Here is a 115,343-nt window from a genome sequence, read left to right as displayed (position 1 = left end):
GGGCGGCGAGCGCCCATCGTCCCGGAGGGCGCGCACCGAGGGGCAGGGCGGACCAGCCCGCCGCTGCCGTCCGGGCGGCGTGGGGCGCGTGTTCCGGGGCCGCGATCACGGCGCAACCGTGAGACTGGCGCCGTTCCGGGCCACGACCCGCCCGGCGGTGACGACAAGCGCGCGCGGCGCATGGCTCACCACCGCATCGGCGAGGCTCTCGCCCTCCGCCAGCACCACATCTCCCCGCCCGCCGGGGACGAGCGCGTGATCCGCCCGGTCCATCGCCCGGGCGCCCCCGGTGGTGCAGACGTCGAGCGCCATGGCAACCTCATCGTCGCGGCGCAGGTTGTTCCTCATCCCGAGCAGCATCGCGCGTTCGAGCATGTCGCCGTTGCCATAGGGCCCCCAGGTGTCGCGGAACCCGTCCACGCCCGCGCCGAACCGCACGCCCGCCGCATGAAGCCGCTTCAGCGCGGGCACCTCGCGCGAGGGCGGTGCGGTGGTCAGGATCGGCACGTCCAGTTCGGCGCATTGGTCGATCAGCGCCTGGCTGGCGTTCCAGTCCGGCATGCCGAGACAGAAGGCGTGGCTGACGGCGACCTTGCCCCGCATGTCATGCGCCCGGATCCGCTCGAAGATCAGGTCCATGGAAAAGGCGCCCATCTCTCCGCCTTCGTGCAGGTGGATGTCGATGCCCTTGCCGTGTTTCTCGGCGATGGCGAAGATCGCATCCAGATGACCCTTCGGATCCCTGTCCATGCCGCAGGGGTCGAGCCCGCCGACCAGATCGGCGCCCGCCGACATCGCGGCGTCGACCAGCTCCACCGTGCCGGGCCGGCGCAGCAGGCCCGACTGCGGGAAGGCCACGATCTCGATCTCCACCTGCCCGGCGAGCGCGTGGCGCGTCTCCACCACGCCCTCCAGCGCGGCGAGGCCCTGATCGGTGTCGATATCGACATGGGTCCGCACCAGCGTCGTGCCGTAGCCCAGACATTGCAGCACGTGACGCATGGACTGGACATGCGGATCCAGCCCCAGTTCCCGCTTCACCCGGCGTTCGTTGTCGATCTTGTCGATGAGCCGGGGGCCGACCTCGTTGACATACCACGGATAGCCGATGAGGCCCTTGTCCACATGGGTGTGCGTATCGACAAGGCCGGGAATGGCGATGCGACCGCCGGCCTGTTCCTCGGCCACGCCCTCCGCCTGAAGGTCGGGGCCGATGGCGGCGATGCGGCCATCGCGGATCAGGATGTCGGCCGGCGCGGCCCCCATGGGGCGCGCGTTACGGATGAGGAGAGAGGTCATGTCAGTCACCGCAGTTTCGGGTTGAGAGCATCGCGCAGCCAGTCGCCCAGAACATTGATGGAGACGACGAGCAGGCACAGTTGCAGGGCCGGGAAGAGCACGATCCACCACAGGCCGGAGAAGAGATACTGGTTGCCGATGCGGATCAGCGTGCCGAGCGAGGGCTGCTCCGGCGGCATGCCGACGCCGAGGAAGGACAGCGTCGCCTCGATCAGGATGCCGAGGCCGAAGTTCAGCGTGGCGGCGACCAGAAGCGGTGTCGTGGTATTGGGCAGGATGTGGCGCAGCAGGATGCGGCGCGGCGGCACGCGGATCAGCCGCGCGGCCTGCACATATTCCTTGCCGCGCTCCACCATGGTCTGGGCGCGCACCGTGCGGGCATATTGCACCCAGGCGGAAAGGGAGATGGCGAGCACGATGACCCCGGAGGCGCCGGCTTCCCGCCAGCCGGGCGGCAGCATCTGGCGCGCGACGGCGGAGACGAGGATGGCGATCAGCATCGTGGGCATGGAGAGAAGCACATCCCCCACCCGCATCAGCACCGTATCCGCCCATTTGCCGTAATACCCCGCGATCAGCCCGAGCGTTGCCCCGACCGCCAGCGAAACGGCGACGGAGGCCGCGCCGATCACGATGGAGGCTCGGGAGCCGTAGAGGATGGCAGAGAGCATGTCCCGCCCCTGAAGGTCGGTGCCGAGGATATAGGGCCACTGGCCGCCCTCCTGCCAGATCGGCGGCAGTTCCGCGTTCCACAGCTCCAGCGCGGCAAGATCATAAGGGTTCTGGGGCGTGATCCACGGCGCGAGAAAGGCCGCCGCGATGAGCAGGAGGAGCAGCGCTGCCGCGATCACCGCGGAAGGGTGATGCCAGAAGCTCCACCACAGGTCGCTGTCGCGGAACTTCTGCAACCGGCTGCGGCGCAGTGGCGGGAGGGGGGTGTCCGTCATGGGCAGGCTCCGGGGGGTGCTGGCGGGACAGGGCGCGGGCAAGGGGATTAGGCAGCCCGCAGGCGCGGGTCGATCAGTGCATAGGCGATGTCCACCACCGTGTTCAGCGCGACGAAGATGAAGGAGACGATGCACAGATACGCCGCCATCACCGGAATATCGACGAAGGTCACCGCCTGCATGAACAGCATCCCCATGCCGGGCCACTGGAACACCGTCTCCGTCACCAGCGCGAAGGCGATGAGGTTGCCGATCTGCATGGCAGTCAGCGTGATGACAGGCATCAGGCAGTTCTTCAGCCCATGGCGGAACCACAGCGACCATTTGGGCACGCCGCGGGCGCGGGCGAACTTGATGAAGTCGGTGCGCAGAACCTCCAGCATTTCCGCACGGACGAGCCGCATGACCAGCGTGATCTGGAAAAGCGACAGGGAGAGCGCGGGCAGCACCAGGGCCGCCCGGCCGGAGGGGGTCAGAAAGCCGGTGGACCACCAGCCGAGCTGCACGACATCCCCCCGCCCGTAACCCGGCAGCCAGCCGAGGGTGACGGAGAAGATCAGGATCAGCAGGATCCCCACGATGAAGGAGGGCAGCGACACCCCGATGATGGAAGTGAACTGCAACCCCTCCGCCCACCAGCGGCCCCGGCCGATCGCGGTGAAGACGCCGAGCGGGATGCCGATGACCAGCGACAGGATCGTGGCCATCAGCACAAGCTCGAACGTCGCCGGGAAGCGTTCGCCGATGAGGGAGATCACCTCCTGCTGGTTGCGCCAGGACATGCCGAACTCCCCCTGCGCCGCGTTCACGACGAAACGGGCGTATTGGGTGAGAACGTCATCCTCCAGCCCGAGCCGCTGGCGGAGTTCGTCCCGTTCGACCTGCGTGGCGCTTTCGTTGACCATCATCTCCACCGGATCGCCGAGGAAGCGGAAGATCATGAAGGCGCAGAAGGCGACCGCCAGCATCACGAGGATCGCATTGCCCAGACGCTTGACGAGAAAGACGAGCATGGCCGTGTCCTGCCGATGGTGTGAGGTGCAGAGGTGACCCTTGGATGGGTCACTGGCGGATGGTTGACTGGCGGATGGGTTACTTGCGGGTCAGCCAGAGGCGCGGCAGGTTGTCGGCAAAGAGCGGCAGCTCCGCCACATCCGCCCCGGTCGCCCAGGTAAGGGGCTGCTGGTGCAGCGGGATCATCAGCACGTTCTTCTTCGCGATCCCCAGCGCTTCCGCGCTCATCGCGAGGCGTTTCGGCTGATCCAGTTCAACGGCCGAGGCTTCGGTCACGCGGTCGAACTCCTTGTCCGACCATCCGCCCCAGTTGAAGATGCCGAACGAGCCTTCCTTCGTATGCAGAACCTGGCTTGTCATGCTGTATGCATCAAGCATGGGAAGCGTGGCCCAGCCGAGCGTATAGACATCGACCTTGCCCGCCGACCGCTTGGGCGTCTGCACGGCGCGCGGCCCCTGGTCGAGCTTCGGCTTCAGGCCTACGCGCGACCACATGGAGGCGATGGCCTGACAGACCTGCTCCTCGTTCACGAGGGTGTCGGCGCAGTTGAAGTCGAACTCGAACCCTTCGGCACCCGCTTCCTTCAGGAGGGCCTTGGCCCGGTCCGGGTCATAGGCGGCGGGCGTATCGAGCGCGGCGTCGTAGCCCGGGATCTGCGGGGCGACCAGCGCACCTGCGGTGCGGCTCTTGCCCCGCATCACGCGCTTCTGGATCAGGTCGAGGTCGATGGCGATCTGCATCGCCTCGCGCACCCGGACATCCTTCATCGGGTTCGGCGCACCGGAGAGCAGGGCATCCCGCTGGGAAAAGCCGATCATCACCGTGCGCAGGTCCGTGCCTTCCAGAAGCTTGACGGAGGGTGAGGCCTCCAGCCGGGGAATGTCCTGCACGGGCGCCTTGTCGGTGAAGTCGATATCCCCCGACAGCAGTGCCGCCACGCGCGTCGCGTCCGACGCGATGGGGGTGAATTCGATCCGGTCAAGGTTGTGTTCCACCTTGTCCCACCAGCCATCGTATTTCACGAAGACGGTCTTTGCATCGGGCTGGCGGCTTTCCACCTTGAACGGGCCGGTGCCATTGGTGTGGTAGGTGGCGTAGCCTTCGGTGCCGGCACCGACATCGGTGGGCGCTTCGGCATTGTTCTCCTTCAGCCAGCCCGCGTCGAAGATCGTGATGGTGGTCAGGTCGTTCAGCAGGAGCGGGTAGTTTTCCGACACGTCGATCTCGATCGTATGATCGTCGATCACGCGGGAGGCCTTGTAGGCGGGGATGTTGCCGCGGAGCGGCGATTTCGGATCCGTGGCGCGGAGCAGCGAGGCCTGCACGTCCTCGGCGGTGAAATCCTGCCCGTCATGGAACTTCACGCCCTGCCGAAGGGTGAAGCGCCACGTGGTGGGAGAGACGATCTCCCATGAGGTGGCGAGCGCCGGTTCGATCTTCAGATCGCGGTTGTAGCGGACGAGCCCCTCATAGACGTGGTTCAGCACGCCGAGCGTGAAGCTGTCGCCATAGGAGTAGGGGTCGAGCGAGCCGATGTCGCGGCTTGCCCCCCAGCGGAGCGTATTCTCCGCCGCAGCGGGCAGAGCAAGGCCAGCAAGAAAGGCGCTGGCGAGAAAGAGGCGGGTCAGCCTGGACATGTCGCAACGAACTCCCTGAGTGAATCGAGCGATTCTACGCTTCTCATGTATGCGAAGATAATTTTACAAATTGCATACAATAGCAAGAAATTAATGTATCCATAATTGACATAACAATTCATGCGCCATACCGTGAGTATGCAAACAACTCCTGGATTCAAAATGTCGACCAGCCATAGCCGCAGCGATGCGATCTACGCCTCCCTGCGGCGGGCAATCCTGGAGCAGGCGCTGAAACCCGGCGTGAAACTGCCGGAAGACCAGATCGGCGAGACGTTCGGGGTGAGCCGGACCTCGGCCCGGAACGCGCTCATGCGGCTCGCGGCGGAGGGGATCGTGGACATGAAGCCCAATCGTGGCGCGTCCGTCGCCATGCCGACCTATGAGGAAGCGGAGGAGGTCTTTGCCCTCCGCCGCTGTCTGGAGCGGGAGGTGATCGACCGGCTCTGCACCCGCATGTCGAAGGATGCTATCGACGCGCTGACCAGCCATGTGCGGGAGGAGGCGCGGGCGGTCCGCGCCTCGTCTCCCCGCTCCATCCGGCTGTCGGGGGAGTTCCACATCCTTCTTGCCGAACTGACAGGGTCCCGTCTGCTCATCGACTTCGTCAATACCGTCGTGTCCCGCTCATCGCTGATCCTCGCCCGCTTCGGGCGGCCCCATTCGGCGGAATGCGGGATCGAGGAACATGTCCGCCTGATCGACGCCCTGCGCGTGCAGGATCGGGAGACCGCCGTGCGGATCATGGACGCACATTTGCATGCAGTTGAGGATCGCGCCCGCGTCGATACCGATGAGGTCGCCGATATCGCGGCGATCCTGAGCCGCTATGCCGAAGCCCCGGAGTAGGAAATGGACTGTATGACTTCCGACACGTCGCCTGAGACATCTGCCGGTACGGATGCGTTCAAGCGCTTTGACTTTGCCGCGCTTTCTCCGAAGGAGCGCTACAAGCTGCTGATCGGCACGGTGGTGCCGCGCCCCATCGCCTGGGTGACCACGGTCGATCCGGAAGGAAGGGTGAATGCCGCGCCCTTCAGCTTCTTCAACGTCCTCTCCGCCGATCCGGCCATCCTTGCCATCGGGGTGGAGAACCATGACGACCTGAGCCAGAAGGATACGGCCCGCAATATCCGGCTGACCGGGGAGTTCACGGTGAACATCGTGGATTTCGCCAATCTGGAGACGATGAACACCACCGCCGTCGCCTTTCCCACGGGCGAGGATGAGGTGGCCGCGGCGGGGCTGACGGTGCTTCCGGGCACGCATGTCAAAAGCCCGTTCATCGCCGAAGCCCCCGCTGCGCTGGAGTGTCGCCGCCACATCACGCTGGAGATCGGGCCATCCCGCGCCATCGTGCTGGGAGAGGTCGTGGCGCTGCACATCCGCTCCTCCCTCGTGAACGAGCGGCTGCATGTCGATCCGGTGGGGCTGGATGCGCTTGGCCGGATGGGCGGGCATGGCTACTGCCGCTCGGGCGAGACATTCGACCTTGCCACCCCGTCGCTCGCGGCCTGGCGGGCGGGGCGGACGTAGCGGGGCTTCGCCCGGAGAGGTGGCTGGAAACAGCTCCGAAGCATCATGCTCTGGAAATCGGCCCCGGAAGGAGCCGAGGGTGTGTCAACACTCGCCACCATGGCAGTGGTGTAGAATAAAAGTCCCCCGTCAGGCCAGAAAATGGCCATCGCGCGTGGATGTGGATGCAAGTGCTACTGTAGGGAGTTGAAACCCCCAGGGCCGGAACCGCGTCGTGACACAGCCTCAGCCGGAACGTGCCGATTTCCGGCTGGATTTCGGCAGATTGTCTTCGCGCCAATGCCGATCCGGAAGCCTTTTCGGCAGCCTGCCAAGGCCGCCGAGGCGGCGGTTCGCTGCGGACCCCCGACACGGGACGGCGGGGGAGGGGACCGGCTCCCCCGATGCGGAACCACGAGCGGCGACCGGACCCACGCCGTGGCGCGGGTGGAGCCCCCTGCACACGGAGCCGGTATCGCGTTTACGCCGTCTTTACGCGAAACCACCCATTCTCCCATAGCCGCTTGACGGGCTTCAGCCGCACATCTCTCGCAGGAAACCTGCGGGAGAACTGCTATGGCAGACCTGATTTACCTCACCCTCGGCATTGGCGCCCTCGCCTCATTTGCCGGTGCGGTGCGTCTCATCGACCGGTTGTGAGGCGCTGGATGTTCGACCTGATCCTTGGCCTCGCCGTTGCGGCGGGGATATTCTGCTTCCTGTTGCTCGCTCTCTTGCGACCAGGCCGGTTCTGAGGGGGCGGAGATGCACGATATCATCGGATACGTCCTGTTCTGCGCCGCGCTCACGCTGGGAGGGTGGCTCATGGCGATTGTCATGGCCCGCGTCTATGCAGGAGAGCGCACCTTCCTCTCCCCGCTGCTGGCCCCGGTGGAGCGTGGCTTCTACCGGCTCGCCGGAATCAGGGAGGAGACGCGGCAGGGCTGGCGCGGCTACGCCATGGCGGTGCTGGCCTTCAACCTGCTGGGGCTGCTCCTGCTCTATGCCATCCTGCGGCTACAATTCTGGCTGCCGCTGAACCCCGGCGGGGTCGTGGGCATGTCGGCGGACCTTGCCTTCAACACGGCGGTGAGCTTCGTCACCAATACCAACTGGCAGGCCTATTCGGGCGAGGCCCAGCTTTCCAACTTCAGCCAGATGGCGGGGCTGACGGTGCAGAACTTCACCTCCGCCGCGACGGGCATGGCGGTGGGGGTGGCCGTGATCCGCGGCTTCACCGGGCCGAAGGGCGGAGCGCTCGGCAACTTCTGGACGGACATGACCCGCTCGGTGCTCTACATCCTGCTGCCGCTGTCGCTCGTCGTGGCGCTGATCCTTGCGATGCAGGGCGTGCCGCAGACGCTGGAGACGGCCACGCATGTCACCACCCTGGAAGGCGCGGAGCAGGTGATCCCCCTTGGACCCGCGGCCTCGCAGATCGCGATCAAGCAGCTTGGCACCAATGGCGGCGGTTTCTTCGGGGTCAACTCCGCGCATCCGCTGGAAAACCCGACGATCCTGACCAACATGCTGGAATGCTGGGCGATCCTGCTGCTGCCGGTGGCCTTCTGCTTCTTCTTCGGCCGCATGGCAAAGGATCCGCGTCAGGGCTGGGCGATCTTTGCCGCCATGGGGGTGATGTTCCTCGTGGGCCTCGCCGTGATCTGGTGGGGCGAGACGGCGGGCAGCGCGCTGACGGGGGCGGGCAACCTGGAAGGCAAGGAGCTGCGCTTCGGCGCGGGGCTTTCGGCGCTCTGGGCAGAGGTGACGACGGCGGCCTCCAACGGCTCGGTCAACGCGATGCATGACAGTTTCATGCCGCTCTCCGGGCTTGTGCCGATCGTCAACATGGCCATCGGCGAGGTGATCTTCGGCGGTGTGGGCGCGGGTCTTTACGGGATGCTGCTCTACGTGGTGCTGGCGGTGTTTCTGGCGGGGCTGATGGTCGGGCGCACGCCCGAATACCTCGGCCGGAAGATCGAGGGGCGCGAGGTGACGCTGGCGATGCTGGCCTTCCTCTCCATGCCGCTGGGAATTCTGGTCGGCGGCGCGATCTCTGCCAGCGTTCCGGCGGCACTCGCCTCCGTGCAGGACGCGGGACCACACGGGCTGTCGGAAATCCTCTATGCCTATTCCTCGGCCGTGGGCAACAACGGCTCGGCCTTCGCGGGCTGGGGGGCGGCGACCCAATGGCAGACGACGGCGCTCGGCCTGCTCATGCTCCTGGGGCGCTATGCGATCATCGTGCCGATGCTGGCCATCGCGGGGTCGCTGGCGGAAAAGCAACCCGCCCCCGTCACGGCGGGCACCTTTCCCACGCATGGACCGCTGTTCGTCACGCTTCTCGTGCTGACCGTGACCATCCTCGGCGCGCTGACTTTCTTCCCGGTGCTGGCGCTTGGCCCCATCGCGGAACAGACGGCGTTGATCGCCGGGCAGACGTTCTGAGCTTCACGACCCCGGCGGGCCGGGGTCGTTTCTCTCCCAATAAGGACGACGGACATGTCCACGGCAACGGGCCAGAGCGGCCTTTACAGGGCGGCGCTGAGGGCTGCCTTCCTGAAACTCGATCCCCGCGCCTTGATGGGCAATGCGGTGATCTTTACCACGGCGGTCACGGCGCTGCTGACCACCGTTCTGGCGCTGCGCGACCTCATCTCGGGCGCGGCGGGGGCGGGGGTGAGCCTTCAGATCGCCTTCTGGCTCTGGCTCTGCGTGCTGTTTGCCAACTTCGCCGAGGCGCTGGCCGAGGGCAGGGGCCGGGCGCGGGCGGATGCGCTGCGGGCCACCAAGGCGGAGACGATGGTGAAGCTGCTGACGCGCGAGGATGACCCCGCGCCCCGCGAGGTGCCGTCCGCCAGCCTCCGCGCCGGTCAGCTGGTGCTCGTCCGCGCGGGCGACCTGATCCCCACCGATGCGGAGGTGGTGCGCGGTGTGGCCTCCGTCGATGAAAGCGCCATCACCGGAGAGAGTGCGCCGGTGATCCGCGAGTCCGGCGGCGACCGCTCCTCCGTCACCGGGGGCACGCGGATCGTGTCGGATGAGCTTGTGCTCCGCATCACGGCGGAGCCGGGCAAGAGCTTTCTCGACCGGATGATCGCGCTGGTGGAGGGGGCGGAGCGGCAGCGGACACCGAACGAGATCGCGCTGAACATCCTGCTCGCCGGGCTGACGCTGATCTTCCTGCTCGTCGTCGTCACGCTGGAGCCGTTCGCGCGCTATTCGGGCATCGTCATCCCGGTCATCACGCTGGCGGCGCTGTTCGTGACGCTTATCCCGACGACGATCGGCGGGCTGGTCTCCGCCATCGGTATTGCGGGCATGGACCGGCTGGTGCGTGCGAATGTCATCGCCAAGTCGGGCCGCGCGGTGGAGGCGGCGGGCGATGTGGACACGCTGCTGCTTGACAAGACCGGCACGATCACCTTCGGCAACCGGATGGCGGATGCGTTCATTCCGGCGCGGGGCGTGACGGAGGCGGAACTGGCGGAGGCGGCATTCCTCGCCTCCTCCGCCGACGACACACCGGAGGGCAAGTCGGTCGTCGATCTCGCGCGGAAGCGGGTGGCCGGGCTGGCACCGCAGGGGGGAGAGGCGGTCGCCTTTTCCGCGCAGACGCGGTTGTCGGGCGTCGATCTGCCGGGACGGACGCTCCGCAAGGGCGCGGTCGATGCGGTGGAACGGTTCTCGGGTATCGCGGCGGACCCGGCGTTGAGAGCGCGGGTGGAGGAGATCGCGCGAAGCGGCGGCACGCCGCTGCTGGTCGCGGACGGGGCGCGGATCCTCGGCGCGATTCACCTCAAGGACGTGATCAAGCCCGGCGTCAGGGAGCGGTTCGCCGAACTCCGCGCCATGGGTATCCGCACGGTGATGATCACCGGGGACAACCCGCTGACGGCCGCCGCCATCGCCGCGGAGGCGGGGGTGGACGACTTCCTCGCCGAAGCCACGCCGGAGATGAAGCTCGACTACATCCGCAAGGAGCAGGCGGGCGGGCGGCTCGTCGCCATGTGCGGCGACGGCTCCAACGATGCGCCCGCGCTGGCGCAGGCGGATGTGGGGGTCGCGATGAATTCCGGCACGCCCGCCGCCAAGGAGGCCGCGAACCTGATCGACCTCGACAGCGATCCGACCAAGCTCATCGAGGTGGTGATGGTGGGCAAGCAGCTGCTCATCAGCCGGGGGGCGCTGACGACCTTCTCCATCGCGAACGACGTGGCGAAGTATTTCGCCATCCTGCCCGCGATGTTCGTCGCGGCCTATCCGGGGCTGGCGGTGCTCAACGTCATGGGTCTGGCCAGCCCGAGGAGTGCCATCCTGTCAGCGGTGATATTCAACGCGCTGATCCTTGTGGCGCTGATTCCGCTCGCGCTGCGCGGCGTGAAGTATGTGCCTGCGAGCGCTGCGGCACTGCTCCGCCGCAACCTCGCGCTCTACGGGTTGGGCGGGCTTGTCGTGCCATTTGTCGGGATCAAGGCCATCGACATGGCCGTCGCCGCGCTTGGCCTTGCTTAACGGAGGATTGACAGATGTTTACCCTTGTTCGACCGGCCCTGGCCATGACTCTTGCCATGACGGCGCTCACCGGGATTGCCTATCCGCTGGCGGTGACGGGGCTCGGCGGTGTGCTCAACCCGTCGGGTGCGGCGGGCAGCGTGATCCTGCAGGATGGCCGGGCCGTCGGTTCGCCGCTCATCGCGCAGGCGTTCAGCGATCCGGGCTATCTTCACCCCCGGCCCTCCGCCGTGGATCATGCGACGATGCCGAGCGGCGCTTCCAACCTCGGACCGACCTCCGCCCTGCTGGCGGAGCAGGTCGCGGCCCGGCGGGCGGCGTGGGAGGCGGCGAACGGCACCCCGGCGCCAGCCGATGCGCTGACCGCCTCCGGCTCTGGGCTGGATCCGCATGTCTCGCCGGAGAATGCCCGGGGTCAGGCGCGCCGCATCGCCGCGGCGCGGGGCATGTCGGAAGGCGAGGTGCTGCGCATCGTCGCCGCCCGGACGGAGGGACGCTGGCTCGGCCTTTATGGGGAGCGGCGGGTCAATGTCCTCCTGGTCAACCTCGACCTTGACGCGGTGGCCCGGATAGCGCCTGCTGCCGGCAGTTGAGGAGAGCGATGCCCGATACGCCGCGGCCCGAACCCGAAGCCCTGCTGACCGAGGCCCGACGCGAGGGGCGGGGCAGGCTCAAGATCTTCCTTGGTGCCGCGCCGGGAGTGGGCAAGACCTATGCCATGCTGGAGGCCGCGCGGAACCGCGCGGCCGAAGGCGTTCGTGTGCTGGTCGCCGTCGTGGAGACCCATGGGCGCGGGGAGACGGAGGCCATGCTGCGCGGGCTGGAGGTACTGCCCCGCCGCCCCGTCCTCCACGGCGGGCGCATCCTGCAGGAAATGGATGTCGATGCCCTGATCGAACGGCGCCCCGGTCTCGCGCTGATAGACGAGCTTGCCCATTCCAACCTGTCCGGCGGGCGGCATGAGAAACGCTGGCAGGATGTGCAGGACGTGCTGGCGGCGGGGATCGACGTCTATACCACCATGAACGTCCAGCATGTGGAGACGCTGAACGACACCGTCGCCCGCATCACTGGCATCCGGGTGCGGGAGACGGTGCCGGATCAGGTGCTGGCGCAAGCGGATGAGATCGAGCTGGTCGATCTGCCGCCTGACGAGCTGATCGAACGGCTGAGGGCGGGCAAGGTCTATGTGCCGGATCAGGCGGCGCGCGCCGTCGGCAATTTCTTTGCCAAGGGCAACCTTACCGCGCTGCGCGAGCTTGCCATGCGCACGGCTGCGGACCGGGTGGATGCGGAGCTTCGCCAGCACATGGCGGCCAACGCGATCACCGGGCCGTGGCCCGCGCAGGACCGTATTCTCGTCGTCCTGCCGGAAGGGGCGGACGGGCGGGACGCGATCCGCACCGCGAAGCGCTCCGCCGACCGGGCGCGGGCGGAGTGGCTGGCGCTGGGGCTGATCAGCCTGCGGGAGGAGGCGCGCGCGCCCGGCCGGGAGGGGGCAGCGGCCCTGCGGCTGGCGGAGCGGCTGGGGGCGGACGTGTCGGTCCTTCAGGTGGACGGATCCGGCGCCGCGGAGGTGCTCGATTTTGCGGAGCGCAACAACGTCCGGCGCATTGTCCTGCCGCGTCCGGGAAAGCGGGCGGGGATGGGGCGTCTTTTCGCGCGGCCCGGGGAGGCGACGGTCTCGGCGCTGCTCCGTGCGGCAACGGGATTCGAGATAACGCTGGTCGCCGATGCGGAGGGGGCGCGGCCTGACCGAAGGAGGCTCCGCATGGATCCGCCCGAGGCGGCGCGCATGGGGGCTGTCGCGCTCCTTGGTGTGGGGGCGGCGACCGTCATCGCGCTCGGGGCGGATCGCTGGGTGCCGGTGCTGAGCCTCCCGCTCATCTACATGACGGCGGTGGTGGCGGTCGCGGCGCGGTTCGGGCGCTGGCCCGCCATCGTGACGGCGGCGCTGAGCTTCGGGGTCTATGACTTCTTCTTCACGCGGCCCTACTTCACCCTGCATATCTGGGATCGGGGTCAGTTTCTGACGCTCCTGCTGTTCCTCATCGCTTCGGTGCTGACGGGCAATCTTGCCGCCCGCCTTCGGGCGCGCGCCATTGCGCAGCGGGCTATCGCGGACCGGACGCGCAAGCTCTACGATTTCTCCCGCAAGGCCGCCTCCGCCGCCTCCTTCGATGATGTCGTCTGGGCGGCGGTCAGCCACGTGGCGCGGGTGCTGGAGGCGGAGACGATCCTGCTCCTGGCCGATGACACCGGAGGGCTAGCAGTGGCGGGCGCCTTTCCGCCGGAGGATCATCTGGGCGCGCGGGAGCTTTCCGCCGCGCGCTACGCCTTCGATCATGGTGAGCCCGCGGGGCGGGGTTCGGCGACGCTGCCCGCCTCCCGCTGGCTTTTCCTGCCGCTTTCCACGCCGGAGCGGCGGCTTGGCGTCATGGGGATAGCCCCCGCAGGCGGGCGGGAAACCGGTCCGGGAGACCGGCGGCTTCTGGAGGCGCTGACCGATCAGGTTGTGCTCGCGCTCGAACGCATCCGCCTGTCGGACGATCTGGCGCAGTCGCGGCTCGCGAGCGAAACGGAGCGTCTGCGGTCGTCGCTGCTCTCATCCGTCAGCCATGATCTCAGAACGCCGCTCGTCTCGATTCTGGGAGCGGCGGAGGGTCTGGAGCGCAGAGGGCTGGCGGAGAACGATCGCGAGACGCTGGTAGACACCATCCGGGAGGAAGGTGAGCGGCTCGACCGTTACATCCAGAACCTGCTCGACATGACCCGGCTTGGCCATGGGGCGCTCCGGCCCCGGACGGCCGCCACCGATCTGCGCGAACTGGTGGGCAGCGCGCGCAACCGGCTCCGCGTTCCGCTTCGCGGCCACCCGGTTGCAGTGCGTATTCCCGCCGATCTGGCGGCGGTGGAGGTGGACCCCATCCTGATCGAACAGGTGCTGGTGAACATCCTCGACAATGCCCGCAAATATGCCGGGCAGGGTGCTGCCATCCGCATCGCCGCGTGGACGGAAGGGGCGCGGGCGATCCTCACGGTGGAGGACGATGGTCCGGGGCTGCCGCCCGGCGCGGCGGAGCGGGTGTTTGACATGTTCTGGCGCGCGGGCCAGGGCGATGGGGCACAGGCAGGCACCGGTCTCGGTCTGGCCATTGCCAAGGGGATCGTCGAGGCGCATGGCGGCACCATCCGCGCCGAGGCGGTGGAGCCGGATGGTCGCGGTACCCGGATCGTGATGCAACTGCCGCTGTGGAACCCGGAGGTCTCACAATGATGGAAAACCGGCCCGCCCGTATCCTGATCGTGGAGGATGAGGCCCCGATCCGTCGCTTTCTCCGTGTGGCGCTGGAGGCGGAGGGCCATGTCGTCTCGGAGGCCGGGACGGCGCGCGAAGGGATCGCCAAGGCGGCCCTGGAATCGCCCGCCGCGATGATCCTCGATCTCGGCCTGCCCGATGCGGATGGGGTGAGCGTGCTCCGCGCGGTGCGGGAATGGTCGGCATTGCCGGTGCTGGTCCTTTCCGTGCGCAGCGACGAGGCGGGCAAGATCGCCGCGCTGGACGCGGGCGCGCAGGATTACGTTACGAAACCGTTTTCCACCGGCGAACTGCTCGCGCGGCTTCGCGGCCTTCTGCGCGACCGGGCGGGAGATGCCGCGCCCGCGATCCTGACGCTCGGCCCGCTGACGATCAACGCGGCGGAGCATCGCGCGTCGCTGGCGGAGGTGGACATCCGGCTCACCCGGCGCGAGTTCGATCTGCTGTGGCTGCTGGCCAGCCACGCCGGCAGGCTCGTGACGCAGGAGATGGCGCTCCGCGCGATCTGGGGGCCGGGGCATGCGGAGGACAGCCAGTATCTTCGGGTCTATATCCGCAACCTCCGCGCGAAGCTGGGCGATGACGCCGCCGACCCGCGCTGGATTTTCACAGAACCGGGCGTGGGCTACCGGTTGTCTGATCATTGAATCCGCTGCATTGCCGCATGTATTGCTGCTGTGCAGCGTGAGGGCCTGTTCCCTGTAGCAGGTAGCAAGCCGCTGATTTTCAAAGCCATGCGTGTTTTGCAATGCAGCATTGATTAAAGAGATGCGTGAATCTTGTTGCACATCCCATGCTGCAGTGCGAAAAGTAACTCACAGGCGCCACGATGCGCCCACGGGTTTCCCAAGGCTCACTCCTCCTCCCCGAGCCTCGGAAAATGGCGGCGACCCCCTCCTCCTCCCTGGGGTCGCCGCTCCCCTCCCCACCGCTTACAGTTTATGACGGGTTTCGGCGCGGCTGGCAGTGATCTTCGGTAGATCGGATGCGAGCCTCAGGGTCTGATACGCCGCGATTGCCATTCTTCGTTTTGCTCGCAAATCGGCGGAATGTGCTGCCTGCGCCTGAATGCGTCCCGGAGATGCGCCTCGGAGGAACACCGGCTTCTGATCGCGTATGATACTCCGTTTGTCTTTGTTTTCAGGCAAAGCTCATCCACCAGGCAGCGCAGGCTCGAGCCATCGACTGCAGCGAGGGAAGGCCCGGTCGTTTTCGGAGATGCCTACGATCCGCCATCCCTTTCGAGCAGGACTTCACCCTGATCGGGACCACGGATCAGGATCATAAGGGCCCGCCGGAGGAGGCGCGATGCACGGATGAGGAGCGGGATTACCTCTGCGCCTTCGCGAGCCGCTATTTCGCCCGCCCCATTGCCGCCCGCGATGTGGTCTGGAGCTATTCCGGGGTGCGGCCGCTCTACAATGACGGGGCGAAGTCGGCCACGGCGGCGACACGGGATTTCGTGCTGAGCCTGGACGGGAACGGCGCGCCGCTGCTCAACGTCTTTGGCGGCAAGATCACCACCTACCGGCGTCTGGCGCAGGATGCGATGCGCAAGCTTGCCCCGCATCTTCCCGGCCTGAAACCCGACTGGACGGCGCGGGTGCCGCTGCCGGGGGGCGATTTCCCGGTCGATGGCGTGGCGGCGCTGATCGACAGGCTCGGCACGGCCTATCCGTTCCTGAGCCGGTCCCATGCGGCGCGGCTGGTGCGGACCTATGGCACGGAGGCCTTCGCCCTGCTGGGGGAGGCCCGTTCCATCGCCGATCTGGGCCGCGATTTCGGCGGCACGCTCACGGAGGCGGAGGTCGGCTGGCTGACGGAGCAGGAATACGCCAGCACCGCCGAAGATATTCTGTGGCGGCGCACGAAGCTCGGCCTGCACATGAGCGGCGCCGAACGGGAGGCGCGCAAAGCCCCTGAATAGCGACGAGATGGCCATTGGGCAGCGCGTTGAAATGATCCGGGTGGCATGGCGTCTTTGCCATGCGTCGCCAGAAAGACCTTGCCCGGAACGATCCGATTTTCGGCAGCATTCTGTGGCAGAGCGAACGCACTGCTTCGCGGGCGGAGCGGGCATGTCGGTCCAGGAGTGGACAGGTTTGTCTTTCTCCGTCGTGCCCGCTGCACCTTATTGGGACATTCCTCTCGGGATCGCGACACCCCGTGATACCGCGCCGCAACAGGGAGGAGCTTCCGGCGGGGGGAGACAAAGTGGCGATGGACAACGCTGCCGGTCGCTCCTATTCGTAGCGGCCACATCCGCGGTGCCACGTCGAGCGTAGCCTGTCCGCCAAACCAAGGGACAGTGTTATGAGAAAGATATCGCCGCGCGGGCGTTTGCTTCTGACCGCGTTCTCCATCGCTGCAGCGCTGCCGCCGCTCGTCCATGCGCAGGATGCTCCTACCGTAATGGATGAGGTGGTGATCTCCAGCGACGGTACGCGGGGTTACAGTGCCCGCACCTCCACCGCCGGGACCAAGACCAGCACGCCGCTTGCGGAAACGCCTGCTTCCATCTCCGTCGTGACGCAGGGGCAGATGGAGGATCAGGCGGTGTCCTCCGTGGCGGAGGCGCTGCGCTATACGCCCGGCGTGGCGTCGGAATACCGGGGCACCTCGAACATCTCGGATGAGAGCTATGTGCGCGGCTTCGGCTATGTGCCCCGCTATCTGGAAGGGCTGATCCTCAGCGGATCCGGGCAGCAGATAGACCCTTGGCTTCTGCAATCCGTGGCCGTGGTGAAAGGGCCCGCCTCCCTGCTTTATGGCCAGTCCAATCCGGGCGGCCTGATCGACATGGAACTGAAGAAGGCCGATGGCAGCGAGGGCACCCGCGCCGGTCTCACCTTCGGGACGCGCAAGCAGGCAGGCGCGCGTTTGGACATCTCCCGCAAGGTGAGCGATACGCTGTCCTGGCGGATGCTTGGTCTGGCGGAGAAGGCCGATACGCAGGAAGAAGGGTTGGAGACACGGCGGCTGACGTTCGCTCCTTCCCTGCAATGGGCACCGACCGACCGCACCACGGTCACCGCCTATGCGCTTTATCAGCGGGAGCCGGATGCGGGATATCGCAACTTCCGGGAAGCGCGCGGCACGCTTCGCCCAACCCGTTACGGCTATATCCCGGGTGATTTTCTGGTGGGCGATCCCGATTTCGAGGGGTCAGAGCGCACCGCGGTCGGCTTCGGCTGGTCGGTGGAGCATGAGATCAGCGATCAACTCACCTTCCGCCAGAAGGCCCGTTACAGCACCGGCCATTGGGACCAGCGCACATTGGTCTGGGGATCGCTCGGGCAGGATGACCGCACCATCAGCCGCACCGTCACCGAGGCCCGTTCGGAGACACGGCAGGCGGCAATCGACAACCAACTCGAATACCGCCTGAACGCTCTGGGTGGAGAGCATGTCCTGCTGGGGGGTGTCGATTTCCAATACACCCGCGTCAACGACCGGTCCAGCTACGGGGCGAGTGCGAATCCGATCGACTGGCGCGACCCGGTCTATGGCAATGTGGTGATCACCGGCGATCCCCGCGGCCAGTCGGAGGGCATTTCCCGTGTGCGGCAGACCGGCGTCTATCTGCAGGATCAGGCCACGTGGGGCCGGCTCCACATGCAGGCGGGCCTGCGCTACGACTGGGCCAAAAACGAGAGCACCGACCTGCTGGCGGACAGCACCGAGGAGTTCGACAGCAAGGCTCTGACGGGCCGGCTCGGCTTTCTTTACGAAATGGAAAGCGGCTTTTCGCCCTATGCGAGCTATTCCACCTCCTTCGAGCCGGTGACGCAGGTCGCGGGCACCGGACAGGCGCCCTTCGACCCGACAGAGGGCGAGCAGGTGGAACTCGGCGTGAAATGGGCCAATCGGGCGGATACGTTGACCGTCACCGCGTCAGTCTATGATCTTCGCCAGACGAATGTCCTGAAATACGACGATGCAACCGCTCTTTACGAACAGGTGGGGGAGATCCGGTCCCGCGGGTTCGAACTGGAGGGACGGGGGCAGGTGACGGAGGCCTTCTCCCTCATCGCCGGCTATTCCTACAACGACTCCAAGGTCTCCAAATCGACCATCCGGGAGGAGATCGGCACCCATAATGACCGTGTCCCGCGGCATCAGGCCTCGCTCTGGGGGAAGTATGCGTTCGGCAGCGGCTGGGATGCGGGGCTGGGTGTGCGTTATGTCGGTGAAAGCTGGGCGCGCGGCAACGCCTTTACCGTGCCGGGGGTGACGCTGGTGGACATGGCGATCGGCTATGATTTCGGCGCCTACGATCCGCGTTATCGCGGGCTGCGGGCGCAGCTCAACATCACCAACCTCACGGATGAATTCTACGCCTCCTCCTGTGCCAGCGCCTATGCCTGCTGGGTCGGTGCGGAACGCCATGCGACGTTGAGCCTCGACTACACATGGTAAGCCGTGCCCTGCCGCTGGCGTTCCTGCTGACGATGACGATGACAGTTTGCGGGGCGCAGGCGCAGGAGCTGCTTCACCCGGGCGCGACCCTGTCGGTCGATGCGGGCGGCGGGCCGGTCAGCCTCCGTATCGCCGCGCCGCCGGGAAGCTACATTGCGGGGCGGATCAGCGGGGCGGAGCAACCCGTTACCGCGGATCTGCTGCGCGAAGACGGCAGCCATCTCCGCCGCCTGGCCGAGGATCGCCGGGGAGATGTCGATTTTCAGGCGATGACGGAGGGCGACGCGTTTCTCCGCATCACCTCCGCGACCCCGGTGGCAGTGCGGCTCGACCGGGTGGTGCCGCCGGGGGAGCAGATCCCGCCGGAGCGCGCCTTCCTCAGCCCCCGGATCGCTGCGATGGCCGAAAGCCTGTCGCGTGGTGAGGACACCGAGGCCTTCTGGCGGGAAGTCGGCGCGTCCGGCACCCCGCTGGTTGAGGACGCGGCGGAGGGAGAGGCCATCCTGACCTTCCTGTGGCGCGGAGCCAGCCGCAATGTGCGTCTGTTCGGCGGGCCGTCCAACGATCATGAATGGCTGGAGCGGCTGGACGGCAGCGACATCTGGTTCAAGAGCTTCCGTGTGCCGGACGGTGCGCGCCTGTCCTATAAGCTCGCCCCCGATGTGCCCGACGTGCCTGGCAGTTCCCGCGTGCGGCGGGCTGCGCTGCTGGCCACCGCGCAGGCGGATCCGCTGAACCGCACGCCCTGGCCCGCGACGGCCATCGACCGGTTCAACCAGTCCTCCACCGTCACCCTGAAGAACGCCCCCCCTCAACCCGGCACGCCGACCGGGACAGCGGCCGATCCGGTGATGGCGCGCATGACCTTTCACAGCGACCGGCTTGGCAACAGCCGGGAGATCACGCTCTTCCACCCTCGCGGCATGGACCCGCGCGATCCGCGTCTGGTCGTTGCATTCATCTTTGACGGGGAAGCCGCGCTGGAGCAGATGCAGGTGCCGGACATGCTGGATCGGCTGGCAGGGGAGGGCCGGTTGCCCCCCGTATTGGCGGTGCTGATCCCCTCCATCGACGGTCGGACGCGCGCGCGGGAGCTTCCCGGAAACGACGGGTTTGCCGATGCGCTGGCGGATGAGCTGCTGCCGCAGGTGGCGGTGCGGATGGGCATTCTGCCCGATCCGGCGCGCACTGTGCTGGCCGGTGCAAGCTATGGCGGGTTGGCGGCGGCGACCGTCGCCCTACGCCGCCCGGAGGTATTCGGGAACGTGCTGAGCATGTCCGGCTCCTTCTGGTGGGCGCCGGATCACGCCCAGACCGACGGGACCCCGTGGATGGCCGCCGAGTTCGCCGACCGGGACAGGCTGCCGCTCCGCTTTTTCCTGAGCGCGGGAACATTCGAGACAGCGCGCCCCGAGTCCGCCGGGATCTTCGAGACCTCGCGTGAGCTGCGCGACATCTTGCGGCTGAAGGGCTACGATGTCGGCTGGCGCGCCTATGCCGGGGGGCATGACTACCTCGTCTGGCGGGGCGCGCTGGCCGATGGGTTGATCGCCCTTTTCGGAGAGTGACTTGCACGCCGCGTGACCAGAGCCATCAGGGGGCGTGGTGTTCCATGCAGCAGATCACCTGACGTCGCGCATGCGACGGCCCGGAGATCACGCGTTTTTCATCGGTGTGGGGGGCAGGAAAGCCTGCCGCAGGATCGGTCCGGCAGACCGGGATGCGATATCGGAAGCCCCGGTTGCGGGCAGGGCCGACAGCGGCGGATCGGCTTGTTGCCGGGCCGCGCGGTTCACGGAACCCGTTCGACCGTCTGGGGCCGGGGGAATTCCGGCGCTTCGGGTGGGAGGCGCATCGGATGCGCCTCCCCATAGGGCAGATCGGGCCTCTGCGGAACGCAAGCCCGCAGGGCATCAATCTTCGCGCATCACTTGGCGTAGGCACCCACATAGGTGCCCGCCGCGATCTGGCGGAAGATATCGGCCTCTTTGCGCTCCTGCGCGCGCACCGCCTCCAGAAGCTTGTCGGCGTTCTGTGGCGGAAAGGCGACCACGCCGTCATGGTCACCCACCACGATGTCGCCGGGATTGACGATCATGCCGCCGATGACAACGGGCACGTTGATGGCGCCCGGGCCATTCTTGTAAGGCCCCCGATGGATGACGCCGCAGGCGAAAATCGGGAAGTCGTCAGCCCCGATTTCCGCGGTGTCACGGATCGCGCCGTTCAGCACCATACCGGCCGCCCCGCGACTTTTAGCGATAGCGGACATGATGCCGCCGATCAGGGCGCGCTCTGTGGAGCCGTCGCCATCCACCACCACGACATCGCCCGGCTGGACGAGATCAAGCGCCTTGTGGATATGGTAGTTGTCTCCCGCGGCAACCCGGACGGTCAACGCGCGGCCCGCCATCGTGCCGCTGACACGGTGGTAGGGGCGCAGTCCAACAGCCCCCGGCAGCCGGTCCAGGTTGTCGCTGATGACCGCCGTGGTGGTGCTGCGATATTCGGCGACAAGGCTCGTCAGAGCGTCGCTTCTTTCCATGGCCGTCATGGGACCTCCTGTTTTCGAATGGAGGCGGGATGGGCGAGGCATCCCGCAGGTAAGTCAGACCAGAGCCTCGCAGGCACGCCTGATGGCGGTGCAGCCGGCCTCGATATCCTCCATCGGGCCACCGAAGGAGAGACGGAGATAGGGCGACATCCCGTAGGCGCTCCCGTCCAGAACCGCTACCTTCGCCGCCTCCAGCAAATAGAGCGAGACGTCCACATCGCTGTTCAGCACCTGCCCCGCGGGCGTCGTCTTGCCGATCAGCCCGGCAACGGAGGGGTAGAGGTAGAACGCACCCCCCGGTTTGCGGACCGAAAGGCCCGGCGCCGCTGCGAGAAGTTCCACCATACGGTCCCGGCGCTGATGGAAGATGTCGGCGATCTCCCGCACGCAGGACTGGTCCCCGGAAAGGGCCGCCGCCGCCGCGGCCTGACTTACGGAACTGGCGCAAGTGGTGCTCTGGCTGATGAGCTTCGCGATGGCGGCAATCAGCGGGGCGGGGCCCGCAGCATAGCCCACGCGGAAGCCGGTCATCGCATAGGCTTTCGATACGCCGTTGATGATGAGCGCGCGGTTCTTCAGATCGGGGGCGACCTGGACCGGGGTCACGGCCTCGTTGCCATCATAGATCAGATGTTCGTAAATCTCGTCGGTCATGACCCAGACGCGCGGATGGCGGCGAAGCACCTCGGCCAGCGCTCCCAGCTCCTCACGGCTGTAAATCGCGCCGGTGGGGTTGTTGGGCGAATTCAGGACCAGCCATTTCGTGCGGGGTGTGATCGCCGCCTCCAGCGCGGCAGCCGTGAGCTTGAAACCATCGCTTTCGGTGCAGTTCACGATTACGGGCCTGCCCCCGTGGATGGCCGCGATATCGGGATAGCTCACCCAGTAGGGGGCGGGCACGATCACCTCATCCCCTTCATCGAGCGTCGCGGCGAAGGCTTCGAAAATGAGCTGCTTGGCGCCGGAGCCGACCACGACTTCCGCGACGGTGTAGTCCAATCCGTTGTCGCGTTTCAGCTTTGCCGCCACCGCGTTGCGCAGCGCGGCTGTCCCGGGCGTCAGCGTGTAATGCGTGTCGCCCGAGGTCATCGCGCGAATGGCCGCATCAACGATGTGAGCGGGTGTGTCGAGATCCGGCTCTCCGATCGTCAGGTCGATGATCTTCTGCCCTGCCGCCTGCATCTCGCTGACCTTTTGCTTGGCGGCGATGCTGGCGGACGGCTTCAGTGCGATAACCCTTTGGGCAAGCTGCACAGTCATGGATGTCTCCGTTCTCTGACCATGGCAGGGTAGAGCGGACGAAAATACGAAAAAAGCGATATTATTAGATCATAACATATGGTATTTTGGAATGTATTATCTCGCGCGGGATGTGCTCATGATCACCTTCAAGCAGCTTGAGGCGCTGTACTGGATCGCCCGTCTGGGCAGTTTCGCGGCGGCGGCCGAAAAGCTCTACACCACGCAATCCGCCATATCCAAACGTGTGCAGGAGCTTGAGACGCAATTCAGGGTGGAGGTGTTCGACCGCAGCAAGCGCACGGCCCGACTGACGGAGAAGGGCACGGAGATCCTGCGCTATGCCACCAGCCTGCTGGAGCAGCGCGATCAGTTCATCGAACGCGCCAGTTCCAGCGAGGTGCTCATCCGGCATTTCTCGCTGGGTGTGACGGAGCTGACGGCGATGAGCTGGCTTCCGCGCCTCGTGCAGCGTGTCCGCAGCGAATTCCCCCGCGTCAACATCGAACCGGAAGTCGATCTCAGTGCGAGTCTTTTTGAGCGGCTGATGAACGAAACCATCGATCTTATCGTCATTCCCGATGTGTTCAGCGACAGCCGTTGTGTTTCCGTCCCGCTCGCGACGGTGGAAAATGCATGGATGGCGGCGCCGGAGGTCTATACGGGCGACGAACCGCTGGGATACGAGGATCTCGCCCGGTTCACCATGCTGATGCAGGGCACGCGCTCCGGCACCGGGCTGGTCTATGGGCGGTGGCTGGCCGAACATGGGGTGGGGGTCGCACGGACTATTCCCTGCGAGAGCCTTGTGGCGCAGGTGGGCTTCACGGTGTCCGGCCTCGGGGTGAGCTATCTTCCCGTGCCGGCGATGGCGCCGCTGTTGCAGGCCGGGCGGCTGCGGCGGCTGCCGGTCAAGGCCCAGCTTCCGCAGGTTCGCTATGCAGCCTATTACCGCAGCGACCGGGATTCGAACTTTCGCAAGCGCGTCTCGGAACTTGCCCGTGAGTCGTGCAACTTCCGGTCCTTTTTCACCGTCTGATCGACCGGTCCGAGCCTGTCAGAGGCTGGAAAGCGGCACGATCTGCGCCCCCGCCTCCAGCACTGCGGCCTGAATGGTCTCTCCCAGCCTGACTGCTCCCGGGGTGTCGCTGTGGACGAGGATGGACTCGGCCGTCATGGGGATGACATCGCCCTCGATCGTTTCGATCTCGCCGGCCTGTATCATCCGTATGACGCGATCCCGGATGGCCTGCGGATCCTTCACCATGGACCCCGGCGTCGCCCGGGATACCAACAGCCCGCGACGGTCATAGGCGCGGTCTGCGAGAAAGGAGCGCGCCACGCGCAACCCGTGCCGCTGCGCCGCCCGCTCTGCTTCCGTATTGGGAAGCGCCACGAAAGCAAGGTCACGGTCGAAAGCCCGCATCGCGCCCAGAAGCGCATCGGCCACCTCCGCATCCACGAAGGAAAGGTTGCCGAGCGCGCCATGGAAGTTGGCATGGGTCATCCGATGGCCCGCTGCCTCTGCGATCGCCCGGAGCGCACCGAGCTGATAGAGCGTCATCAGTTCCAGTTCGCGCCTGTCCATCGTTATCGCGCGCCGGCCGAAGCCCTGCCGGTCGGCATAGCCCACGTGAGCACCGACATCCACGCCAAGCTGCAGCGCGCGCCGCACGGTGCGATCCATGATGACAGGATCGCCGGCGTGAAACCCGCAGGCGATATTCGCAGAGGATACCAGCGAGAGGATCGCGTCATCGTCCGCCGCCTGATAGATGCCAAAGCCCTCGCCCAGATCGGAGTTGATGTCGATTTTCATCACGTGGCCTCCGGCTGGATGGTAGTGACGACATCGCCGAAGCCGATGATGGCGCCATCCTCCGGCAGGTCCGCGACGCAGCCCGCCAGCGGGGCGCGGACCGGAACCAGCAGCGTATCAAGCCGGACATTCCCGAGAATTGCCCCTTCCATCACCCTGTCACCGGCATGCGCGTTCTGGAAGCGCCCGAAAGCCGGGGATTTGACAGCGACCGGTGCAGAGGCAGCGGGGGTGACGGGCGGTTCGGCAGAGGGCCTCCGCGCGGGAAGGCGGAGGATGACGCTTTCCTCGCCCATGCTGATTTCCAGTTGCGTGACCTGACGGGCCGCCGCGAAGCGTGCAAGCTCCCGGATCTGTGCTGGTTCGATCATGATCCTCTCCTTCCCTTACACGCCCAGTATGCGGATATCATCTGCCAGCCGGGCATGGAACGCGGCGGCAGCTTCCGCTGCTTCCCGTCGCGCCGCCAGCGCTTCCTCCCGCGTTACGGCTTTGAAGCGCAGCCGCTCCCCCAGGCGGGACTGACCGATCCGCCACAGGTCCGCGCCGATGACCGCGCCGAACTTGGGATAGCCGCCGCAGGTATTCGCATCCGCGAGCTGGATCACCGGCTGGCCGGAGGGCGGCACCTGAATGGTGCCCGGCAGGATGCCGTGCGAGAACAGTTCCAGCCGCTCCCGCGTCTTCAGCACCGGCCCGGACAGACGGTAGCCGATGCGGTTGCTGTCAGGCTGTATCTCCCATGTGTCCGTCTGGAAAGCGTGATGCGCCTCATCGGTGAACAGATCATACTCCGTCGCGGGCAGAAAGCGGATCGGCGCCTCCGGGGGATAGCTGGCATCGTAAAAGCCCGAGAGCAGCGCCGGGTCCAGCGCGAACTCCCCGCTCCCCTCCTTGCCCGGCCCCTCACGGTCTGCCTCCAGACGGTCGCCAGCCTCCAGAGCGCGCCCGTGCAGGCCGCCGAACCCGCCCTTCATGTCGGTGCTGGCAGAACCCAGCACCGCTGGAACACGGATCCCGCCGGATACGGCAAGATAGGCCCGCATCCCCCGCCGTGCCATTCCAGCCGAGAGCCTGTCACCTGCGAGTAGGGAGAGGCGGGTCCAGCCTGAAACGGGGCGTCCGTTCAGCCGGACGCCACAATCGGCCCCGGTCATGGCGATGGTGACGTCGCCGTGGCACAGAAGATCAAAGCCGCCATAGGTGAATTCGACGGCGGCGGCCTGTGGAATGTTGCCCAGCATCCGGTTGGCCAGTTCCAGCGCGACCTTGTCCATCGCACCTGCCGAGCCGACGCCTTGCGCCAGATAACCACAGCGCCCCAGATCCTGAATGGAGGCCTGCGGGCCTGTCTGGATGAGTTCGATCATTACAGCGCCTTTTTCGGAACGAAACGCACCGTATCGCCGGGGGAGAGAAGAGCCGGCGGATTCCGGTCAGGGTCGAAGAAGGAGATGTCGGTCTGCCCGATCACGTGCCAGCCGGAGGGCGAGCTTCGTGAGATCACCCCCGCCTGCGCCCCCCCGATCACGACCGCGCCCGCTTCCAGCCGCGGCCGCGGAACGGCGCGGCGGGGGACGGCGAGGCGCGGATCGAGCCCTGCCAGATAGCCGAACCCCGGCTGGCTGCCGAGCGCGAAGACCGTATAGGTCCCCGCGCTGTGCAGGCCGATATACGCCTCCGGCGTCAGGTTGCAGGCACGGGCGACCTCCGGCAGATCCACCCCCGTCTCACCGCCGTAGCTCACCGGGATCTCCACCACGCGGGAGGGGATGTCGGCAGCGGACGTGCGGCGCCAGAGCGCCTGGATTTGCGTGACCGCGCCGCTTCCATCCACCGCTTCGGGGTCGATCAGCACGAGGATGTTGTTCATCCCCGGCACGGTTTCGGTAACGAAATCGCATGCCGCCAGAAGGTCCCGAAGCGCCCAGATGCGGTGCTGTATGCTTGTCTCCAGCACCTTGGCGTCTGTCTGGCACAGGATCGCGCTTTCACCCAGCCAGCTTGTGTGGAGCAGGAGATCATCCATCCGCGCGATCCGACAACAGGGTTTCCAGATGATGAATACCCGCGCCGCCCGCAACAAAGGCCGGATCGTCCAGTATTTCGAGGTGCAGCGGAATGTTGGTCGCAATGCCTTCGCTGACGGTTTCCCGCAGGGCTGCCCGCATGCGGCGGATCGCATCGGCCCGATCGGCGCCGCGCACGATGATCTTCGCGATCATCGAGTCATAATTGGGGGGGACGACATAACCGCTCTCGATATGGGTCTCGACGCGAACATCCGGGCCGCCCGGCGGCTGCCAGCGGGTGATCCGCCCGGGGCTCGGCCGGAACGTGTGGGGGTCTTCCGCATTGATCCGGCATTCCATCGCATGTCCGCGGGTGGCGATGCCATCTTGTGTCAGCGTCAGCGGCTCCCCCGCGGCGATGCGCAACTGCCACGCCACGATGTCGATCCCGCTGACCATCTCCGTCACCGGGTGTTCGACCTGAACCCGGGTGTTCATTTCGATGAAGTAGAAGGCATCGTTCTCGTAAAGAAACTCGAAGGTCCCGGCCCCCTGGTAGCCGATGGCCCGGCAGGCCGCAGCACAACGCTCCCCGACAGAAGCCACGAGATCGCGCGGTATGCCGGGGGCGGGGGCCTCCTCCACCACTTTCTGATGACGTCGCTGCATGGAGCAATCCCGCTCCCCCAGCCAGACGGCGTGGCCGTGCTTGTCCGCCAGCACCTGAATTTCCACATGCCGCGGGGCGGGAAGGAATTTTTCCATATAGACGTCGGGATTGGCGAAGGCGCGGCGCGCCTCGTCCCGCGTCATGGCCACGCCTTCCGCGAGTTCCGAGGTGTCGTGCAGAATCCGCATGCCGCGCCCGCCGCCGCCGCCTGCCGCCTTGATGATGACCGGGTAGCCGATCTGCTCGGCGATGCTTCGGCATTTTTCCAGATCGTCAGGAAGGGCGCCATCCACACCGGGAACGCAGGGGACATCCGATTGCCGCATGAGCCGCTTGGCCGAGATCTTGTCCCCCATCGCCTCGATTGCTTCGGGAGTGGGTCCGACGAAGATCAATCCGGCCTCCGTCACCGCCCGGGAAAAGGCCGCGTTCTCCGACAGGAAGCCGTAACCCGGATGGATGGCGTCGGCCCCCGTCAGCCGTGCCGCCGCGATGAGCCGGGGGATGTTCAGATAGCTTTCAGACGGGGCGGCGAGGCCGATGCACAGCGACTGATCGGCGCTGGCGACATATCCTGCCGCGCGATCCGCTTCGGAGAAAATCTGCACCGTCTCAAGGCCCAGGTAACGGCAGGCGCGCTGAATGCGCAGGGCGATCTCACCCCGATTGGCGATAAGAACCCGTTTCATCAGCCAATATCCTCAAGCGTGAAGAGCGGTTGCCCGATCTCCACCGTGTCTCCGTTTCCCGCGTGGATGGTGGTGACGATACCACGCGCCGCAGCCTTCACGGGGGTCAGCATCTTCATCGCCTCGATCACGGCCAGCGTCTGCCCCGCCTCCACCGTCGCGCCGATCTCCACAAACGGCGGGTCTCCGGGCGTGCCCGCACGGAAGAAAGCACCGGGCATTGGCGCCTCGACGGTGTGTCCGGGAATGCCATTCGACGGCGCGGGGGGCGTGCCGGTCTCGACAGGAGCCGCCTCGACCGATGCCCCAAGCGATGCCGTGCCGCGTTGAATGTGGATTGTGAGACCGGCTTCGCGGACCGTCAGTTCGCTCAAGCCCGCGTCGTGGGCGGCCTGGATCAGGCTCTTGATGTGATCGATATCCACGTCGTCCTCATTTTCTGTGGCGCGACCCGAAGCAGACGTTCGGATCGCGCAGGGACAAGGTCAGACCGGGATGTCTTCCAGGCTGCGGTTGCGGGTTTCCACTGCCAGCAGCGCAATGACGACCGCCTGAATCAGGAGCAGCACCGAAACCGCACCAACGACCGCAATCATGCCCCATTGCACCAGATAGACGGAGACGAACGGGATCGCGATGGAGGCAAGGCGTCCGGCAGTCACGGCCCAGCTTGTGAGTCTCATCCGCACCTCGGTCGGGAAGAGCTCCGGCAAGTAGCCGGCCTGCACGACGGAGACGAGAAAATAGACAAGGCTGAACATCACGAAACCCAACCCGGTCGCCACGGCCTGGGATTCGACCAGGGCAAAGCACGGACCGATGACCGCCGCCAGAAGCGAGCCGGCGATGATCGCGGGCTTGCGTCCGATACGGTCGCTGAGCAGGAACGCGAGGATCGCACCGGCGGGCCCGCCGAGGGTCATCAGCACCGCCTGACCCAGGGACTGGTTGATCGGAATACCCTGCTTCGCCATGAACGTCGGCAACAGTGCAATGAAACCGTAGATCGCAGCGCTCTGCACGATCTGGGTCACTGCGCCGACGCCCAGCGAGCGGCGGAAACGCGGGTCGAGCGGATTTACGTCCTGTGTCTTGACAGGCGCACTTGTCCTGATCGTGGGCAACGTGCCCGGAGCGGCTTCCGCCTCGATGGAGGAGACGATGAGGTCGGCACGTTCCTTCTGGCCGTTCCGCTCCAGCCAGCGGGGTGATTCCGGGATATTCTTGCGCGCGATGAAGACGAGCAGCCCGCCGATCCCCGCGATGACGAACATCGCCCGCCAGCCGAGCACGGGAATGACCAGCCAGCTCATCAGCGTCGCCGCAAACAGGCCGAACTGCGCAATGCAGGAAAGGAGCGCCGCCCAACGGCCCCGGTGGCTCGGCGGCACGAATTCGCTCAGCAGGCCGTAGCCGATCACCAGCTCCGCCCCGAGCCCGATCCCGGTGACGAAGCGCGCGGCTATCAGCCATTCCATCGTCGGCATCATGGCGCAGGCAAGCGAAGAAAGGCCGAATATCAGCAGGTTGAACTGATAGGTGAACTTGCGCCCGTAGCGATCCCCAAGGAAACCGGCCATTATCGCGCCGATCAACATGCCAAAGGCCGTGGCGGACAGAAAGGCCGCGTTCTTCTCGGGCGTGCTCCAGCCGTCTTGCACGATCGCGCCGAGCACAGAGTTCGCGAGGTAGATATCAAAGGCGTCAAAGAACAGGCCAGCGCCGACCAGCAGCAGAATTTTCTTGTGAAACGGCAGGATCGGCAGCCGGTCAAGGCGATCCCCCGCAGAAGCGCTTGGCGTCATGCCATCATCTCCCGTTGGCTTTTTTATGGCCGGAAGGTGCCGCATTTTAGAACATAATAAAAATGACTTAATATCGTCATATCGCATCTCAAAAAGGAATGTATAAGTTGGTCATGCAGGATGCCCTGTTCGATATGGAACAATGCGCGCTTACTGCTTCCCACGGAAAATAGGTTACGGGGCGTTTTGGCAGGGGGGCTGTAATCGGCAGGCGGAGTGATGGGCCCGGCAGTCTCCGGTTGCCAGAAAATTGGTGCGGTGCCGATCTGGGCCGATGTGGCAATCCTGCGAACAGGATCGCAGCCGCGTGGGAGACCGCTATCCAACGGGCGCGCCACTGTTACCGCGAGAGACGTCACTTTCGAAACGGTTCAGTGTTCAGGGAGCGGAGCAGCGGCGGGAGTCATTGCCGCATAAAAGACTGCTGCGAAACTCTGGATTTTGGCTATTCGCCATCCCAATCACGGAAGTTTGGCGGGAAAAGCTGGAAGGAAGCGAAGTGCAGGCTGGATACCGGCCTTCCCAAGACCCTGCTCCACAGCGCCGTTTGCCGAGAGCGTTCGTCAGTAACCGCAGACCCCTACTCCCCGCAGGCGGAGCCACAACGCCAGGGTGTGGTAGCCGGATCAGGAAGGTGATCCTGAGCGCTTCTGTTGGCACCGAATGGGCCGGGGCTGGATACATGCTGTCCTGAACGCAAAGAAGCCGCCCTTTTCGACGCACAGCACCGTCCGGTTGAAGCGCCGATACTCCCCGATCGAGATACCCTCTAGGCCGCTGACGTTCGGCGGGGGGCGGGTCCGACACGAGAACCATTCGCATCACGAAAGTATCGGCGGAGCCGGGTGTCCGCATTGTCTTGAGCATCCCGTTCTGGTTTTGGATGGCCTAACGATGCGCCCTGCTGTCGGTGACAGACTTTGCCTCTCGGGAGCCGGTGATGATGGAGAGCAGCCGTTCGGCTGCATGCTGGGTGCGTGACAAGGCAGTATCGGGCGGTCAATGGACAGCGGGTGTCGCGGCGCTCAATATGCCTGATGGATGATCGGGACGCGGACAACTGGTCAAGGCGCGACCCTGCTCACCGCGACGCCCGGGCGGCGTGACCGGATGTGACGAGAATGCCCCGAAAGCCTCGCCAAACCTGGGAATGTCTTCATGACGGCAATCTGCCGAACCGGCGGAGAGGGAAGGGCGGGGTCGCCACGATCTGGTGCGGGCATTTCCGGCCACACAATCTATATTTTCTGACCGAAGAAGAAGGCATGTTTTCTTTGCCTTGCCCGCTTCCTGCTAGAAAGAGGGGTATGCTGGGGACACTTGCGACCGCGGGGGTTCCTGCCCGCGCCGGCAATCGATGGGTCCGCGCAGATGACAAGGAGTTCACATGGCCGCCGATACTGCTCCGCTTGATCCTTCCGTGGTGGACGCGCTGAAAGGCGTATCCACCGCGACGCTGACCACCGTCCTGCTGAAGAAGGGGCTGCGCAATGTCTGGCTGCGGGGCACCCGGCCGATCCGTGCGGGCCAGCCCCGGACCGTCGGGCGCGCCTTCACCCTTCGCTTCGTGCCCGCGCGGGAGGATTTGGCCACGCCCGCCTCCTGGGCTTCACCGGTCTCCACCCGCGCGGCGATAGAGGCGATGCCGGAGGGCTGCATCGCGGTTGCCGATGCCATGGGCGTGGCGGACGCGGGGATCTTCGGCGATATTCTCTGTGCCCGGATGCGGAAGCGCGGGGTTGCCGCGATGATCACTGACGGGGTGCTGCGCGATGCGGCGGGCGTTCTGGGCACGGACCTGCCCGTCTGGTGCAGCGGGATCGCGGCGCCGCCCTCCGTCGCCGCTCTGACCTTCGTGGGCTGGCAGGAGCCGGTCGCCTGCGGGGGTGTGGCAGTGTTTCCCGACGACATCATCGTGGTGGACGATGACGGCGCTGTCGTCATCCCCGCAGCCCTTCTGGACGATGTGCTGGCCGCGGCGCCCGAGCAGGAGGCGCAGGAAGCCTGGATCATGACCGAGATCGACCGGGGCGTGCCGCTGCCGGGCCTTTACCCGATGAACGAGGAAACGCAGGCGCGATATGCGGCCTTCCGGGGAGCAAAGGCATGAACGCACAGGATCGGACCGCGCCCGCCCTCGGTTTCAACGCCGAGACCAAGGGCATCTACCCGATCGCCGCGACCCCCTTCCACGCCGACCTTTCCGTGGATTGGGACAGCCTCGACCGGCTGACGGACTTCTATCAGGACTCGGGCGCGACGGGGATCACCATCCTTGGCATCATGGGGGAGGCCCAGAAGCTCACCCCGGAGGAAAGCCGGGAGATCGCGCGCCGGGTCATCACCCGCTCCCGCGTGCCGGTCGTGGTCGGCGTGTCCAACCCGTCCTTCGCAGCGATGGGAGCGCTGGCGAAGGAGGCGATGGATCTGGGTGCTGCGGGTGTCATGGTCGCCGGTCATGCCGGGCTGCGCTCGGACGAGCAGATCGCCGCCCATTTCCGCAACGCCGTCGAGGCGATAGGGCCGGAGACGCCATGGGCCTTGCAGGACTATCCGCTCACCCTTTCGGTCGTGCTCTCGGTGCCGATGATCCAGCGGCTCATGACGGTCGGCTGGTAGGGCTGGGATGCGACCATGCCGTCGGGAGGGTGAGGGAGGCGTAGCCGAAACCCTTCTCCGCAGGGGTGGCGTCTTCCCGGGGATTCATGCTTTCCTGCCGCCCAAGGTGGAGGAGAAGCGAATGTCCGACATGAACCGGCCCGATCTGGCCGATCTGCTGATGACGGTGATGGAGCGGGATATCCTGCCGCTCACCCGTGCCGGAGTGGCGGCGGGCAACAAGGTGTTCGGCGCCGCGCTGATCGACAAGGCGACGGGGCGGCTCGTCATCGCGGGCACGAACAACGAGACGGCCAACCCGCTCTGGCATGGCGAGGTCCATACGCTGAAGCTGTTTTACGAATTGCCGGAGGAGGACCGTCCCGACACCCGCGACCTGATCTTTCTGTCCACGCATGAGCCGTGTTCCATGTGCCTCTCGGCGATCACATGGACAGGGTTCGACAATTTCTTCTATTTCTTCAGCCATGAGGACAGTCGCGATGCCTTTGCCATCCCGCATGATCTGCGCATCCTGAAGGAGGTCTTCACCCTTGGCCCCGGCGAATACGCGCGGGAGAACGCCTTCTGGCAGTCGCGCGCCATCTCCCGGCTGATCGCCGAGGCACCGCAGGACGAGCGCGCGACCTTGCAGTCGCGGGCGCGGGCGATCGCGGAGGAATATGACCGGCTGTCGGCGCTCTATCAGTCCGGCAAGACAGGGAATGCCATCCCGCTGAACTAGCGGTATGTGCGGTTGCGGGTCATACGCGCCTTCCGGGAATCGGTGGGCATCGGCCAACAGGCGGGTGGCGTATTCGTCGAATGCACCGGGGGGAGTTCCGCCTGAAGCTGCTTTCCCCGTGTTCCTCGTCCTTGCGAAATGCGAGCCGCCCAGGCCGGAACTCAGGGGTTCGGCTGGTGCTCCCGCGCAAGCGAACCTTTGTCACCTCTACGGACTGCTCCGATCCCTCCCACGACCGGCGGGTGGCAGAAAGGCTCGTCCTTACGCACGGGGCAAGATCACAAGGGTCCGGGCCGCAACGGGGAGTGGGTAGGGTCTGTCCCTCTGCGTGCCGAGCGATCCGCGACCATCCCGGACGCATGGGGCCATGGCCTTATCCCCGGCCTACCTAGATGACGCTACGCTTCGGGGTATCCGTGCTTCCTCTTTCCTGCATGCCCTGCGTGCGGATAGACTGGCCCGTCCCGCGAGTGGAGAGCGAGCGACAATTCCCTGCCCCTGCGTGCGGACAGATCCCCGGGTATCGCGAAGGTGTCGTGACTTCCCGCGGATCCCTCCCATGCGCGGCCAGAGCGCCGGGATTGGAGGAAGCGGGGAGCGGCTTCCGCGGGAATGGGGGTCAACCCGGGGTCAGGGTGACGATCTCCTTCGCTTCGCGGTTTTCGAAGTCCGACAGGCGCAGCGTCAGGCGGACGACCCAGAACCCGTCGAGCGGCAGGACGAAACGGGTCGGCTGGCCAAGGTGCAGATCCTGTCCGAACGGGCCGAGGCCATAGGCGGGCTTGGAGAATTCGATGTGGAGCCCTTGCGGGGCGAAGCGCTGGCCCGCGCGTCGCACATCGTCCACCACGACCGTGACCGGTCCGGCCACGGCCGGCGCGACGGTCAGCCGGGCGGAGAGGCCGTCGCTACCCGCAAAGGCGATCTGCTGAACCGCAGGCATCACAGGCAGCGGCAGGGACCGGGGTGGCGGGGTGAAGCGCCAGAGCGACAGCGTGGCGATCACCAGAAGGCCCAGCACCACCTCTGCGGCGATGCTGCGGCAAAGGTGTTGGGGGCAGGCGGAAAAGCGGAACCGGTTCAGCGCCGCCAGCCCCAGCATGGCGAGGACGAGTCCCAGTTTCACCAGCAGCACTTTGCCGTAAGAGGTGGTGAACAGCGCCTCCGCCCGGCCGAGTTGCACCGTTGCAATGGCTGCGCCGCTGGCTACCAGGAGCGCCACGACAACCGGCGCTGCAACGGAAAAGCGGCGAAGGGGAACGGCCTCCCCCGCCCGGAGGCTTGCGGCGAGGGGGAGCAGCATGCCGAGCCACAGCACCGCCCCCAGCACATGCAGCGCCACGGCGGGGCGCATGAGCAGCTGTGGCGGGGCCGTGGCGGCATGTCCGGTGACCGCAGCCGCCGCCATGGTCAGCGCGAGAGCAAGGAGTGAGGACGCGCGCTCCGCGCGACGGATGGGGCTGCAGGCCGTTTCCGCTGCCCCGCGGTCCGCAGGGGCGGCGGCTTGTCTGTCACGGCGGGGGCCAGGAGGGTTGGACCCGTCGTAACCTGACGCGTCAGGGGTGGACGTGTCAGGACCGGACGGAGACGTCAGCCGGGCGAACGCCCTCCGGGGAGCCGGGGCTTCCGCGCGCCGCGCCTCCTCCTGTGGTCCGGCGGGGGGGACATGGTGCGCGCGACTCCGGCGGGCGGCAGCGCCACCGCGAATCCCGCCCGCAAGCGAGACCAGCAGCGCCAGCGCTGTCAGGCCGGAGGCGAGCATTGCCGGGCCGGTCATCGCCTCTGCCCAGGGCGGGGCGGTCAGCAGGGCGGCGAGGGGCAGGCCCAGCAGGTCCAGTCCCTGAAACCCGGCGACCAGCGGCAGAAGCCCGAGGCCGAGCAACGCCACGCTCTTGCCCGTCCCCCAGCGCCCCCCGCCGGAGAAGGCCGCAAAAACGCGCCCCCCCACGGCGAGCAGCGTTGCGGCCAGCAACCCCGCTCGCGAGATCCAGAGGCCGAGGCGGGTGGCCAGCGGCGTGCCGGTTTCCACAGGCGGCCCGCCGCTTGCCTCGCCAATGGAAAACACCGTTCCACCGGACAGGGCGTGACCGTCCGCGGCCGTCGCGCGCCAGGAGAGGACATGACTGCCCTTGCCCGGCAGCACGGGGAGGGGCCAGGTCACCCGGTCGCCGTCCACATGGGCGTTTTCCAGCAGCACCGTCCTCCCGTCCGGCGCGGTCAGCCGCGCCACCAGCGGGCGCACCGGCTCATCGAAGGTGAGCGTGACTTCGGAGGGCGCGGCCTCCAGCACCATGCCGTCGGGAGGCGTGACGGAGATCAACCCTGCATGGGCCTCGGCCCGCCCCGGAAGAAGGACAGGCAACAGCAGGCCAAGCAGGAGCAGGGCGGCAAGGTGCAGGCGGCGGGACACAGGCCGGGGACGGGGATCAGCGAGCATGAGGTGGATCACGGAAGGGCAACGGAAGGGAGCGACTGGAAAAACCCATAGGAAACCGGACCCGGCTTTTCCGGGTGAGGGTGGGAGAGACGGCGGCGCGGCGTGACGGCGGAGGATTTGGTCCCGAGGGAGGCGGCGGGAAATGGCGCGACAGCAAAAGCGCCACAGGGAACCGGACCTCTCCTTTCCCACAGAAGGCAGGAGAGGCCGCGACGCGGCGCGGCGGTGAGGTGCTCCGGGGGAGGTAATGCGGCAGAATGGACAACCGCAAAAGCCTGCGCGAGACCGCCCCCCGCTTTCGCAATAAGGTGGGAGAAATGGAGGCACGGCGACGCGTAGGCATTCGGTCTCGGGGAGAGGCGCAGGAGATAGAGCGACCGTAAAACCCCGCGCGAGGCCGCACCCGCTTTCCCAGAGAATGCAGGAGAACGAAATGCATCGCGACGACAGCGGGGCTCGGTGCGGCGAGGATGATGCAAAGGACGGGACAACCGCAAGCCCTGTCCGGGCGCCCTGGCCTTCCCCGGCGAGGGTGAGGGGGCGCGGCGCGGCGGTGGAGCTTGGCCCCCGGCAGGGTAATGCGGGAGAGGGGATCACGATCCGGGGGCGATGCGCAGACGCGGGGCCGGGTGATCGCTGTCCGGCCCGTCGATCCAGCGGACGACCGTGTCGCCGCAAACCTGCACCACCGGTAGGACCAGATCGCCTCCCCCCGTGCCCTGTGCTTCACCTGCGCCTTGCAGGGTCGCGACAAAGGCGAATTTCTGCTTCGTGCCGTCGGGAAGGGGGCCGCCGCTCCAGCGGATCTCGGTCACGCGGCCCTCTTCCAGAGTCTCGACCTGCCACCCCACCCGGGGTGCGATCAGGATGTTCGAGAGGCCCTCCGGCAAGGCCACGCGGAGCGCGGTCGTCGCGGCGCCCGAGCAGCCGTGGCCGACCTCGAGCGCGATCTCCACCGTCTGGCCTGCGCCGGCCTGTGCGGGGGAGGCATGGATATGGGCGGCGGCGGGCAGGGCCGCGAGCAGCAGCGCGGGCAGCAGCGCCGGGACGGCTGCGAAACGGAGGGTCATGGCATGTCCTGAAACGAGGGAAAGAAACGGGGAGGTCACCAGCTTGCCTCCAGCCCGAGATGGCCGAGCGCTTCGTGGCGCAACTCCGCGAGCCGGGGGTCGCCACGGCGGCGGGGGTAGGGCAGGTCCACCGCCAGATCGGCCACGATGCGCGCGGGACGGGGGCCGAAGACGAGCACACGCTGGGCGAGGAATACCGCCTCCTCCACGTCATGCGTCACGAGGACGGCGGTCAGGCCCGTCTGCTCCCACAGCCGCACCAGTTCCGCCTGCATGGCGAGGCGGGTGAGGCTGTCGAGCTTGCCCAGCGGTTCGTCGAGCAGCAGCAGATTTGGCCGGTTCACCAGCGCGCGGGCCAGCGCCACGCGCTGCGCCATGCCGCCGGAAAGCTGATGCGGATAGGCGGCCTCGAACCCCGAAAGCCCGACGAGCCGGATCGCGGCATCGACGCGGTGGCCTTCGGATTTCAGGATGCCCTGCGCCTCCAGCCCGAGCGCCACGTTCGCCCAGACCGTTCGCCAGGGGAAAAGCGTCGGATCCTGAAAGACGAGGATGCGCGAGGGGTCGGGATCGCCCACCTCCGCCCCGTCCACGCGGATATGGCCCGCCGCGGGATGGTCCAGCCCGGCGATCAGCCGCAGGAGCGTGGACTTGCCGCAGCCCGAGGGGCCGAGCAGCGCCACGAAGGCGCCCGGATCGACGGAGAAGGACACATCGTCCAGCACGGCAAGCGGCGCGCCCTCCAGATCGAATTGGTGAGAGACGCCCGATACCTCGATCCGGCGGCCCGCGGGCGCGGTCTCCGCGGATGCCCCGGGGCCGATCTTCTGATGGGCTACCACCGGACAACTCCTTTCTGCCAGACGAGAACCCTGTCGCGGATGCGGAACAGGAGCGTGATGAGGCCCGAGCACATCGCCGCCATCACGAAAAGCGCGCCATACATGTTGGCATAGGCCGCCCAGCCCTGCGCCCATTGCAGATACCAGCCCAGACCGGCCTCCACCCCCAGCATTTCCGCCACGACCAGCACTGCGAAGGAGGTGGACAACCCCATGAACAGGCCCACGAAGACATGCGGCAGCGCCGCCGGTATCGCGACCTTGAGGATCAGGAACCGGGGGGAGGCGCCAAGGGTACGGGCGATCTCGTAATAGTCGCGGTTCACCGCCGCCACACCCGACCAGGTGAGCACCGCCACCGGAAAGGCGGTGGAGAAGGCGATGAGAAAGACCGAGGCAGAACCGGACGTCGGGAAGATGAAGAACGCAAGCGGCAGCCAGGCCGTTGCCGGAAGCGGCCCGATGTAGCGCAGAAGCGGCGTGGCCCAGTAGCTGACCTTCCGTGACCATCCCATGGCGATGCCGATGGCAAAGCCCGCGATGGCCCCGAAGAAGAACCCCTTGGCCAGCAGCCAGACGGAGAAGGAGGCGCTGTGCAGGATCTTCGGCCAGTCGTAGAGGAACACTTCCAGCATGGCCTGCGGCGTGGGGAAGAAGGGCTGGGGAAGCCAGCCCGTCTTGGCCGTCACCACCGTCCAGATCGCGGCGAAAAGGGCTATGGCGGAGAGCCACGGCCCGCGCGCCCGCATCCACCGTCCTACCCGCCCGAGCCGGTCGCCCGCAAGGCCGAGCAGCAGCAGGAGTGCCCCCGTTCCAAGCCACAGGGCCGTCAGCTCCCGCCCCAGCGGCTGGAACGTCAGGTCGGGCCACAAGGCGAGCAGGGCCGCGGCGGCGAACCACAGAAGCCCGGACAGCACCACGGCTGGTTGCACGGTTCGAGGGAAAACGGCACCGCGGGCGGGGGAGAGGCGCGGCGCGGCGGTGCCGGTTCGGACGCGGGGCTGCACCCCGGTGGCGCTCGCGCCGGTCGCGGCGCTTTGAGGAGCGCGCGCTGTGGCCGAAGCCGTCCTGTCAGAGCCCGTCCTTCGCGGCACCGCCGCTGTGAGACTGTCCGAGGCGGGACTTTCGGAGGCTAGAGCGCTCGGGACTGGGTTGCTCAAGACCGCGTCTTCCAGGACTGCGCTGCCCGAGACCTTGTCGCCCGACACTGCCATACCCGAGACTGCGGTGCCCGAGACTGCGGTGCCCGAGACCGGCGTATGCACGCCGGGGATGTCCGCCCATGCCACTACAGGTTCGGCCACGGCGGGTCTGGGCCCGGTGGGCAGGGGTCTGGCGCGCGCTGCGCCCGATCCGCCGGGAAAATCAATGGATGACATGTTTCCCTCTCAGGCCGTCAGAACGTCGGCATAGACCCGTTCGGCGAATTGCTCGGGGTCGGTGGAGCGGCGGAAGATGTTGATCTGCTTCAGTTCGGCTGCGTATTGCGCGATCTCGGTCCTCAGGTCGGCCCCGGTGGGGGAGTGATCGTGCGTCTGGTCCTTCAGCACCGCAACCAGATCCTCCACCGTGCGGCCGCGCGGGGCCTGGGGCAGGAAGGCCTTGGCGGCATCCTCGGGCCGCGCCACCGTCCAGTCCTGCGCCTCCAGCAGCGCGCGGGTCAGCGCCTTCGCCGTTGCGGGATCGTCACGCACGAGGCTGCCGGACAGGCCCGCGATGCAGCAGACGCGGTTCTGGAACCCGTGATCCAGATTGGAGGCGACCTGCACATATTTGCCGGGCGTGTCCTTCAGCCAGAAATAGGCGCGCGGATCGCCATCCGCGATGGCGTCGATCTCCCCCCGCTCGGCCGCGATCTCCAGCACGTCGCTGGAGAAGGCGCGCCATTTCACATCCGTCTCCGGGTCGATGCCCGACTGGTGCAGCAGGATGGAGAAGAAGTTCTTGCCCGGCGCTGCAAGGTCCGTCACGCCGATGGTCTTGCCCTTCAGCTGTGACAGTTCGGTGATCCCTGTCGATTGCAGCGCGACGAGACGCGAGCACCCGCCATGGGTGCCGGCCGTGATCTTTACGTCGAAGCCCTGCTCCAGCGCTTTCAGCCAGCGCAGCGCCATGCCGATGCCGCCGTCGGCCTTGCCGGTGGCGATGGCCTCCAGTAGTGCCTCGGTGGAAGCGCCGAAGTTCACGATCTCCACGTCGAGGCCGTTTTTCTCGAAGATGCCCTGATCGCGGGCGACGAACACCGGCGCAAGGCAGATGGCGGAGGCGTTGGAGGCGAACCTGATCGGCTTCAGCCCTGCCGCCCCTTGCGCGCGGGCGAGGGACCCCACCCCCAGCCCGAGGAAGGGCGCGGCCAGCCCCACACCGGCGGCGGTTCTGAGCAGGGTTCTGCGGGATGTCGTCATAGGTAATCTCCGGTAAAGGGTGTCATTCTGCGGCATGGCTCTGCGCCCCGGCGGAAGTCAGCGCCCGCACCCGCGGGATCAGGTCGCGCCCGTATTCGAGCGCGTCGGCCAGCGGGTCGAAGCCGCGGATCAGGAAGGTGTCGATCCCCAGCCGGTGGTAATCGACCATCGCATCGGCCACCTGATCGGGGGTGCCGACCAGCGAGGTGGAATTGCCGTTCGCCCCGGTAAGCTGCGCGAGTTCTGTCCACAGGCGCTTGTCGAGCCGCGGCCCCGCCGCCGCTGCGGCCAGCAGGCGGCGGGATCCCTCGTTCGGCGGTGTGCCCGCCCCGACGTTGACCAGCCGTTGCCCGGTCCCCGCAGCGCGGAGTTCGCGGGCGCGGGCGAGGATCCGCCCCGCCTTGGCCCAGGCCTCCTCCTCCGTCCGGCCCAGAATGGGGCGGAGGGACAGGGAGAAACGCGGGGTCCTGCCATGGGGCGACGCCGCAGCCCGCACGGCGGCGATGGTCTCGGCCACCTGCGCATAGGTCTCGCCCCAAAGGGCATAGACATCCGCATGTTTCCCCGCGACCTCGATCGCCGCCGGGGAGGAGCCGCCGAAATACACGGGTACGCCCTCCGGCCCCTCCGGCTTTACGTCAGAGATCCCGCCCGCGATGCGGTAGAACTCCCCCCGGTAGTCGAAGGGCGCGGTCGCCGTCCATTCCTGCCGGACGATGTCCAGATATTCCGAGGTGCGGACATAGCGCTCGTCCTTGGTCAGCCAGTCGCCATCCTGCGCCAGCTCCGCATCGCTGCCGCCGGTGATGATATGGACGGCCACCCGCCCGTCGGTCAGATGGTCGAGCGTGGCGAGCTGCCGGGCGGCGAGCGTCGGTGCCACGAAACCCGGCCGATGGGCGAGCATGAGCTTCAGCCGCCGGGTGTGATGGGCAACATACTGGCCGACATGCAAGCTTTCCGGCGTGGAAGAGTGGAAGGCGAGCAGCACGCGGTCAAATCCCGCCTGTTCGTGGATGGCCGCGGATGCCCGGATGAAGTCGCGGTCGAGGACCGGACCTGTGCGGGGGATGGTTTCGGAAGCGTTGTGGTTTCCGATGAAGCCGATGAACTCGACGGTCATGGGAGGTCCTTTCAGGTCATGTCAGCGGTCGAGCGCGATGCGCCCGGCGTTGGTGAGGATGGTGTCTTCCTGCGGGCTGTGGATGCGTCCACAGAGCACGTCGCGCAGATGCCGTTCGAGCGGGTTCCGCCGCGCGATGGCGTGGTTGCCCCCGAGCTTCAGCGCGCGTTCCACCGCCGCGATGGCGTTCTCGGTCGCCCGGTGCTTGATGAGGCCCGCCTCCGCCGCGGTGGGCGGGGCGCCGCCATCGGTCTCCCGCGCGGCACTGTCGATGAGGCGGCGGGACGTGGCGATCAGCTCCGCGATGGCGCCCGTCTGCTCCTGCACCCGCGGCAGATCCGCCAGCGGATGACCGAGGTTTGCCGGTGCCCGGTCCTTGAGGAAACCTGCGATCCAGTCGCGCGCGGCCTCTGCCACGCCGGTATAGATCGCGCCGATCAGCAGCCCGCCCCAGATCGCCGCCTCATCGGACCGCGCCCCCCACTCGGCGGGCGGGCGGATGTCGGCGGCATGTTCGCGGGGGAGCTGCACCTCCTCCATCACCACGTCATGGCTGCCCGAGGCGCGCAGGCCCAGCGTGTCCCATGTCCGTTCGATCCGCACCCCGCGCGTGGCAAGCGGCAGCAGGAACTGCCCCACGCGCGGCTCCGCCTCGTCCGTGCGCGCCCAGACGAGGCCCCATGTCAGCCCCTCGCAGCCGGTGGAGTAGATCTTGCGCCCCGACAGCGACCAGCCGGTCGGCGTCCGCCGCGCGATGGTGGCGGGCAGGCCGCCGCGGAGCGGGGTGCCGAGATCCGGCTCCACCCGGAGCGCGTTGATGAGCGCGCCCCGCGCCCCCGCCCGCAGCACCGTATTCAGGAGCGCGGGCGCCCACCGGCCCTTCGGCAACGTGGCGAGGTTGATGAAATGCATGGCGAGGATCAGGGCGGCGGAGGGATCGCCTCGGCCGATCTCGCGGATGACCGTTACGGCCTGTGCAAGCTCCGCCCCGGTGCCTCCGAAGGCGGTGGGCGCGGTCAGGCCGAGCAGCCGCTCCTCCGCGAGGCGCCGGAACTGACGGGTGGGGAAGGTGCCCTCAAGATCATCCTCCGCAGCCCATGGGGCGAAGGCTTTGCCAAGCGCGGCGGCGCGGTCCGCGTGGTCTCCGGGCGCGCCGGGCGAAACCGGGGTCGGAAAGGCCGAGATCAGCATGGTTGTTCCGTTCTATTAGTCCATCGTCAAACTATACTAAATGATCCCGCTCTTCTCGCCATTCCAAAGATCCGTCGGGAACAGAAACTCTCTGCTGCGGTCAATCACGGCAGAAGGGATAAATTCTCCCCGGAGCGAGGGCGACGCTGGAGGCGGCGTGGCCAGACACTCGACGCGGGGACACTCGAAGCCAACACCATCGACGCCGGGTCAGCCGGGGGCCGCACATTCACGACACTCAACTGGCGGATTCCGGCGAGGACGGGCCGAATGTGTGTTCTGCTGCTCAATTCATCACAGATGCAGGGATCATTGTGAAAAAGGCCATGAGCATTCGGACGAAAGATACCGGACGCGCGGCGGCGGCAATAGATCAATCACCATCAGTGGGTTACGCGATGGGGATGCCGAACCGCGCGGAAGTGTCGATCATCCGAAATTGGCGTCCGTGCCGAACCAATGCCGACGCAACAGGATTCGAGTTGGATGGGGCCGCCCAGGCAGCGCGACACCCTCTTTTTGTTAAGATACTCTGGTGTGGGGATTATTTTCTAAATACTTCGTTTCGAGCGGAGCATTATCGTTTCGGTATAGCGCCCCATTATGCAGCTTATGAAAATTCATTAGTTTCGCTGATGCCACGCTGCTCCTAACACTTCCAATTGATACTCCGCGGTTCATCCGCGCTGGAAGGAGCTGAACCGTGAACATCCCGATTTCCAACTGTCGCATTGCCCATTTCCCGCGCGGGGCAGCAATCTCTCGCGGAAGCTGGCACGCGGCAGCCCCGTTTCGGATGCTCATGACTGATCCCTGTGGCGAAGCGCCGGAATGGCAAGGGCACAGGTCAACGTCCGCAATCACGCCGAATTCGAAACCGGCAGCCAATATCAACCTGACGAGGCAAGCATGAAACGCCGCGACCAGATGAAGCTCGGCACGTTTATCTACACCTTCGGCCACAACCAATCCAGCTGGCTGCACCCGGGCTCAGATATCAACGGCGCCAACAGTTTCGCCCATATGCACAAGATAGCCAGCATTTCCGAGAAGGCGAAGTTCGATTTCATCTTCCTGGCCGATTCGGCGGCAGCAGCAGTCGGCCACCCGGAAGCGCTGAAGCGCCTGCCGAACAAGATGAACCGGCTCGAACCCCTGACGCTGTTGTCGGCGCTGGCCGTGACGACCGACCGGATCGGTCTCGCCGCGACGGTCTCCACGAGCTACACCGAGCCGTTCAACGTGGCGCGCATGTTCGCCTCCCTCGATCACCTGTCGGGGGGCCGGGCCTGCTGGAACGTTGTCACCTCGGACCATGAGGAGACCGCCTACAACTTCAATCGCAATGGCCTCGATCTGCATGCGCTCCGCTACGAACGCGCCCGCGAATATGTCGATGTCGCCTTCGGTCTCTGGGATGGATGGGAGCCGGACGCGCTCGTGCTTGATCGCGAAGCCGGCATCTATCTGGACCCTGCCAAGGTCCATCCGCTCGATCATGAGGGCAAGCATTTCCAGGTCCGGGGCCCGCTGAATATCGCGCGGTCGCCGCAGGGCCGCCCCGTCATCGCCCAAGCCGGCGGCTCGGAGGCCGGGCTTGAGCTTGCGGCGCAGACTGCGGAGGTGGTGTTCACGCTCAGCGCGACCTTCGAGAAAGGCCGCTCTTTCTATGAGAACCTCAAGGGCCGGATGGAAAAATACGGGCGTCCGCGCGATTCACTCAAGGTGATGCCGGGTCTCATGGTCAATGTGGGCCGTACGGAAGCCGAGGCTCAGGCCAAGATCGACTACATTCTCGACCGCATGAACCCGAAGGTCGGCCTGCAGGCTCTGGGCGAGTTCCTGGAAGCCGACCTATCCGATCTTCCGCTGGACCAGCCGCTGCCTCGCGAAAAGCTTCCCATGGCGCCGAAGGGTTCAAAAGCGCTGTTCGACAGTCTGATCGACTTCGTCTCGGAGGGTCACACGCTCGGGGAGCTGATCCGGCTCTATGCCGAAAAGCAGACCGGAAACGGCATCAAGGGTACGCCCCGGCAGATCGCCGACTTCATGGAGGAGTGGTTCATTGGCGGCGCGGCCGACGGCTTCATGCTGATGCTGCCGACCTTGCCCGCGTCGCTGCAGGATTTCACCGAACTGGTCGTGCCGGAGTTGCAGCGCCGGGGCCTGTTCCGGCACGAATACGAGGGGCGCACCCTGCGCGATCACCTCGGTCTCACCGTTCCCGACAGCCGCCATGTCGCGGCCGCCCCGGCCCCTGCAATTCCGACTGCCAAGTGCCCCTGATCACCCCCAAAGCGAGGACGCGATGAAAAGCAGACTGTCATTTGTTTTTACCCTGGCCGGATTGCTTGCGGCTACCCAGCCCGTTGGCGCGGATGTCCTTGCCGACGTGAAGAAGGCGGGCGAACTCAGGATCGGGACGGAGACGGAATTCGCCCCGTTCGACTATGTTGACGCGGGCGATCACGTCGGCTTCAACGTCGATCTGTTCAACGAGGTCGGCAAGGAACTCGGGGTCAAGATCGGCTGGATCGCCCTGCCGTGGGCCGGTGTCCTGCCGGGTCTCGAGACGAAGAAGTTCGATATGGTGGCGGGCCCTGCGGTCATCACCAAGGCCCGGATGGAGCGTTACGCCTACTCTGCGCCCATTGCCGATGGCACGGTGACGCTGGTCAAGCGGGCAAACGACGACTCGATCCAGAAGCCCGAGGATATCGCCGGAAAGGCCATAGGGGGCGCCAGGTCTTCGTCGCAGCTCGCCCAGATGAAGGCCTTCGCCGAAACCCTTAACCCGCAGCCGACCGTACGCGAATATGTCGGGGTGAACGAAGCGTCGAGCGACCTCGCGGCCGGCCGCATCGCTGCAATCGCGCAATCTCTGCCAAGCGGCACGTTTGCTGCGAAACGGCGCCCGGACACCTTTGCGGTCGTGATGCCTCCCTTCGGCGAGAAGGCCTATTTCGGCTATATGTTCAGGAAGGACGCTGACTCCGCCAGCCTTCTCGATGCGGTCAACGAAGTGATCGACAGGATGAAGGCCGATGGTCGGCTGGCCGCCATGCAGACGAAATGGTTCGGCGTCGTCTTCGAGACGCCCGATCGTGTGACGGACCCGGCGCTATGACCGGGCCGGCCCAGCCAGCCGCGAAAGTGAAAGGCCAGGTCGCAGGACGCACCGCTTGGCGGGCCGCCTCCCGATGAGCTGGAAACTCTTTTCGCTTCTTCTTGAGGCGGCGGTCACGACCGCCTGGATCAGCGCGATTTCGATCAGCGCCGGATTGACGCTCGGCCTTGTCATCTGCACGGCAGGGTTCAGCCGGCGGACGTGGGTTGCCGGGGCCGCCCGCCTCTATGTCAGCTTCTTTCGCGGTGTCCCGCTACTTGTGCAGTTGCTGCTCGTCTATCACCTGTTGCCGGTCCTCGGCCTCAACGTGTCGAGCAATGTCGCAGCGATCATGGCGTTGACGCTCTGCAGCGCGGCCTATCAGGCGGAGAACCTGAAGGGCGGCTTCCTGTCGGTGCCGAATGGGCTGGTCGAAGCGGCCCAGATGGTCGGGATGACGTCCTTTCAGCGGTTCCGCCGGATTGTGGCACCCGTGGCGCTCCGTCTGACGATACCGGCCATCGTGAACGAGGCTGTCGCCATCCTGCACGCTTCCGCGCTGGTTTCCGTGGTCGGAGTGATGGAGCTTACCAAGATGACCCGCGACCTTTCTGCATCCACGCTGGAGCCGTTGCCGCTCTTCCTGATGGCAGGCGCGATATACATCGCGATGAACATCGTACTGACCACCGCCGGTGCAAGGGCGGAGCGTCTCTTCAGGTTGCCGGGCACATGAGTTTTGACATCGCTCTCATGGCCGACAAGCTGCCCGCTCTGGGATCGGCGGCTCTGGTCACGCTCGGCCTGTGGATCGCGGCGCTCGCCGCCTCGCTCGTGGTGGGGCTGGCGATAGCGACGGGCCGGCTTCTCGGCGGGCCGGTCGTCAACACCGTCCTGCGGCTTTTTGTCGAGATGATCCGGGGAACGCCCTTCCTGATCCAGCTCTTCCTGCTTTACTTCGGCGGCCCCTCGCTGGGGATCACTCTGGATCCTCTTCCGGCGGGCTTCATCGCGCTCACGATTTTCGGTGGATGCTACATGAGCGAAGTGTTCCGCACGGGCTTCCGGGCCGTTCCGCGCGGGCATATCGAGGCAGCCGAATCCGCAGGTTTCACGCGGTTGCAGGTTCTGCGCCGCATCATCGTTCCCGAGATGCTCGTTCTGGTCCTGCCCGCAGGCGTCAACATCGCAATCGGCCTCATCAAGGAGACAGCAGTGCTCTCAATCATCGGGGTACCTGAACTCGCGGCGATCGCCGGAGAGATCGGGGCGGAAACCTATGCCTTCGTCGAATCTCTGTTCCTCCTGTCGATCTGCTACTGGCTGCTGGTGGAGATATGCGGCCGTCTGGGCCGTCTGGCCGAGGCTCGTCTCTCGAACTTCCGGTTCGCGGCATGACGGCTCCGGCAGTGACAGTGAGGGGCCTGTCGAAGCGGTTTGCCGACACGCCCGTTCTCGACCAGATCAGTTTCAACGCTCCCTCGGGCGAGGTGACATGCCTGATCGGTCCCTCCGGGTCCGGCAAGAGCACGCTGCTCCGTTGCATCGCGACGCTGGAGGAACCCAGCGAGGGTGAGATCACAATCGTCGGTCACCCGACGCGGCAGCAGGGCCGGAACGGCAAATCTCTGCCCTTGCCGGCGGCGCAGCTCCGCGCGCTCCGCAGCCACGTCGGCATCGTGTTTCAGCAGTTCAACCTCTGGCCGCATATGACGGCGCTCGGAAATGTCTCCGAGGCGCTCAAGACCGTGCGCGGAGTTTCACGGCCCCTCGCCGAGGATATCGCGCGGGCCAAGCTCGACGCGGTGGGCCTTTCCGATCGCGCCTCCTATTATCCGGCGCAACTTTCGGGGGGGCAACAGCAACGCGTCGCCATCGCGCGGGCGCTCGCGCTTGAACCGAAGCTGTTGCTGTTCGATGAGCCGACCTCGTCCCTCGATCCCGAACTGACCGGCGAGGTGCTGAACGTGATGCGGAAGCTTGCGCAGGACGGCATGTCCATGATCGTCGTCTCGCATGAGATCGGCTTCGTGGCGTCGGTCGCCAGCAAGGTGATCTTTCTGGATCGCGGTCGTGTGATCCTGGACGGATCGCCGCAGGAGGTCTTCGCCAAGCCCCGTCAGGAGCGGATGACGCGTTTTCTTGATACCTATCTCGACCGTGACGCGATGATCCTCGCCTGACGGACGGCGGTTTCCCGCAGACTGCATGGCGGGGCTTCTGCCCGGGGTTTCGGCCTGCTCTCCCGAACCTCGGGCGGATTTCCGGTTTAGCCGGGGCCGCTCCGGGGTCGTCGATCGGTTTCCAAACCTGTTCCGGCAGGAGAGGGCGGAGCCTGCCGCCATGGGCGGCGTGGTCAACGGCGGAGCGAGAAGCTCCTGTGCCATCCACGCCATCAGAGATATGCGCGCTCCCCATCCCACCGTCCAGCACGGCCGATCTGACGAGAGGTCCGGTCCCCCGGCGTCATATGATGCGGCGGACACACATTGCTCGCCCGGTGGGTCGGCGCGGATACCCGTTTCAAGATGGGGATGTCGGCTGGCGTCCCGCTACGACAAAAACCGCATCCCGGGCTTCATCGACGTCGCTTGCAGCAGGCTACGGCTACGCCATTTGGCAACATGACCTGGCCAGCGAGCCAGTTGATGAGGGCAGCGCTCTGAGGCACGGCGATCGCGGCAACTTTGCAAAAGCAACATCTCGCGCAGGCCACAACAGTAAGCTTGGCCCAAACTCAGTGACGACCGTTGGCCACGCGATCCTGCGAATAACGGGGATGGTCGAACCCAAAGTGACCTGCGTCCCTCAAATATCCCGGTACGAAAGTCGTATTGTGATAATATCTTTCGTTACCTAATCTTGCAGGCGATTCCTGCTCCCGTTGATACTTGCTCCGAAGATGCGGAGGTCTTCATTCCGGCGTGTGGTGTTCTTGAACCGGAGGGAATCTGTGGCCGATCATCTGATCCATGCTGATGAACTGCCGGTTTGGGTGCCCGGCGAGACGGTCGTGGAAAGCCGGGGGCTGGGGTGGAAGGGTGTGGCGCAACGCAGCTTTCTCTACAAGGGGCAGGATGTGCTGATACCGCCGATGGACGATTTCATGATCGTTCAGTATCGGCATGGCCTGACCCCGATGGACCGTGAATTTGACGGGCGATGGACCCGAACCCAATGTGGCCCCGGTGACTTCTCCCTGCTATCGCGCGCCATGCAGTCCCAGTGGAACTGGACCGAGGGGCTGCATGTCGCGCATGTCTATCTGAGCAACGATCTGATGGCACGCGTCGCCCGCGACATCTGTGACGGTGAGATTGGCGTGATCTGCCTGCATGATGTCCTTCAGGGCAATGACCCGGTGATCGGCCATGTCGTCGATCAGCTGACGCAAGAGGCCGCGGAGAGCGGTGAGGGCGGCCCGCTTTATGCCGAAGCGCTGAGCATACAGCTGGCCGTCCATCTGCTGCGTCACTATGCTTCGATCACCCAGAAGCCCTGCAAACAGAGGCACGCGTTTTCGGAAAGTGAAATGCGGCGGCTGGATGAATACATCAACTCAGAGCTTGCCACGGGGCTGACGCTTGAACGTCTGGCCGAAAACTTGGCCTTGGGGTCTGGGCGCTGAACCTCCGGCTGCGGCAAACCGTCGGAAAATCGACCTATGCCTATGTGCAGGAAAAGCGGGTCTCGCAAGCCTCTGACCTGCTGTGCAAAAGCGATCTGCCGATCAAGGCGGTGGCCACGGCCTGCGGGTTTTCGGATCAGGCCCATATGACGCGGACATTGCGAAAGGCGCTCGGCACGACCCCGGCGCAATTGCGCAAGTCGCGTTCCTGATTGCGGATCATTCAAAAAATCGCTTGCGGATGTTCAAGACCGGCTCTGTCGGTTTGCTAAACTTGGCGTCTTGGGCACTGCGCATTGGAATTGGGAGGTTCCGCGCAACGGCCCGACTTCGACCGCAAGGAGGCGGTCATGCAGGAGGATCTCATGCTGGACTCACATCAAACCGCCCCGGTGGCGGCCCGAAATCCCGTTCCTGAAACGCTTGACGCGCTGGTGATCGGCACGGGCGTCGCGGGGCTTTATCAGCTTTACCAGCTGCGCAATCTGGGCCTCAAGGCCCATGCCTGCGACACGGCCGGCGATGTCGGTGGCACTTGGTTTTGGAACCGCTATCCGGGCGCCAAATTCGACAGCGAAGCATATATCTACCAATATCTTTTCGATGAAGACCTGTACAAAGGCTGGACATGGAGCGAGCGCTTCCCCTCCCAGCCCGAGATCGAGCGCTGGATGCACTATATCGCCGACAAGCTTGATCTGCGGCGCGACATCAGCTTTTCCACGACCGTCACCGCCGCGACCTTCGACGAAGACCGTCAGCTCTGGCGGGTCAGCACCGATCAGGGCGACGTGATCGAGACGCGCTTTCTGATCGGCTGCACCGGTATGCTGTCGGCTCCGCTCGAGGACCGCTTCCCCGGCCAGTCAAGCTTCGAGGGCATGATCCTGCATACGGCACGCTATCCACGCGGCGGCCTTGACCTTGCGGGCAAGCGCGTGGGGGTGATCGGCACCGGGGCCACCGGCATCCAGGTGATCCAGACCATCGCCGCCGAGGTTGCATCGCTGACCGTCTTTGTCCGCACGCCGCAATATGTCCTGCCCATGAAGAACCCGAAATACGGGCCGGACGAGGCGGCATGGTACAAGGGCCGGCTGGACGAATTGCGCCAGAACCTGCCCAATACTTTCACCGGCTTCGAATATGATTTCGAACACAAATGACACGAGCTGACCCCCGATCAGCGGCGCGCGATACTGGAAGAGATCCATGCCGACGGCTCGCTGAAACTGTGGCTGTCGTCCTTTGCCGAGATGTTCTTCGATGAAGCGGTCAGCGAAGAGATTTCCGAATTCGTTCGCCAGAAGATGCGGGATCGGCTGAAAGACCCGGAGCTCATCGATATTCTGGTGCCCAAGCCCGGCGATTATGGCTTTGGCACCCATCGCGTCCCGCTGGAAACCAATTATCTCGAAGTCTATCACCGCGACAACGTCAAGGCCGTCAGCCTGCGCGACAATGGTATTGCCGAAATCGTTCCCGAAGGCGTCAAGCTGGAAGACGGCACCGTCTATCCGCTGGATGTCATCATCATGGCGGTCGGTTTCGACGCAGGCTCGGGCGCGCTCAGCCGGATCGACATTCGCGGCCGCGATGGTGTTTCGCTGCGCGAGGAATGGGCCAAGGACATCCGCACCACGCTGGGGCTGATGAAACACGGCTTTCCCAATCTGTTCATGACCGGCGCACCGCTCGCCCCCTCGGCGGCGCTGTGCAACATGACGACCTGCCTGCAACAGCAGGCGGAATGGATCACCGACTGCATCAGGCATCTGGAAAGCACCGGTCAGAGCGTTATCGAACCCACGTCCGAGGGGGAGGCCGCCTGGGTCGAGCATCATGACGAAACGGCCAATGCGAACCTGATTTCGCGCACCAACTCATGGTATACTGGGTCGAACGTCCCCGGAAAGCCGCGCAGAGTGCTGTCCTACACAGGCGGCGTCGGTACGTATCGCGCGAAATGCAGCGAGGTCGCGGCAAATGGCTATGCGGGCTTTGCCCTTGGCCGCAGCAATGCAGAGCAAGCCGGTTGACGCCGCAATCGCTCCGCTGGTTGCATGGCGGGGCGGCCCCATGTCTTCAGGAAACACAACATGAACAAGACTTTCAACGCCGATGACATCCTTCAGCAGACCGTTTCCGCCACGCCGGGAGTGCCGGGCGTGGTGGCGATGGTGACGGACCGGGACGGTAATCTCTATGAGGGCGCGTCGGGCGTGCGGCGTCTTGATCGTCCCGACCCGATGACCACCGACAGCGTCTTTGCGCTGTTCTCGACCACCAAAGCCATCACCAGCACGGCCGCCTTGCAGCTTGTCGAAGACGGCCGGCTGGATCTGGACGCTCCGGCCTCGCGCTATGCGCCCGCCATCGGGGCGTTGAAGGTCATCGACGGGTTTGAACCGGACGGCGAACCCCGCCTCCGCGCCCCGAAACGCGACATCACGACCAAGGATTTGCTGCTGCATCGGGCGGGCTTTGGCTATGATTTCTTCAACGAAACCTATAGGCGCCTTGCCGAGGAACAGGGCCAGCCCAGCGTCATCACCGCATCGAAGGCCGCGCTGACGAGGCCCCTGCTGTTCGATCCGGGCGCAAAATGGGAATACGGCTCGAACATCGACTGGCTGGGTCAGGTGATCGAGGGCATCGCCGGCGAGCGGCTGGGTCAGGTCTTTCAGAAGCGCATCTTCGAGCCCCTCGGCATGACCGAGACCGGCTTCGAGCTGACCGAGACCACGCGCAAGCGGCTGGCCGGAATGCACCAGCGGCTGCCCGATGGCACGCTCGAGGCCAATGATTTCGAACTGCCCGCCAATCCAGAAGTGCATATGGGCGGGCATGGGCTTTACGGAACCGTCGGCGATTACATGCGCTTCATCCGCATGTGGCTGAATGACGGTCGCGGCGAAGGCGGTCAGGTGCTGCACCCCGAGACGGTGGCGATGGCCGAAAGGAACCATCTGGGCGATCTGAAGGTCACCATGCTGCCCGGTGTCATCCCGACCCTCTCGAATGATGCGGAGTTCTTCCCGGGTCAGTCGAAGTCCTGGTCCTATGGCTTCATGATCAATGACGAACAAGCGCCCACCGGGCGTCCGGCAGGCGCACTCGGCTGGGCGGGGCTGGCCAATCTGTTCTACTGGATTGACCGAAGGAACGGCCTAGGCGGCTACTGGGCGACGCAGATCCTGCCGTTCGGCGATCCCGCGTCTTTCGGGGGATACATGGCGTTTGAAAGCAAGGCTTATCAGTCGCTGGTCCAATGAATCGAAAGCCCGGCCGTCATGGCGGCCGGGTTGTACTAGGGATGCTGGAGGCTGATGGGGTCGACTTCTTGCTCAGGAAATCGCGGCGCCCTTCGCATTATGATCGGCATAATTTTATTCAATCGCAATGGGTTGAGGTGGTGCGGCGCACCGCGCGAATATGCCCTTCCAAGACCTTCTGCCGACGCTGGAGCCGGATGGGCGTCTCCACCCGGATCATGATCCGCCTGGCCGTACAGGCCGCGAGCGAGAGGAGGATCACGATCGATGTGAGCAGGCGAACGCCATGCGTTCGAGGGAGCCTGCGCAGGTATCTGAAAGCCCATCACACGGCTTGCGGCCTGTGTTGGAAAAACGTGGACGACTGATGCCGCCCAAAGGGCGGGACGAAAGCCCCACAGTTACCGAGGCGACAAGGTCGCCTGATCCTTATGTTCGTTACTGCAGGGGCCGTCGCCATGCGGAGCGGTCTGCCGCAGGCGGACTGCATGCCGGTGGACAGAAACTCGAAAGCCGACTGGTTCAGAGATGCGTTGAAAGAAAAAGGGATAATGGCCTGCATCTCCGGCCGGAAGAAAGCCGTCAGGCACGGCAGATGCCGCTACAAGCGCTGGTATCGCTTAGAGATCATGTTCGGCAGGCCGAAGAACTGGAAGCGCGTTGCCACCCCATATGACTGGTCGTTGGTTCTCTCCCCGAAGCCGTTCTGCGCCCGGTTGCTTGGTGCGATTCCGGGCCACTCGATCTGGAGCCCTGCCGCGAAGGGCAAGATCGTGCTACTGGCCAGTTCCGTTCCATAGCACGTTGGCTCTCTGGCGCGTGTCGGGGTTATGGCCGCGTGCGGCGTCTGCAAGCTGCGCGGCGGGGGCGATAACCGGTTTCCGGTCTCCCTGATGGACCATCCACCCCAGAGGAAACCGGCAATGACCAAGTTCGAACATGCCGCGGATGCCCGTGTTCTGGCAGGCGCGCACGCGGGTGGCGGATCTAGCGGACGACGAACCCATGCGCGTAAGGGTCCCGGTCGTCGATGAAGATGGTGTTTATCCCTGTCTGACGCGCCCATCCGCCTATCGAGGGGATGATCGCGGAACGATTGGCGACGGAGGTCTCGGCCTCTACCCGGCCCTTGAAGATCGAGCCGATGATGCTTTCATGCCAGAAATCATCCCCCACTTTCAGCCTGCCTTTTGCGGCGAGCTGTGCCATCCGCGCGGAAGTGCCGGTCCCGCAAGGGGAGCGGTCTATGGCCTTGTCGCCGTAAAATACCGCATTGCGGGCGTGCGCGCCTTCGACCGTGGGCGCGCCTGTCCACTGAATATGGGACAGGCCGTTGATCCGGTTGTCTTCGGGGTGGCTGAAATCGTATTTCTCGTTCAGCGCGCTTCGCAGCTTCGGGGAAAACGCGATCAGCTCTCCGGCGGTGAAATCCGCCATGTCCCTGAATGCCCTTTGCGGCTCGACGATAGCGTAGAAGTTGCCGCCATAGGCGACGTCCACGACGATTTCGCCCAGACCATCCACATGGGCCGTCAGTCCCTCGGCATAAAGAAAGGACGGGACATTGGTCAGCCTGACTTCTTCGACGAAGCGGCCTTCCTGACGGTATTCGATATCCACCCGCCCCGCTGGTGCGTCTATGGAGAGACGTCCCGGCGTGCGCGGTTGGATCAGCCCGTTCTCGATCCCCATTGTGATCGTTCCGATGGTGCCGTGGCCGCACATCGGCAGGCAGCCGGAGGTTTCGATGAACAGCACCGCCACGTCGCAGTCCTCCCGCGTCGGCGGGTAGAGGATGGAGCCGGACATCATGTCGTGTCCTCTCGGCTCGAACATCAGGCCGGTGCGAATCCAGTCGAACTCGCGCAGGAAGTGCGCGCGGCGCTCCAGCATGTCCCGGCCTTCCAGCCGGGGAGCGCCCCCCGAGACCAGACGGACGGGATTGCCGCAGGTATGGCCGTCAAGGCAGGAAAACGTGTGGTTGGTCATCGCCGGCACCTCAGAAGCGTTGGGGTGAGAAGGGAGAGAGGTCGATTGCGGGGGGCGCGCCCGTCACCAGATCGGCTACCAGCCGGGCCGTCGCGGGGGATTGGGTCAGTCCGAGATGGCCGTGCCCGAAGGCGTAGATCACCCGCCTGCTGGCGGACGAATGCCCGATGGCGGGCAGGCTGTCGGGAAGGGACGGGCGGAAACCCATCCATTGCACCCCGCCGCTCGTCTCCAGCCCGGGCAGGAACTCCTTTGTCTTCCGCAGCATGGCTTCCGAACGGCGGAAATCTGGCGGCAGGCGCAGCCCGCCCAACTCCACCGCGCCGCCGACCCGAATGCCGGTGGACAGTCGTGTCACCACGAAACCGTGGCCGCCGAAGGTGATCTGAAGGCGCAGGTCGAAGGCATCCGGGGGGAGGGTGGTATTGTAGCCCCGCTCCGTTTCCAGCGGAATTTGGTCCCCCGCGCTACGCGCGACGCGGTGCGAGAACGCGCCCGCGGCCAGAACGACCTGTCGGGCGCGGAACGTCCGATCCGTGGCTTGCAGGACGACCGCTTCGTCCGTGGGCTGCAGGGCCAGTATCTCCGCCCGCCCGATCAGCCCCCCCTCCGCACGGAAGCGTTCGGCGAGCCTCAGCGTGTATAGCCTCGGATCGGCGATGGAGTACCATTCCGGCGTGAAGGTGCCATGGGTGAAACGAGGGGAGAGGCCGGGCTGAAGTTCCGCCATCTCCTCGGCAGCCATGTGGTGGAAGGCGATCCCGTGCGCCTCGCGCGTGGCCCATCCGGGAAGCGACGCGGTGAGTTCGGCCTGCGATTCATAGACCTGAAGATTGCCCCGCTTTGCCAGCATCCCCGAGGTGCCTGTGCGGGCGAGGAAGGGTTCAAGCTCGGATTTCGACAGGTCCATCAGGGCAGTCTGCGCCGTGGTTGAGGCAGCTACCCTGTCAGGCGCGCAGGCCCGCCAGAAGCGCAGCATCCACGGGGCGATGCGGAGCGCATAGGCGGGCGGAATACTGAGCGGTCCGAGCGGATCCACCAGCCAGCCCGGCGCCTTGCGGAGAATGCCGGGCGAGGCAAGAGGCAGGATGTCGGTAAAGGCAAAGGCACCCGCGTTCCCGGCAGAGGCCCCTGCCGCTGGTCCTTCGCGATCCAGAACGATGACGGAAAGCCCGCGTGCCTGCAGGGCCAGTGCCACGGAAAGCCCTATGACGCCCGCACCAACGACCGCCACATCCGGGACGGAGGGAGTGGGAGCGGAAACTGATGAGGGGTCAACCGGCATTGCGTCTCGTCCGCGGATCATGAATACAATTAGTATGCAAAAATGGCACCCGCAAGCTGTTCCAGTCCAAGGTCCTGTTGACCCCTCTCTGGCGCGGATTGTATGCGCTTACGGAACAAACAAGGGGCAACGGCATGGCGACGACGACAGAGGATCTTCGGCAGCGGATCGACGGCATCCTGCGCAGCGCGGGGCTGAATGCGTCGCAGGCAGAGGCCATGGCGCACACCTTTGCCGCGGCTGAGCGCGATCACTGCAAGTCCCACGGTATCTACCGGATCGAGGGAACGCTGCGGACGGTAAAGGCGGGAAAGGTCGATCCGCAGGCGGAGCCGCTTCTCCTGCCGGATGACGGAACGGCCTTGATCCGTATCGACGCACGCGGCGGGTTTGCCAATGCCGCCTTCGATCTTGGCCTGCCGGAACTGGTGGCAAAGACGAAGCGCCTCGGCATGGCCGCGATGGTCATCAACGATTGCACCCATCTCGCTGCCCTCTGGCCGGAGGTGGAGGCCCTTACCGCGCATGGGCTGGCGGCGATGGTCATGTGTCCGAGCTATGCCACGGTTGCGCCGACGGGGGGCACCACACCGCTCCTCGGAACCAATCCCTTTGCCTTCGGCTGGCCCCGGATCGGGACGGACCCGTATGTCTTCGACTTCGCCACGTCGGTTGCCGCGCGGGGAGAGCTGGAGCTTTACCGCCGCGCCGGGAAACCCTTGCCGGAAGGTTGGGCGCTGGACGCCGATGGTCAACCCACCACCGACCCGGAAGCAGCGCTGGCCGGTGCCATGCTGCCCTTCGGCGGTCACAAGGGGTCTGCCATCTCCACCATGATCGAACTGCTCGCCGGTATCATGATCGGTGACCTGACCAGCCCGGAAGTACTTGATTTTCTTGGAACCACAACGTTGGCGCCCCGACATGGGGAACTGATCCTCGCCTTTTCGCCGGAGGTCTTTGCCACGGGTCGCCCGGGAGATCCCTTTGCCCGCGCGGAAATCCTGCTTGAGGCGATCATCGGGCAGGGCGCGCGTCTGCCCTCCCAGCGGCGGTTCCGGGCCCGGGCGGAGACCGCGGCGCAGGGTATCTCCCTGACTGCGGAGGAAGAAGCGCAACTCGCGCGGTTCGCGGCAGAGGGGCTTGCGGCGGTCTGAAACCGACGCCCCCGGGCATCACGCCAGATAGGGCCGGACTATCTCTGCCTGCGCCCAGTCCGCGTACCATTTGTCGAACAGTGTCAGTTGCTGTTCGACCCACCCTCGCTGACTTGCCGAAAGGGCATCGGTGTCGTTGAAGTGAAGCGTGTATTCCGCATCACCCTTCAACACCATCATATGCTTGAAATAGAGCACGAGGTCCGGCCCCGCATCTACCTTGGCAAGCTCATAAAGCGCGGCGTCCAGTTCCCTGGCGAGCCTGCGTGCGGCGACATCCCCGCCTGCGGCGGCGCGGCAGAGGTTGGTCAGCGTCAGGATCTCCCGCGGTAGAACGCAGCCGATGCCGGTGATGGCGCCGCTTGCACCACAGTTGACATAGCCATGGAACACGGAGGTATCGACGCCGATCATCAGCGTCACGCGGTCATCGCGGCTGGTAATATGCTCCGCCGCATAGGAGAGGTCCGCATCCCCGCCGAATTCCTTGAAACCGACAAGGTTGGGATGATCCGCCCTGAGGGCGAAGAACAGGTCCGCACGGGTTGCAAAGCCGTAATAGGGGCTGTTGTAGATGACCGCCGGCAAGTCCGGCGCCGCGTCGAGGACAGCCTTGAAATGGGACTTCTGCGCGGCGATCACGGAACCGCGGGAGAGGACGCGCGGGATGACCATCAACCCCGCCGCACCGACTTTCTGTGCATGGGCGGCGAGTGAGACGGCAGCCGCAGTGTTGATCGCGCCGGTGCCGACGATCACCTTGAGGCCCGCGTTCACCAGACGCTCGACACCCTCCATCCGCTCTGCATCGGTCAGCAGCGGCCAGTCACCCATGGAGCCGCAATACACCACCGCCGACATGCCCAGCGAAACCAGCTCTTTCGCCTTGCGGACGAGCGCGTCGAAATCCGGGCTTCGATCGGCCCGGCAGGGCGTCATCAGCGCCGGGATCGTTCCTGAGAAGATGTCGCTATCCATCTGGTTCCCCATTCTCAACGCCGAAGGCGAATCCGCTAATCACGGACAGTATAGTTGTTGCATTTTATTTGTCGACATAAAGCGGAGACACAGTAGCGGGACGGCTCAGTGACGGGAGTCCGCAGCAAATTGGGCTGCGCTGCTCTTGCGCCCCTTGTTTCTCCGCGGCGTCGATGGGAACGGTAGTTCCCGGCGCTGATACGCCATCCTGTCAAAGAAGACAGAACCTGTTCAGCGCCTCCTGTGGACCGACAGGCGGAAGAGCAGAACCGAGCGAGGGCGCGACAAGTGCCGGAACCTGCCCGCCCTGAAGCGAGAAGGACATCATCAGCCGGTTGAAGCGCCGTGCCGGGGCGGTGTCACCAGTTGGCCGGGTAGGGTGAGCAATGCCGGACCAAAGCAGCATCTGCATTGCCTGATTGAGAAGCCCGGGCTGGGGCACGAACTGCTCCAGTTCCGCTACGGTTGCCGGTCCTGAGGCCAGGCGGTTGAGCAGCGGGGAGAAGATTTCCTGCGGCCCTTCGACGGCGCCAATGCGGGTGCTGAAGGTAAGGCCGCCAGAGGAGGGTGCACCGGGAAGGGCCGAGAAGGTCTGGCGACGTAGCGCGTCCAGATGGTCCCCCGCCGCCAACCTCTGAGGCGTTTTCATGTAGAGATCGAGCCGCAGCGCCTGATTTCGGGCAAAGTCCTTCAGGGTTTCGCGCAGGGGCAGGTCTGGCTCCTGTGCGATCAGGTCCTGCGCCTGTGCCGGGAGAGACAGTGCATCGATATTCTCTATGGGCGTCGCGCTCCCGACATGCTCCAGACCCTCGGCTCCCATCGCTGCGATGACATCGGCCACGGCGAGCGGGTGAAACTCCGGGGTCAGATAGTCATGTGCGACATATGCCGGGTCCTCTCGCGTCAAGCTCTCCAACGTGCCAGCCGCATGCGGGTGAAGGGCAAAGAAGCCGGCGCCGCTTTCCTGCAGCGCTTTCAGCCGGTTCAGGCCGGTTGCAATCCGCTCGGACCCCGGGGGAAGCGCCGCGAAAAGGGCGTGGAACGCCTGGAACGCCGCACCGCCGGGCAGTGTCATGTAATGGAGAAGGAAAACTCCGCCGGGTTTCACGCTGCGCCCCGCAAAAGCTGCGATTGCCGCGCGGGTGTTCGCGCCGACCCAGGAGTGAAGTCCGTGGCAGAGTAGCACATCGACGGGATGCGGAGAAAGCCGGGCGATGTCGGCGACATCGAAACGGATGTTGCCGAGACTGGCGCGCGCCGCCACATCGCGGGCCCGGGCGATGTGTTCCGGGTTCAGATCCCAGCCGTGAAAGGAGATGTCGGGATTGGCCGCGGCGAGCGCGAGCAGGCCGAAACCGGGGCCGCAGCCGATCTCTCCGTAGGAAAGGCGGCCTTCGGGCGCCTTTACCCCAAGCGCGGTGAGCACGGAGCCCAGCCACAACGGCGCATGCTCGCGGTGGAAGCGCGCGGGATACTGGATTTCGGTGAGATAACTGGACATGGCGCAAATCCCCCGACCTGTGTGGCGGTCGGGGGATGTCAGATCAGAACGACGCGTTCATGCCAATGTAGAAGGCACGGCCGGGCTCGTTGAACGTGTTCGCGCCCGCCGAGGTGGTGTTGCCTTCACGATAGACACGCTTGTCGAACAGGTTGGTAATGCCGCCGTTGATCATCATGTTTTCGCGCACCTGGTAGGTCAGACCGAGGTTGGCGATAGAGTAGGGGCGCCGCGATTCCGTGTTGGCGAGCGCACCGCCGGTGGTCGCGCTGGAAGTCGGCGCGTGGATCGTGCCGAACCAGCTGACCGAGGCCATCAGGTTCAGCTCATCCGTCGCCTGCCAATCCACCGCGGCGTTGATCGTGTAGTCCGGCACGAGGCTGAGCGGCTGTCCGTTCGACTTGTCCTCGGATTCGATCATGTAGGTCGCGTTGGTGGTGAAGTTGACCGTCTCGCTGAACGGCATGGCGAAGTTGGCTTCGAGGCCGGAGACCACGGCCTTGGGCACGTTGTCCCATTGCAGCACCCAACCGCCTGCATTGTTGGGGTTGGCGTTCGCGATCGGCACGCGGCTCGAGGAGATGCGGTCCTTGTAGTCGTTGTGGAAATAGGTCAGGCCAGCGACCACCCCCGATGCCGCATCATTATACGCGACACCCACCTCGGTATTGACGGAGGTTTCCGCCTTCAGGTCCGGGTTTCCGACGACATAGCAGCCGACGCCGTTCTGAGCCGGGAAATCGGTCGGGCAACCGTTGCCCATCGTATAATAGACATAGTTCGGGTTCAGCTGGAAGAGGTTCGGTGCCTTGAACGCGCGGGCGATACCAGCCTTCACCTGCCACCGGTCGTTCAGGTGGTAGGTCGCGTTCAGCGCCGGACTGAAATTGGAACCGAAGTTGGAGTTGTAGTCCACCCGCAGCCCCGGGGTGAGGATCAGCTTCTCGGACCAGTAGAAGTTGCTTTCCGCATAGATGCCGTAGGTCTGCTGGTCGGTCTTCGGATCGCGTTCCCCCTGCGGGTCCGTGCCCGGAATCTCCACACCCGGCGCAAGTCCCTGCCGGTTGGAGACCGGATCATCCATGTATTCGCCGCGGAACTCTGCGCCGAGCGTCAGCACCTGGTCCCGGCCTGCGATGGCGAAGGGCAGATTCCACTCGGATTTCGCGGTGATGTTGTCGAGGGTGATCGTGCCGGTTTCCCCGGTGTTGATCGCCCCTTCGGAGCTGCCCGCGAGACCCTCAAGATTGCGGTTGTTGCGCGTATTTTCCCACTGCAGATAGCTGAAGGAATCGCCGAAATCGAAAGCGCCGGTATGCGAGACCGAGAGGGTGCGGCGATACATCCGGTTGGTTTCGGCACCGGAGTTCGCCAGCTCCTCCAGAATGTCGTTGACGCCGGCGAGCTGCCGGTCGCCGTTGAAGATGTTGCCTTGGCGCGAGAAGTTGAACTCGAAGTCCAGCTTCTGATCGGGCGTCACATCCCAGCTGAGCAGCGCCCCGACATCCTTGTTGACCACGCCTTCCCGCCCGGCAGGCGGCGCCTGATTCGGATTGACGTTGGCATCGGCGTTGATGTCGGGATCGTCTGCGTCGGTCTTGTTGTAGTTGCCGTAGACGCGGAAGGAGAGCACGTCGTTGATGGGCCCGCCGAGCATCAGGTTGCCGCGCTGGGTCCCGCCTTCAGCCGAATCCTCCGGGAAACCGAAACGCAGGCCGATGGTGCCCATCATCGCTTCGGGACGTTTGGTGATGATGTTCACCACCCCACCGGAAGACCCCGAACCATAGCGCGCCGCTGCCGGACCACGCAGAACCTCGATCCGTTCGACCATCTCGGCCGGGACCCAGTTGGTATCGCCACGCGTGTCGCGTTCGCCCGCACGACCCATGCGTACGGCGTTCCGAGAGAGAACCGGCTTTCCGTCGATGAGGATCAGCGTGTTCTCCGGCCCCATGCCGCGGATGTCGATCTGGCGCTGGTTGCCGCGCTGGCCGGAAGCCGACGTGCCGGTCAGGTTGACGCCCGGCATTCTGCGGATGATCTCGGACAGATCATTTGCAGGGGGCTGACGCTGCAGATCGGTGGCGGTGATGGTCGAGACGCCGGGAGCCTGCCTGAGTTGTTCCTCTGCCGAGAGGACAACTGTTTCCAGAACGGTCACTTCCTCCTGGTTGTCCTCGGGCTGAAAGACTTCCTCCTGTGCAAGCGCACTGAAGGGGAGATGGGCAAGACCGAGGCAAAGCGCGGTCGACGATGTAAGGCGCAATGGGACAGGCATGAGAACTCCGCAATGGGGGGGTGCGAATTACCTTGCGGACGTGATGCTGGCTGGGAAATTCGTCTTGAGATGCGCGGTACGAATGGCGAGCGAAAACGTCAAGAATTCGTGACAGGGGTTGCGCGCCTTGTGGTGCAGATTTGACACGGTTGGGGTCTGACTGCGCGCATTTGTCGCGGAACGCCAATGCGCTGTCTTGGAATTCAGCGGAATATCCGTGGCAATTGCGCGTTCGATACCTATCGCGGCGATTATTGTTTCGCGTATCCTGCCGTCACATCGATCCCAACCATGCCTCCGCAGCGCTGAGGCTGGTTCACAGCGTGACGGGTGCGGTCTGAACCCGCTTATGCAGGTAACGGGGGCTCGCCTCACGCGGATTGGTATTTCAAGCCCCCTGTGCAGCTTCGGGGCTAGGCAAAAGTCGTGCTCTTTCCCCGCAGGTTGCCATCGCCATAGGAGCGTCAGAGGTACGCTCTCCCCCAGTATCGTGCAGCCCCAGGGCCACGCCGCCGCGGGCATCGCGTGCAAATCCAAACCGGTTCAGCCCGTATCCGTTGTCCGCTAAACCGGCCGTCCCGCCCTCTGTTGCGATGGTCCGGTTGGGAGCGACAATGTCGCCAAGCACCTTGCTTCGGTCGTAGGTGGAAGTCCGCAGTATCGGGGCTGGATGTGGCGGCGACCCTTTTCGCTGCCACGCTGCCACGCTGCCACGCTGCCACGCTGCCACGCTGCTATCACGCAGGCACACCGGCCACTGTTTGGCGGCTAGGCCTCCGGCGTCCGGACCGGACGGGCGGCGCCGTCCTCATCAAGGGCGACGAAGGTGAAGATCGCTTCCGTTACCTTCTGGGTCAGGTCGCTTTCCCGTTGACGGCGCCAGGCTTCGACATGGATGCGCATGGATGTCCGGCCGACGTGCTGCACCTCGGCAAAGAGCGAAACCTCGTCTCCGACCTTGACGGGACGGTGAAATTTCATCCCTTCCACGGCGATTGTGGCGCTCCGCCCGCGGGCGGTGAGCGCGGCGACCGATCCTGCGGCAAGGTCCATCTGGCTCATCAGCCACCCGCCAAAGATGTCGCCTGCCGGATTGGTGTCGGCGGGCATGGCGATAGTGCGGATCGTCGGCTGATCCTTCGGCGGCGTATCTGGCATAGGCGGGTCAACCTTGGCTGGAGAGGATGGCCGATCTTGCCCGTTCTAAGTGGCGCGGAAAAGACTGCTTTCGGAGAAGGATGGCCGGGATGCCGCAGGGACAGGCCTTCACTGGATATTCCACAGTGCAGGAGGACGCGCGCAGGGTAACGAGGAAGGAGATAGAGCCATCGCGTTTGATGGCACAATCGCCTGCGCTCCGAAGTAGAGAGTGGTGTCTCGCCACGTTCTGCAAGGCGCCGATGTGGTGCCGGCAATTCCGCAACTCGCCGATCTGGCTGAGGCCTCGGACGCGCCCCGCCTTCCTGAGCCTGCAGGTGCGATCCGTGCCCATGAAGCCGTCGGCAGGGTCGGTGTTGCGAATGACACAGACGGGAGGGAGAAAACTGCCCATGTGCCCGGCCTTCTGCACCGCGGTCCATTCCGGTCGCGGTGACGGACACGATGCGCGACCCTTCTCTGTCAGACGCGGGCGGAATTTCGCGGTTTCTGCGGCGTCTTTGTTCCTTTGTGATCCTGGCGATGACGGGGTTTGACGAGGCTATCCATGCCACCCGTCAGGGGTAGATGAGGGATATGTCGTGCACCGGAGCCTTCTGGCCACCATACCGCCTGGCTGAATGACAAAAGGAGAGCCAGGAGACGTTCTCCTGCCTGCCCTGCTGCACGTGAGCGGAGGGTTTCCCGTTTTGCCGATGCCTTCCACCGGCCTGGCGGACTATTCCTGTCGGCGATGACGAACCTTGAAAGAAGCGCATTCGGGCAGGTGAGTAACGGGCTCGGCCGGGCCGCTCACCGCCGTGGCGGAGAAAATGCCGGTGATATTCGCCAGTGGGACGCGCGGTGGCGAGGTGCTTTCGCGCGCCAACGATCCGGCCGGATGCGGAGATTGCGCTCCTCCGGTGGGTCTGTCGGGTGATCTTCCGGCGGTGAAGGCTCGTCCGCTGGTGCTTTTGCTCCTCATGTCTGGCGCGAGTGTGCAAAGGATGGTCTCCCCACTTTCCCGGCTGGGCCTTCGGACTTACGGATAGACAACGGCCGGGAGGAACCGGCGCATCACAGGAGGTTGGCATGACGAAAAAAATCTATTGCGCGTTCGGGACGGACATCGACTCGGTGGCGGGCTGGATCGGTTCCTACGGCGGCGGAGACAGCCCGTCGGACATCCAGAGGGGCGTCTTTGCGACGGAAGTAGGGATTCCTCGGCTGCTGCGGCTGTTCAGGAAATACGATCTTAGAACCAGCTTCTTCATACCTGGACATTCGCTTGAGACTTTCCCCGATCAGATGCGGATGATCGTCGATGCGGGGCATGAGGTGGGGGCGCATGGCTATCTGCATGAAAACCCCATCGCGATGACCCCGCAGCAGGAGGAGGACGTGCTGGTCAAGTCCATCGAACTGATCGAAGGCCTGACAGGCAAGGCGCCCCGCGGCTATGTCGCCCCTTGGTGGGAGATGTCGAATTCAACCGCCGCGCTGCTGCAGAAATACGGTTTCAGCTACGATCACAGCCAAGGCTACCGCGATTTTCAGCCATTCTATGCCCGCGTCGGCGACGAATGGAACACGATCGACTATTCGGGCCGCGCGGAGAGCTGGATGCGGCCGATGAAGCATGGGAAGGAAATCGACCTCGTCGATATCGCCGCGAACTGGTATGTGGATGATCTGCCGCCCATGATGTTCATCAAGAAGTCGCCGAACAGCCACGGTTTCGTCAATCCGCGCGATATCGAGGCGCTCTGGCGCGACCAGTTCGACTGGGTCTATCGCGAGATGGACTACGGCGTCTTTCCCTTCACCATCCATCCCGATGTCTCCGGCAGGCCACAGGTGCTGCTGATGCTGGAGCGGCTGATCGAATACATCAGCGGGCACGAGGGGGTCGAATGGGTGACCTTCGAGGAGATTGCCGACGAGTTTCGCAAGCGATTCCCGTTCGCGGGAACCGCGCGGCCAGAGGTGATCTGACATGTGCTCGGCCTGTGGTTTCCCCGCAGCCCCCGGCCACTGGACGGATGCGGGAGCCGTCACCCCGGCAGACCGGCTGCGGCTCCGGTTCCTGCGCTTGGCCGCGGTCAACCGGTTGCTCGCTCCTTATGGGTTGAAAGCGCATGATGATGGCGTGACCCCGGGCCTGCAGCTTTTCTCCCCGACCGGCGCGTGGGAGATCGTGCCGGATCTGGAGGCGCTCTGGAATGCAGCCGGGCGGATGGCGGGGGCACCGATCGATCCGCTTTCGCACCGCGCGCTCGCATGAACGCGGGCCGGCTCCCACTCACGATCCTTGGAGGATTTCTGGGGGCCGGCAAGAGCACATGGCTCCGCCATCGCCTCCACGAAGGGGGCTTCGGACGGCACCATATCCTTGTGAACGAGGCGGCGGAGACGCCGGTTGACAACCTCCTGTTGGGTCGTGCCCGCAGCCTTGACGTGCTGGCGGGGGGCTGTGCCTGCTGCGCCGGGAAAGACGCGCTTCTGGCCAAGCTCCGCGATATCTGCGATTCCGCAAGCGGTGAGGCGGCGGGGGAACTGGACGGCATCCTTCTGGAAACCAGCGGGCTCGCCGACCCGCTCGCGATAGCCAACGCCATCGCGGGGGATCCCGTGCTCGTGCGGAGGTTGTCGGTTGCGGGGCCGGTAGTGCTGATGGATGCGAGCCTTGGTGCCGAGCAGCTCGTGACGGAGCCGCTGGCCCGCGCGCAGGTGGAAACCGCGACGCGAGTGATCCTCAGAAAGCCTGACGCGGCCTCCCCGCAAACGCTTGCCCGGCTGATTGCCACGCTGCGGAAGATCACGCCGGGGGCGGAGATTTCGCTGGCGGAACGCGGCGTCCCGCGCGCGTTGCCCACGGTGGGGCCTGAGGTGCCGCCACTTCCTCTGCCCGCTCTCGCGAGAGGGATGCCAATCCTCGCTCATCGGCTGCCGATCGGGACAGAGGGCGATTGGATTGCCCTCTCCACCTGGCTTTCTGCTCTGCTCGTGGCGCGAGGAGACGATGTGATACGTGTCAAGGGCGTGGTGCGTGCGCCGGCCGGCCGGCTCCTGCTGCAATCGGTGCGTCGCTCCATGCAGCCGCCGGAGATCCTGCCCGACAACGACGGCGACCTTCCCGGACCCCCGCCGCAGGAGGGTGTGATCGTGCTGATCGGTCGCAATCTGGAGGCCGATCTGCTGGCCCGTTCATGGGAGAGGTTCAGCGGCCAAGGGGGTAAATGACGCTGCGGCGGCGCCATATAGGTAGCATACTAATTGATTGTATGCGTCTCGATATGCTAACGGCAAGATCAGACACCTTGAGGGAGGACGCTCATGCAATTTCATCTCAACGGCTTCCGCACCGGCGCCCCGGATGTGCAGGAGGCCGCGCCTGTGTTGCCCACGGACATTATCGATGTCCTGATCATCGGGTGCGGTCCTGCCGGGCTGACGCTCGCTGCGCAGCTGGCCGCCTTCCCCGAGATCAGCACGCGGATCGTGGAGCGAAAGGCCGGGCCGCTGGAGCTTGGTCAGGCCGACGGGATCGCCTGCCGCACGATGGAAATGTTCAATACCTTCGGCTTTGCCGACCGGGTGGAGCGGGAGGCCTATTGGGTCAACGAGACCACATTCTGGAAGCCGGGCCACGAAGCGGAGCAGAAGATCGTCCGCCACGGGCGCATCGCGGATACGGAGGAGGGGCTGTCGGAATTCCCGCATGTCATTCTCAATCAGGCGCGCGTGCATGATTTCTATCTTGAAAAGATGGCCAACGCTCCCACACGGCTGATGCCGGATTACGGCCTCCGGCTTGTCGATCTGACAGTGCCGGAAGAACGCGATGCTCCGGTTGTCGTGAGGCTGCAGCCGGTCGATGCGACGGGAGACGAGGGGGTAGAGACGATCCGCGCCCGCTATGTGGTGGGTTGCGACGGAGCACGGAGTGTGGTGCGCGCGTCCATCGGGCGGGAGCTCCGCGGTGACAGCGCCAATCAGGCGTGGGGCGTCATGGATGTGCTCGCCTATACCGATTTTCCCGATATCCGCCTCAAGACAGCGATCCACTCGGCGAGCGAGGGAAGCATCCTCATCATTCCGCGCGAGGGGGGATATCTCGTCCGCTTCTACGTGGAGCTGGACAAGCTGGCCGCAGACGAACGCGTGTCGTCGAAGAACATCACGCAGGATGAGCTTGTCGCCGCGGCACAACGCATCCTGCATCCCTATGTTCTGGATGTGAAGCAGGTCGCCTGGTGGTCCGTCTATGAGATCGGCCAACGACTGACGGACAAGTTCGATGACGTGCCCGCCGGGCAGGAAGACAGCCGCCTGCCGCGGGTGTTCATTGCGGGCGATGCCTGCCACACCCATAGTCCGAAAGCGGGACAGGGAATGAACGTCTCCATGCAGGACACGTTCAATCTCGGCTGGAAGCTGGCCGCCGTGTTGCGCGGGCTGGCAGGGGCGGAGCTGCTGCACAGCTATTCGGCGGAGCGGCAGGCGATAGCGCAGGAGCTGATCGACTTCGATCGCGAATTCGCCAGGATGTTCAGCGCCAAGCCCAAAACGGCAGAGGACGACGACGGCATCGATCCGGCGGAGTTCCAGCGCTATTTCATCAGGCAGGGCCGGTTCACCGCCGGCACCGCGACCCGGTACACCCCCTCAAGGCTGACGGGGGCAGGGCGGGACCAGGTATTGGCCAGGGGGCTGCCCGTGGGTATGCGCTTCCACTCCGCGCCGGTAATCCGTCTTGCCGATGCGAAACCGATGCAGCTTGGCCATGTGCATGAAGCGGACGGACGTTGGCGTATCTATCTGTTTGCGGGTGCCGAAGGGCTGAGCGGAGATTTCGCCGCGCTCTGCGACTGGTTGAACTCGGAAGCCTCCCCTATTCACCGTTACACTCCGGCGGGTGCCGACGTGGATGCAGTGTTCGATGTCAGGGGCGTGTTCCAGGCCTCGCATCAGGCGATGTCCATGGACGAACTCCCGCCGATTCTGTGGCCGCAGAAGGGTCGCCTGGGGCTGAAGGATTACGAGAAGGCGTTCTGCGTCGATCCGGCCGCCGATATCTATGATATGCGGGCCATAGACCGGGCGCGCGGCTGCATCATTGTCGTGCGCCCAGATCAGTATATCGGAGAGGTGCTCCCGCTCGATGCGCGGGAGCGGCTGGGGCAGTACTTTGCGGGGCTGCTCACCCTCCGCTGAAAATGACGGGCCGGGGTGTTGTTCCGGCCCGTTCCTCACCCACGGTCGGGGATCAGCGCTGTCAGCAGGACGCCGACGAGGGCCAGTCCCGCGAGGATCATCAGGATCGACTGGATTGACAGACCTGCCGCGATCAGCAGGCCGCCGATCAGGGGACCGCCAACGCCGCCCAACCGTCCGAACCCCGCGCACCACGCCACGCCCGCACCCCTGACCCGCGTGGGGAAATAATTGGCGACGAAGCCATAGATCAGGGTTTGCGTGCCGCTGGTTCCCACGCCGGCCAGCGCGACGATGCAAAGCAGCACAGCGATGGGCAGATCAAGCGTCAGCAGCAGGATTGCGGCAGCACCTGTCAGGAAGCTCATGGCCACCACCGGTTTGGGCCCCATCCGGTCAGCAAACCTGGCAGCGATCAACGGCCCCACCATCGCGCCGCCATTCAGGACCAACAGGAAGGAGAGCGAGCCTTTGGCATTGTAGCCCGCCCGCAGCATCAGTTCCGGCAACCATGTGTTCAACGAATAGACGAGCAGCAATCCCGTGGCACTCATCAGTCCGATCAGAAGAGCGGGCAGCATGAAATCTCCAAAAAGGCCGCGATAGCCAGCGCCGCTTCCCGTCTCGGCCGCCTGGATGGAAGCGGTCTCCGGCATCGGCAGACCCGTGCGCTCTGCCACTGCACGCGCTTCGTCCATCCGCCCGCGGGAGACGAGCCAGGCCACAGATTCCGGCATCTTGAAAACGGCGAGCGGCAGCAGGGTTACCAGCGGCAGCCCGCCGATCGCGAACATCCAGCGCCAGCCGATCTGGTCGAGCAGCAGGATCGCGAGAGCCGCGGCGGCGAGGCTTCCAAGCGGTACACCGTTGTAGGTAATCGCGTTGTACAGGTTCTTTCTGCCGGGCGGCGCATATTCGGAAACCAGTGCCGCCGTCGTCGCGAGCAGCGCGCCCACTCCAAGGCCGGTCAAGAAGCGAAAGATGCCGAACATCAGGGCTGTATGCGTCAGCGCGGTAATGAGCATGCCGATGGAAAACCACGCGTAGGCCCCGAGCATCATCCTCCGCCGCCCGAGCCGGTCGCCGAAACTGCCCGCCAGCAGCGCACCCACCAGCACACCGAGAAGCGCATAGCTCCCAAGCGCGCCAGCCAGTGCGGGATCGACGGGACCGAGATGCGAAGGATCGCGCAGGAAGGTGGACACCACCGTGCCATAGACCACGAGATCGTAGCCATCGAACATCAGTCCGGCCATCGAAAGGCCCACGACCCAGGCGACGGTTCGTCTCCGGCGGCGTTCTGCCGCCGCTTCGGTTGTCATGTTGTATTCCCTCCCACAGGTTCGCTTTGCAAGGCGGCATCCCCGGCCACCATCCCGTAATTATGTAGCTTACTTATCAATATAAGTAAGCATACTTTTTAAATGGCGCTTGAGCCGCGACGTGGCGGCACGCTAGGAAGCGGCATGAGCAGCCTCTACACACTCCCCGGGCATCTGATCCGCCGTCTTCAGCAGATAGCGGTCGCGCTCTTTGCGGCGCGCATGGCGGAGGCAGGGCTGGACCTCACGCCGGTACAGTACGCGGCCCTCACCACGATCCGGGATAATCCGGGCATAGACCAGGCGACGCTGGCCGGGCTGATCGCCTATGACCGGGTCACGCTGGGGGGCGTGGTAGAACGGCTGGAGCAGAAAGGCTTGGTCCATCGTGAGGTCAGCGTGCGGGATCGTCGCGCGCGGGAGATCCGGTTGACCGAAGCCGGCGATGACCTGCTCGCGACAGCGCTGCCTTGGGTGGAAAAGGTGCAGGCGGACATCGTGGATGCCTTGGGGCAGGAGGAGCGGGGAACGTTCCTGGCCCTGTTGTCCAAGCTGACGGATGCGGGCAATGACCGGAGCCGCGCTCCGCTTCGCGATAGCCGGACGGACCAGGCCCGGAGCTGAGAGGGCGCTTCATGCGCTCCTCCTCTGTATGCGATCCTGCACCGACGGCGTTATATGCATATATTGTTTTATGAATGATAAGGCCGCGGGGGAGCTTCTCGTTGTGTAATCGCCCAATAATACAGCAAGCAGCGAATATTCGGCGCGTCACTATGCAGTCATAAGAGTTTTGCCGCCGTGCATTTAGACGCGCTTGGACATTTCATCGGTACGCATGAATGTTTCCTCAGATTGCATGCAATACATACATGCAATCCATATGGGAGTTTTCATGCCTTCGACCGTTGCCCAATCGGCATCCAGACGCGCACCGGCAGTCGAGCTATCGGGGGCTTCGGTGTCCTTTGGCGCCGGTACGAAGCGTATTCAGGCGCTGCAGCCGACGACGCTGCGTATCGCGGAAGGGGAGTTTCTGGCACTGGTCGGCCCCTCTGGCTGTGGAAAGTCCACCATCCTGCGGCTTGCGTCCGGGCTGTTGGCACCGACCGGAGGAGCCGTGATGGTGGGCGGGCGGGAAGTGACGGCAAAGGCGCTGCGCGTCGGGATGGCGTTCCAGAACCCGACCATGCTTCCGTGGCTCACCATCGAGCGGAACGTCATGCTGCCGCTTCGCATCGTGCGGCCGTTCCGGCAGGATTATCAACGCAAGAAGCGTGGCGAGTATCGCGACAGGGCACATGCGCTGCTGGAAGATGTCGGCCTGTCGAAATTCGCCGGACATTACCCATGGCAACTTTCGGGCGGGATGCTCCAGCGGGCGAACCTCTGCCGTGCGCTGATCCATGAGCCAAGCCTTCTGCTGCTGGACGAGCCGTTTGGCGCGCTGGACCAGTTCACGCGGGAGGAGCTCTGGAGCACGATGCAGGATCTGTGGATCAAGCGCCGTCCAACGGTGCTGCTCGTTACCCATGATCTCAAGGAGGCAGGCTTCCTCGCCTCCCGCATCTGCGTGATGAGCGCGCGCCCCGGCCGGATCATCGATGATAGCCCGGTCGAATTCCCGCGCCCCCGGACGGTTGAAATGACATTTGCACCGGATTTCGTGGCGTTGAACCAGCGCCTTCGGGAGCGGATCACCGAGGCGCGCATGGCCTCGGAGGCGGCGATATGAGCTATCGTGTCAGACGCCATCTCTGGGCTGCCGGATTGATCGTGCTGTTCTTCGCGACGTGGGAGGTGCTGTGCATCGCGCTGAACGTCTCCGACCTGATCGTCCCGCGCCCGAGCCAGGTATTCGAGGTGATGATCCGGCGGATGCCGGTTCTCTGGCCGCATATGATGCAGACCCTTTGGACGACGATGATCGGCTTTGCCCTGGGGGTCGCGGTAGGCGTGGTGATCGGGGCGATGATCGGCACGTCCCGCATCGCCTATGACACCGCCTATCCGCTCCTCATCGGTTTCTCCTCCATTCCGAAGGTCGCGGTCGTGCCGATCTTTGTACTGTGGTTCGGGGTCGGTCCGGTGCCGGCGATCCTGACGGCCCTCGCGATGTGCTTCTTCCCCATCGTCGTCAATATCGCCACCGGGCTTGCGACCACCGAGCCGGAGCTGGAGGATGTGTTGCGTTCGCTCGGAGCCTCCAAGCTCGATATCCTGCTGAATGTCGGGCTGCCCCGGACGATGCCATTCTTCTTTGCCTCGCTGAAGATCGCCGCGACCTTCGCCTTCGTCGGCACCGTGCTGGCGGAGACGGTCGCCTCCAACAAGGGGATCGGCAATGTCATGATGGCCGCCTCCTCCAACTTCGACGTGCCGCTGGTCTTTGCGGGGCTGTTCATCCTCGCCGTCATGGGTGTCGCCCTCTACGCGATCTTCTCGCTGGTCGAGCGCCGTGTCGTCGGATGGGCCGACCGGCGCGCGGATGGTCTTGCTGCCTGATTTCCTGCTCCCCTTCCAACACGGAGAACTGCCATGTTCTGCAAGAGCCTTACCGGCCTGATCCTGGGCCTCTGTCTCACCGGCGCTGCTCATGCCGATACGGATGTCCGCTTCACGCTGGGCTGGAAGACCCAAGGGTCCGACGCCCCGATCCTGCTCGCCCTCTCCAAGGGCTACTTCAAGGAGGAGGGGCTGAATGTCACCGTCGATCAGGGGGAAGGGTCCGCCGCCACGGTCACGCGGATCATGTCGGGCACTTACGACGCCGGCTTCGGCGACATCAACGCGATCATCCAGAACGCTGCCACCCGGCCTGATGAGACCCCGCTCATGGTCTATCAGATGTGGAGCAAGCCGCCCTTTGCCATCGTCTCAAAAAAGGAGACGGGGATAAAAACACCCGCCGATCTGGAGGGCAAGACCCTGGGCGGGGCGCAGGGCACGCCCACGACACGTCTGGTGACCGTCCTGGGGCGGGTGAACAATGTGGACATGGACAAGGTCGCCGTCACCAACATGGCGCCGAACCTGCAGGAGCCGATGCTCATCAAGGGCGATATCGACGGCGCGCTGATCTTCAATATCACCAGCTGGTTCAACCTGATCGCCAACCGGCAGAACCCGGCGGAGGATTACAACTGGCTGAACTTCGGTGATTTCGGTCTCGACCTCTATTCCAACGGGGTCATGGTCTCGCAGAAGATGGCGAAAGAGCACCCGGAGGCCGTCGCAGGGCTGGTACGCGCCATCAACCGCGCGGCGGTGGAGATCGGCTCAGATACTCAGGCGGGTGTGGAGGCGATCACCGCCTATGACAACCTTGCCAACGCGGAGCTGGAGAGGGAGCGGATGCTGTTTGCCTACCGCAACCTGATGCAGTCGGAGGAGGCGGATCGGATCGGCCTTGGCGATCTGGACGATGCGCGACTGACCCGCTCCATCGCGATCGTCGGAGAGGGGTATCAGCTCACCGCCCTGCCCACAGCGGAGCAGGTGTTCAGCCGCGCCTTTCTGCCGCCACTGGAAGCCCGGCGACTGGTTGTCGTCGGCGAATAAAAGGCCCGGGCCGCAGGCTGCCCGCCTGACGATGTCAATGCGCGATGCCGCAACCTTTCATCGCCTGCGCGATGGTTGCGGCGGAACCGCCAAGAGGGAAGGTGAGGGCGCGGCCGGTGGCGGTGTCCCTGACCTCCGCTGTCCGTCCCGCCATGAGTATGCGCGATATGGAGGCTCCTGCCCGGAGATCGGCGAAGAGCGCGCTGCCCCGCGGCGAGAAATGCAGCCCGGTCGGCCTGTCATCCACGCGAAGCTCCGCTTTTGCGCCGGAGCCACCGATACCGCCGACGCCCACCAATCCGCTGCCGTCCGGCCTGCAGAGATAGGTGAGCGACCCGCCCGGCACATCCACGCCTGCAAAATGCTCGCCGCTCCGGGCCGCGCCGTATTTCCACTGCGCTCTGGGCACGACGGCAGAGCGTGGGGAAGGCGGCGTCTGTGGAGTTTCACACATCTGCTTTACGCAGGCGTGATAGCGCGGGTTCGAGGCGCCCGGATTGTGATACAGGCACTGCCAGACGCAGCGCTGCATCTCATCTTCGTCCGTGTTCATCTGGGCTTGGGCCGGACTGGTGAGCAGACCGGCCAATACAAGCGCCAGAGCAAATGTCGATTGTTGGAAAAGCGGAAAAATCATGGCCGCACCCTGCGCTTCAAATGCTGCGAGATTAACCGATAATGGTAATAGTTCCCAAGCGAATTGAAGGGCGCCGGCTTCGGATGCCGCCGCCCTTCGACATGTCAGCGGTGAACGGCCGTCCGCTCGGACGTCTGCCATTCCTCCCAGCCCGGCTCGCCCGTCATGAAGCGCTCGATCTCGACGCGCGACGCCTCGAGCTTCGGATCGTGACGGAGATAGGCCCGTGTCTCTCGAGCGACGAGGCCGGAGAGGATCAGCAGGCCGATCAGGTTCGGAATGGCCATCAGCCCGTTCATGACGTCGGAGAAATTCCACACCACGCCAAGCTGCACGGTGCAGCCGAAGAACACGACGAGGGAGAAGAGCACGCGGAACGGCATGACCCCCCGCCGGCCGATCAGCCGCTCCACATTTCGCTCGCCGTAGTAAGCCCAGCCGAGAATGGTGGAATAGGCAAAGAGCACGAGCCCGATGGTCACGACCCAGTGCCCCCACTCTCCGGGCAGGCCATGACTGAAAGCCTCGCCCGTCATGATCGCGGGCGAGATCTGTGCGCCGGTCGCGGGGTCCACCTGATTCCAGACGCCGGTGGTGATGATGACAAGACCCGTGCAGGATACCACGATGATCGTGTCGATGAAGGTCTGTGTCATGGAGACCAGGCCCTGCCGAACCGGATGCGTCGTCTGGGCGGAGGCGGCGGCGATGGCGGCGGAACCCATACCGGATTCGTTGGAGAAAATCCCCCGCGCCACACCATACTGGATGGCGATCATGATGCTGGAGCCGATGAAACCTCCCACGGCGGAGGAGCCGGTGAAGGCGGAGCGGAAGACCTCTGCAAAGGCGGCGGGCACCGAGCCGATGTTCGTGGCCAGGATATAGAGCGCGCCCAGAACGTAGAACAGGATCATCGCCGGAACGAGGCCGGCAGTCACGCGGCCAATGGACTTGATCCCGCCCACGAGCACGATCAGCGTCATTACCGCCAGAATTGCCCCGGTCAGCCAGAGCGGCACGGAGAAGCTCCGCTCCAGATTGGACGCGATGGAGTTGCCCTGCGTCATGTTGCCGATGCCGAAACAGGCGCAGACGGTGAAGATGGAGAAGCAGATGGCCAGAAACTTGCCGAAGCCGTTCCTGATGCCACGCTCGAGGTAATACTGCGGGCCGCCGGACTTCTCGCCCGCCGCATCCGTTACCCGGAACCGCACGCCCAGGAACGCTTCGGTATATTTCGATGCCATGCCCAGCAGCGCCGTCATCCACATCCAGAACAGCGCGCCCGGCCCGCCGATGGCGATGGCGGTCGCCACGCCCACGATATTGCCCGTGCCCACAGTCGCCGCCATGGCGGTCGTCAATGCCTGAAACTGGGAGATATCGCCTTCGGCTCCATCATCCTTGCGCGTGATGAGGCCAAGCCGCAGGGCCGCGCCCAACCGGACGATCTGGATGCCGCCCAGCCGGATTGTCAGGTAAAGCCCGGTTCCGAGCAGCAGGGGTATCAGCAGCCACGGCCCCCAGATGACGGAGCCGATAGCCCCGAGCGTCTGTTCCAGATTGTCCACTGTCCGTCTCCGTCGTTGTTACACTCCGGGTCTGACGATGGTCTTTGGCTTCAGATGTCAAGCGTCCGTGATGATAAACCGTCACTCCGGCGATTGGTCAGGTCTTTCCCACCCAGGGGAGCAGCCGCCGTTCCGCATAGCGAAGGGCAATCTCGCACAGCGTCGCCAGTGCGGAGATGACGAGAATCCCAGCGATCACCATGTCTGTCACCAGAAACTGTGCCGCAGACTGGATCATATAGCCCAATCCCCGCGTCGCCGCGACCAGTTCCGCCGCGACGAGCGTCGTCCAGCCCGCGCCGAGCGCGATGCGAACGCCGGTGAAGATCGAGGGGAGGGCTGCGGGAAACATGACCTCGCGGATCATCTGCCACGGAGTTGCGCCGAAGGCACGGGCGGCGCGGATCTGGCTCTCACCGGCCGCGCGGACGCCGGATACGGTGGAGATGACGATAGGGGCCAGCATGGCAATACCGATGACGAGGATCTTGGACGCCTCGCCGATACCGCACCAGATGATGATGAGCGGCAGATAGGCCAGCGGGGGCAGGGGGCGGATGAACTCGATAAGCGGGTCGAGAATCCCCCGACCGACGCGAGAGGTCGCGATCAGCAGACCAGCCGGAACGCCGATGGCGAGCGTGCAGACGAGCGCCGCGAACACCCGCCAGAGGCTTGCGGCCATGTGCTGCCAGAGCGTCGCATTGGCATAGCCGGTCGTCGCGGCGGTCAGGATCGCATCCGCCACGCGGGAGGGGGATGGCAGGAACACGGGTGAGGTCCAGCCCAGGCCGGATGCCGCTGCCCAGAGGGCAAGCAGCGCCGCCACCGTGAGGATTCCGATAAAGGCCCCGAAGGGCAGTCGCTTGCGGCTGCCGCTGGAGGCGATATGCAGCGTCGTCTCAGCCATCCCCGTCTCTCCTGTAGATCGCCGCCACGAGCCGTTCGCGGGCAGTGATGAACCCCGGCTCCGATTTCAGTTTGCGCGGGTCCTCCCCCTGAAGAAACCGACAGCCGAACTCCGCCTCCTCGACGAGCGCGATCCGCCCGGGATTCGGCGCGAGAACGACCACGCGCGTCGAAAGAAACAGCGCCTCCTCGACGCTGTGCGTGATGAGCAGCGCCCCGGCATGGCTCTCTTTCCACAGGCGCAGGAGAAGTTCGTGCATCTGGTCGCGCGTCATTGCATCGAGCGCGCCGAGCGGCTCGTCCATCAACAGGAACTCCGGTCGCCCCGAAAGGGCCCGGGCGATGCCCACGCGTTGCCGCTGGCCACCGGACAGTTCCCAGACCCGCTTGTCGCCCGCGCCTTCCAGCCCCACGGCGGCAAGAAGCTCCCGGGCGCGCGCTTCCCGCTCCGACGCCGGGCGACCTGCGAGCTTAAGCGGCAGGGCGACATTTTCCTTCACGGTGCGCCATGGGTAGAGCGCGTCGTCCTGAAAGACCACTGCGCGCTCCGGCCCCGGCCCGGTCACAGGGTTTCCGTCGATGATGACATGGCCCGCGCTGGGAAAGACGAAGCCCGCCGCGAGATTGAGGAGAGAAGTCTTGCCCGACCCGGAACGGCCGATGATGGAGATGAACTCCCCCCGCGAAAGATTGAGGTTGATGCCGTTCAGGACCGCCGGTGTCGTGCCGGCCGGTCCATAATGGAGAGAGACATGCTGAAGACTCAGGAGGGACATTCTGCCTCAAGCCGCGAAAAGGGTGTGCCCGTCCGGTTCATTTGAGGGCAGTTTCGGCAAAGCTCGCGTTTACATAGGGGCCGTAATCCTCCAGTGCCCGGGCGGACCCCTGCTCCTGCAGGAAGGCAGCGGTGGCCTTCAGCGCTGCCGCTGTCGCTCCGCCCAGAAAGGCAGGCGAAACCTGATCCTTCAGCCCGGCGAAAGCATAACCCTTAAGAAGGGCCGGCACATCGGCGGCAGGAGCACCGGTGAGCCTGGCGATCTTTTCCGCCGCCTCCGAGCCTTCTCCCCAGGCGGCAGGATCATTCAGATAGCTGTCCGTTGCATCCCCCGTCGTCTTGACGAAAGCCGCGACGATTTCGGGGTGTTGCGCGGCGTAATCCTTCCGCACGATCCACGCGTCGAAGGTCGGACCGCCCCAGTACGCCACGTCCGAACTGTCGGCGATCACGGTGCCGCCGGTTGACTTGATGCGGTTGAGCACGGGATCCCAGATATAGGCGCCGTCGATATCCCCCCGCTCCCACGCGGCCGCAATCTCCTGCGGGCGGAGGTTCAGCAGGCTCACCTCCGTGGGCTGGATGCCCCAGTGCTTCAACGCGGTGAGCAGCGAATAATGGGCGGTGGAGACGAAGGGCGTGGCGATCTTCTTGCCCTTCAGATCGGCAGGGGTGGTGATGCCCTTCGTCGCCAGCGCCTCGGCTTCGGCGATGTTTCCGACGATGTAGATGGCCTCGATCGGCAGACCTTGGGAGGCGGCGGCGGTGAGAGGCGAGGAACCGACATAGCCGATGTCGATGGCGCCCGATGCAATCGCTGCGATCACATCCGCACCCCCGCCGAACAGGCTCCAGGTGATCTCGGCACCGGTCGCCTTCTCATAGGCGCCGTCTGCCTGCGCGACGCGGGCGGGTTCCACGATCTGCTGCCAGCCGATACGCAGGTCTTCCGCCAGCGCGGGGAAGGCGGCGGAAGCAAGCAAACCTGCAAGCGCGAGGGTGAGGCGAAGCGGCATGGCGGAATTCTCCCGAGGTCTGAGCGAAGGCCGGGGAAATGTGCTCGAGAACCGCATTTTCGGCTATTCTGTATTTCGGGAGCATACCATGTGTGTGTTTCATCATCGGTCGCTTTGCTGGAATTTTCATCTACCAAGCGTGATATCCACGCAGGTCGGGGAAATACTGTCCCGCTGCGCAGCGGTGCGGCACCGGCCATTTTATGGTAAGGATGCGCCATTTCGATCATGTTCGTCGATCCGAGGAGACAATCTTGAAGATCTCGCGCATTTCCGATCGGCTCAGCATCTTCTGTCAGCCCGACCCCGCCGATTTTCCCACCATCGCGCAGGCGGGATTCGCGCGAATAGTCGACCTGCTGCCGAAGGATGAGGCATCCCGTCACTTCGGCTCGGGTACGGAGCAGCAGGCGCTCGCGGCGGGGTTGGCCTACGACTTCATTCCTGTCCGGGTGGAGGCAATAACCCGGGCCGATATCGCCGCTTTCGCCCGTGCTACCGCCGGGCCGGGGCAGGTACTTGCATATTGTGCCACCGGGCAGCGTGCGCTGCTGCTCCATGTGCTCGCCGAAGCGCTCGCGGGCAGGATGTCCCCCGCGGAGGTGATCGCCTTCGGGCAGGAACGGGGACACGACCTGGCGCTTGCGTCGGCGTGGCTGGAGCGTGATGCGGCCCGTTCGCCTGTCGTGGAGGGGTTCTACGATCCCCGGACCTCCAGCGTCCAATATGTCGTGAGCGACCCCGCGACGCGCTGCTGCGCCATCATCGACCCTGTGCACGATTTCGACGAGAAATCGGGAGCCACCCGAACGGAAAACGCCGACAGGCTGCTTGCCTATGTGGCTGCGCAGGAACTGAAAGTAGAGTGGATTCTCGACACCCATCCCCACGCCGATCATTTCTCCGCCGCCGCCTATCTCCGCGAACGCACGGGGGCACCGATGGCGATTGGTGCGCAGGTGCTGGAAGTTCAGAAACTCTGGCGCGACATCTACAACCTCGCGGATTTTCCGATGGACGGATCGCCGTGGGATCGGCTGTTCGCGCCGGGCGATACGTTCCGCATCGGCTCGCTCGAAGGGCGCGTGATGGCGTCTCCCGGTCATACGCTCGCCTCGATCACCTATATCGTCGGGGATGCGGCCTTCATCCATGATACGCTCTTCATGCCGGATGGCGGTTCGGCGCGCGCCGATTTTCCCGGTGGAAGCGCAGAGGCGCTCTGGCGGTCCATCTGCGACATTCTCGCCCTGCCGGATGAGACGCGGCTGTTCACGGGCCACGATTACCTGCCGGGTGGCCGTCATCCGCGCTGGGAAAGTACGCCGGCACAACAGAAACGCGAAAACCCGCATGTCATGGGGCAGGGTGAGGCCGGGTTTCTTGCGCTCCGCAAGGCGAGGGATGCGACCCTTCCGATGCCGAAGCTGATCCTGCCCGCCCTTCAGGTAAACCTCCGCGGGGGCCGTTTGCCCGAGCCGGAGTCGAACGGCATACGTTATCTGAAAATTCCGCTCGACGTGCTGCCAGGCGCTGTGTGGTGAGCATGGAAAGGGGGCGCTTTGCGCGTAACGTCCATTTTCCTAGGCAGAGAGGCGGCCCTGCTATGGCGCCAGCGGCCCCCCGGGGGTTCCCGCAAGTCCCATAGCATGGAACGCTGTGATCGACGGAGCTTGCTTGAGATGATCGGCTGCTCAAGCACAGGCGATAAGTGAGGGCCAGGTCCTGTTGCAACGCCTTTCCGTGCAAATACCACGACCGGCAGGATCGCGGACCTTGAGAGTGGACGCGGGCTAGAAACCCCTGATCGTTCCGCGTTCGCCGCAATTGGGCCTAGTTCGCCGTCGAACTGATGAGTGGAATCGATGCGGTTCAGGTGGTCCGGTCATCGGCGGCTGGAGTTTTCGATGGGCAACGCTGGTCTTTGCCCGTCGTCTGAGATGAAGTTGCGGGCGCTATGGCTGATCGGACCTCGTATGCTCCGTCACTGGTCCTGCAGCGCATCCACTGCCGCGACTGGTCGTCGCGGAAGATGTCACCCGGTCGGTGTCGCCGCGCGCATTGGCATCGAACGCTCGGCCATGATGATAAGCTAGTGACATCCACAGAGCCCCGGCAGGGCGCTGCGCCATACAGATGTATTTGCTGCTGGGACTGTAGTTCGGCTCAGGAATCAGCATTTGCCGGAATTTTGGTGGATTGGCGCCGGCTCGGCAGGCTGCTCGGCTCAGTATTCGTCGTAGGATAAGAACGCGGCTGGCATTCGGCAGTGGCGTGGGTCTTCCGATGCCATTCATCGGCAACCCGGTGCTGCCGCGAGCGCGCGGTGTCTTTGATCGTGCCCGCTGACGCCTGGATTACTCGCGCCGCACTTCGCCGGTCGTCCGCCGATGACAGGTTTTGCGAGGCTTGGTGCAGGACGGAAGGGAGGCTCGATCCAGCCCCCCTTTTTCCTGGAACCCAAGTTTCGGCAGTATTCGGGTACAAGGAGCGAATTTTCACACCCCATATTCACATCGGAATGAGCAGAGATCAAAGGAGGTGGGTGCCAATCCCTATGCCCCGCTGCCGTGCTTCCCGCCCTTCTAGGACGAAGGCGGGCACCGCTGCGATACCTGGGGTCTCCGCGCTGCCCGCTTTCTCACATCCCGGCCACCATCGATGTGCTGGCAATGATCAATTTCCTTGGCATCTCCTGCCCAGTCTCAATGACCTTAGGCGTCCAACCTCTTGATCGTAGCCGTGCCCCTTTCAATGCGCACTACACACTGGCAGTGGATGTGGCGGATACCCTTGCGCCTGATCGCTGTCTTCTACGCATGCGCTTCCCTCATTGCGCCAGCAACCTACCGGCCGCAGCCCGCGTCAGGAGGCAGCGCCGGCACTCCCCTTGAGGAAAGTTCCGGGCAGGCTGCGGCATCTCGGTTCAGCGGCAGTTGTTCATTGCCTCAAGAGCAAGGGTCACAAGCCGGGGATAGGCCTGCACCCGCTGCGCGGCATTGGCGGAAGCGGCCTGCCCTCGCGCAACGCGGCCCTTGATCCCATGGAAGATCGCGGCCATGCGAAAGAAGTTGAACGCGATGTAGAAGTCGTAGTGCGGAAGGCCGCTTCGGCCGGTGTTTCGGCAATACATCGCAATATACTCCTCCTCCGTCGGCAGGCCGAGCGCCACGGGATCCCGCCCGCCGATGCCTGCCACGATGTCCTGCGGCATTCGGTACATCATCGCGTGATAGGCGAAATCCGCAAGCGGATGGCCAAGAGTGGAAAGCTCCCAGTCCAGCACGGCGAGGATACGGGGCTCCGTCGGATGGAAAATCATGTTGTCACAGCGGAAATCGCCGTGAACGAGGCTCGTCTCATCCCCCGGGGGGATGGCTGTCGGCAGCCATTCCACGATCCGGTCCATTCCCGGATCCCGCCCCGCATCGGTATCGGCGAGGTAGGATTTGGTCCAGCGGGTGATCTGCCGCTCGAAATAGTTGGCCGGCTTGCCGTAATCACCCAACCCGATCGCGGCATAGTCCAAGCCGTGAAGGCGCGCGATGGTCCGGTTCATCTCCTCGTAGTAGGCGCGCCGCTCCGCCTTCGGCAGTTCGATGAACCCCGCATCCCAGAAGATGCGCCCCTCCACCAGCTCCATGACATAGAACCAGCTGCCGATGACGGTTTCATCCATGCACAGGCCATGGACATGTGCCACGGGGAAGCCCGCGCCTCCGAGCGCCGCAAGCACCCGCGCCTCCCGGTCCACCGCATGGGCACCGGCCGCGAGCTGCCCCGCCGGTTTCCGGCGGAGCACATAGTCGCGGTTCGGTGTGTGGAGCCGGTAGGTCGGGTTGGACTGGCCGCCGTTGAACTGGAATACCGTCATCGGGCCGGCGAAATCCGCCACGTTTTCCGCCATCCAGCGGCTCAGAGCGGCCTCGTCGAAGTGGAAGCCCTCCCGCACCGGACCTGCGCCGAGGTTGGCGTCGCCGCCCGTCGCGCTCATACCGCCTGTCCCTTCTTCCAGTCGCGCTTGATCTTCTTGGCGAGCGACCATTTGTGCACCTCCGTCGGCCCGTCATAGATGCGGAAGGCACGGATCTCCCGGAAGACCTGCTCGACGATCGTATCTTCGGTGACGCCCTGCCCCCCCATCATCTGCACGCAGCGGTCTGCCACCCGCATCAGGGCCTCCGACACCGCGACCTTGGCCATGGAGCTTTCCGCCGTGCCGAGAGTGCCGGTATCCAGCACATCGGCACACCAGTAGATCATGAGCTCGGCCTGTTTCAGGTCGATCATGTTCTCTGCCAGCATGAACCCGACACCCTCATGGTCGATGAGCGGCTTGCCGAACGCCATCCTGCGGTTGACATAGGCGGTGGCGATCCCGTTCGCCCGGATGCAGGCTCCGAGCCAGCGCATGCAATGGCTGAGCCGCGCGGGGGACAGCCGGACCTGCGCGTAGCGGAAGCCTTCGCCGCTTTGACCCAGCATCTGATCCGCGGGCAGCCGGAGATTGTCGATCCGCACCGTGGCATGGCCACCCGGCATGGAGCTGTCGATCGTATCCAGCACCCGCTCGATGCGGATCGAGGGATGCGGAAGATCGACGAGAAACATGCAGGCGCCCTCGTCCGATTTTGCCATGACGATGCCTACGCCCGCGCCGTCCGCTCCGGTGATGAAGGTCTTGCGCCCGTCGATGACCCAGTGGTTGCCATCCTGCCGGCACGTGGTCAGCATCATCGACGGATCCGAGCCCGCGCCGCCATCCTCGGCAGGTTCGGTCATCAGGAAGCAGGAGCGTTTCTCTCCCCTGATCATCGGTTGAAGGAACTGCTCCTTCAGGGCGGGGGCGGCGACATGGCCCAGCAGGTACATGTTCCCCTCATCCGGCGCTGCCGTGTTGCAGGCCAGGGGACCAAGGGGAGACAGCCCCGAGCGGATCAGCACCGCCGCCGTTTCCCTCTGCGTCAGGTGGCTTCCGTCGGGCAGGATGTGCGGGGTGAGCACGCCCGCCTGACGGGCCAGCGCCTTCAGTTCCGTGACCAGCTCATCGCTCGGTCCGTGGGACGTGCGGCGCGGATCCTTCTCATATGGGGCGACGACATCCAGAACGAACCGCTCCACCCGGTCCGCCATGGCCAGGGCCCGGTTCGATAGTCCCGCCCGTTCGAGTGTATGTGTCATGCTCATCTCCTTCCGCCGCTGTCGAGCTGCGGCAGCATTTGCCCGATGATCTTACCAAGAGGATTATTGTCAGACAATCCATGGTCGCACCGGATGGAGATCGGAGCGCTCACACGGAGACAGGTTTGCAATGGGGAGCGGAACGCGGGGGGATATGCAGGATCGCTCCGGCGCCCCTCGAAGCTCGCCCAGGCCCCTTGATGTGACCGGGAACCCCCGGAGGGTTCACTTCCTGATCGGCGGTCAGGCGATAAGACGTGCTCCATCGAGAATCGAGTACACAGGCCGCCCGACCGCTGCCCGCAATTGCGCCGCATAGGGGGGCAGATTTCCGCACTCGAGAATCAGGGCGGCGATATCCGGCTGGGCGGCAACCATCGTTCGCGCGACCTCCGTGACGGCCGCACCCATGGCCGCGCGGTCCAGCGCCGCGGGCTGCGCGGATTTGGGTGTGAGGAAGGTTTCAGCGAAAATCCGGTGCTGCTCCATGCCGGCGACATGTATCTGCAAGCCGGAGCATCCGGCTTTCGCAAGGGCCTCCGTCCCGAGACTGCGCGCGGACGCCGTCAGAATCCCCAGGGGCCGATCCCCCGTCAGCCGGCGTATGACGGGGATCAGCGTGAGGCCGGAAAGCAGCACCGGCACCCGAACGGCTCGGGCGATGTCGTCCTGAACGAGGATGAGAAATCCACAGGTCGAGGTGATAAGCACCGCGCCCTCAGCCTCCAGTTCGCGCGCGGCAGCGATGAAGCGTGCCACCACCTCTGCCGACGGGCGTTCATCACGGACGATGTCGGGACTGCTGACGCCGCTGACCACCCGCACGCGCGCGGGCATGTGGTAACTCGCGGGATTTCCCGCGTCGCCCATGATCCGCGGGAAGCGCGTGTCGAGGCTCAGGATTCCGATGAAAGGCGACATCTGGTCACAAACCGGTCGTAAAAGCCAAGCAGGACAGGCGTCAGGTAAATCGGCAACTGGGCCAGGCCGACGAAAAAAGCGACTGTCGGATCCGGCAGCGCCGCAAGAACGACCGAGACATTACGGTTGCCGAACACCAGCCCCGCACTTGCCGCGGAGGGGCCGGAGACGCGGCCCCTTGCAAGCGTTCGAAGCAGCAGGTTACCGCCGAAATTCAGAGCGCAGGCCAGCGCGGCAAGCTCCAGCGCCAGTCCCGGCATGGAGAGGATGCGCGCGCCAAGCCCGTCGATCACCGGCAGCAGGAACACCAGCATCAGCGCGGTCGCCACGCCGTCAAGCGCGCGGGCATTGGCCACCAGACGCTCGGGCCCGAGCAATCGGCGCATTCCCAGACCAAGAAGAACGCCGCCCGCCAGCATGGCGCCGGTCCTCAGAGCGATCTCAAGGGGCAGCGTGCCGGACAGGTCTGCCATCCAGAAGCTCAGGGGAACCATTACCGGAGAGAGCAGCGTTCCCGTCAACATCACCCGCATCGCGAGCCGCGCGTCATAACCCAGCATCAGCGCGATCGCGGGGGCGGAGCTCAGCGGGGGAGCCGCGGCGAAGACGACGGTCGCCAGCAGGGCCTCCTGCGACAGACCGATGGCGCGACCCATCTGCGAGAGCAGCAGGGCGAGCGCCGGTTGGGAAAGCATCAGCAGGATCAGCAGCCCCGCCGCACGCCGGGGGTTGAGGGCGTCGGCCAGCAGGGGCCGCAGGTCGATCCGGGCAAAGGACATGGCGATCAGCGCCGCAACCAGCCAGGGCAGCAGGGGAGTGAGCCTGCCGCCGCTGGAGGGAAGCAGTGCGACGAGCAGCAGGCCCGCGGGGAGGATCGGCCGGGCATGCCGGCCGAGCCAGTCGAACGGAGAGCTGACGTTCAATTCCCGCTCTTCATCATGACGGCCGGCAGCCAGGTCGCCAGACCGGGGAACACCACCAGCACGCCCACCATCAGGATCATGATGAGGAACATCGGGAAGGCGGTGCGGGCGATGTAGCCCATGTCATGGCGGGTCATGGCCTGCAACACGAAGAGATTGAACCCGACTGGCGGTGTGATCTGCGCCATCTCCACCACCACGACGATGAAGATGCCGAACCAGATCAGGTCTATCCCGGCTGCGCGGATCATGGGTTCTATGATCGCCATGGTCAGCACGACCGCCGAAATGCCGTCAAGGAACATGCCGATAATGATATAGAAGACGGTCAGCGCCGCGATCAGCGCCACCGGCGACAGGTTCATCCCGGCAATCCAGCCGGCAAGCGCGCGCGGCACCCCCGTAAAGCCCATCGACAGCGTCAGGAATGCAGCCCCCATCAGGATGAGCGAGATCATGGCCGACGTCCTCACCGCCCCGAGAAGGCTGTCCCGAAAGGATGCCCAGGTGACCGAACCCTGCAACGCGGCCAGTGTCAGCGACCCGATCACCCCAAAGGCAGCAGCCTCCGTCGCCGTGGCCCAGCCCAGGTACATGGAGCCTATGACAAGCACGATCAGCGCGATGACGGGCAGCAACAGCAGAGAGTTCCGCAGCTTTTCGACAAAGCTCATCCTTGGTTCTGCGGGGGGGGTCTGATCCCGTCGGACCACCGACCAGACGGCGATATAGGCCATGAACATGGCCGCCAGCACCAGCCCCGGGAAAACACCTGCCATGAACAGGCTGGTGACGCTTTCACGCACCGTAACCCCATACACGATCAAGGTCATCGAAGGCGGGATCATCAGGCCCAGCGTTGCTGCCCCGGCGAGTGTGCCGACGATCATGAACTCGGGATAGCCGCGCCGGCGCAGTTCCGGGATGGACATCTTGCCCACCGTGGTGAGCGTCGCCGCCGAGGAGCCGGAGACCGCCGCAAAGATCGTGCATCCCACGACGTTGGTGTGCAGAAGCCCGCCGGGAAAGCGCGCAAGCCAGGGCGCGAGCCCCTTGAACATATCCTCGCTCAGCCGGGTGCGATACAGGATCTCGCCCATCCAGATGAACAGGGGCAGCGATGTCAGTGTCCAGCCCGATGCGCTTGTCCAGGTGGTGATGGACATCGATGAGCCGGGATTGCGCGAGGTAAAGCCGATCATGCCGACATAGGCCACGCCCATCAGCGCAAGGCCCACCCAGACGCCCGAACCGAGCAGCAGGAACATCACGAACAGGAAGACGCCGATCTTCAGACCCGTCGCCTGCGGATCGAAGCCGGTCATCACCCGAAGCGCGCCCCAGGCCATCAGCAGGCTGAGCCCGAGAAGCAGGATGCGCAAGGGGCGGCCAGCGAGGTGATCCCGGAGCGATGTGTCGCGCGGGACATCGACGCCGTAGCCGCGGGTGAACAAGACCTGGATCAGATTTTCGAGCAGCGCCACCGCCAGAATGACCGCACCGACCGCCATGGCGATCTGAGGTATCCAGAGCGGTGTTCCATCCTGCCCTTGCGAGACATCGTTGAACCGGTAGCTCAGCATCGGCGTGCGCACGGCATACCACGCAAAGAAGACCGCGATCACCGACCCGATGGAGTAGCTCCAGATCTCCACACCCCGCCGCCAGCTCCCGGACTTGTCCACGAAGAGGTTCACCCGGATGTGTTCGTTCCGCGAGAAGGTATAGCCGAGACCCAGAAAGGAGGCGGCCGCCATGGCGTAGCCCGCATAGTTCGCCCCGCCGGGAAACATAATCCCCAACCAGCGGGCCACCATCTGCGCGACGAGGATGATGAGCAGCGCAAGCAGCGCGAACGCGGCCCCTGCGCCGCACAATGCATAGATGGCGTCAAGCCCGCGGCGGAGATTGCCGGCCCAGACGGGGGCCGCGGCGCCGGAAAGGGAAGAACGGGGGGAGGAAAGCTCTGCCATATGGGGTTGCCCCGGCCCGAAGGCCGGGTCCTTCCTCAGTTCGACTTGTAGGTGTCGATGATGGCGGCGCCGTCTGCGCCGGTCATGGCGAGCCAGTCAGCAGTCATCTTGTTTCCGATCTCCGACATATCCGCCGACAACTGTTCGGATCCCGCACTGACGGTCATGCCGTTCTTGGCCAGCGTATCCACGAAGCCCTGCGCAAGATTTGCCGCCTCCGCGGTGCCACGGGTCTGCGCGGTGGCGGCGGAGGACTTGAGGCAGTCCTGAACTTCGGCGGGCAGAGCGGCGAATGCAGCGGCGTTCACGAAGACGGTATTGCGTGGGAGCCAAGCCTTCACATCGTAAAAGTGCGATACGTCTTCCCAGATCTTTTCGTCCACGCCGGTTGCGCCGGAGGAAATCATGGCGGCAACGACGCCGGTCGCGAACGCCTGTTTCAGCTCAGCCGCCTCGATCTGCGTCGGGATCATGCCCGAGAGTTCAGCCACCTTGGCCGTTGTGGCGTTATAGGCCCGAAACTTGACGCCGGCCATGTCGGCGACCGAATTGACCTCCTTGTTGAAATACATGCCCTGCGCCGGCCACGGCACGGAGTAGAGGAGCATCATGCCCTGCGATTCGAGCAACTTGCCGAGCACCGGCGCGGCGGCATCGCGCAACCGATCGGACGCCTCGAAGGAGGAGGCGAGGAAGGGGATGGAATCGTAGGCAAATAGCGGATTCTCATTGGCGTGGGCAGACAGAAGACGCTCCCCGATCTGGGCGTCGCCCGTCTGCACCGCGCGCTTGATCTCGTCACCCTTGAAAAGCGAGCCCGCCGGGTGGACGGTGATCTCCAACGCGCCGCCCGAGCAGGTTTTGACATCCTCTGCGAAAGCAATGTCGTTCTTCGTCTGGTAGTTGTCCGCCGGATAGGCGACCGGCATGTCCCAGCTTTCCGCCTGCGCCGCGCCGGCGACGGCGGCAGCCAGAAGAGCGGAAGGGAGGATGGCAGCGAAAATGGTCTTCATGTCAGGTCTCACTGTTGGGTCGGATTTTTTTGCGGGACTTTGCCAGCCCTTCTTGTTCATCTTGCCAGAAAGGGGCGCTTGCACCCATTTCCGAATTCGCGCGCGTTCATGACAAAAAGTCATTCCTGTCGGAGAGGGCCGGGAGATGCAAGCGGCCCCTTGTAGTCCGACGCCGGGCGGAAAATCCCATGGTGGATTTCTCATCAGTTTGGGAGCATGGTGCCCAATCCGCTGGCCGTCCAGTTTGCGGGTGCGTCGTGGAAGAACATTTCTCCCCCCGTGTTTATTGCTGGCTTTTGACAATAAGCAAATCCTGACGTGCGCAGGTCAGCTTACTGGCTCTGGCGTTGAGAACACTACGGCAATATTCGGTCCCCCGGCAATGTCTCAGACGGCAGGTCGCGCAGCGGTCTCGGTTTTTGGCCTGATGGCCGGGGAACTCCCCAGCGCGGGTTTGAGCTTGCCCTCTCCTCACGGGGCTGCTGAAAAATCATTCCACGGTTGCCCTGAGGCGGAGGCCTTTCCCACACTGTTGAGGTGCGCCCCGGAAACCGCAAGTTTTGGCGCGTGACCGGACAGATTTTCTGGCTTTCAACGTAAGCCCGGGTTAAATGGCCGACCTTTCCAGAAGATTGTTAAGGGTGATGCGCGGTCCTGCGGGGCTCATTAACCGAATCTTGCGGGCGAAAAAGGTGCAAGGGCCACCGGAGGCTCTCGTCCCGCGATCAGGGCGGCCACGATCTCCGCGGTCATGGGCGCAGAGGCCAGCCCTATGTGGCCATGCCCGAAGGCATGAAAGACCTGTGCGCAACTGCGGGCTGCTCCGATGACGGGTCGTCCATCCGGTGTGGAGGGCCGGTTTCCCTGCCACCGGCGCGGCGTTTCCTGCGAGGCCAGTCCTGGCCAGGTCCGGCGCAGGTGCTCCAGCAGGATATCCGTGCGCCGCCAGTCGGGGGGGGCATCCTCGGACGCCAGTTCGACCTGACCCGCGGCACGCAGGCCATTCGCGGTCATGGTGTTCGCCATCTTGCCATCCTGGGGCATCACCGGCACCGACAAGGCGATCCCGGGATCGGCAATCTCGATGGAATATCCGCGCTCGCTCTCCATCGACACCCTGTCCCCCGCCGCGCGAGCAAGCCGTTTGGACCGCACACCAGCCGCTATGACCGCCGCGTCGCACAGGATATCGCCGGACGATCCCCGGACCGCCCGGAGTTTCCCAGATGAGATGTCGAAACCGGTGGCATCGGCACGGACAAGCTCCGCTCCCTGTCGTGTGGCACCCGCCACAAGTGCTGCTGTATAATGGCCGGGGTCAAGGCAATGCCCGCCATCCTCGACAAGAATCCCGAAGCGGTATCCGGTCCAAAGATCCGGCAGGAAGGCGCGGAGTTCAGGTTCTTCCAGTTCGCGAGTTCTTACCCCGAATTTCGCCCGCAGCCGCCAACTGAAAGCGTCCTGGCGAAAGGCATCGCGGTCAGCGAAAGCGTAGATCAGCCCGTCGCGTCGTATGAGGTCCGCTCTCCCGACGGCCTCCGCCTGCGCAGCGTGACGTTCGGGGGCATCCTGCAGCAATCCGGACAGAACTTCGGCGGTGCGTTCGACCCGGGCTTCGGTCCATCCCGATGCCAGGAAGCGGCAGAGCCATGGCATGAGCCGCGGCAGATACTGCCAACGGATTGTCAGCGCGCCGGTTGGGTCAAGAAGGTAACCGGGCACCTTGCGCCACAGGCCCGGCGCGGACATCGGGATGATGGATGCCGGGCTCAGAAACGCGCCGTTGCCATAGCTTGCAGCCTGCGTTCCCCCCGGCGCACCGGGTTCGAGTATCGTGACCCGGTGTCCCTCCTGCACGAGCCTCAGCGCAACCGATGCGCCGATAATCCCGGCACCGATCACCACGACATGTTTTCTCACTGCTGCCGCCTGCATGGCGTACGCGGTCTCCGTCTGGGTTGCGGGCTGGCGGCGGCGAACGCCTTCAGAGCTGTTTCACAAGGCGGTCGCGCGTAAACCGCATCGGTCGTTCTCCTGCTCAGCTAGGCCATTGCTCGTGAGCGTTCGGCGCCAATGTGACGTGAGACCGCAGCGTTGAAAACGCTTGAAAGGCGCACGTCGTCATGACTTCTAGTCATGAGAGGTACCCATGCGCAGATTTCTTCCCTCGCTCTCCGCGCTTCAGGCCTTCGAAGCTGCGGCACGCTACGGCAGTTTCACCAAGGCTGCCGAAGACATGTCCATCACCCAGAGCGGTGTGAGCCGGCGGATCACCAATCTGGAGAGCCTGCTTGGCGTACGGCTGTTCGAGAGGATCGGGTCGCGGATCGTTCTTACGCAGGCGGGCAGCAGCTATCTCGCGGATATCACAGTCCTGCTGGATCAGATCGAGCAGGCGTCGATCGACACAGTCCGGGGCCGCAAGCTCGACGACCGGTTGCTGGTGCGCACCTTGCCCGCCTTTGCCTCCCGCCGGCTGACGCCACGGCTCGCGGACTTCATCGACTCCAATTCCTCCGTCATGGTTGAGCTTGGAAACACGGACGGTTACATCAATTTCGAGGATACCGACGCCGATCTGGTCATCCTGCGCGGTCGTGGTTCGTGGCGCGGTGCCATTGCCCAGGAGCTTGTCGCGGAGCGGATCGTTGCGGTCGCCTCTCCTTCCCTGATCCCGATTGGCAAGGCGCCGGAACATCTCGACTTCGGCGCGATGCGGACATTGCAGAACGCCAGCCGACCGAATCTGTGGCTGACGTGGCTCCGTCTCTCCGGCCAGAAACATGGCGGGGCCATCATCGGGCCGCGGTTCGATAACAGTGAGGCGCTTATATCGGCGGCGATCCATGGTCTGGGCATTGCCCTGGTTCCCGCGCTTTACGTGGAGCGGGAAATCGCGACGGGGCAGCTCTGGTTTCCTTTCGGGCCGCCGGTGGCGACCGAGGAAAGCTTCTGGATTGTCCAGCCGGAGCGCAGAAATCAGAAACCCTCGGCGAGCCTGTTCAAGCTCTGGTTGAAGCGGAGCGTCAGGCGCGGCACGTAACCGGCCGCGTGCGCAAGGGTGCTGCTTCCTCGCCGCATCGTCTTCACACGGCTGACGACCTCGCTTTTCAGACCTCCCCTCGCTTAGCCGCGCGCGACCGGCGGCTCAGGTCGTGCCCTGAGCACGACCCGAGCCTCCGGCCGGGCGTCCGAATGGCTGGCGGGACGGTGCGAATGTTTTCAGGGCTTGGGCAGATAGGGAATGGCACCCGCCAAATCCGTATCGTCGATTACCCGGAAATGGCTGAACGACCCCTTCTGCCGCGCCTTCCCGAAAGGGGCATACTCGGGGTCATTGGCAAATGCATGGGCGGAGGCACGATCGGGAAACTGGATCAGGGCGATCAGCGTCTCATCTGTCGCAGTGCCTTCCAGCGTTTCGATGTTCCCACTGCGCGAAAGGTAGCGTCCGCCATGCCGGGCAGCGATGTCATGGACGTGAGCGGCATAGTCAGGAACCCACGAATCGTCGGTGACCTTCACCTCGGCGATCAGGAATGCGGTCATTCGATCTCTCTCCTTCGATGCCGCCGCGGTCGAAGGACGACGGTCGGCCAGAGGCAGAATGGCGAAGCTGCCTTCTCATGTCACGCGGCTTCGGCGAAAAGCTGAAGGTTCTCAGCGCCGTCGGTTTGCTGGAAGCCGCCTTCCCCTGATCGGAGAGTTGCGCGGACTGTCCTGCCGGAAAATTACTGCCTGAGAGGATGGTATCGCTCACGGCACCACATGACCGCAGGATCCATCGTCTTCCAGCCAGGCTCGGATATCTGGGTCGGAGCCGTGTTCGGCGTGGATCGCGCATCCCGTGCATGCGATCCTGTGCGTATCGTTTCCGTCCCGGAGCCTCCATGGCCGGTTCGGTCAGGTCTGACCGGGGCGGGTGGCGCACTCGTCTGCTGGTGGCGGACGAGCCGTTGCGCCGTGAGCAGGCAGGTGATGAAGGGCATTTTGCCGCAGCCGCGCCTAAGCCGCCTCGGTTGAAAGCGGCACGGCCTTTGCTATCTTACCAGCGTGGACCGGGCCCCTCTGACGGCGTTGCGCCGTGATGTCGGACCACTTCGAGCTTGCTCGAGGTTGGCCCTGGCACGATCCGCCGATCTCGCGCGTTTTATGCGGAACAGAGGTCGGATTCGGATATGGATATACTCACTTCACTCTTCATGGGAACACCGGTCTGGATGTGGCTGGTGTTCATCGGCATCGTCCTGACCCTTCTTGCGCTGGATCTCGGCGTCTTCCACAAGGAAGACAAGGAGATCGAGATCGCGGCCAGCCTTAAGATGTCGCTCTTCTACATCACGCTCGGCCTCTCCTTCGCCGGCTTCGTCTGGTGGCAGATGACGCCCGAAGCCACAGCGCAATACCTCACTGCGTTCGTGGTGGAGAAGACACTCGCGCTCGACAACATCTTCGTCATCGCGCTGATCTTCAGCTTCTTCGCCATCCCGAGGAAATATCAGCACCGCGTGCTGTTCTGGGGCATTCTGGGTGTCATCGTGCTGCGCGGGATCATGATCGGGCTGGGTGCCACGATCGTATCAAACTATCATTGGGTGCTGTACGTATTCGCTGTGTTCCTGATCTTCACCGGCATCAAGATGCTTTTCGCCGGAGATGATGAAGAGCCTGACCTGAGCCGCAATCCCCTTCTGCGCTTCGCCCGCAAGCACATGCGCGTCACGGATAAGCTGCACGGCAACGCGTTCTTCGTCAAACTGCCGGATGGTGCGGGGCGGATGGTGCGTTATGCCACCCCCTTGTTCCTCGCGCTGGTGATGATCGAATTCGCAGACCTGATCTTTGCGGTGGACTCTGTCCCCGCTGTCTTCACGATCACGACGGAGCCGTTCATCGTCTATACCTCGAACATCTTCGCCATCCTTGGCCTGCGCGCATTGTTCTTTGCACTAGCCGCGATCCTGCACCGTTTCGCCTATCTGAAATACGCGCTCTCGCTCCTGCTGGTGTTCATCGGGTCGAAGATCTTCATCGCGGATCTTATGGGGTGGGAGAAGTTCCCGCCAGTATGGTCGCTCGGCATTACCTTCGCCATTCTGGGCGCGGGGGTCATTGTCTCACTGCTGAAGACCAAGACCGGGAAGGAGGGGAGCGCCGCCCCATGAACGCGTCCTGTGGGTGCATTCGCGCCTGAGGATCGGATGCGCCGCGGGACTTCTTTATGAGGCCACGACCTCTGGAGAGATCATGGAGGAACGGTGCCGGGGCTCTCCTGCGACATGGCGGTATCCGCGCGCAGGGAAGCCCCGGAGCTTCCTATATGCGGCTATTCCACCCGGCCTATGGTTTCGTCATAAGTGACGGTCGTTCCTGCATCCGTCACATGATGGAGCCTGCCCGCGCGCGGCGCCTCGACCCGAGTTTCCATCTTCATCGCCTCGATGACAGCCACGGCATCGCCAGCCGCCACTTCCTCGCCATCCCCGATCAGCCAGAGCGTCAGAGTTCCGGCCACCGGCGCGGTCAGGGCGCTTTCGTCAACACCGTTTTCGCCCGGTGAAAGGCCTTGCTCCCCGTTCAGCGGGAGGGTGGAGAGCAGGCCAGCGGGGAGGGCGATCTCGTGCCGCTTGCCATCTATCTCCACCGGGAACCGCAGCAGCGCGCCTGTTTCCTCAGCGGTAACGCGCTTGTGGGGCGTCAGGGTTTTCGCCAGAGTCTCGGCAAAGTCGGTTTCGATCCAGCGGGTATGGACGCGAAACTCCGCACCCTCACCACAGAAATCCTTGGCCTGCACCACGGCGCGATCGAAGGGCAGGACGCTCGCGACGCCTTCGATACGGAACTCGGCCAGAGCGCGGGCGGCGCGGGCCAGCGCCTCCTGCCGTGTCGCACCCGTGACGATGAGCTTGGCCATGAGGGAGTCGAAACTGCCGGGTACCACCGATCCCGCCGCAACGCCGCTGTCCAACCGCACACCAGGGCCGGAAGGGGCCTCCCAGACCTCCACGGGGCCGGGAGTGGGCAGGAAGCCGCGTCCCGGATCCTCCGCGTTGATGCGGAACTCGATGGCATGGCCCCGCGGTGCGGGCACCGTCTCGTCGGCAAGGCGCGCGCCTTCTGCCACGCGGATCATCGCACGGACAAGGTCGATACCCGTCGTTTCTTCCGTCACGGGATGTTCGACCTGAAGCCGCGTATTGACCTCCAGAAAGGAGATCGTCCCATTGGCGGAAAGCAGATATTCCACTGTTCCCGCCCCGGAATAGCCGGCATGGGCACAGATGCGGCGGGCGGAGTCATGGATACGGTCACGCTGTTCATCGGTCAGGAAGGGCGCGGGAGCCTCCTCCACAAGTTTCTGGTTCCGACGCTGCAACGAGCAGTCCCGTGTGCCCAGCACCTTCACCGTGCCGTGCCGGTCGGCGAGTACCTGTGCTTCCACGTGGCGGGGGCGGTCAAGGAACTGCTCTATAAAACACTCCCCGCGACCGAAGGCGGTCTCCGCCTCCCGCACGGCGCTGTCATAAAGCTCCTGCACCTCCTCCAGCCGCCATGCCACTTTCATGCCCCGGCCGCCGCCGCCGAAAGCTGCCTTGATGGCGATGGGGAGACCATTTTCACGGGCGAAGGCAAGGGCCTCTGACCCGCTGCCGACCGGCCCCGGCGTGCCGGCGACGAGCGGGGCGCCCACGGCCTCCGCGATGCGACGGGCTTCAATCTTGTCGCCGAGCGCCTCGATCACCCGCGGCTCCGGCCCGATCCAGATGAGGCCGGCCCGCTCCACCGCTTCGGCGAAATCCGCCCTCTCGGAAAGAAAGCCATAGCCGGGATGCACGGCATCCGCCCGCGCCCTTCCGGCGATCGCGATGATCTTGGGGATGTCGAGGTAGGTCTCCCCCGGAGTTTCGCCCTCCAGCGGATAGGCCTCGTCCGCCATACGCACGAAGAGCGCGTCGCGGTCGCTGTCGGCATAGATGGCGATGGCGGCGATACCCTCGTCCCGGCAGGCACGGATGATGCGCACGGCGATCTCGCCGCGATTGGCGATAAGCAGACGCCGGATCGGGCGCGGGGAAGGTGAATCGAGGAACAGGGTCATGCAAGGCTCCCGAGGGTGATGGGATCGAAAGGTGCCGCGGCGGTAAAGCGGATGCGCGCGCCGGGCGGGATCTGACCGGCGCGATCCAGCGCTTCCGGCAGCACGGTGGCGATGACGGGGTAGCCGCCGGTCAACGGATGGTCGGCCAGGAAAAGCACTGGCTGGCCGGAATGGGGGATCTGTATGGCCCCGGTCTCCGTGCCTTCGGAGGGCAGCTCATCGGCATCCGCCCGTGTTACCGTTTCTCCCTCCAGCCGAATGCCGACGCGGGAACTTTGTGGGGTGACCAGCCATTCGGTTGCCAGAAACCGCTCCACCACCTCGGGCGTGAACCAGTCCGTCCGGGGGCCGAGGGTGACCGGCAGTTCGACGATATCCCCTGCCTTGGGGAGCGCGGGTTCCACTTCCGGCCCGGTGGCAGCGGTTGCGGGGCGACCGGCGGGGGCGACGACGCTGCCGGCAAGGAGCGCCTCCGGCCCCACATGCGCAAGGGTGTCGGTCGCGGCGGAGCCGAGAACCGGGGCGACGTCATAGCCGCCCCTCAGCGCGAGATAGCTGCGCATACCGGCCTTGGGGGGAGCGATCTCCACCTCATCTCCCGCATCGACGGCGAAGGCCGCCCCATGCGGGATGGCGCGACCGGCGAGGCGCGCCTCGCCGGCACCGGTCAGCGCCAGCACCATCGCCTTCTCAGCCCGAAGACGAACGGGGCCGAGCGTGATCTCCAGCGCAGCTGCGGTGGAGGGATTGCCCACCGCCCTGTTCGCCCGCCGAAACGCAGCCCGATCCAGCGCACCGGAGGCTGACACCCCCTGACCGGCCTGCCCCGCGCGGCCCTCATCCTGAAACAGGATGGGAAAGGCGGTCGAAAGGATGCGCAGCCCCTCCGCCTCAGACGCTTTCGCCGACAGTGTTGCGGCGGGATAGACCTTGCCCCCTTGTGGGACGAAGCGGCAGCGCACTCCCGGTTGCAGCAGCGCAGGCGGCTCCCGCGTGAGATCCCACATCGGCACCTCGGTCCGCCCGATGAGCTGCCAGCCCCCCGGCGTTTCCTTGGGATAGATGCCGCAGAACCGGCCGGCGAGTGCCACGGAGCCGCCCGGAATGCGCGTCCGGGGCGATTTTCGCCGCGGCAGGTCGAAGCGCGGATCCTCGCATGTCATATAGGCAAAGCCCGGCGCGAAACCGCAGAAGGCGACCTGCCAGAGGGTCTCCTGATGGGCGGCTATCACCTCGGAGGTGGACAGGCCCATGAACGTGGCGACATCGGCCAGATCCTCGCCGTCATAGATCACCGGAAGTTCCACCATGTCGGCGGTGGGTAGCGCGGGCGGCGTGCCGGGAGCGGGCCTGCGGGCGAGAATCTCTCGTGCAACGCTCCTGTCCGCCATCACGCCCGGCGCGGTGCGGACCATCAGCGTCCGCGCGGCCGGAATGATCTCGACCACGCCGGGAAGCGGCCGCTCCCTCAACGCGTCAAAGAGCGCCAGCGCCTCGCCCAGATCGGCGAGTTCCACCAGCAGGCTCTGCGGCCCTACGGGAAGGAAGCGGATGTCATCCTGCATCTCAGGCCTGCCAATGCGTGTCGGGAATGTCGGTGATGAACATGTGCCCCGGCGCGTGGGTGATGGCGAACGGGGGGCGAGAGGCCATGAGCGCCGCCTGTGGCGTCACGCCGCAGGCCCAGAACACCGGGATCTCACCTTCGCGGATATCCACAGCATCGCCGAAATCGGGGCGGGAGAGATCCGGGATGCCGATGGCCTCCGGGGCTCCGATATGGACGGGGGCCCCGTGAACAGCGGGTGTCCGCCCGGAGATCATCGCTGCTTCCGCCACGCGGCCGGCGGGAATCGGACGCATGGAGACGACCATCTTTCCATGCAGCCTGCCCGCCGGGCGGCAGTCCCGGTCGGTCAGGAACATCGGCACGTTGCGCCCCTGCGCGATATGGCGAACCTCGATCCCGGCCTGCTGCAGGGGTGTTTCGAAGGTGAACGAACAGCCGATGAGGAAGGTGACCAGATCGGGGTGTTCCGCCCAGGCCGGGGTGGCATCGGCGACCTCCTCGACAAGCTCACCATCCCGCCAGATACGGTAGAGCGGAATATCTGTTCGCAGGTCGGCATCCGGCGCGAGCGCCGTCCGGTGGCTGCCCGGATCGGTCACGTCGAGCACGGGGCAGGGCTTCGGGTTCCGTTGCGCGTAAAGCAGGAAATCCCACGCCCAGTCCTTCGGCAGGGAGATCATGTTGCACTGGGTGAACCCCGGCGCCATCCCTGCGGTGGGGAGCGGCGCGTTGCTCCGGCAGGCAAGCCGCGCGGCACGGGCGATGGTGATATCGGGGATCATGCTTCGCCTCCGAAGGCTGCCACCTTGACCCCGTGCGCGAGCAGAACCTCGCGGATGCGGGCGGCCATGGCGACGGCGCCGGGACTGTCGCCGTGGACACATATGCTCTCCGCCTGCAGGGTCAGGGGTGAGCCGTCCACCGCTTCGATCACCCCCTCCGTCGCCAGCCGCAGCATCCGCCGGGCGATGGCTTCCGCATCATGGAGCACTGCGCCTGACTGCCGCCGCGAGACCAGTGTCCCCTCCGGCGTATAGGCGCGGTCGGCAAAGGCCTCGGCGACAGTGGCCAGCCCCGCCTCTCCGGCTTGCGCGAGGATCGGCGCCCCGGCGAGGCCCATCAGCACGAGCGATGGGTCCACCGCCTGTATCCCGGCGATCACGGCCGCGGCCTGCCGGCTGTCCGACGCGATGGTGTTGTAGAGGGCGCCATGGGGTTTGACATAGCTGACCCGCGTGCCTGCCGCGGCGCATAGGCCCTGAAGCGCACCGATCTGATAGATTACATCGGCTGTCAGTTCCTCCGATGTCACGTCCATGTTGCGGCGGCCGAAGCCCACCCGGTCCGGGTAGGAGACATGCGCGCCCACCGCCACGCCCCGCTCCGCCGCGCGGCGCACGGTCGCAAGGATCGTCGCCGGATCGCCCGCGTGAAAGCCGCAGGCGACGTTGGCGGAACTGACGATGTCCAGCATCGCCGCGTCATCCCCCATGGTCCAGGCGCCATAGCCCTCGCCCAGATCGCTGTTCAGGTCGATGCTCCGCATCTCGGTCCTCCGTTCTCAGTCCTGGGGCGCCTTTAAGGCGCCCCCTATGGTTACATTCCCAGGAAGGAAAAGATGGTGCCGATGGACATGAAGCCCATGTACCAGGTCAGCGCACAGACCACCGCGCTCAGGGTCAGAAGCACGCGGTTATAGACATGCCCCCCCATCAGGTCGGCCCGCGCAAAGCCCACATAGGTGAAGATCGTCAGGCCGATCGGCAGGATCAGACCGTTGAAGCCGCCCACGAAGATCAGGATGGCCGCGGGTGCCGCGCCCAGCGAAAGATAGACCGCCAGCGAAACCGCGATGAAGATCACTGTGGCGATGTTGCGCGCACGTTCATCCATATGCCGGAAGACCACGAGAAAGCTGACCGAGGTATAGGCCGCCCCGATGATGGAGGTAATGGCCGCCGCCCAGAAGATCATGCCGAAAATGCGCATCCCCCAGTCTCCCAGCACGGCGGCGAATGCCTGTGCGGCAGGGTTCGCAGCCATGCTCGACAGGTCCAGCGTAACGCCGGAAGCGACGACACCCAGAATGGCCAGGAACAGCACGAAACGCATGACCCCCGTCACCGCAATGCCCGTGAGCGATGCGCGGGTCACTGCGGCAAGGTTTTCCTCTCCCACAAGGCCCTTGTCGAGCAGGCGGTGCGCGCCCGAATAGGTGATGTAGCCGCCGACTGTGCCGCCAACGATGGTGGTGATGGTCGGAAAGTCGATGACGCTCGGCAGGACCATCTGGCGCACTGCCTCACCTACCGGGGGGGAGGATGCGAAAGCCACGGCCAGCGTCATCGCGATCATCAGCAGACCAAGGCCGATCAGCGCCCTGTCCAGCAGCGATCCCGCGCGTCTCGACAGAAAGATGCCGATGGCCAGAGCCGCCGAGATCGCGCCACCGATCTTCGGGTCCAGCCCGAACATCGCGTTCATCCCCAGCCCGGCCCCGGCGATATTGCCGATGTTGAAGGCAAGACCGCCGATGATGACCAGAATGGCCAGCAGATAGCCCGCGCCCGGAATGGCCGCATTCGCTGTGTCGGAAGCGTTCTTGCGGGTGAGTGCGGTGATCCGCCAGATATTCAGCTGCACCACGAAGTCGATCACGATCGAGGCGAGGATGGCAAAGGCGAAGGCGGCCCCCAGCTTTGCCGTGAAGGTTGCCGTCTGCGTGATGAAGCCCGGCCCGATGGCAGAGGTGGCCATCAGGAAGATCGCGGCCATGAAACCGCCGCGGGCGGTCGCTTTGGCGGCGGAGGGGAGGGGGTCTGCCATCGGAAATGCTCCTGCTGCTGCGCGCATAGCGCCTTTGGCTGTTCCTGCTTTTGTCGGACTTGATGGTCAAGTTTGTATTATCATATTGAATGAATCGTTGAACGATCTACCACAATTTTACCTACGTTAATGATCATAATTTATGCGGAATCCAAATTATTGCTGAATGAACAAGCAGGCTGGGATTGTGGCAGGAGTGTTGGGTGCGGTGCGGTGTTGCGCTGACGCGCCGCTTTCGACATGATCGCCGCACGAGGGGATACAATCATGCAATCGACCTACCCGGCCGCAGAGCGGCTGCCCTCCCCCTCGCAGAGCCTTGTCGAACAGACGGCGGGGCGTCTTCGTGCGATGATCACCAGCGGCGAGATCGGGCCCGGCAGCCGTCTGTCCGAGGCGCGGCTCACGACGGAATTCGACGTCTCGCGCAACACGCTCCGCGAAGGGTTCCGGCTGCTCACACGGGAGGGGTTGCTCCGCCATGAGCCGAACCGGGGTGTCTTTGTCGAAACACCGACCATGGCGACGATTCTCGACATATACAGGGTGCGGCGCGCAATCGAAGTTCCTGCCATAGCCCACAGCTGGCCCCGCCACCGGGCGGTGGAGCGGATGCGCCTTGCGGTGGAGACAGCGGAGGACATGGCGCTCCGCCCTGACTGGCGTGCCGTGGGCAGCGCCAATATGGAGTTTCACGCCGCCATCGTCGCGCTGACCGACAGTCCGAGGCTCATGGCCTTTTATGCGCAGGTGGCGACGGAACTACGGCTGGCTTTCGGCGTTCTGGACAGCCCCGAAATGCTCCATGCGCCCTACATCACGATGAATCGGGAGATCGTGAGGCTGGTAGAGGCCGGGGAGGCCCAGCGTGCGGCGGAGGCTCTGGATGCCTATCTGCTGAAATCGGAGCGCACTCTGCTCGAAGCCTTTGCCCGGCTGTAACCGGGTGCTGAAAAGACCTCTGGGTCTGCACCCACGTGGAAATCGTCCTAAATCTGGAAGATCCAGCCCGAAATCCATGCATTACTGGTGATTTCGGGCTGATTTCCTGCTTTCCAGAGCATGGGCACGACACTTCAGAGCTTTTTCAACAGCCTGCTAATGGTCAGCCCGCGCTTCCCGCCATGAGGCGGAGGGGGGTGTAGGTGATGACCGTCTCTCCTCGTTGGTTTACGATACGGTTCCGCGTGCGGACGAGGCCGCGGCCCGCCTTGCGCGTGGGCCGCACCTCGGTCACCTCGATCTCCACATGGATCGTGTCGCCCTCCAGCACCGGCCCTTCGACGTTGAGTTCCATGTGGAGGAAGGCCAGTCCTGTGCCCTGACCCGTCGCATTCAGGGTCAGCCCCTCGGCGATGGAATAGACCAGCGCAGCCGGGGCAGGGCGCCCGTCTATGGCGGCGTGAGCAGCACGGTATTCTGCATCCAGAAACAGAGACTCCAGCATTCCAACGGCGGTCACGAAGGTCACGATGTCCGTCTCGGTGATCGTTCGCCCGAAGGTGCGGAACTGATCGCCCACCTGAAGTTCGTCCCAGTGGAAACCTTGGCCCAGCAGCTTCATCCGATACTCCTTTGTGGGGGTGGCAGGGGTTTGGGATCGCGCAGCCGGCGCGAATACCAGAAGGGGGAAACAGCGCCTATCACGCTGACGACAGAGAACAGGAACGCCGCCCGGTAGCTGCCTGTGAGGTCGTGCAGGAATCCCGTCATCCATGCACCAAGCGCCGAGCCGAAAGACATGGTCATGAAGATCGCGCCGAAGATGGAGCCGACGCTGCCCCGGGCGAAGATCCGGGTGGCGAGAGTGGAGATGACCGGGCCCCGGGCCCCCTGACTCACGCCGAAGGCCAGCACATAAACCAGTACGAGCAGCGGGCTGTGAACATAGGAAAAGCCCAGCAGGCCCAGAATGCCGATGAGCGTCGCGGTGAAGGAGAGCGTCACCGTGAAGCGGTAGCCCTTCCGCGAGGACAGCCAGCCCGCCCCCAGCACCCCGATGATCGACAGCATCCCCGATGTGCCGAAAGCCAGGGCCGCGTCCAGGGGCGGGTAGCCCTCGTCCACCAAAAAGGCAACGGTCTGCACCACCACGCTATAGGTGGAGCAGGCGGTGAAGAAGAAGCACTGGACCAGCAGCCAGAACTCCGGTGTGCGGAGCGCCGTGCGGATGGTCCAGCCGTGACGCGGCACGGTGTCTTGCGGGGCAGGCGCTACGGTGCCGACCGCGTCCGGCGGCGGATCGAGACGGCTTGACATCAGATGCTGATCCCCGCGTGCGATCCGCGCCCAGGGCAGCGCGAGCAGCAGGGGCAGCAGGCAGGTCAACCCTATGGCAAGCGCCTGATAGGCGGCCCGCCAGCCCGCGGTGTCGATGATGCTCTGCACAAGCGGCACGATCACCAGAATGCCCGACCCGAAGCCGGCGTAGGCAAAGGCGATGGCGAGGCTCAATCTCCGGTCGAACCAGCGCCCGATCAGCGCGGAGGCGGGCACGATGCCGAGGCAGGAGGCCGCAATCCCGCCGCAGATCCCGTGGAAGAGGTAAATCTGCCAGAGCGACTGCGCCATGGACGCGCCGGCCATGCCAAGGATGAGCGCCACCAGCCCCATTCCGTAGGTCCAGCGCGGCCCCCACCGGTCCAGCAGCGATCCGGAAACGGGAGAGGCTACGCCGGCCGCCAGCAGGTAAACCGAATAGACCCCGGTGAGGGTGGACCGGTGCCAGCCGAATTCCGCCTCCAGTGGGAGGATGAACACCATGAATGTGTCCACGACCCCGCGCGCAACGAAGTTGAACAGAAAGCCGGTAGTGACGACGATCCCCGCCATGATCGCGGGAGAAAAGGCGGGAGCCTCGCTGCGGGGGGTGTTGAAGGACAAGGGTCATCTCATGGCTGGGCGGCGGCCCGAACGCGCCGGGCGGCCGCAGTTTCCTTATCGTGCCGCACGGGCAGGGCCTTCAGCCTTGCATGGGGCTCATCCCGCTTCGATCCGTCCCGGACGCGCCCTGCGGCCGCATTGGGAAATCAGGGCGGAAATACGGCTCTGCAGAGCTGCGGTTCCGCGTCTCCTTTGCGCGGATGGTCTCCAACCTGGCGTCACCGAAAGCACCCCTGCGCCAGCGAGCCGACCCGGCTGCACGGTGCTGGGTGCGATCGGACGCGCGCCGGCAGGCATGCAGCCAGACACAGCTCAATTGCTGGCGGCTTTCTGTTTTGCCAATGCGTCGCGGAAAGCTTCCAGAATCTCCGTGCCCGGCTTGCCGCGGGCATCGAGCGTCTTGGCCCATTGCTCGCCGATGGTCGCCAGCTTGCCCTCCACCTGTGTCTTGTCGGCATCGGGGAGCGAGACGAAGGTCACGCCTGCATCCTCCATCTTCTTCTTGTCCTTCATGTCGAACTCCTCACCCATGGCGCAGGCGGAGTGGTTCACCTCCTCGCCCGCCTGGATCATCGCCTGCTGCACCTCGGGCGAGAGCTGCCGCCAGCGGTCCTCGCTGATGACATAGCTTGCCACGAAGGAGCCGAAGTTGATCCCTTCGGTGCCGTATTTCAGCTGGCTCTCCAGCCCGTAGGGCAGGACGCTGGAATGCGGGAAGAGGACGCCATCGATCGTGCCGCGGGACAGCGCCTCGCGTGTTTCGGGGGCGGGTATGCTGATCGGGGTCGCGCCCAGAAGCTCGACAGCCATCTCCTTGGTGCCGCCCGTGGTGCGCAGTTTCAGACCCTTGAAGCTGTCGGCGCCGGTGATCTCCTTCCGCGCGGTCATCACGTGATAGGGCGAGAGCACCATGACGAACAGCATCCGAACCTTGAGCGGCGCAAGCTCCGCCTGATCGAGCACACCGCCCGGCTGGGCAAGGGTCCAGTAGGCATTTGTCCCCACGCAGGAAGTATCGAAAGCTTCCGGCAGTTCGCCGACCGCGGAGAGTGGCAGCTTGTCGGCGATGTAGGACACGCCGACATAGCCGACATCCACCACGCCCGTCTGGGTGAGAGAGAGCAGGTCCTTTGACTTGCCCATCTGCTCGGCGGGATAGTAGTCGAACTTCACCTCGCCGTTCGTGAGTTCGGTGACGCGGTCCATCCAGACCTTTGTCATGCCCTCGGCGATGTAGTGACCGACAGGAAAGCTGTCGGCGAGCCGCAGTGTCTCCGCCCGTGCCATCGGGGCGGCGGCGGTCGCTACGGCAAGCGTTGCGGCGATCAGAGGGCGTTTGAAACGTTGTGTCATGGTTCTCCTCCCCGGGAAAACAGTTGCAGGAGCTGCCTCACATCGTGGAGGGCAGCCAGGTGACGAGGGCCGGAAACAGGGTCAGCAGGGCGATGACGAGCAGATGGGCCCAGACATGCGGCATCACTCCGCGGAACAGCTCGCCCAGCGGGCGGCGGGTATAGCGGGCGACGACGAACACGTTCATGCCCATCGGTGGCGTAACCATTCCGACCTCTGCGGTGACGACGACAATGACGCCGAACCAGATCGGATCGAAGCCGAGCTGCGTCACGACCGGCAGGATCACAGGAACCGTCAGGATCAGGATCGCGATCTGGTCCATGAAGAAGCCGAGGATGATATAGCCGATCAGGATCACGCACATGATGGCGAGCGGTGCCATCGGAAGGCCACCCACCCAGGCGCTGATGTCGTTGGTGACCCGCGACAGGGTAAAGAAGTAGCCGAACACATGCGCGCCGAGGATGATGAGCAGGATCATGCAGCTCGTATGCGCGGTGGAACGCAGCGCGTGGCACAGCCGGGGGAAGGTAAGCTGCCGCTCCCATATGGCGAGCAGCATGGCGACGAAGGCGCCAAGCCCCGCGGCCTCCGTGGGCGTGGCAAGGCCGCTGTAGATGGAGCCGGTCACCGCGAGGAACAGCACCAGCATCGGGCCAACCCGCTTCAGGCTGCGGACCTTCTCCACCATCGTATGCGCGCGCCCCTGCGGCGCGGCGGCGGGATCGAGTCTGACCAGAAGCGCTACGGTAAGGATGATCGCCAGCGTGACTATGATCCCGGGAATGACGCCGGCGATCAGCAGGTCGCCGATCGGCACATCGGCAATGATCCCATAGAGCACGAGCGCGATGGACGGCGGGATCAGCATGGCCAGCGTCCCGGAAATGGCGACCACGCCGCCCGCCAGCTTCGGATCGTAGCCTTGCTCGAGCATCGCGGGGAGCGAGGTGGATGCCAATGTCGCGGCCGCCGCGGTGGAGGAGCCGGAGATCGCACCGAACCCCGCACCGGCCAGCGCCGTCGCCATCGCGACACCGCCCCGGAGCCGGCCGACCCAGATCGTCGCGGCACGAAACAGATCGTTGGCAATGCCGGAGATGATGACGAACTCCGCCATCAGGATGAACATCGGGATGGTGATGATCTCATAGCTGTTCGCGGTGGACAGCGGCGAGGTGCGCAGGATCCCGGTCAGAAACGGCAACCCGCCCAGCATGTAAAGACCCGCCGCGCCGGACAGCAGCATTGCCAGCGCAACCGGGAGCCCGACGACGAGGAAGACCACGAGGATCAGGAGAACGATGGAAACGGTCATTCGGCATGTTCTCCGTCGATTGCGGCGGTTTCGGGCGGAGGCGGCATGTCTGCGAGTTCGCGCCCCGTCAGCATGGAGGCCATGTGCATTACCGTCCGATGCAGACAGCGGAGGGTGAAAAATGCGGAACCGATGGCCACCATCAGATAAGCCGGCCAGGTGGGCCAGGGGACGGTGGCGCTGATCTGATCTCCCGCGGCGTAGCTTCCCTCGAACCGCAGCCAACCCTGCCAGGCGATCAGCGCCACCAGCAGTGCCGAAAATGCGTAGCCAACCGCCAATCCGAGATGCATGAACCAGCGCGGCAGCCGCGGGTTGAAGATGTCGATGGCGATATGGCTGTGGTGGGTCAGCGTATCGGGCAGTGCAAAGAAGAAAACACAGACCATCAGGTAGCTACCGATCAGGTCATAGGACCAGCCAAGCGGCTGGGACACGACGTATCGCATGGTCACGTCCGCAACCACGACGAGCATGATCGCGGCGATGGACAGCCCCGATAGGGCGACCAGCACCCGCTCCGCCCCTTTCAGGATGGCGTCCGGCCAGTCCGGTTTTGCCGTGCGTTCCATTCTGTTTCCTCACTCCCCAAGTGCCGCGAGAATTTTCTGCGCGGCGCGTTCGTGCGGCTTGTCCACCATCTTGCCGTCCAGCGTGACGACACCCGCTTCCGGTGCTTCCTCGAAGGCGGCAATCACCCTGCGGGCCCAATCGGCCTCCGCCTCGGTCGGGCGGAAGGCTTGATTGACGATCTCCAGATGGCCGGGGTGGATTACCGCCTTGGCGGCAAAGCCATCGCGGCGGGCCGCGCGGGCCTCCTCCTCGACGAGAGCGAGGTCGCGCAGGTTGGTGCTCACCGTGTCTATGGCGGCGACCCCCGCCGAGGCTGCCGCCATCAGGCAGAGGTTGCGGGCAAGGCGGAAGGGTTCGGTAAAGACGCCATCGACCGCGTTGGTCGTGGCACCGAGCGATGCCGCCAGATCCTCCGCCCCCCACATCAGCCCGCGAAGGCGGGACGAGGCGCCGCGATAGCTGCCAAGCCCCATAACTGCCTCTGCCGTCTCGGTCGCGACGGCGATGATGCCCGTCGTGCCTTGCGCAAGGTGGCCCGACACCTCGAACGCATCGAGCCAGGTGGCGAGCCTTTCCACATCAGCCGCCCCGGCAGCTTTGGGAAGCACGATCCCCGCGGGGGCAAGCGGTATCACCGCGGCGAGATCCTCAAGCGTCAGGCCGGTGTCGAGCGCGTTCACCCGAACCCAGAGAGCGGGACCGGACGAACCCTCCTCCAGCATCGTGCGCACGATCTCCCGCGCGCCCGACTTGGCGGTGGCGGCTACCGAATCCTCAAGATCGAGGATCAGCACATCCGCCATGCTCGCCCGTGCCTTGGCGAATTTGCGCGGGCTGTCGCCCGGGACGAAAAGCAGGGACCGCATCAGGCCGCCTTCTTGCGCATCATCGCGCTCCGCCGGCAGGAGGCGACGAGATCCCCCCGCTGGTTGAAACAACTGTGCTCGAATTCCACGATCCCCACATCGGGGCGGGAGCGGCTTGCGCGCGCCTCCAGCACCCGTGTTTCGGCACGGATGGTGTCTCCGTGAAATACCGGCTTCGGGAACTTGACATCCGTCATGCCAAGGTTGCCGACGGTCGTGCCCAGCGTGGTGTCCTGCACGGACAGGCCCACCATGATGGCAAGCGTCATCATGCTGTTGAACAGCCGCTGCCCCCATTCCGTGCCCTCGGAGAAATGCGCGTCGATATGCAGGGGTTGCGGATTCATTGTCATCAGACTGAACATGGTGTTGTCAGCCTCCGTCACCGTGCGGCTGAGCTCGTGGCGGAAGTGCCGTCCGGGTGTGAGGTCTTCAAAGTGCAGGCCGGGCATGGGATGCCTCCTTGTCATGCTGTGCCGCTTCCTCCCGCGCGGGGATCAGTGCGCCCGAGCGGCGAAGCGCTGCGATTTCGTCGGGAGACAGGCCCCAGTCGGCAAGAACCCGGTCTCCATCCGCGCCGCGTCTGCGCGGCGGTCCGGGGGGAGGGGGCTGGCTCGCGGAGAACCGGGGCGCAGGTGCGGGATGCAGGGCGGAGCCGACAGCGATATGGCTCTGCCGCGCGCGGTTGTGCGGATGGTCGGGCGCTTCAGAGAGGCTCAGGACGGGGGCCACGCAGGCGTCGCTGCCTTCGAAAACGCGTTCCCAATGTGCGCGATCATGCTCTGCGAACCGGGCTGCGAGCCGCGCGCGGGCCTCCGGCCAGAAGGTGGGATCGTCCAGATCCGGGAAGGAGGCTGCGTCCAGACCCAGCCCCTGAAGCAGCACCGTGCGGAACTTCGGCTCGATGGCACCCACGGCGATGGCTCTTCCGTCCGCACAGGCATAGGTGGTGTAATAAGGTGCGCCGCCGTCAAGAACGTTTGTGCCCCGCGGCCCGTCATGCAGCCCCGCCGCCTGCAAGCCGGCGAGCGCGGTGGTCAACAGGGTCACGCCGTCCACCATCGCTGCATCCACGACCTGCCCCCGGCCGCTTGACTGCCGATGCTGGAGCGCGGCCAGAACACCGATCACCAGCATCAGCGTGCCGCCTGCGTAATCTGCCACGAGGTTCAGCGGCGGCACGGGCGCGCCGTCCTTAGGCCCGATCGCATCCAGAACGCCGGTGAGCGCGAGGTAGCAGATGTCATGCCCCGCCGTCCGGGCGAGTGGCCCCGCCTGTCCCCAGCCGGTGAGCCGTGCATAGATCAGCCGGGGATTTGCGGCCAGGCATGGCTCCGGGCCAAGCCCCAGCCGTTCCATCACGCCGGGCCGGAAGCCCTCGATCAGGCCATCGGCCCGCGCGATGAGCCGGAGCGCGCAGGCCCGCCCTTCCGGCTGGCGCAGATCGAGCGCGACGGATCGCCGCCCACGGGCCACGAAGTCGAATGCTTCCGGCCGCGGAACGCCCAGCCCGGAAGCTTCGGGACGGTCGATACGGATGACCTCCGCACCCAGATCCGACAGGATCATCGCGGCGAGTGGCCCGGGACCGATGCCTACCATCTCCACGAACCGGAGGCCATGCAGCGGCCCCTTGTCAGAGTGCATGTGCCCTCTCCTTCTGTTCGGACCAAGCCCGTTCCAGCACGTCCCGGAACCTCGGATCGGCAATCGCGATGAGGCGCGGGCCACGTGCCTCCGGCGGCACGCCCGCCAGATGGGCAGCGCCCCATTCCGTGACCACCACGTCCGCCGCCGCGTGGGGGAGCGAGACATGCGCGACCTCCGCCACGATCCGCGAACGACTGCCCCGCGCGGCGGTGGAGGGGAGCGCCACGATGGAGCGCCCTCCGGCAGAGGCACGGGCCGCCCGGGCGAAATCCGGTTGTCCGCCCAGTCCGGCCATCGGTCGGGCCGCGGCGCGTTCGAGGTTGATGCGACCAAAGAGATCGACCTCAATCGCGGAGTTGATCGCGTGAAACCGGGACAGCCGCGCCAGCACCTGCGCCGCATGGGTATAGCCAGTGGGCGCGAGGCGGAGCGCCGGGTTGCCGTCGGCAAAACGCGCGATCCGGCGGCTGCCCATAAGCACTCCCGCAACGCTGACACCTGCGTCCACCTCCTTGCGGGCGTTCGTGATGGCCCCCGCTTCCACCAGATCGGCCACGCCATCGATCATCGCGCCCGAATGCAGGCCGAGGTCGCGATGGCCCATTAGCGCGGCGGTGACGGCCTGCGGCAGACGCCCGATGCCCAGCTGGATCACTGCCCCGTCCGGCACCAGCGCGGCAACGTGGCGGGCGACGGTCATCTCCGTCTCATCAGAGGAGCCGGGATGGAGTTCTGCCAGCGCGCCTTCGGCATCGACTGCCAGAAAAGGCACCTCCTCCGGCCAGAGCGTGCCGGACGTGCGCGGGACATCGGCGCTGATTTCGGCCAGCACGACACGCGCGCGGCGCGCGGCGTCAATCAGGTGCAGATCGCCGATACCCAGATGATACCGGCCCCCCCGCGCGGGGGAAAGTCGGAGGAAGACCACATCCGCGGGGAGCGCGCCGGTGACGATGCGGTCAATGTAACCGGAATAGGGCAGTGTCAGGACATCGATACGCTCCGCCGGGAGCGCGGTCATCCGCCCCATGATACCGTAGCTTTCAAAGCGCAGCCGGCTTTCCGCGAGCAGCGCCTCTCCAGTGACCATGCCGACGCAGGCCGTGAGCCCTTCCAGGCGCAAGGACGCCGCGACCAAAGCCGCCGTCAGCGCCTGCGGCTCCCCCATTCCCTGGGGGATGAGCACGCGGTCGCCGGGCCGGAACATCCCTTCTGCTGTGTCGATGCCGATGGTCTGCTGTGCCATGGTCCTCCCCTCCCAAGGCGTGGTCCGTTCAGTAGGATTTTGGCAGGTCCAGCACCCGTTCGGCGATGAAGGACAGGGCGAGCTGCGGGCTCACCGGCGCGATCCGGGGCACGAATACCTCGCGCAGATAGCGTTCGACATGGAATTCCTTGGCGTAGCCGAAACCGCCATGAACCATGACCGCGGTTTCGCAGGCGTGAAATCCCGCCTCTCCCGCCAGATATTTGGCCGCGTTGGCAGCGGCTCCCGCAGGCAGACCCCGGTCATAGGCGGAGGCTGCGGAGAGCACCATCATCCATGCCGCCTCCAACTCCGCCCAGCATTTCGCCAGCGGATGCTGAATCGCCTGGTTCTGCCCGATGGGCCGGTTGAAGACGATGCGCTCGCGGGCATATTTCGACGCGCGCGCGAGGGCGAGCATCCCCAGTCCCACCGCCTCCGCGGCGATCAGGACACGCTCGGGGTTCATCCCGTGGAGGATGTATTCAAAGCCCCGGCCTTCCTCGCCGATCAGGTCCTCGGCGGGGATTTCGTAATCCTCGAAGAAGAGTTCGTTCGAATCCACCGCCTTGCGGCCCATCTTTTCGATCTCGGTGACGCGGATGCGGTCGCGGTCGAAGCGGGAGTAGAAAAGGCTCAGTCCGTGCGTCGGCTTCGTCACCTCTTCCAGCGGCGTGGTGCGGGCGAGCAGCAGGATACGGTCGGCCTCCTGCGCGGTGGAGATCCAGACCTTCTGCCCGTTGACCACGTATCGGTCGCCCTTCTTCACGGCGCGCAACTTGAGTTGCGTGGTATTGAGGCCGGTGTTGGGCTCCGTCACAGCGAAACACGCCTTTTCCCGCCCCTCGGCCATCGGGCGGAGCATCCGCTGCTTCTGTTCCTCCGTGCCGAACACCGCGACAGGGTTCAGCCCGAAGATGTTGATATGAACGGCGGAAGCGCCCGACATGCCCGCGCCGGATTCGGCGATGGCGCGCATCATGATCGCGGCTTCGGTGATGCCCAGCCCCGCGCCGCCGTAAGCTTCGGGCGTGCAGATGCCCAGCCAGCCTTCCCGCGCGAGGGCGTCATAGAAATCGTGGGGGAAGCCGCCCTCCCTGTCCCGCTTGAGCCAGTAGGCATCGTCGAACCGCGAGCAGATGCCGGCGACGGAGGCGCGGATGGCCTCCTGTTCCTCAGTCAGTGCGAAATCCATTCCGTTTCCCCTCACGCGCGCCGCGCTGTCGGAGCGGGCGGGGCGCCGAATGCCCCCGCCTGCGCCATGGCGTCCATCTCGGCCGTGGTCATGCCGGCCTCCCGGAGTATTTCTGCCGTGTTCTCCCCCTGTCGCGGCGCGAGGCGCTCCGGCAGTGCGGGGGTGCGTGACCATTTCGCGGGCACGGCCATCTGGCGGATTTTTCCCTCGCTCGGGTGATCGACCATCTGGAAGAAGCCCGTGGCCGCCAGGTGCGGGTCGTTCAGCACGCCCTCGAAGTCATACATCGGCATGGCGGGCACATCGGCCTCCTCCAGCAACTCCATCCACTCCGCGGTGGTCCGCGTGAGGAACAATCGGGAGAGTTCGCCATAGACCTCGTCGATATGCGCCATGCGGGAGACGAAGTCGCGAAAGCGGGGGTCGGCCTCCGGCATCTCGGGCTGTCCGATTGCCGCGAAGAAGCGACGCCAGTGACCGTCATTGTAGATCAGCGCGCAGATATAGCCGTCCTGTGTCTGATACGGGCGGCGGTCCGCGGAGAGTTGCCGCGCGTAGCCGCCTTTATCCAGCGGCGGTTCATAGGTCAGCCCTCCCATGTGGTCGGACAACACGAAGCTCACCATGGTTTCGAACATCGGCACATCGACCCGCTGGCCGCTGCCGGACCGATCACGTTCGATCAGCGATGCGAGAATGGCATTGGCCGCGACCAGCCCGACGATGCGATCCGCCATCGCCGTCGGCACGTAGCGGGGGTGCCCTTCGTTCACACGCGAAAAGAGATAGGGGATCGTCGCGGCCCCCTGGATCAGATCGTCGTAGGCCGGGCGCGCCGCGTAGGGGCCGTTCTGTGCGTAACCGAACATGCCCGCATAGACGATGCGCGGATTGACCGCAGCGACTTCCTCGTAGGACAGGCCCAGCCGCTCCATGGCCTTGGGCCGGACGTTGTAGACCAGCGCATCTGCATCCGCGCAGAGCCGAAGCAGTGCCTCCCGCCCCTCCGGCACCTTGAGGTCGAGTGTGATCGACCGTTTGGAGCGATTTGCATGGAGAAAGAGTGGCCCCATTCCGGCGTGGCGGGCCGGACCGATCTTGCGAACCAGATCCCCGTCCGGTGCCTCCACCTTCATTACATCCGCCCCGAAATCGCCAAGCATCTGGGTGGCGTATGGCCCCATCAGAACGGACGTCATGTCCACGATGCGGATTCCGTTCAACGGCCCCATTCAAAACCTCCCGGCAGAAAAGCGGACATCTCTCCCGTAGATGTCCATATATGTGAACCATAAGATCACATTAATGGACTTAATTGCGATTCTCCTGCTGGTGTCAATGAATATTTGTGCTATGCCCATATTTAGGTATTATATGTCCATATATGTAGACAAACGTGAGGATTGATCATGGCCGTGAAGCAGGCTGCCAACGTGCTCGACCTGCTGGAATACTTCGCCGCGCATCAGCGGCCGGCGAGCCTTGCGGAGATCTCCGCCCGTTTCGGCTGGCCCCGGTCCAGCGCGTTCAACATCATTTCCACGTTGGTGGAGCGTGGTTTCCTGTATGAGCCGAAACCGCGCGGAGGCTACTATCCCACGCCGCGCTGGCTCGCGCTTGCGCAGGACGTCGCGGCTGCGGAGCCGATGCCGGAAGGGTTGCAGGAACTGCTTGCCGATCTTGCCGCGCAGACGCAGGAAACCGTCTGGATCGCCGCGCAGAGCGGGCAACAGGCGATCCTGATGTCGGTTATCCAATCGCGGCAGGCCATACGCTACATCGCAGAGCCGGGACGGAGGGTGCCGCTGCATGGGACGGCTTCCGGTCAGGCGATCATGTGCCAGTTGCCCCGCGCGCAGGTCACCGCGCTGCTGAAACGGGCAAGCTACACCCGCTACGGCTCCGGCACGCCCATGACGGCGGAGGAGGTGGAGGAAAGCATGGCCACCTCGCTTGCCCGGGGCTGGTTCCGCAGCGCCTCCGCCTTCAGCCAGGATCTGGGCGGGGTCTCCGTTCCCCTGCCGTTGGGTGGCCGGGCGTTCTCCGTCACGGTGGCGGGGCCGCTGTTCCGTATCTTCGACCGGATGGGTGAGATTGCGTTGATCATGCAGCGTGCCATCGAACGGCGGTTCGGTCCGGGCTACTTCGCGGACAATGTGCCGCAACTGCATCGCCTGCTGGATGAAGCGGGAATGGATTTGAGGGAGGGGGAGAAAGAATGACAGGACAGATACCGCCCGACGCGGGCAGGGCAGCGCGCCGCAGGAGCCGTGGCAGGGGCCGCACGTGAGTATTCCCCGCCTGTTCCCAAGGCTGGAGGGAGAAGCGCCGCGCCCGGACTTTCCGGGGGAAAGGGCGCTCCGCGCCGAGGTTCGCGCTTTTGTGGAGGAGGAAACCGCGCGGGGCACCATTCGCCCGGGTCGCCAGACATGGACGACATGGAGCCGCGATTTCTCCCGTCGCTGTGCGGAGCGTGGCTATATCGGCATGACATGGCCGCGGGCCTATGGCGGACATGAACGCAGCCTCTACGAACGCTATGTGGTGTGCGAGGAACTGCTGGCGGCCGGCGCACCCCAGGGCGCGCACTGGATCGCCGACCGCCAGAGCGGGCCGCAGATCCTCAGAAACGGAAGCGAGGCGCTGAAGCGGCTGATCCTGCCGCAAATCGTTACCGGGGAATGTACGATCGGTATCGGCATGAGCGAGCCGGACAGCGGCTCGGACCTGTCCTCAATCCGAACGCGGGCGGAGCGCGTGGAGGGTGGCTGGCGCATTCACGGGCGCAAGGTCTGGACGACGAACGCCCAGCATGCGGACTATGTCATAGCGCTCTGCCGGACCTCGCCGCGGGGGGAGGATCGCTATGCCGGCCTGTCCCAGCTTGTCGTGCCGATGCAGGGCGAGGGGGTGGAAGTCCGCCCGCTTCGCGATCTGCGCGGAGAGGAGGAGCTGAACGAGATCACCTTCGATGGCAACTTCGTCCCCGAGGATCACCTTCTGGGGCCGGAGGGCTCGGGCTGGCGGCTTGTCAACGAAGAGCTGGCGTTCGAGAGGAGTGGGCCGGATCGCATCCTTTCCACCTTTGGTCTGCTCTCGGTTGTGGTGGATATGGCGGCGCAGGCACCAGACCGCATGGCAGAGGCGGAGATCGGGCGCGTCGTTGCGCGGATGAACGCGATTCGCCAGCTTTCGCTCCGTATCAACCGCCGTCTTGCCGCGGGCGAGGATGTCGGCGTACTGGCGCCGATCATGAAGGATATGGGCACGGCGCTCGAGCAGGAGATACCGGAACTCGCCCGCCGCCTCACCGATCTCCGGCCCGGAGAAGGCTCGGGCGGCGCAGCGCTTGCCACCGCGATCCTGAGCGCTCCGAGCTTCACGCTCCGGGGCGGCACACGAGAGATCCTGAGGGGCATCATTGCGAGGGGGCTTGGCCTGAGATGAACGAGATGACCGACATCGCCCGAATGATGGATGATACGCTGGATCGCCTGCTCACGCGCAGACTGGCCGGACTGGCCGGACTGACCGGTGCTGAAGGCGAAGAGCAACTCCGGGCGGCATTGACGGAGGCGGGCTTGCCGCTGCTCCTGCGCGCGGAAGACGAGGGAGGACTGGGCGGCACGCTCGGCGATGCGGCGGTGGCCTGCTGGCGCCTTGGCTGGCATGCCGCGCCTGTCGATCCGGTTGCGCTGCTGGCCGGGGAGGAGGCGCGGCCCTTAGCCGGCGGCCTGTTCGGCGCAGATGAACCCCCTGAGGGAGAGGCTACTCGCGACGACGCGCTTCTCACCGTAGCCGCGATGACCGGCGCGATGGCGCGAGTGATGGAGATTGCGGTGGATTATGCCAATACCCGCCAGCAGTTTGGCCGCCCGCTCGGCAAATTCCAGGCGCTTCAGCACTTGCTGGCGGAAGCGGCCTCCGAACTCGCGCTGACGGAAGCAGCCTTGGCCGCGGCGCTGGAGGCGGCGGAGGCGGATGGCGAAGACACCCTCCCATGGCTGACGGCCAAGGCACAGGCGGGACGGGCTGCAACCTTCATCGCTGCTGCTGCCCATCAGGTGATGGGCGCCATCGGCTTCACGGAGGAGCACCCGCTCCATCATTACACCCGTCGTCTTTGGCAATGGCGCGACGACAACGGGCGGCAGGCGGAGTGCGAGGCGCGGGTGGGTCGCGCGGCGCTCGCCGCACCCGGGGGCCTGTGGGCTTATCTGACTGATGAAAGGAGTGAGGCATGACACAGGCGGTTCTCATCGAGCGCGACGGACCCGTCGCCATCCTGACGCTTAACCGGCCCCAGACGCGGAACGCGCTGTCGGACGACGTGATCCGGGAACTGGAGGCGTTTCTGGCGGCGGCGAACGAAGACGACAGCCTTGGCTGCATCCTTCTGACCGGCGCGGGGGAGGCGTTCAGTTCCGGCGGAAACGTCAAGGAGATGCGGGACGGCTCTCATCCGATGTTCGCCGGAACTCCCGCAGAAATGCAGGAGGCCTACCGGCGCAACATTCAGGTGCTTCCCCGCCTGTTCGGCCAGTTGGACGTGCCTGCCATCGCTGCCGTGAACGGTCTGGCGATCGGCGCGGGAATGGATATCGCCACCATGTGCGACATCCGGCTGGCTTCGACGGAGGCGAGCTTCGCGGAGAGCTTCCTCCGGGTCGGGCTGATTTCCGGCGATGGCGGGGCATGGTATCTGCCGCGTGTCGTGGGCTATCCCCGTGCCGTCGAACTCGCTCTGACATGCCGGACCCTGAATGCTGCGGAGGCGCTGGACTGGGGTCTGGTTACCCATGTCCTGCCGCCGGAAGAACTGATGCCCGCAGCGCGGGAAATGGCGCATCGCATCGCCTCCTTCGCACCCCGGAGTGTCCGGCTCAACAAGCGGCTTATCCGGCAGTCGATGGGTCTTCCGCTGGAGACGGCCCTTGATCTGGCGGCCAGCTATCAGGCGATCATCCAGCACACACCTGATCACAGGGAGGCGCTGCTCGCTCTCCTCGAACGCCGCAAGCCGGTCTTTCAGGATTAGAGCCGTCGGCCATCCTGTTCAGCGCGTATCCGACGCGCTGGATCGGATCGGCGAGAGGCAAGCGGCCGGTAGGGTTCTGGGAACCGTCTGGGGCGACAGATGACGGATCGGCTCGGCGGTTGCCTCAACGCCCATGCTCCGGCAAAAGCCTCCTGCCGAGCGGCGTTGGCGGCGGTCGTTCTCCTCCATCATTACCGCCAACTGTTCTGTCTCGGGCGGTGAATGTGGTGAGCACTACTCAACGTCTCGACGGACGTTGCGATCCACGAGGCTTCCGACCCGCATTGCCTCCCAAATCCGATGGCGGCGCCACTGCCCTGCGCGATGGCCAAGCGCCCAAGCGACCGGGTGAACGGCCCGACAGCCGCACGTCACTCCTTGCGGCTTCAATCCCGCGAGGATGGTGTTTCACACCCTGAACCGCTTGCGCCACCCCGAGCGGCCCGACGAAATGGCTGCCGATGATGCATCGCGTTCTTTGCATTTCAAAGCTGTAGCA

The 115,343-nt window shown here is 65.0% G+C and carries 98 protein-coding genes and 2 pseudogenes (1 of these 100 only partly in view); 42 read left to right on the top strand and 58 right to left on the bottom strand.

What is annotated here, in order from left to right:
* The 5 genes from CDV49_RS05240 to CDV49_RS05220 form a co-directional block, all read right to left on the bottom strand.
* Window positions 1–109 carry the 5' portion of an amidohydrolase family protein gene (locus tag CDV49_RS05240; RefSeq protein WP_218821891.1) on the bottom strand. Its footprint begins 1,526 nt before the window's first position, so the window shows 109 of its 1,635 coding nt (coding positions 1–109); its start codon is at window positions 107–109; its stop codon lies beyond the left edge, outside the window.
* The gene (locus CDV49_RS05235) at window positions 106–1,299 is read right to left on the bottom strand and encodes an amidohydrolase family protein (protein ID WP_088214508.1); all 1,194 of its coding nucleotides are present in this window, start codon (window positions 1,297–1,299) and stop codon (window positions 106–108) included. The genes CDV49_RS05240 and CDV49_RS05235 overlap by 4 nt, the downstream gene beginning before the upstream one ends.
* 5 nt (window positions 1,300–1,304) lie before the next feature.
* On the bottom strand, window positions 1,305–2,246 hold the full coding sequence (locus tag CDV49_RS05230; RefSeq protein WP_088214507.1) for an ABC transporter permease: 942 nt from the start codon (window positions 2,244–2,246) through the stop codon (window positions 1,305–1,307).
* A 47-nt stretch (window positions 2,247–2,293) separates the two neighbouring features.
* The gene (locus tag CDV49_RS05225; protein WP_088214506.1) at window positions 2,294–3,259 is read right to left on the bottom strand and encodes an ABC transporter permease; all 966 of its coding nucleotides are present in this window, start codon (window positions 3,257–3,259) and stop codon (window positions 2,294–2,296) included.
* A 79-nt stretch (window positions 3,260–3,338) separates the two neighbouring features.
* Complete coding sequence (locus CDV49_RS05220) at window positions 3,339–4,898, bottom strand: ABC transporter substrate-binding protein (RefSeq protein ID WP_088214505.1); 1,560 nt, start codon at window positions 4,896–4,898, stop codon at window positions 3,339–3,341.
* A gap of 162 nt (window positions 4,899–5,060) precedes the next feature.
* Between CDV49_RS05220 and CDV49_RS05215 the strand changes: the two genes are divergently transcribed.
* The 10 genes and pseudogenes from CDV49_RS05215 (at window position 5,061) to fes (ending at window position 20,234) form a co-directional block, all read left to right on the top strand.
* On the top strand, window positions 5,061–5,747 hold the full coding sequence (locus CDV49_RS05215; protein ID WP_088214504.1) for a GntR family transcriptional regulator: 687 nt from the start codon (window positions 5,061–5,063) through the stop codon (window positions 5,745–5,747).
* A 3-nt stretch (window positions 5,748–5,750) separates the two neighbouring features.
* Complete coding sequence (locus tag CDV49_RS05210; RefSeq protein ID WP_256947248.1) at window positions 5,751–6,434, top strand: flavin reductase family protein; 684 nt, start codon at window positions 5,751–5,753, stop codon at window positions 6,432–6,434.
* Window positions 6,435–7,178: 744 nt separating this feature from the next.
* Window positions 7,179–8,861 carry a potassium-transporting ATPase subunit KdpA gene (kdpA, locus tag CDV49_RS05200; protein WP_088214501.1) on the top strand — a complete coding sequence of 561 codons (1,683 nt, stop codon included), beginning with the start codon at window positions 7,179–7,181 and terminating at the stop codon, window positions 8,859–8,861.
* A gap of 54 nt (window positions 8,862–8,915) precedes the next feature.
* Entirely contained in the window at window positions 8,916–10,928 is a 2,013-nt protein-coding gene (kdpB, locus tag CDV49_RS05195) for a potassium-transporting ATPase subunit KdpB (RefSeq protein ID WP_088214500.1), read from the top strand.
* Window positions 10,929–10,942: 14 nt separating this feature from the next.
* The gene (gene kdpC, locus CDV49_RS05190; protein WP_088214499.1) at window positions 10,943–11,521 is read left to right on the top strand and encodes a potassium-transporting ATPase subunit KdpC; all 579 of its coding nucleotides are present in this window, start codon (window positions 10,943–10,945) and stop codon (window positions 11,519–11,521) included.
* Window positions 11,522–11,529: 8 nt separating this feature from the next.
* Window positions 11,530–14,205 carry a sensor histidine kinase gene (locus CDV49_RS05185; protein WP_088214498.1) on the top strand — a complete coding sequence of 892 codons (2,676 nt, stop codon included), beginning with the start codon at window positions 11,530–11,532 and terminating at the stop codon, window positions 14,203–14,205.
* Window positions 14,202–14,894: a response regulator gene (locus CDV49_RS05180; protein WP_218821890.1), complete on the top strand. Its 693-nt coding sequence runs from the start codon at window positions 14,202–14,204 to the stop codon at window positions 14,892–14,894. The genes CDV49_RS05185 and CDV49_RS05180 overlap by 4 nt, the downstream gene beginning before the upstream one ends.
* Before the next feature lie 584 nt (window positions 14,895–15,478).
* Window positions 15,479–16,174, top strand: a pseudogene (locus CDV49_RS05175) (glycerol-3-phosphate dehydrogenase C-terminal domain-containing protein); the annotation flags it as partial.
* 386 nt (window positions 16,175–16,560) lie between these two features.
* A complete protein-coding gene (locus CDV49_RS05170; RefSeq protein WP_088214496.1) occupies window positions 16,561–18,666 on the top strand; it encodes a TonB-dependent siderophore receptor in 2,106 nt (701 codons plus the stop codon).
* The gene (gene fes, locus CDV49_RS05165) at window positions 18,660–20,234 is read left to right on the top strand and encodes an enterochelin esterase (RefSeq protein ID WP_088214495.1); all 1,575 of its coding nucleotides are present in this window, start codon (window positions 18,660–18,662) and stop codon (window positions 20,232–20,234) included. The genes CDV49_RS05170 and fes overlap by 7 nt, the downstream gene beginning before the upstream one ends.
* Before the next feature lie 359 nt (window positions 20,235–20,593).
* Here the strand turns inward: fes and CDV49_RS05160 are convergent, their stop codons facing one another.
* Complete coding sequence (locus tag CDV49_RS05160) at window positions 20,594–21,220, bottom strand: RraA family protein (RefSeq protein ID WP_088214494.1); 627 nt, start codon at window positions 21,218–21,220, stop codon at window positions 20,594–20,596.
* A gap of 54 nt (window positions 21,221–21,274) precedes the next feature.
* Window positions 21,275–22,480, bottom strand: coding sequence for a pyridoxal phosphate-dependent aminotransferase (locus CDV49_RS05155; protein WP_088214493.1), 1,206 nt, complete (start codon window positions 22,478–22,480; stop codon window positions 21,275–21,277).
* 91 nt (window positions 22,481–22,571) lie between these two features.
* On the opposite strand from CDV49_RS05155, the gene CDV49_RS05150 reads away from it, so the two are divergent.
* Window positions 22,572–23,498 carry a LysR family transcriptional regulator gene (locus tag CDV49_RS05150; protein ID WP_218821889.1) on the top strand — a complete coding sequence of 309 codons (927 nt, stop codon included), beginning with the start codon at window positions 22,572–22,574 and terminating at the stop codon, window positions 23,496–23,498.
* Window positions 23,499–23,516: 18 nt separating this feature from the next.
* Here the strand turns inward: CDV49_RS05150 and CDV49_RS05145 are convergent, their stop codons facing one another.
* Genes CDV49_RS05145 through CDV49_RS05115 form a run of 7 tightly spaced genes read right to left on the bottom strand, consistent with a single transcriptional unit; the run spans window position 23,517 to window position 29,454 of the window.
* Entirely contained in the window at window positions 23,517–24,278 is a 762-nt protein-coding gene (locus CDV49_RS05145; RefSeq protein ID WP_179209121.1) for a LamB/YcsF family protein, read from the bottom strand.
* Complete coding sequence (locus CDV49_RS05140; protein ID WP_088214491.1) at window positions 24,278–24,649, bottom strand: hypothetical protein; 372 nt, start codon at window positions 24,647–24,649, stop codon at window positions 24,278–24,280. The genes CDV49_RS05145 and CDV49_RS05140 overlap by 1 nt, the downstream gene beginning before the upstream one ends.
* Window positions 24,650–24,664: 15 nt before the next feature.
* Window positions 24,665–25,648: a 5-oxoprolinase subunit C family protein gene (locus tag CDV49_RS05135; RefSeq protein WP_088214490.1), complete on the bottom strand. Its 984-nt coding sequence runs from the start codon at window positions 25,646–25,648 to the stop codon at window positions 24,665–24,667.
* The gene (pxpB, locus tag CDV49_RS05130; RefSeq protein ID WP_088214489.1) at window positions 25,648–26,307 is read right to left on the bottom strand and encodes a 5-oxoprolinase subunit PxpB; all 660 of its coding nucleotides are present in this window, start codon (window positions 26,305–26,307) and stop codon (window positions 25,648–25,650) included. Before pxpB ends, CDV49_RS05135 begins: the two co-directional genes overlap by 1 nt.
* Entirely contained in the window at window positions 26,300–27,649 is a 1,350-nt protein-coding gene (gene accC / locus CDV49_RS05125; protein WP_218821888.1) for an acetyl-CoA carboxylase biotin carboxylase subunit, read from the bottom strand. Before accC ends, pxpB begins: the two co-directional genes overlap by 8 nt.
* The gene (locus CDV49_RS05120) at window positions 27,649–28,074 is read right to left on the bottom strand and encodes an acetyl-CoA carboxylase biotin carboxyl carrier protein (protein ID WP_088214487.1); all 426 of its coding nucleotides are present in this window, start codon (window positions 28,072–28,074) and stop codon (window positions 27,649–27,651) included. Before CDV49_RS05120 ends, accC begins: the two co-directional genes overlap by 1 nt.
* A gap of 60 nt (window positions 28,075–28,134) precedes the next feature.
* Window positions 28,135–29,454 (bottom strand): MFS transporter, encoded by a 1,320-nt coding sequence (locus CDV49_RS05115; RefSeq protein WP_088214486.1) that lies wholly within the window; start codon window positions 29,452–29,454, stop codon window positions 28,135–28,137.
* Between the two features lie 1,387 nt (window positions 29,455–30,841).
* On the opposite strand from CDV49_RS05115, the gene CDV49_RS05110 reads away from it, so the two are divergent.
* From CDV49_RS05110 to CDV49_RS05100, 3 genes are all read left to right on the top strand, one after another.
* Complete coding sequence (locus tag CDV49_RS05110) at window positions 30,842–31,564, top strand: ribonuclease activity regulator RraA (protein ID WP_088214485.1); 723 nt, start codon at window positions 30,842–30,844, stop codon at window positions 31,562–31,564.
* Window positions 31,561–32,073, top strand: coding sequence for a dihydrodipicolinate synthase family protein (locus CDV49_RS05105; protein WP_088214484.1), 513 nt, complete (start codon window positions 31,561–31,563; stop codon window positions 32,071–32,073). The genes CDV49_RS05110 and CDV49_RS05105 overlap by 4 nt, the downstream gene beginning before the upstream one ends.
* 121 nt (window positions 32,074–32,194) lie before the next feature.
* A complete protein-coding gene (locus CDV49_RS05100; protein WP_218821887.1) occupies window positions 32,195–32,797 on the top strand; it encodes a nucleoside deaminase in 603 nt (200 codons plus the stop codon).
* A 619-nt stretch (window positions 32,798–33,416) separates the two neighbouring features.
* On the opposite strand, the gene CDV49_RS05095 is transcribed toward CDV49_RS05100, so the two are convergent.
* The 7 genes from CDV49_RS05095 to CDV49_RS05065 form a co-directional block, all read right to left on the bottom strand.
* Complete coding sequence (locus CDV49_RS05095) at window positions 33,417–35,234, bottom strand: copper resistance CopC/CopD family protein (protein WP_088214483.1); 1,818 nt, start codon at window positions 35,232–35,234, stop codon at window positions 33,417–33,419.
* 593 nt (window positions 35,235–35,827) lie between these two features.
* A complete protein-coding gene (locus tag CDV49_RS05090; protein WP_088214482.1) occupies window positions 35,828–36,304 on the bottom strand; it encodes a YcnI family protein in 477 nt (158 codons plus the stop codon).
* A 35-nt stretch (window positions 36,305–36,339) separates the two neighbouring features.
* The gene (locus CDV49_RS05085) at window positions 36,340–37,146 is read right to left on the bottom strand and encodes an ABC transporter ATP-binding protein (protein WP_256947247.1); all 807 of its coding nucleotides are present in this window, start codon (window positions 37,144–37,146) and stop codon (window positions 36,340–36,342) included.
* Window positions 37,140–38,153: an ABC transporter permease gene (locus CDV49_RS20660; protein ID WP_256947246.1), complete on the bottom strand. Its 1,014-nt coding sequence runs from the start codon at window positions 38,151–38,153 to the stop codon at window positions 37,140–37,142. Before CDV49_RS20660 ends, CDV49_RS05085 begins: the two co-directional genes overlap by 7 nt.
* A 381-nt stretch (window positions 38,154–38,534) precedes the next feature.
* Window positions 38,535–39,551 (bottom strand): ABC transporter substrate-binding protein, encoded by a 1,017-nt coding sequence (locus tag CDV49_RS05075; protein WP_088214480.1) that lies wholly within the window; start codon window positions 39,549–39,551, stop codon window positions 38,535–38,537.
* A 22-nt stretch (window positions 39,552–39,573) separates the two neighbouring features.
* On the bottom strand, window positions 39,574–40,674 hold the full coding sequence (locus CDV49_RS05070) for an LLM class flavin-dependent oxidoreductase (RefSeq protein WP_088214479.1): 1,101 nt from the start codon (window positions 40,672–40,674) through the stop codon (window positions 39,574–39,576).
* Between the two features lie 21 nt (window positions 40,675–40,695).
* Window positions 40,696–41,865: an acyl-CoA dehydrogenase family protein gene (locus tag CDV49_RS05065; RefSeq protein ID WP_088214478.1), complete on the bottom strand. Its 1,170-nt coding sequence runs from the start codon at window positions 41,863–41,865 to the stop codon at window positions 40,696–40,698.
* Between the two features lie 909 nt (window positions 41,866–42,774).
* Here CDV49_RS05065 and CDV49_RS05060 point away from each other — a divergent pair.
* The 11 genes from CDV49_RS05060 to CDV49_RS05020 all read left to right on the top strand — a co-directional run bounded on the left by CDV49_RS05060 (window position 42,775) and on the right by CDV49_RS05020 (window position 52,674).
* Window positions 42,775–44,151, top strand: coding sequence for an LLM class flavin-dependent oxidoreductase (locus CDV49_RS05060; protein WP_088214538.1), 1,377 nt, complete (start codon window positions 42,775–42,777; stop codon window positions 44,149–44,151).
* A 22-nt stretch (window positions 44,152–44,173) separates the two neighbouring features.
* Window positions 44,174–44,992 (top strand): transporter substrate-binding domain-containing protein, encoded by an 819-nt coding sequence (locus tag CDV49_RS05055; RefSeq protein ID WP_088214477.1) that lies wholly within the window; start codon window positions 44,174–44,176, stop codon window positions 44,990–44,992.
* Window positions 44,993–45,047: 55 nt separating this feature from the next.
* Window positions 45,048–45,707, top strand: coding sequence for an amino acid ABC transporter permease (locus tag CDV49_RS05050; RefSeq protein ID WP_256947245.1), 660 nt, complete (start codon window positions 45,048–45,050; stop codon window positions 45,705–45,707).
* Window positions 45,704–46,369, top strand: coding sequence for an amino acid ABC transporter permease (locus CDV49_RS05045; protein ID WP_088214475.1), 666 nt, complete (start codon window positions 45,704–45,706; stop codon window positions 46,367–46,369). Before CDV49_RS05050 ends, CDV49_RS05045 begins: the two co-directional genes overlap by 4 nt.
* The gene (locus CDV49_RS05040) at window positions 46,366–47,154 is read left to right on the top strand and encodes an amino acid ABC transporter ATP-binding protein (RefSeq protein ID WP_088214474.1); all 789 of its coding nucleotides are present in this window, start codon (window positions 46,366–46,368) and stop codon (window positions 47,152–47,154) included. The genes CDV49_RS05045 and CDV49_RS05040 overlap by 4 nt, the downstream gene beginning before the upstream one ends.
* Before the next feature lie 770 nt (window positions 47,155–47,924).
* On the top strand, window positions 47,925–48,599 hold the full coding sequence (locus tag CDV49_RS05035) for an AraC family transcriptional regulator (protein ID WP_218821885.1): 675 nt from the start codon (window positions 47,925–47,927) through the stop codon (window positions 48,597–48,599).
* On the top strand, window positions 48,596–48,811 hold the full coding sequence (locus CDV49_RS21050) for a helix-turn-helix domain-containing protein (protein WP_218821895.1): 216 nt from the start codon (window positions 48,596–48,598) through the stop codon (window positions 48,809–48,811). Before CDV49_RS05035 ends, CDV49_RS21050 begins: the two co-directional genes overlap by 4 nt.
* Before the next feature lie 153 nt (window positions 48,812–48,964).
* The gene (locus tag CDV49_RS20800) at window positions 48,965–49,765 is read left to right on the top strand and encodes a flavin-containing monooxygenase (RefSeq protein ID WP_256947244.1); all 801 of its coding nucleotides are present in this window, start codon (window positions 48,965–48,967) and stop codon (window positions 49,763–49,765) included.
* Window positions 49,766–49,855: 90 nt separating this feature from the next.
* A complete protein-coding gene (locus CDV49_RS20795) occupies window positions 49,856–50,638 on the top strand; it encodes a hypothetical protein (RefSeq protein WP_256947243.1) in 783 nt (260 codons plus the stop codon).
* 60 nt (window positions 50,639–50,698) lie between these two features.
* Window positions 50,699–51,874, top strand: a complete 1,176-nt coding sequence (locus CDV49_RS05025) for a serine hydrolase domain-containing protein (RefSeq protein ID WP_088214473.1) — start codon at window positions 50,699–50,701, stop codon at window positions 51,872–51,874.
* Between the two features lie 488 nt (window positions 51,875–52,362).
* Window positions 52,363–52,674, top strand: a complete 312-nt coding sequence (locus CDV49_RS05020; protein ID WP_218821884.1) for a hypothetical protein — start codon at window positions 52,363–52,365, stop codon at window positions 52,672–52,674.
* A 187-nt stretch (window positions 52,675–52,861) separates the two neighbouring features.
* Here CDV49_RS05020 and CDV49_RS05015 read toward each other — a convergent pair whose 3' ends face one another.
* Both CDV49_RS05015 and CDV49_RS05010 read right to left on the bottom strand, forming a co-directional pair.
* A complete protein-coding gene (locus CDV49_RS05015; RefSeq protein WP_088214471.1) occupies window positions 52,862–53,863 on the bottom strand; it encodes a 4-hydroxyproline epimerase in 1,002 nt (333 codons plus the stop codon).
* Between the two features lie 10 nt (window positions 53,864–53,873).
* A complete protein-coding gene (locus CDV49_RS05010) occupies window positions 53,874–55,148 on the bottom strand; it encodes an NAD(P)/FAD-dependent oxidoreductase (RefSeq protein WP_088214470.1) in 1,275 nt (424 codons plus the stop codon).
* Window positions 55,149–55,282: 134 nt separating this feature from the next.
* Here CDV49_RS05010 and CDV49_RS05005 point away from each other — a divergent pair, with 134 nt between their 5' ends.
* Complete coding sequence (locus CDV49_RS05005) at window positions 55,283–56,305, top strand: Ldh family oxidoreductase (RefSeq protein WP_088214469.1); 1,023 nt, start codon at window positions 55,283–55,285, stop codon at window positions 56,303–56,305.
* Between the two features lie 18 nt (window positions 56,306–56,323).
* Here CDV49_RS05005 and CDV49_RS05000 read toward each other — a convergent pair whose 3' ends face one another.
* From CDV49_RS05000 to CDV49_RS04985, 4 genes are all read right to left on the bottom strand, one after another.
* Window positions 56,324–57,283, bottom strand: coding sequence for a dihydrodipicolinate synthase family protein (locus CDV49_RS05000; protein ID WP_088214468.1), 960 nt, complete (start codon window positions 57,281–57,283; stop codon window positions 56,324–56,326).
* A gap of 211 nt (window positions 57,284–57,494) precedes the next feature.
* A complete protein-coding gene (locus CDV49_RS04995; RefSeq protein WP_088214467.1) occupies window positions 57,495–58,784 on the bottom strand; it encodes a class I SAM-dependent methyltransferase in 1,290 nt (429 codons plus the stop codon).
* A gap of 43 nt (window positions 58,785–58,827) precedes the next feature.
* Window positions 58,828–61,065 carry a FepA family TonB-dependent siderophore receptor gene (locus CDV49_RS04990; RefSeq protein ID WP_088214466.1) on the bottom strand — a complete coding sequence of 746 codons (2,238 nt, stop codon included), beginning with the start codon at window positions 61,063–61,065 and terminating at the stop codon, window positions 58,828–58,830.
* A gap of 768 nt (window positions 61,066–61,833) precedes the next feature.
* Window positions 61,834–62,223 carry an acyl-CoA thioesterase gene (locus CDV49_RS04985; protein WP_088214465.1) on the bottom strand — a complete coding sequence of 130 codons (390 nt, stop codon included), beginning with the start codon at window positions 62,221–62,223 and terminating at the stop codon, window positions 61,834–61,836.
* A gap of 1,071 nt (window positions 62,224–63,294) precedes the next feature.
* Between CDV49_RS04985 and CDV49_RS04975 the strand changes: the two genes are divergently transcribed.
* The 4 genes from CDV49_RS04975 (at window position 63,295) to CDV49_RS04960 (ending at window position 67,419) form a co-directional block, all read left to right on the top strand.
* Entirely contained in the window at window positions 63,295–64,197 is a 903-nt protein-coding gene (locus tag CDV49_RS04975) for a polysaccharide deacetylase family protein (RefSeq protein WP_088214463.1), read from the top strand.
* Between the two features lies 1 nt (window position 64,198).
* Window positions 64,199–64,486, top strand: coding sequence for a hypothetical protein (locus tag CDV49_RS04970; protein WP_088214462.1), 288 nt, complete (start codon window positions 64,199–64,201; stop codon window positions 64,484–64,486).
* Entirely contained in the window at window positions 64,483–65,445 is a 963-nt protein-coding gene (locus CDV49_RS04965; RefSeq protein WP_088214461.1) for a CobW family GTP-binding protein, read from the top strand. The genes CDV49_RS04970 and CDV49_RS04965 overlap by 4 nt, the downstream gene beginning before the upstream one ends.
* 93 nt (window positions 65,446–65,538) lie before the next feature.
* Window positions 65,539–67,419: an FAD-binding monooxygenase gene (locus CDV49_RS04960; protein ID WP_088214460.1), complete on the top strand. Its 1,881-nt coding sequence runs from the start codon at window positions 65,539–65,541 to the stop codon at window positions 67,417–67,419.
* Window positions 67,420–67,454: 35 nt separating this feature from the next.
* Here CDV49_RS04960 and CDV49_RS04955 read toward each other — a convergent pair whose 3' ends face one another.
* Window positions 67,455–68,741: an MFS transporter gene (locus CDV49_RS04955; protein WP_088214459.1), complete on the bottom strand. Its 1,287-nt coding sequence runs from the start codon at window positions 68,739–68,741 to the stop codon at window positions 67,455–67,457.
* A gap of 144 nt (window positions 68,742–68,885) precedes the next feature.
* On the opposite strand from CDV49_RS04955, the gene CDV49_RS04950 reads away from it, so the two are divergent.
* From CDV49_RS04950 to CDV49_RS04935, 4 genes are all read left to right on the top strand, one after another.
* On the top strand, window positions 68,886–69,365 hold the full coding sequence (locus CDV49_RS04950) for a MarR family winged helix-turn-helix transcriptional regulator (protein WP_088214458.1): 480 nt from the start codon (window positions 68,886–68,888) through the stop codon (window positions 69,363–69,365).
* 337 nt (window positions 69,366–69,702) lie between these two features.
* A complete protein-coding gene (locus CDV49_RS04945; RefSeq protein WP_256947242.1) occupies window positions 69,703–70,476 on the top strand; it encodes an ABC transporter ATP-binding protein in 774 nt (257 codons plus the stop codon).
* A complete protein-coding gene (locus tag CDV49_RS04940; RefSeq protein WP_088214457.1) occupies window positions 70,473–71,246 on the top strand; it encodes an ABC transporter permease in 774 nt (257 codons plus the stop codon). Before CDV49_RS04945 ends, CDV49_RS04940 begins: the two co-directional genes overlap by 4 nt.
* A gap of 33 nt (window positions 71,247–71,279) precedes the next feature.
* Complete coding sequence (locus tag CDV49_RS04935) at window positions 71,280–72,302, top strand: ABC transporter substrate-binding protein (RefSeq protein WP_088214456.1); 1,023 nt, start codon at window positions 71,280–71,282, stop codon at window positions 72,300–72,302.
* A gap of 34 nt (window positions 72,303–72,336) precedes the next feature.
* On the opposite strand, the gene CDV49_RS04930 is transcribed toward CDV49_RS04935, so the two are convergent.
* The 5 genes from CDV49_RS04930 to tauA all read right to left on the bottom strand — a co-directional run bounded on the left by CDV49_RS04930 (window position 72,337) and on the right by tauA (window position 77,213).
* Window positions 72,337–73,080: a hypothetical protein gene (locus CDV49_RS04930; RefSeq protein ID WP_143413120.1), complete on the bottom strand. Its 744-nt coding sequence runs from the start codon at window positions 73,078–73,080 to the stop codon at window positions 72,337–72,339.
* On the bottom strand, window positions 73,044–74,513 hold the full coding sequence (locus CDV49_RS04925) for an alanine/glycine:cation symporter family protein (protein ID WP_088214454.1): 1,470 nt from the start codon (window positions 74,511–74,513) through the stop codon (window positions 73,044–73,046). Before CDV49_RS04925 ends, CDV49_RS04930 begins: the two co-directional genes overlap by 37 nt.
* Window positions 74,514–74,610: 97 nt before the next feature.
* Complete coding sequence (locus tag CDV49_RS04920; RefSeq protein ID WP_088214453.1) at window positions 74,611–75,423, bottom strand: ABC transporter permease subunit; 813 nt, start codon at window positions 75,421–75,423, stop codon at window positions 74,611–74,613.
* A complete protein-coding gene (locus CDV49_RS04915; RefSeq protein WP_088214452.1) occupies window positions 75,416–76,198 on the bottom strand; it encodes a taurine ABC transporter ATP-binding protein in 783 nt (260 codons plus the stop codon). Before CDV49_RS04915 ends, CDV49_RS04920 begins: the two co-directional genes overlap by 8 nt.
* 37 nt (window positions 76,199–76,235) lie before the next feature.
* Window positions 76,236–77,213, bottom strand: a complete 978-nt coding sequence (tauA, locus tag CDV49_RS04910; RefSeq protein WP_088214451.1) for a taurine ABC transporter substrate-binding protein — start codon at window positions 77,211–77,213, stop codon at window positions 76,236–76,238.
* A gap of 254 nt (window positions 77,214–77,467) precedes the next feature.
* On the opposite strand from tauA, the gene blh reads away from it, so the two are divergent.
* Window positions 77,468–78,757, top strand: coding sequence for a bifunctional sulfur transferase/dioxygenase Blh (blh, locus tag CDV49_RS04905; RefSeq protein ID WP_179209120.1), 1,290 nt, complete (start codon window positions 77,468–77,470; stop codon window positions 78,755–78,757).
* Between the two features lie 1,382 nt (window positions 78,758–80,139).
* Here the strand turns inward: blh and CDV49_RS04900 are convergent.
* The 8 genes and pseudogenes from CDV49_RS04900 to CDV49_RS04870 form a co-directional block, all read right to left on the bottom strand.
* Window positions 80,140–81,207, bottom strand: a complete 1,068-nt coding sequence (locus CDV49_RS04900) for a phosphotransferase (RefSeq protein WP_088214449.1) — start codon at window positions 81,205–81,207, stop codon at window positions 80,140–80,142.
* Window positions 81,204–82,394 carry an acyl-CoA dehydrogenase family protein gene (locus CDV49_RS04895; RefSeq protein WP_088214536.1) on the bottom strand — a complete coding sequence of 397 codons (1,191 nt, stop codon included), beginning with the start codon at window positions 82,392–82,394 and terminating at the stop codon, window positions 81,204–81,206. The genes CDV49_RS04900 and CDV49_RS04895 overlap by 4 nt, the downstream gene beginning before the upstream one ends.
* 243 nt (window positions 82,395–82,637) lie before the next feature.
* Entirely contained in the window at window positions 82,638–83,315 is a 678-nt protein-coding gene (locus tag CDV49_RS04890) for an aspartate/glutamate racemase family protein (RefSeq protein ID WP_143413119.1), read from the bottom strand.
* Window positions 83,291–84,238: a hypothetical protein gene (locus CDV49_RS04885; RefSeq protein ID WP_088214447.1), complete on the bottom strand. Its 948-nt coding sequence runs from the start codon at window positions 84,236–84,238 to the stop codon at window positions 83,291–83,293. Before CDV49_RS04885 ends, CDV49_RS04890 begins: the two co-directional genes overlap by 25 nt.
* The gene (locus CDV49_RS04880) at window positions 84,235–85,563 is read right to left on the bottom strand and encodes a TRAP transporter large permease (RefSeq protein ID WP_256947249.1); all 1,329 of its coding nucleotides are present in this window, start codon (window positions 85,561–85,563) and stop codon (window positions 84,235–84,237) included. The genes CDV49_RS04885 and CDV49_RS04880 overlap by 4 nt, the downstream gene beginning before the upstream one ends.
* A 138-nt stretch (window positions 85,564–85,701) precedes the next feature.
* A pseudogene (locus CDV49_RS20790) lies at window positions 85,702–86,211 on the bottom strand (TRAP transporter small permease); the annotation flags it as partial.
* A gap of 35 nt (window positions 86,212–86,246) precedes the next feature.
* Window positions 86,247–87,527 carry a TRAP transporter substrate-binding protein gene (locus CDV49_RS04875; protein ID WP_256947241.1) on the bottom strand — a complete coding sequence of 427 codons (1,281 nt, stop codon included), beginning with the start codon at window positions 87,525–87,527 and terminating at the stop codon, window positions 86,247–86,249.
* 363 nt (window positions 87,528–87,890) lie between these two features.
* A complete protein-coding gene (locus tag CDV49_RS04870) occupies window positions 87,891–89,144 on the bottom strand; it encodes an NAD(P)/FAD-dependent oxidoreductase (RefSeq protein ID WP_256947240.1) in 1,254 nt (417 codons plus the stop codon).
* Window positions 89,145–89,373: 229 nt separating this feature from the next.
* On the opposite strand from CDV49_RS04870, the gene CDV49_RS04865 reads away from it, so the two are divergent.
* Window positions 89,374–90,267, top strand: a complete 894-nt coding sequence (locus tag CDV49_RS04865; protein ID WP_088214443.1) for a LysR substrate-binding domain-containing protein — start codon at window positions 89,374–89,376, stop codon at window positions 90,265–90,267.
* Window positions 90,268–90,446: 179 nt separating this feature from the next.
* Here the strand turns inward: CDV49_RS04865 and CDV49_RS04860 are convergent, their stop codons facing one another.
* Entirely contained in the window at window positions 90,447–90,773 is a 327-nt protein-coding gene (locus CDV49_RS04860) for a DUF1330 domain-containing protein (protein ID WP_088214442.1), read from the bottom strand.
* 629 nt (window positions 90,774–91,402) lie between these two features.
* Between CDV49_RS04860 and CDV49_RS04855 the strand changes: the two genes are divergently transcribed.
* Window positions 91,403–92,389 (top strand): TerC family protein, encoded by a 987-nt coding sequence (locus tag CDV49_RS04855; RefSeq protein ID WP_088214441.1) that lies wholly within the window; start codon window positions 91,403–91,405, stop codon window positions 92,387–92,389.
* A gap of 161 nt (window positions 92,390–92,550) precedes the next feature.
* Here CDV49_RS04855 and CDV49_RS04850 read toward each other — a convergent pair whose 3' ends face one another.
* Genes CDV49_RS04850 through CDV49_RS04830 form a run of 5 tightly spaced genes read right to left on the bottom strand, consistent with a single transcriptional unit; the run spans window position 92,551 to window position 98,719 of the window.
* Window positions 92,551–94,323, bottom strand: a complete 1,773-nt coding sequence (locus CDV49_RS04850; RefSeq protein WP_218821883.1) for an acetyl/propionyl/methylcrotonyl-CoA carboxylase subunit alpha — start codon at window positions 94,321–94,323, stop codon at window positions 92,551–92,553.
* Window positions 94,320–95,888 carry a 5-oxoprolinase subunit B/C family protein gene (locus CDV49_RS04845; RefSeq protein WP_088214440.1) on the bottom strand — a complete coding sequence of 523 codons (1,569 nt, stop codon included), beginning with the start codon at window positions 95,886–95,888 and terminating at the stop codon, window positions 94,320–94,322. Before CDV49_RS04845 ends, CDV49_RS04850 begins: the two co-directional genes overlap by 4 nt.
* 1 nt (window position 95,889) lies before the next feature.
* Window positions 95,890–96,675, bottom strand: a complete 786-nt coding sequence (locus CDV49_RS04840) for a putative hydro-lyase (protein ID WP_088214439.1) — start codon at window positions 96,673–96,675, stop codon at window positions 95,890–95,892.
* Window positions 96,672–97,439 (bottom strand): LamB/YcsF family protein, encoded by a 768-nt coding sequence (locus tag CDV49_RS04835; protein ID WP_088214438.1) that lies wholly within the window; start codon window positions 97,437–97,439, stop codon window positions 96,672–96,674. Before CDV49_RS04835 ends, CDV49_RS04840 begins: the two co-directional genes overlap by 4 nt.
* Before the next feature lie 50 nt (window positions 97,440–97,489).
* Complete coding sequence (locus CDV49_RS04830) at window positions 97,490–98,719, bottom strand: NRAMP family divalent metal transporter (protein WP_088214437.1); 1,230 nt, start codon at window positions 98,717–98,719, stop codon at window positions 97,490–97,492.
* Between the two features lie 267 nt (window positions 98,720–98,986).
* Here CDV49_RS04830 and CDV49_RS04825 point away from each other — a divergent pair, with 267 nt between their 5' ends.
* The gene (locus CDV49_RS04825) at window positions 98,987–99,661 is read left to right on the top strand and encodes a GntR family transcriptional regulator (RefSeq protein WP_088214436.1); all 675 of its coding nucleotides are present in this window, start codon (window positions 98,987–98,989) and stop codon (window positions 99,659–99,661) included.
* A 163-nt stretch (window positions 99,662–99,824) separates the two neighbouring features.
* Here the strand turns inward: CDV49_RS04825 and CDV49_RS04820 are convergent, their stop codons facing one another.
* The 11 genes from CDV49_RS04820 to CDV49_RS04770 all read right to left on the bottom strand — a co-directional run bounded on the left by CDV49_RS04820 (window position 99,825) and on the right by CDV49_RS04770 (window position 111,038).
* On the bottom strand, window positions 99,825–100,283 hold the full coding sequence (locus CDV49_RS04820) for a MaoC family dehydratase (protein WP_088214435.1): 459 nt from the start codon (window positions 100,281–100,283) through the stop codon (window positions 99,825–99,827).
* Entirely contained in the window at window positions 100,280–101,602 is a 1,323-nt protein-coding gene (locus tag CDV49_RS04815) for an MFS transporter (protein WP_088214434.1), read from the bottom strand. Before CDV49_RS04815 ends, CDV49_RS04820 begins: the two co-directional genes overlap by 4 nt.
* A 312-nt stretch (window positions 101,603–101,914) precedes the next feature.
* Entirely contained in the window at window positions 101,915–102,955 is a 1,041-nt protein-coding gene (locus CDV49_RS04810) for a TRAP transporter substrate-binding protein (protein ID WP_088214433.1), read from the bottom strand.
* A 37-nt stretch (window positions 102,956–102,992) separates the two neighbouring features.
* Window positions 102,993–104,276, bottom strand: coding sequence for a TRAP transporter large permease (locus tag CDV49_RS04805; protein ID WP_088214432.1), 1,284 nt, complete (start codon window positions 104,274–104,276; stop codon window positions 102,993–102,995).
* Window positions 104,273–104,848, bottom strand: coding sequence for a TRAP transporter small permease (locus CDV49_RS04800; RefSeq protein ID WP_088214431.1), 576 nt, complete (start codon window positions 104,846–104,848; stop codon window positions 104,273–104,275). Before CDV49_RS04800 ends, CDV49_RS04805 begins: the two co-directional genes overlap by 4 nt.
* 9 nt (window positions 104,849–104,857) lie before the next feature.
* Window positions 104,858–105,715, bottom strand: coding sequence for an HpcH/HpaI aldolase/citrate lyase family protein (locus CDV49_RS04795; protein WP_088214430.1), 858 nt, complete (start codon window positions 105,713–105,715; stop codon window positions 104,858–104,860).
* Window positions 105,715–106,167: a MaoC family dehydratase gene (locus CDV49_RS04790; RefSeq protein ID WP_088214429.1), complete on the bottom strand. Its 453-nt coding sequence runs from the start codon at window positions 106,165–106,167 to the stop codon at window positions 105,715–105,717. Before CDV49_RS04790 ends, CDV49_RS04795 begins: the two co-directional genes overlap by 1 nt.
* Window positions 106,148–107,362, bottom strand: a complete 1,215-nt coding sequence (locus tag CDV49_RS04785; protein WP_088214428.1) for a CaiB/BaiF CoA transferase family protein — start codon at window positions 107,360–107,362, stop codon at window positions 106,148–106,150. Before CDV49_RS04785 ends, CDV49_RS04790 begins: the two co-directional genes overlap by 20 nt.
* On the bottom strand, window positions 107,352–108,611 hold the full coding sequence (locus CDV49_RS04780) for an acetyl-CoA hydrolase/transferase family protein (protein ID WP_088214427.1): 1,260 nt from the start codon (window positions 108,609–108,611) through the stop codon (window positions 107,352–107,354). Before CDV49_RS04780 ends, CDV49_RS04785 begins: the two co-directional genes overlap by 11 nt.
* 28 nt (window positions 108,612–108,639) lie before the next feature.
* The gene (locus CDV49_RS04775) at window positions 108,640–109,806 is read right to left on the bottom strand and encodes an acyl-CoA dehydrogenase family protein (RefSeq protein ID WP_088214426.1); all 1,167 of its coding nucleotides are present in this window, start codon (window positions 109,804–109,806) and stop codon (window positions 108,640–108,642) included.
* Between the two features lie 11 nt (window positions 109,807–109,817).
* On the bottom strand, window positions 109,818–111,038 hold the full coding sequence (locus CDV49_RS04770; protein ID WP_088214425.1) for a CaiB/BaiF CoA transferase family protein: 1,221 nt from the start codon (window positions 111,036–111,038) through the stop codon (window positions 109,818–109,820).
* Between the two features lie 177 nt (window positions 111,039–111,215).
* On the opposite strand from CDV49_RS04770, the gene CDV49_RS04765 reads away from it, so the two are divergent.
* The 4 genes from CDV49_RS04765 (at window position 111,216) to CDV49_RS04750 (ending at window position 114,844) form a co-directional block, all read left to right on the top strand.
* Window positions 111,216–112,028, top strand: coding sequence for an IclR family transcriptional regulator (locus CDV49_RS04765; RefSeq protein WP_088214424.1), 813 nt, complete (start codon window positions 111,216–111,218; stop codon window positions 112,026–112,028).
* A 64-nt stretch (window positions 112,029–112,092) separates the two neighbouring features.
* Window positions 112,093–113,253 carry an acyl-CoA dehydrogenase family protein gene (locus CDV49_RS04760; protein WP_256947239.1) on the top strand — a complete coding sequence of 387 codons (1,161 nt, stop codon included), beginning with the start codon at window positions 112,093–112,095 and terminating at the stop codon, window positions 113,251–113,253.
* On the top strand, window positions 113,250–114,050 hold the full coding sequence (locus CDV49_RS04755; RefSeq protein ID WP_088214423.1) for an acyl-CoA dehydrogenase family protein: 801 nt from the start codon (window positions 113,250–113,252) through the stop codon (window positions 114,048–114,050). Before CDV49_RS04760 ends, CDV49_RS04755 begins: the two co-directional genes overlap by 4 nt.
* Entirely contained in the window at window positions 114,047–114,844 is a 798-nt protein-coding gene (locus tag CDV49_RS04750; protein ID WP_088214422.1) for an enoyl-CoA hydratase-related protein, read from the top strand. The genes CDV49_RS04755 and CDV49_RS04750 overlap by 4 nt, the downstream gene beginning before the upstream one ends.
* Window positions 114,845–115,343 lie beyond the last annotated feature (499 nt).

The sequence above is a fragment of the Haematobacter genomosp. 1 genome (assembly GCF_002196855.1).
Classification (GTDB): domain Bacteria; phylum Pseudomonadota; class Alphaproteobacteria; order Rhodobacterales; family Rhodobacteraceae; genus Haematobacter.
The sequence above is the reverse complement of the archived record's forward strand: the minus strand, read 5'-3'. Positions and strand labels throughout refer to the sequence as shown.

Coding starts and splice junctions, on each gene's coding strand:
- CDV49_RS05235 (WP_088214508.1), bottom strand. CDS start 1,299: ATGACCTCTCTCCTCATCCGTAACGCGCGCCCCATGGGGGCCGCGCCG.
- CDV49_RS05230 (WP_088214507.1), bottom strand. CDS start 2,246: ATGACGGACACCCCCCTCCCGCCACTGCGCCGCAGCCGGTTGCAGAAG.
- CDV49_RS05225 (WP_088214506.1), bottom strand. CDS start 3,259: ATGCTCGTCTTTCTCGTCAAGCGTCTGGGCAATGCGATCCTCGTGATG.
- CDV49_RS05220 (WP_088214505.1), bottom strand. CDS start 4,898: ATGTCCAGGCTGACCCGCCTCTTTCTCGCCAGCGCCTTTCTTGCTGGC.
- CDV49_RS05215 (WP_088214504.1), top strand. CDS start 5,061: ATGTCGACCAGCCATAGCCGCAGCGATGCGATCTACGCCTCCCTGCGG.
- CDV49_RS05210 (WP_256947248.1), top strand. CDS start 5,751: ATGGACTGTATGACTTCCGACACGTCGCCTGAGACATCTGCCGGTACG.
- kdpA (WP_088214501.1), top strand. CDS start 7,179: ATGCACGATATCATCGGATACGTCCTGTTCTGCGCCGCGCTCACGCTG.
- kdpB (WP_088214500.1), top strand. CDS start 8,916: ATGTCCACGGCAACGGGCCAGAGCGGCCTTTACAGGGCGGCGCTGAGG.
- kdpC (WP_088214499.1), top strand. CDS start 10,943: ATGTTTACCCTTGTTCGACCGGCCCTGGCCATGACTCTTGCCATGACG.
- CDV49_RS05185 (WP_088214498.1), top strand. CDS start 11,530: ATGCCCGATACGCCGCGGCCCGAACCCGAAGCCCTGCTGACCGAGGCC.
- CDV49_RS05180 (WP_218821890.1), top strand. CDS start 14,202: ATGATGGAAAACCGGCCCGCCCGTATCCTGATCGTGGAGGATGAGGCC.
- CDV49_RS05170 (WP_088214496.1), top strand. CDS start 16,561: ATGAGAAAGATATCGCCGCGCGGGCGTTTGCTTCTGACCGCGTTCTCC.
- fes (WP_088214495.1), top strand. CDS start 18,660: ATGGTAAGCCGTGCCCTGCCGCTGGCGTTCCTGCTGACGATGACGATG.
- CDV49_RS05160 (WP_088214494.1), bottom strand. CDS start 21,220: ATGACGGCCATGGAAAGAAGCGACGCTCTGACGAGCCTTGTCGCCGAA.
- CDV49_RS05155 (WP_088214493.1), bottom strand. CDS start 22,480: ATGACTGTGCAGCTTGCCCAAAGGGTTATCGCACTGAAGCCGTCCGCC.
- CDV49_RS05150 (WP_218821889.1), top strand. CDS start 22,572: ATGTATTATCTCGCGCGGGATGTGCTCATGATCACCTTCAAGCAGCTT.
- CDV49_RS05145 (WP_179209121.1), bottom strand. CDS start 24,278: ATGAAAATCGACATCAACTCCGATCTGGGCGAGGGCTTTGGCATCTAT.
- CDV49_RS05140 (WP_088214491.1), bottom strand. CDS start 24,649: ATGATCGAACCAGCACAGATCCGGGAGCTTGCACGCTTCGCGGCGGCC.
- CDV49_RS05135 (WP_088214490.1), bottom strand. CDS start 25,648: ATGATCGAACTCATCCAGACAGGCCCGCAGGCCTCCATTCAGGATCTG.
- pxpB (WP_088214489.1), bottom strand. CDS start 26,307: ATGGATGATCTCCTGCTCCACACAAGCTGGCTGGGTGAAAGCGCGATC.
- accC (WP_218821888.1), bottom strand. CDS start 27,649: ATGAAACGGGTTCTTATCGCCAATCGGGGTGAGATCGCCCTGCGCATT.
- CDV49_RS05115 (WP_088214486.1), bottom strand. CDS start 29,454: ATGACGCCAAGCGCTTCTGCGGGGGATCGCCTTGACCGGCTGCCGATC.
- CDV49_RS05110 (WP_088214485.1), top strand. CDS start 30,842: ATGGCCGCCGATACTGCTCCGCTTGATCCTTCCGTGGTGGACGCGCTG.
- CDV49_RS05105 (WP_088214484.1), top strand. CDS start 31,561: ATGAACGCACAGGATCGGACCGCGCCCGCCCTCGGTTTCAACGCCGAG.
- CDV49_RS05100 (WP_218821887.1), top strand. CDS start 32,195: ATGTCCGACATGAACCGGCCCGATCTGGCCGATCTGCTGATGACGGTG.
- CDV49_RS05095 (WP_088214483.1), bottom strand. CDS start 35,234: ATGCTCGCTGATCCCCGTCCCCGGCCTGTGTCCCGCCGCCTGCACCTT.
- CDV49_RS05090 (WP_088214482.1), bottom strand. CDS start 36,304: ATGACCCTCCGTTTCGCAGCCGTCCCGGCGCTGCTGCCCGCGCTGCTG.
- CDV49_RS05075 (WP_088214480.1), bottom strand. CDS start 39,551: ATGACGACATCCCGCAGAACCCTGCTCAGAACCGCCGCCGGTGTGGGG.
- CDV49_RS05070 (WP_088214479.1), bottom strand. CDS start 40,674: ATGACCGTCGAGTTCATCGGCTTCATCGGAAACCACAACGCTTCCGAA.
- CDV49_RS05065 (WP_088214478.1), bottom strand. CDS start 41,865: ATGCTGATCTCGGCCTTTCCGACCCCGGTTTCGCCCGGCGCGCCCGGA.
- CDV49_RS05060 (WP_088214538.1), top strand. CDS start 42,775: ATGAAACGCCGCGACCAGATGAAGCTCGGCACGTTTATCTACACCTTC.
- CDV49_RS05055 (WP_088214477.1), top strand. CDS start 44,174: ATGAAAAGCAGACTGTCATTTGTTTTTACCCTGGCCGGATTGCTTGCG.
- CDV49_RS05045 (WP_088214475.1), top strand. CDS start 45,704: ATGAGTTTTGACATCGCTCTCATGGCCGACAAGCTGCCCGCTCTGGGA.
- CDV49_RS05040 (WP_088214474.1), top strand. CDS start 46,366: ATGACGGCTCCGGCAGTGACAGTGAGGGGCCTGTCGAAGCGGTTTGCC.
- CDV49_RS20800 (WP_256947244.1), top strand. CDS start 48,965: ATGCTGGACTCACATCAAACCGCCCCGGTGGCGGCCCGAAATCCCGTT.
- CDV49_RS20795 (WP_256947243.1), top strand. CDS start 49,856: ATGTTCTTCGATGAAGCGGTCAGCGAAGAGATTTCCGAATTCGTTCGC.
- CDV49_RS05025 (WP_088214473.1), top strand. CDS start 50,699: ATGAACAAGACTTTCAACGCCGATGACATCCTTCAGCAGACCGTTTCC.
- CDV49_RS05020 (WP_218821884.1), top strand. CDS start 52,363: ATGCCGGTGGACAGAAACTCGAAAGCCGACTGGTTCAGAGATGCGTTG.
- CDV49_RS05015 (WP_088214471.1), bottom strand. CDS start 53,863: ATGACCAACCACACGTTTTCCTGCCTTGACGGCCATACCTGCGGCAAT.
- CDV49_RS05010 (WP_088214470.1), bottom strand. CDS start 55,148: ATGCCGGTTGACCCCTCATCAGTTTCCGCTCCCACTCCCTCCGTCCCG.
- CDV49_RS05005 (WP_088214469.1), top strand. CDS start 55,283: ATGGCGACGACGACAGAGGATCTTCGGCAGCGGATCGACGGCATCCTG.
- CDV49_RS05000 (WP_088214468.1), bottom strand. CDS start 57,283: ATGGATAGCGACATCTTCTCAGGAACGATCCCGGCGCTGATGACGCCC.
- CDV49_RS04995 (WP_088214467.1), bottom strand. CDS start 58,784: ATGTCCAGTTATCTCACCGAAATCCAGTATCCCGCGCGCTTCCACCGC.
- CDV49_RS04990 (WP_088214466.1), bottom strand. CDS start 61,065: ATGCCTGTCCCATTGCGCCTTACATCGTCGACCGCGCTTTGCCTCGGT.
- CDV49_RS04985 (WP_088214465.1), bottom strand. CDS start 62,223: ATGCCAGATACGCCGCCGAAGGATCAGCCGACGATCCGCACTATCGCC.
- CDV49_RS04975 (WP_088214463.1), top strand. CDS start 63,295: ATGACGAAAAAAATCTATTGCGCGTTCGGGACGGACATCGACTCGGTG.
- CDV49_RS04970 (WP_088214462.1), top strand. CDS start 64,199: ATGTGCTCGGCCTGTGGTTTCCCCGCAGCCCCCGGCCACTGGACGGAT.
- CDV49_RS04965 (WP_088214461.1), top strand. CDS start 64,483: ATGAACGCGGGCCGGCTCCCACTCACGATCCTTGGAGGATTTCTGGGG.
- CDV49_RS04960 (WP_088214460.1), top strand. CDS start 65,539: ATGCAATTTCATCTCAACGGCTTCCGCACCGGCGCCCCGGATGTGCAG.
- CDV49_RS04955 (WP_088214459.1), bottom strand. CDS start 68,741: ATGACAACCGAAGCGGCGGCAGAACGCCGCCGGAGACGAACCGTCGCC.
- CDV49_RS04950 (WP_088214458.1), top strand. CDS start 68,886: ATGAGCAGCCTCTACACACTCCCCGGGCATCTGATCCGCCGTCTTCAG.
- CDV49_RS04940 (WP_088214457.1), top strand. CDS start 70,473: ATGAGCTATCGTGTCAGACGCCATCTCTGGGCTGCCGGATTGATCGTG.
- CDV49_RS04935 (WP_088214456.1), top strand. CDS start 71,280: ATGTTCTGCAAGAGCCTTACCGGCCTGATCCTGGGCCTCTGTCTCACC.
- CDV49_RS04930 (WP_143413120.1), bottom strand. CDS start 73,080: ATGGCAGACGTCCGAGCGGACGGCCGTTCACCGCTGACATGTCGAAGG.
- CDV49_RS04920 (WP_088214453.1), bottom strand. CDS start 75,423: ATGGCTGAGACGACGCTGCATATCGCCTCCAGCGGCAGCCGCAAGCGA.
- CDV49_RS04915 (WP_088214452.1), bottom strand. CDS start 76,198: ATGTCCCTCCTGAGTCTTCAGCATGTCTCTCTCCATTATGGACCGGCC.
- tauA (WP_088214451.1), bottom strand. CDS start 77,213: ATGCCGCTTCGCCTCACCCTCGCGCTTGCAGGTTTGCTTGCTTCCGCC.
- CDV49_RS04900 (WP_088214449.1), bottom strand. CDS start 81,207: ATGAGCGCGACGGGCGGCGACGCCAACCTCGGCGCAGGTCCGGTGCGG.
- CDV49_RS04895 (WP_088214536.1), bottom strand. CDS start 82,394: ATGACACATACACTCGAACGGGCGGGACTATCGAACCGGGCCCTGGCC.
- CDV49_RS04890 (WP_143413119.1), bottom strand. CDS start 83,315: ATGTCGCCTTTCATCGGAATCCTGAGCCTCGACACGCGCTTCCCGCGG.
- CDV49_RS04880 (WP_256947249.1), bottom strand. CDS start 85,563: ATGACCGGCTTCGATCCGCAGGCGACGGGTCTGAAGATCGGCGTCTTC.
- CDV49_RS04865 (WP_088214443.1), top strand. CDS start 89,374: ATGCGCAGATTTCTTCCCTCGCTCTCCGCGCTTCAGGCCTTCGAAGCT.
- CDV49_RS04860 (WP_088214442.1), bottom strand. CDS start 90,773: ATGACCGCATTCCTGATCGCCGAGGTGAAGGTCACCGACGATTCGTGG.
- CDV49_RS04855 (WP_088214441.1), top strand. CDS start 91,403: ATGGATATACTCACTTCACTCTTCATGGGAACACCGGTCTGGATGTGG.
- CDV49_RS04850 (WP_218821883.1), bottom strand. CDS start 94,323: ATGACCCTGTTCCTCGATTCACCTTCCCCGCGCCCGATCCGGCGTCTG.
- CDV49_RS04845 (WP_088214440.1), bottom strand. CDS start 95,888: ATGCAGGATGACATCCGCTTCCTTCCCGTAGGGCCGCAGAGCCTGCTG.
- CDV49_RS04840 (WP_088214439.1), bottom strand. CDS start 96,675: ATGATCCCCGATATCACCATCGCCCGTGCCGCGCGGCTTGCCTGCCGG.
- CDV49_RS04835 (WP_088214438.1), bottom strand. CDS start 97,439: ATGCGGAGCATCGACCTGAACAGCGATCTGGGCGAGGGCTATGGCGCC.
- CDV49_RS04830 (WP_088214437.1), bottom strand. CDS start 98,719: ATGGCAGACCCCCTCCCCTCCGCCGCCAAAGCGACCGCCCGCGGCGGT.
- CDV49_RS04825 (WP_088214436.1), top strand. CDS start 98,987: ATGCAATCGACCTACCCGGCCGCAGAGCGGCTGCCCTCCCCCTCGCAG.
- CDV49_RS04820 (WP_088214435.1), bottom strand. CDS start 100,283: ATGAAGCTGCTGGGCCAAGGTTTCCACTGGGACGAACTTCAGGTGGGC.
- CDV49_RS04810 (WP_088214433.1), bottom strand. CDS start 102,955: ATGACACAACGTTTCAAACGCCCTCTGATCGCCGCAACGCTTGCCGTA.
- CDV49_RS04805 (WP_088214432.1), bottom strand. CDS start 104,276: ATGACCGTTTCCATCGTTCTCCTGATCCTCGTGGTCTTCCTCGTCGTC.
- CDV49_RS04800 (WP_088214431.1), bottom strand. CDS start 104,848: ATGGAACGCACGGCAAAACCGGACTGGCCGGACGCCATCCTGAAAGGG.
- CDV49_RS04795 (WP_088214430.1), bottom strand. CDS start 105,715: ATGCGGTCCCTGCTTTTCGTCCCGGGCGACAGCCCGCGCAAATTCGCC.
- CDV49_RS04790 (WP_088214429.1), bottom strand. CDS start 106,167: ATGCCCGGCCTGCACTTTGAAGACCTCACACCCGGACGGCACTTCCGC.
- CDV49_RS04785 (WP_088214428.1), bottom strand. CDS start 107,362: ATGCACTCTGACAAGGGGCCGCTGCATGGCCTCCGGTTCGTGGAGATG.
- CDV49_RS04780 (WP_088214427.1), bottom strand. CDS start 108,611: ATGGCACAGCAGACCATCGGCATCGACACAGCAGAAGGGATGTTCCGG.
- CDV49_RS04775 (WP_088214426.1), bottom strand. CDS start 109,806: ATGGATTTCGCACTGACTGAGGAACAGGAGGCCATCCGCGCCTCCGTC.
- CDV49_RS04770 (WP_088214425.1), bottom strand. CDS start 111,038: ATGGGGCCGTTGAACGGAATCCGCATCGTGGACATGACGTCCGTTCTG.
- CDV49_RS04765 (WP_088214424.1), top strand. CDS start 111,216: ATGGCCGTGAAGCAGGCTGCCAACGTGCTCGACCTGCTGGAATACTTC.
- CDV49_RS04755 (WP_088214423.1), top strand. CDS start 113,250: ATGAACGAGATGACCGACATCGCCCGAATGATGGATGATACGCTGGAT.
- CDV49_RS04750 (WP_088214422.1), top strand. CDS start 114,047: ATGACACAGGCGGTTCTCATCGAGCGCGACGGACCCGTCGCCATCCTG.